The organism is Aurantibacter sp. UH7, from assembly GCF_056839165.1.
Genome location: NZ_CM166388.1, coordinates 3,618,604 through 3,733,946, shown reverse-complemented (window position 1 = coordinate 3,733,946; position 115,343 = coordinate 3,618,604). Strand labels below are relative to the sequence as shown.

Annotated in this window: 82 protein-coding genes and 1 pseudogene (2 of these 83 only partly in view); 49 read left to right on the top strand and 34 right to left on the bottom strand. The window is 33.7% G+C overall.

Going from position 1 to position 115,343, the window contains the following annotated elements:
• The 4 genes in view from UH7x_RS15845 to UH7x_RS15830 are tightly spaced (at most 48 nt apart) and all read right to left on the bottom strand, a layout consistent with a single transcriptional unit that may run on beyond the window.
• Positions 1–396 carry the 5' end (the start) of a GumC family protein gene (locus tag UH7x_RS15845; protein ID WP_482360897.1) on the bottom strand. The gene continues 1,974 nt to the left of window position 1, outside the view, so the window shows 396 of its 2,370 coding nt (coding positions 1–396); the start codon lies at positions 394–396; its stop codon lies beyond the left edge, outside the window.
• A gap of 48 nt (positions 397–444) precedes the next feature.
• Positions 445–1,227: a polysaccharide biosynthesis/export family protein gene (locus UH7x_RS15840; protein WP_482360896.1), complete on the bottom strand. Its 783-nt coding sequence runs from the start codon at positions 1,225–1,227 to the stop codon at positions 445–447.
• A 43-nt stretch (positions 1,228–1,270) separates the two neighbouring features.
• Positions 1,271–3,208: a polysaccharide biosynthesis protein gene (locus UH7x_RS15835; protein ID WP_482360895.1), complete on the bottom strand. Its 1,938-nt coding sequence runs from the start codon at positions 3,206–3,208 to the stop codon at positions 1,271–1,273.
• Positions 3,205–4,341 (bottom strand): DegT/DnrJ/EryC1/StrS family aminotransferase, encoded by a 1,137-nt coding sequence (locus UH7x_RS15830; RefSeq protein WP_482360894.1) that lies wholly within the window; start codon positions 4,339–4,341, stop codon positions 3,205–3,207. The genes UH7x_RS15835 and UH7x_RS15830 overlap by 4 nt, the downstream gene beginning before the upstream one ends.
• A 429-nt stretch (positions 4,342–4,770) precedes the next feature.
• On the opposite strand from UH7x_RS15830, the gene UH7x_RS15825 reads away from it, so the two are divergent.
• From UH7x_RS15825 to UH7x_RS15805, 5 genes are all read left to right on the top strand, one after another.
• Positions 4,771–6,168, top strand: a complete 1,398-nt coding sequence (locus tag UH7x_RS15825; RefSeq protein ID WP_482360893.1) for a nucleotide sugar dehydrogenase — start codon at positions 4,771–4,773, stop codon at positions 6,166–6,168.
• On the top strand, positions 6,165–7,181 hold the full coding sequence (locus tag UH7x_RS15820) for an NAD-dependent epimerase (RefSeq protein ID WP_482360892.1): 1,017 nt from the start codon (positions 6,165–6,167) through the stop codon (positions 7,179–7,181). Before UH7x_RS15825 ends, UH7x_RS15820 begins: the two co-directional genes overlap by 4 nt.
• A gap of 128 nt (positions 7,182–7,309) precedes the next feature.
• Entirely contained in the window at positions 7,310–8,314 is a 1,005-nt protein-coding gene (locus UH7x_RS15815; protein ID WP_482360891.1) for an SDR family oxidoreductase, read from the top strand.
• A 3-nt stretch (positions 8,315–8,317) separates the two neighbouring features.
• The gene (locus UH7x_RS15810) at positions 8,318–9,598 is read left to right on the top strand and encodes a nucleotide sugar dehydrogenase (protein WP_482360890.1); all 1,281 of its coding nucleotides are present in this window, start codon (positions 8,318–8,320) and stop codon (positions 9,596–9,598) included.
• Positions 9,599–10,455: 857 nt separating this feature from the next.
• Complete coding sequence (locus tag UH7x_RS15805; RefSeq protein ID WP_482360889.1) at positions 10,456–11,862, top strand: Ig-like domain-containing protein; 1,407 nt, start codon at positions 10,456–10,458, stop codon at positions 11,860–11,862.
• Positions 11,863–12,046: 184 nt separating this feature from the next.
• Here the strand turns inward: UH7x_RS15805 and UH7x_RS15800 are convergent, their stop codons facing one another.
• Both UH7x_RS15800 and UH7x_RS15795 read right to left on the bottom strand, forming a co-directional pair.
• On the bottom strand, positions 12,047–13,321 hold the full coding sequence (locus tag UH7x_RS15800; protein WP_482360888.1) for a hypothetical protein: 1,275 nt from the start codon (positions 13,319–13,321) through the stop codon (positions 12,047–12,049).
• Between the two features lie 10 nt (positions 13,322–13,331).
• The gene (locus tag UH7x_RS15795; RefSeq protein WP_482360887.1) at positions 13,332–14,540 is read right to left on the bottom strand and encodes a glycosyltransferase; all 1,209 of its coding nucleotides are present in this window, start codon (positions 14,538–14,540) and stop codon (positions 13,332–13,334) included.
• 296 nt (positions 14,541–14,836) lie between these two features.
• Here UH7x_RS15795 and UH7x_RS15790 point away from each other — a divergent pair, with 296 nt between their 5' ends.
• Positions 14,837–17,701 carry a PKD domain-containing protein gene (locus tag UH7x_RS15790; RefSeq protein WP_482360886.1) on the top strand — a complete coding sequence of 955 codons (2,865 nt, stop codon included), beginning with the start codon at positions 14,837–14,839 and terminating at the stop codon, positions 17,699–17,701.
• Between the two features lie 21 nt (positions 17,702–17,722).
• On the opposite strand, the gene UH7x_RS15785 is transcribed toward UH7x_RS15790, so the two are convergent.
• From UH7x_RS15785 to UH7x_RS15750, 8 genes are all read right to left on the bottom strand, one after another.
• The gene (locus tag UH7x_RS15785; RefSeq protein ID WP_482360885.1) at positions 17,723–18,874 is read right to left on the bottom strand and encodes a glycosyltransferase family protein; all 1,152 of its coding nucleotides are present in this window, start codon (positions 18,872–18,874) and stop codon (positions 17,723–17,725) included.
• On the bottom strand, positions 18,871–19,728 hold the full coding sequence (gene murB / locus UH7x_RS15780) for a UDP-N-acetylmuramate dehydrogenase (protein ID WP_482360884.1): 858 nt from the start codon (positions 19,726–19,728) through the stop codon (positions 18,871–18,873). Before murB ends, UH7x_RS15785 begins: the two co-directional genes overlap by 4 nt.
• Before the next feature lies 1 nt (position 19,729).
• Positions 19,730–21,022, bottom strand: coding sequence for an oligosaccharide flippase family protein (locus tag UH7x_RS15775; protein WP_482360883.1), 1,293 nt, complete (start codon positions 21,020–21,022; stop codon positions 19,730–19,732).
• Positions 21,019–21,558 carry a serine O-acetyltransferase gene (locus tag UH7x_RS15770; protein ID WP_482360882.1) on the bottom strand — a complete coding sequence of 180 codons (540 nt, stop codon included), beginning with the start codon at positions 21,556–21,558 and terminating at the stop codon, positions 21,019–21,021. Before UH7x_RS15770 ends, UH7x_RS15775 begins: the two co-directional genes overlap by 4 nt.
• 5 nt (positions 21,559–21,563) lie before the next feature.
• Positions 21,564–22,811, bottom strand: a complete 1,248-nt coding sequence (locus tag UH7x_RS15765; RefSeq protein WP_482360881.1) for a UDP-N-acetylglucosamine 1-carboxyvinyltransferase — start codon at positions 22,809–22,811, stop codon at positions 21,564–21,566.
• Positions 22,812–22,961: 150 nt separating this feature from the next.
• Positions 22,962–24,110, bottom strand: coding sequence for a glycosyltransferase (locus UH7x_RS15760; protein ID WP_482360880.1), 1,149 nt, complete (start codon positions 24,108–24,110; stop codon positions 22,962–22,964).
• A gap of 161 nt (positions 24,111–24,271) precedes the next feature.
• On the bottom strand, positions 24,272–25,402 hold the full coding sequence (locus UH7x_RS15755; RefSeq protein ID WP_482360879.1) for a glycosyltransferase family 4 protein: 1,131 nt from the start codon (positions 25,400–25,402) through the stop codon (positions 24,272–24,274).
• Positions 25,399–26,601, bottom strand: a complete 1,203-nt coding sequence (locus UH7x_RS15750; RefSeq protein ID WP_482360878.1) for an O-antigen ligase family protein — start codon at positions 26,599–26,601, stop codon at positions 25,399–25,401. The genes UH7x_RS15755 and UH7x_RS15750 overlap by 4 nt, the downstream gene beginning before the upstream one ends.
• A 594-nt stretch (positions 26,602–27,195) precedes the next feature.
• Between UH7x_RS15750 and UH7x_RS15745 the strand changes: the two genes are divergently transcribed.
• The 11 genes from UH7x_RS15745 (at position 27,196) to UH7x_RS15695 (ending at position 39,429) form a co-directional block, all read left to right on the top strand.
• Positions 27,196–28,398 (top strand): glycosyltransferase family 4 protein, encoded by a 1,203-nt coding sequence (locus tag UH7x_RS15745; RefSeq protein ID WP_482360877.1) that lies wholly within the window; start codon positions 27,196–27,198, stop codon positions 28,396–28,398.
• Positions 28,399–28,691: 293 nt separating this feature from the next.
• The gene (gene gmd / locus UH7x_RS15740; protein WP_482360876.1) at positions 28,692–29,807 is read left to right on the top strand and encodes a GDP-mannose 4,6-dehydratase; all 1,116 of its coding nucleotides are present in this window, start codon (positions 28,692–28,694) and stop codon (positions 29,805–29,807) included.
• Between the two features lie 2 nt (positions 29,808–29,809).
• Positions 29,810–30,901 (top strand): GDP-L-fucose synthase family protein, encoded by a 1,092-nt coding sequence (locus tag UH7x_RS15735; protein WP_482360875.1) that lies wholly within the window; start codon positions 29,810–29,812, stop codon positions 30,899–30,901.
• 28 nt (positions 30,902–30,929) lie between these two features.
• Positions 30,930–31,532, top strand: a complete 603-nt coding sequence (locus UH7x_RS15730) for a sugar transferase (RefSeq protein ID WP_482360874.1) — start codon at positions 30,930–30,932, stop codon at positions 31,530–31,532.
• 84 nt (positions 31,533–31,616) lie between these two features.
• Positions 31,617–32,639, top strand: a complete 1,023-nt coding sequence (locus UH7x_RS15725; RefSeq protein WP_482360873.1) for a glycosyltransferase — start codon at positions 31,617–31,619, stop codon at positions 32,637–32,639.
• Entirely contained in the window at positions 32,636–33,604 is a 969-nt protein-coding gene (locus UH7x_RS15720) for an ATP-grasp domain-containing protein (protein WP_482360872.1), read from the top strand. The genes UH7x_RS15725 and UH7x_RS15720 overlap by 4 nt, the downstream gene beginning before the upstream one ends.
• Positions 33,588–34,247 carry an HAD family hydrolase gene (locus UH7x_RS15715; RefSeq protein WP_482360871.1) on the top strand — a complete coding sequence of 220 codons (660 nt, stop codon included), beginning with the start codon at positions 33,588–33,590 and terminating at the stop codon, positions 34,245–34,247. Before UH7x_RS15720 ends, UH7x_RS15715 begins: the two co-directional genes overlap by 17 nt.
• Positions 34,248–34,673: 426 nt before the next feature.
• On the top strand, positions 34,674–35,723 hold the full coding sequence (locus tag UH7x_RS15710; protein ID WP_482360870.1) for a GNAT family N-acetyltransferase: 1,050 nt from the start codon (positions 34,674–34,676) through the stop codon (positions 35,721–35,723).
• Between the two features lie 7 nt (positions 35,724–35,730).
• Positions 35,731–36,981, top strand: coding sequence for a GNAT family N-acetyltransferase (locus tag UH7x_RS15705; protein ID WP_482360869.1), 1,251 nt, complete (start codon positions 35,731–35,733; stop codon positions 36,979–36,981).
• A gap of 187 nt (positions 36,982–37,168) precedes the next feature.
• On the top strand, positions 37,169–38,464 hold the full coding sequence (locus UH7x_RS15700) for an MBOAT family O-acyltransferase (protein ID WP_482360868.1): 1,296 nt from the start codon (positions 37,169–37,171) through the stop codon (positions 38,462–38,464).
• A gap of 5 nt (positions 38,465–38,469) precedes the next feature.
• Positions 38,470–39,429 (top strand): hypothetical protein, encoded by a 960-nt coding sequence (locus UH7x_RS15695; RefSeq protein WP_482360867.1) that lies wholly within the window; start codon positions 38,470–38,472, stop codon positions 39,427–39,429.
• 253 nt (positions 39,430–39,682) lie between these two features.
• On the opposite strand, the gene UH7x_RS15690 is transcribed toward UH7x_RS15695, so the two are convergent.
• The 9 genes and pseudogenes from UH7x_RS15690 to UH7x_RS15650 form a co-directional block, all read right to left on the bottom strand.
• Positions 39,683–40,870: an OmpA family protein gene (locus UH7x_RS15690; RefSeq protein WP_482360866.1), complete on the bottom strand. Its 1,188-nt coding sequence runs from the start codon at positions 40,868–40,870 to the stop codon at positions 39,683–39,685.
• Between the two features lie 127 nt (positions 40,871–40,997).
• The gene (locus UH7x_RS15685) at positions 40,998–41,465 is read right to left on the bottom strand and encodes a hypothetical protein (protein WP_482360865.1); all 468 of its coding nucleotides are present in this window, start codon (positions 41,463–41,465) and stop codon (positions 40,998–41,000) included.
• A complete protein-coding gene (gene bshA, locus UH7x_RS15680; protein ID WP_482360864.1) occupies positions 41,466–42,611 on the bottom strand; it encodes an N-acetyl-alpha-D-glucosaminyl L-malate synthase BshA in 1,146 nt (381 codons plus the stop codon). It abuts the gene before it with no gap.
• A 117-nt stretch (positions 42,612–42,728) separates the two neighbouring features.
• Positions 42,729–45,641, bottom strand: a complete 2,913-nt coding sequence (locus tag UH7x_RS15675) for a serine hydrolase domain-containing protein (protein WP_482360863.1) — start codon at positions 45,639–45,641, stop codon at positions 42,729–42,731.
• Positions 45,642–45,734: 93 nt separating this feature from the next.
• Positions 45,735–46,217, bottom strand: a complete 483-nt coding sequence (locus UH7x_RS15670) for an ABC transporter ATPase (RefSeq protein ID WP_482360862.1) — start codon at positions 46,215–46,217, stop codon at positions 45,735–45,737.
• Between the two features lie 113 nt (positions 46,218–46,330).
• On the bottom strand, positions 46,331–47,122 hold the full coding sequence (locus UH7x_RS15665) for a (Fe-S)-binding protein (protein WP_482360861.1): 792 nt from the start codon (positions 47,120–47,122) through the stop codon (positions 46,331–46,333).
• A gap of 15 nt (positions 47,123–47,137) precedes the next feature.
• Positions 47,138–48,469 (bottom strand): 4Fe-4S dicluster domain-containing protein, encoded by a 1,332-nt coding sequence (locus tag UH7x_RS15660; protein WP_482360860.1) that lies wholly within the window; start codon positions 48,467–48,469, stop codon positions 47,138–47,140.
• A 1-nt stretch (position 48,470) separates the two neighbouring features.
• Positions 48,471–49,439, bottom strand: coding sequence for an MlaD family protein (locus tag UH7x_RS15655; RefSeq protein WP_482360859.1), 969 nt, complete (start codon positions 49,437–49,439; stop codon positions 48,471–48,473).
• A gap of 809 nt (positions 49,440–50,248) precedes the next feature.
• Positions 50,249–50,981 (bottom strand): annotated as a pseudogene (locus UH7x_RS15650) (N-acetylmuramoyl-L-alanine amidase family protein); the annotation flags it as partial.
• 207 nt (positions 50,982–51,188) lie between these two features.
• Between UH7x_RS15650 and UH7x_RS15645 the strand changes: the two are divergent.
• The 3 genes from UH7x_RS15645 to UH7x_RS15635 all read left to right on the top strand — a co-directional run bounded on the left by UH7x_RS15645 (position 51,189) and on the right by UH7x_RS15635 (position 55,621).
• Positions 51,189–53,885 carry a putative LPS assembly protein LptD gene (locus UH7x_RS15645; protein ID WP_482363618.1) on the top strand — a complete coding sequence of 899 codons (2,697 nt, stop codon included), beginning with the start codon at positions 51,189–51,191 and terminating at the stop codon, positions 53,883–53,885.
• 26 nt (positions 53,886–53,911) lie between these two features.
• The gene (locus tag UH7x_RS15640; protein WP_482360858.1) at positions 53,912–54,292 is read left to right on the top strand and encodes a RidA family protein; all 381 of its coding nucleotides are present in this window, start codon (positions 53,912–53,914) and stop codon (positions 54,290–54,292) included.
• A gap of 171 nt (positions 54,293–54,463) precedes the next feature.
• On the top strand, positions 54,464–55,621 hold the full coding sequence (locus UH7x_RS15635) for a glycerophosphodiester phosphodiesterase family protein (protein WP_482360857.1): 1,158 nt from the start codon (positions 54,464–54,466) through the stop codon (positions 55,619–55,621).
• A 135-nt stretch (positions 55,622–55,756) separates the two neighbouring features.
• On the opposite strand, the gene UH7x_RS15630 is transcribed toward UH7x_RS15635, so the two are convergent.
• The 4 genes from UH7x_RS15630 to UH7x_RS15615 form a co-directional block, all read right to left on the bottom strand.
• Positions 55,757–56,608, bottom strand: coding sequence for an N-acetylglucosamine kinase (locus tag UH7x_RS15630; RefSeq protein WP_482360856.1), 852 nt, complete (start codon positions 56,606–56,608; stop codon positions 55,757–55,759).
• A 98-nt stretch (positions 56,609–56,706) separates the two neighbouring features.
• Positions 56,707–57,708 (bottom strand): type I glyceraldehyde-3-phosphate dehydrogenase, encoded by a 1,002-nt coding sequence (gene gap / locus UH7x_RS15625; RefSeq protein WP_482360855.1) that lies wholly within the window; start codon positions 57,706–57,708, stop codon positions 56,707–56,709.
• A 23-nt stretch (positions 57,709–57,731) separates the two neighbouring features.
• Positions 57,732–58,718, bottom strand: a complete 987-nt coding sequence (gene pfkA, locus UH7x_RS15620; protein WP_482360854.1) for a 6-phosphofructokinase — start codon at positions 58,716–58,718, stop codon at positions 57,732–57,734.
• Positions 58,719–58,844: 126 nt separating this feature from the next.
• The gene (locus tag UH7x_RS15615) at positions 58,845–63,284 is read right to left on the bottom strand and encodes a translocation/assembly module TamB domain-containing protein (protein ID WP_482360853.1); all 4,440 of its coding nucleotides are present in this window, start codon (positions 63,282–63,284) and stop codon (positions 58,845–58,847) included.
• A gap of 90 nt (positions 63,285–63,374) precedes the next feature.
• On the opposite strand from UH7x_RS15615, the gene tsaD reads away from it, so the two are divergent.
• The 9 genes from tsaD (at position 63,375) to UH7x_RS15570 (ending at position 78,735) form a co-directional block, all read left to right on the top strand.
• Positions 63,375–64,406, top strand: a complete 1,032-nt coding sequence (gene tsaD / locus UH7x_RS15610) for a tRNA (adenosine(37)-N6)-threonylcarbamoyltransferase complex transferase subunit TsaD (RefSeq protein WP_482360852.1) — start codon at positions 63,375–63,377, stop codon at positions 64,404–64,406.
• A 20-nt stretch (positions 64,407–64,426) separates the two neighbouring features.
• Complete coding sequence (locus UH7x_RS15605) at positions 64,427–65,134, top strand: 16S rRNA (uracil(1498)-N(3))-methyltransferase (protein WP_482360851.1); 708 nt, start codon at positions 64,427–64,429, stop codon at positions 65,132–65,134.
• A gap of 9 nt (positions 65,135–65,143) precedes the next feature.
• Positions 65,144–65,791: a DUF4159 domain-containing protein gene (locus UH7x_RS15600; protein WP_482360850.1), complete on the top strand. Its 648-nt coding sequence runs from the start codon at positions 65,144–65,146 to the stop codon at positions 65,789–65,791.
• Positions 65,792–65,794: 3 nt separating this feature from the next.
• A complete protein-coding gene (locus tag UH7x_RS15595) occupies positions 65,795–66,883 on the top strand; it encodes an AI-2E family transporter (protein WP_482360849.1) in 1,089 nt (362 codons plus the stop codon).
• A 7-nt stretch (positions 66,884–66,890) separates the two neighbouring features.
• Positions 66,891–68,069 carry a class I SAM-dependent methyltransferase gene (locus UH7x_RS15590; protein ID WP_482360848.1) on the top strand — a complete coding sequence of 393 codons (1,179 nt, stop codon included), beginning with the start codon at positions 66,891–66,893 and terminating at the stop codon, positions 68,067–68,069.
• Between the two features lie 324 nt (positions 68,070–68,393).
• Positions 68,394–71,732, top strand: a complete 3,339-nt coding sequence (locus UH7x_RS15585; RefSeq protein WP_482360847.1) for a SusC/RagA family TonB-linked outer membrane protein — start codon at positions 68,394–68,396, stop codon at positions 71,730–71,732.
• Positions 71,733–71,750: 18 nt separating this feature from the next.
• Entirely contained in the window at positions 71,751–73,502 is a 1,752-nt protein-coding gene (locus tag UH7x_RS15580; RefSeq protein ID WP_482360846.1) for a RagB/SusD family nutrient uptake outer membrane protein, read from the top strand.
• A gap of 101 nt (positions 73,503–73,603) precedes the next feature.
• A complete protein-coding gene (locus UH7x_RS15575; protein WP_482360845.1) occupies positions 73,604–77,164 on the top strand; it encodes a VCBS repeat-containing protein in 3,561 nt (1,186 codons plus the stop codon).
• 227 nt (positions 77,165–77,391) lie between these two features.
• Positions 77,392–78,735 (top strand): FG-GAP repeat domain-containing protein, encoded by a 1,344-nt coding sequence (locus UH7x_RS15570; protein WP_482360844.1) that lies wholly within the window; start codon positions 77,392–77,394, stop codon positions 78,733–78,735.
• Positions 78,736–78,741: 6 nt separating this feature from the next.
• Here UH7x_RS15570 and UH7x_RS15565 read toward each other — a convergent pair whose 3' ends face one another.
• The 3 genes from UH7x_RS15565 to UH7x_RS15555 form a co-directional block, all read right to left on the bottom strand.
• Positions 78,742–80,229, bottom strand: a complete 1,488-nt coding sequence (locus UH7x_RS15565; protein ID WP_482360843.1) for a sulfatase family protein — start codon at positions 80,227–80,229, stop codon at positions 78,742–78,744.
• Positions 80,230–80,249: 20 nt separating this feature from the next.
• On the bottom strand, positions 80,250–80,966 hold the full coding sequence (locus tag UH7x_RS15560; RefSeq protein WP_482360842.1) for a carboxylesterase family protein: 717 nt from the start codon (positions 80,964–80,966) through the stop codon (positions 80,250–80,252).
• Between the two features lie 97 nt (positions 80,967–81,063).
• Positions 81,064–89,544: a T9SS type B sorting domain-containing protein gene (locus tag UH7x_RS15555; protein WP_482360841.1), complete on the bottom strand. Its 8,481-nt coding sequence runs from the start codon at positions 89,542–89,544 to the stop codon at positions 81,064–81,066.
• A 129-nt stretch (positions 89,545–89,673) separates the two neighbouring features.
• Here UH7x_RS15555 and UH7x_RS15550 point away from each other — a divergent pair, with 129 nt between their 5' ends.
• Complete coding sequence (locus UH7x_RS15550; RefSeq protein ID WP_482360840.1) at positions 89,674–90,801, top strand: PQQ-dependent sugar dehydrogenase; 1,128 nt, start codon at positions 89,674–89,676, stop codon at positions 90,799–90,801.
• Between the two features lie 51 nt (positions 90,802–90,852).
• Positions 90,853–91,254: a c-type cytochrome gene (locus tag UH7x_RS15545; protein ID WP_482360839.1), complete on the top strand. Its 402-nt coding sequence runs from the start codon at positions 90,853–90,855 to the stop codon at positions 91,252–91,254.
• A gap of 3 nt (positions 91,255–91,257) precedes the next feature.
• On the opposite strand, the gene murQ is transcribed toward UH7x_RS15545, so the two are convergent.
• Positions 91,258–92,067, bottom strand: coding sequence for an N-acetylmuramic acid 6-phosphate etherase (gene murQ / locus UH7x_RS15540; protein WP_482360838.1), 810 nt, complete (start codon positions 92,065–92,067; stop codon positions 91,258–91,260).
• Positions 92,068–92,073: 6 nt separating this feature from the next.
• A complete protein-coding gene (locus UH7x_RS15535) occupies positions 92,074–92,823 on the bottom strand; it encodes a DeoR/GlpR family DNA-binding transcription regulator (RefSeq protein WP_482360837.1) in 750 nt (249 codons plus the stop codon).
• A gap of 204 nt (positions 92,824–93,027) precedes the next feature.
• Between UH7x_RS15535 and nagB the strand changes: the two genes are divergently transcribed.
• The 7 genes from nagB to UH7x_RS15500 all read left to right on the top strand — a co-directional run bounded on the left by nagB (position 93,028) and on the right by UH7x_RS15500 (position 102,587).
• A complete protein-coding gene (nagB, locus tag UH7x_RS15530; protein WP_482360836.1) occupies positions 93,028–94,959 on the top strand; it encodes a glucosamine-6-phosphate deaminase in 1,932 nt (643 codons plus the stop codon).
• A gap of 60 nt (positions 94,960–95,019) precedes the next feature.
• The gene (locus UH7x_RS15525) at positions 95,020–96,534 is read left to right on the top strand and encodes a glycoside hydrolase family 10-like protein (RefSeq protein ID WP_482360835.1); all 1,515 of its coding nucleotides are present in this window, start codon (positions 95,020–95,022) and stop codon (positions 96,532–96,534) included.
• 1 nt (position 96,535) lies between these two features.
• Complete coding sequence (locus UH7x_RS15520) at positions 96,536–97,816, top strand: MFS transporter (protein WP_482360834.1); 1,281 nt, start codon at positions 96,536–96,538, stop codon at positions 97,814–97,816.
• Positions 97,800–99,380: a glycoside hydrolase family 3 protein gene (locus UH7x_RS15515; RefSeq protein WP_482360833.1), complete on the top strand. Its 1,581-nt coding sequence runs from the start codon at positions 97,800–97,802 to the stop codon at positions 99,378–99,380. The genes UH7x_RS15520 and UH7x_RS15515 overlap by 17 nt, the downstream gene beginning before the upstream one ends.
• Positions 99,381–99,384: 4 nt before the next feature.
• Positions 99,385–100,470: an anhydro-N-acetylmuramic acid kinase gene (locus UH7x_RS15510; protein WP_482360832.1), complete on the top strand. Its 1,086-nt coding sequence runs from the start codon at positions 99,385–99,387 to the stop codon at positions 100,468–100,470.
• A gap of 64 nt (positions 100,471–100,534) precedes the next feature.
• Positions 100,535–100,795 (top strand): DUF4212 domain-containing protein, encoded by a 261-nt coding sequence (locus UH7x_RS15505; protein ID WP_482360831.1) that lies wholly within the window; start codon positions 100,535–100,537, stop codon positions 100,793–100,795.
• Positions 100,796–100,874: 79 nt separating this feature from the next.
• Positions 100,875–102,587, top strand: coding sequence for a sodium:solute symporter family protein (locus UH7x_RS15500; protein WP_482360830.1), 1,713 nt, complete (start codon positions 100,875–100,877; stop codon positions 102,585–102,587).
• A 17-nt stretch (positions 102,588–102,604) separates the two neighbouring features.
• Here UH7x_RS15500 and UH7x_RS15495 read toward each other — a convergent pair whose 3' ends face one another.
• A complete protein-coding gene (locus UH7x_RS15495; RefSeq protein WP_482360829.1) occupies positions 102,605–103,522 on the bottom strand; it encodes an AraC family transcriptional regulator in 918 nt (305 codons plus the stop codon).
• Positions 103,523–103,737: 215 nt separating this feature from the next.
• Between UH7x_RS15495 and UH7x_RS15490 the strand changes: the two genes are divergently transcribed.
• The 3 genes from UH7x_RS15490 to acs all read left to right on the top strand — a co-directional run bounded on the left by UH7x_RS15490 (position 103,738) and on the right by acs (position 107,606).
• On the top strand, positions 103,738–105,237 hold the full coding sequence (locus UH7x_RS15490; protein ID WP_482360828.1) for an aldehyde dehydrogenase family protein: 1,500 nt from the start codon (positions 103,738–103,740) through the stop codon (positions 105,235–105,237).
• Positions 105,238–105,303: 66 nt separating this feature from the next.
• The gene (locus tag UH7x_RS15485) at positions 105,304–105,669 is read left to right on the top strand and encodes a DUF779 domain-containing protein (protein WP_482360827.1); all 366 of its coding nucleotides are present in this window, start codon (positions 105,304–105,306) and stop codon (positions 105,667–105,669) included.
• 29 nt (positions 105,670–105,698) lie between these two features.
• Positions 105,699–107,606, top strand: coding sequence for an acetate--CoA ligase (acs, locus tag UH7x_RS15480; RefSeq protein WP_482360826.1), 1,908 nt, complete (start codon positions 105,699–105,701; stop codon positions 107,604–107,606).
• 69 nt (positions 107,607–107,675) lie between these two features.
• On the opposite strand, the gene UH7x_RS15475 is transcribed toward acs, so the two are convergent.
• On the bottom strand, positions 107,676–108,893 hold the full coding sequence (locus UH7x_RS15475; protein WP_482360825.1) for a multidrug effflux MFS transporter: 1,218 nt from the start codon (positions 108,891–108,893) through the stop codon (positions 107,676–107,678).
• Between the two features lie 163 nt (positions 108,894–109,056).
• Between UH7x_RS15475 and udk the strand changes: the two genes are divergently transcribed.
• From udk to UH7x_RS15435, 8 genes are all read left to right on the top strand, one after another.
• Entirely contained in the window at positions 109,057–109,668 is a 612-nt protein-coding gene (gene udk, locus UH7x_RS15470) for a uridine kinase (protein WP_482360824.1), read from the top strand.
• Positions 109,669–109,995 (top strand): septum formation initiator family protein, encoded by a 327-nt coding sequence (locus UH7x_RS15465; protein ID WP_482360823.1) that lies wholly within the window; start codon positions 109,669–109,671, stop codon positions 109,993–109,995. It abuts the gene before it with no gap.
• A 230-nt stretch (positions 109,996–110,225) separates the two neighbouring features.
• Positions 110,226–110,999, top strand: a complete 774-nt coding sequence (locus tag UH7x_RS15460; protein WP_482360822.1) for a ParA family protein — start codon at positions 110,226–110,228, stop codon at positions 110,997–110,999.
• Entirely contained in the window at positions 110,999–111,901 is a 903-nt protein-coding gene (locus UH7x_RS15455) for a ParB/RepB/Spo0J family partition protein (protein WP_482360821.1), read from the top strand. Before UH7x_RS15460 ends, UH7x_RS15455 begins: the two co-directional genes overlap by 1 nt.
• The gene (locus UH7x_RS15450; RefSeq protein ID WP_482360820.1) at positions 111,894–112,541 is read left to right on the top strand and encodes a DUF5683 domain-containing protein; all 648 of its coding nucleotides are present in this window, start codon (positions 111,894–111,896) and stop codon (positions 112,539–112,541) included. Before UH7x_RS15455 ends, UH7x_RS15450 begins: the two co-directional genes overlap by 8 nt.
• An 11-nt stretch (positions 112,542–112,552) precedes the next feature.
• Positions 112,553–113,254, top strand: coding sequence for a 4-hydroxy-tetrahydrodipicolinate reductase (gene dapB, locus UH7x_RS15445; RefSeq protein WP_482360819.1), 702 nt, complete (start codon positions 112,553–112,555; stop codon positions 113,252–113,254).
• A 99-nt stretch (positions 113,255–113,353) separates the two neighbouring features.
• The gene (gene lepB / locus UH7x_RS15440) at positions 113,354–115,054 is read left to right on the top strand and encodes a signal peptidase I (RefSeq protein WP_482360818.1); all 1,701 of its coding nucleotides are present in this window, start codon (positions 113,354–113,356) and stop codon (positions 115,052–115,054) included.
• Between the two features lie 92 nt (positions 115,055–115,146).
• A protein-coding gene (locus tag UH7x_RS15435; protein ID WP_482360817.1) for a WbqC family protein crosses the window boundary here: on the top strand, positions 115,147–115,343 show its beginning. The gene runs 436 nt beyond the window's last position; only the first 197 of its 633 coding nucleotides appear in the window; it begins with the start codon at positions 115,147–115,149; its stop codon lies off the right edge, out of view.

Sequence of the window (115,343 nt, the reverse complement as noted above, 5' to 3'; positions counted from 1 at the left end):
TTCTATAAAATTAACCTTTATCGGTCGCTCAGAGTAAATCTCAGAATCTTTTACATTCCCTAAAGCTGTAATCTTTACATTAAGTCCTAATGTTTTGGCAACTTCAATAAAATTTGATCTCGAATTAAGGATTTCAATCTCATCTTCTACTTTATTCTTTGCCCCACCTAAAATATCCAAATCTTGAAAAGCTGAAAGTTCGGAACCAGAATTTTGATCCTCAATAATTTGAATTTTCGCCTTGGCTGCGTATTCTGGCGTCGCATAACGCACATATAACATCGATAAAATTAAACATAATAGTATCGATAAAATAAACCATTTCCAATGTCTTGTGTAGGACTCCAAAACATCTTTAAGGTCATTTGAGTTATTCGAAAAATCTTTTGAATCCATATTTTTTTTTTGATTCCTTAAAAAAAATAGCTTAACTAGATTATAATCTTACTTTGTCCTAGTAATTATTAAAACTGTAGAAGAAATTAATAATGATGCGATTGAAACCCATACAGAAATTCTACTATCAAAAGCGGAAGAATTTACAGCAGATTCATTTGGCTCAACATAAACGACGTCATTTTGAGTTAAATAATAGACAGGTGAATTCAAGGATTCCTTTTTGGTAAGGTCAATCCGCGTATAAACTTTTGTTCCATTAAAATCACGAATAACCATTACATTTTTACGTAAACCTTTAATTGTCAAATCATTTGCCAAACCCAATGCCTCTAAAACGGTTATTTGTTCACCACCTACTGCGTATGTTCCTGGTCTATTAACTTCTCCTAAAACTGTAACTGTGAAATTCTTTAATCGAATATTAACGATTGCATCTTTTAAATAAGGAGAAAGCTTTTCTTTTAAAAATAGCTTTGCCTCTTCTGGTGAAAGCCCAACTAGTTTAATAGCGCCTAATACTGGAAAATCAATTTCCCCATTCTTATCAATAATATAATCGACTTGTTCTGCCCTGATACCACCTTCCTCAGCTCCTTTTAATAAGTTAAAAGGAACACTCGCTTGTGGATCAAAAGTTGATACATGTATACTTAAAACATCATCAATTTTAAACTTATTCGTATGCGAATTATCACTAACTATAGTTTCATAATCACCGGCATTCTGAAAATAAACAATATCTTTTTTGGAGGCACAGGAAGCCATAAATAACACAAATAAACATATGGCAACAAGGCTTAAGTTCAGTGATTTCAATTTATTAATCATTATGATTTTATTAGGGATTTAGAATACAAGATTAGTGAAAAAATTAAGATTGTACCACCTTTAATGTTGGTTTATCAGAATCTTTACCTTTCTTTTCATCATCAAAATCACATAATTCTGAATTATTCGAAACATATTCAGGCACAATATTCTTCATCAATCGCACTGTATTTCCACTAAAGAACATGTTAGTAATACACAATTCATCTATTTTAGATCTTACCTCAGCATAATCTAAATCTCGTACCTTGCTTATTTTAATTTTCTTATGATATGTTGGCAGAGTATTTTCTCCATTTGCTAGGAGCTCTTCATACAATTTTTCCCCTGGCCTCAAACCAGTTATTTTAATATCTATATCCTCTGGATAGTTTAACCCAGAAAGTTTAATCATATTCTTAGCCAAATCAAATATTTTGACAGACTCTCCCATATCAAATATAAAGATTTCACCTCCTTCACCCATGGACCCAGCTTCCAATACCAATTGCGACGCTTCTGGTATAGTCATAAAATATCTAGTCACATCTTTGTGAGTTAAAGTCAACGGCCCCCCTTTTTCTATTTGTTTTCTAAACAACGGAATTACAGAACCATTTGAACCCAAAACATTACCAAATCTTGTGGTAATAAATTTGGTTTTCTTTTCCTGTTGCATACAACTAATATACATCTCAGCTATACGCTTACATGCTCCCATCACATTGGTTGGGTTTACAGCTTTATCAGTTGAGACAAAAACAAATTTTTCCACCTTGTGATTTAATGACAAATCAGCTATGGTCTTTGTGCCTGCAACATTAATTTTAATTGCCTCATAAGAATTATATTCCATTAACGGCACATGCTTATATGCTGCTGCATGAAAAACCATATTAGGTTTATATTCCTGAAAGATAGCATTCATTCTATTTTTATCCCGAATATCACCTACAATTGGTATAAAATTGTGAAACCCATTTTGTTTCAAATCTTGTTGTAGGTCATACAAGGCTGACTCTGCTTGATCAATTATAATCAATGATTTATAATTATAATCACAAATTTGACGAACAATTTCACTACCAATCGAACCAGCTCCTCCAGTAACCAAAATCACTTTACCATGCAATTGATTATCTATCTTTTGATTCTTAATGCTAATAGGCGCTCTATCCAATAAATCTTCAATTTGTACCTGCTTAATTTGTGAAGCACGAAGTTCTCCATTTATCCAATCTTCAACTGGCGGAACAATTTTTACTTGCACAGGATACTCCACCAAACCTTCTACCAATTTTCGTAATTTCTTAGGGTCAATATTCTGAATTGAAAAAATAACCTCAGAAATATCCTTTTTAGTTAAGAATTCTTCTGTCAAAACTCGTTTATCAAATACACTTACTCCATTTATTTGTTTACCCACTTTCTGGTTATCATTATCAATATAACCAACAACTCTAGCTCTACTTTTAGAGTGATTTGTAAGTGCATTATGGGTTAAAATCCCAGATTCACCAGCACCATAGATTAATACATTTTTATTAACCTTCATATCTTTAGCAAGATAATTATTGTATAGTGACTTAAATACGTATCTAGAAGCAGTTAGGCCTATAAAACTTAATAGACTATGAAAAATGATAATACTTCTTGGAATCGTAAAGTTTTCAATAAAATCCAACTTAGTATTAATGAGAATCATCACAATCATTAAAATACTACAAGTACAGATGGCATTAAAAAGATTGTATACATCTCGCACTCCGGTATGCCTTACCACTCCTTTATAAGAACCAACAATTAAGAATGATATTAATGCAACCAATGCAACAAAAGGTAACTGAGTATACAATTTATCTACATCAAAATCTAATGATAAATCAAAGCGAATACAATACGCTAAAAAGAAAGAAAGGCTTACCGTTAAAACATCAATTAATAGTACTAACCATTTTGATGCATAACGATTCGCATTATTTGACAAATAATTCTGAATCATGATGAAAAAATCTTTAATATTAGGTCAGTTATTCTTTGTAAGTCATCTTGGGTAAGATTTGAACCGCTAGGCAAGCACAAACCTCGTTCAAATAAGTCTAAAGAAGTACCATCTGAGTAATTAGCGTATTTTTCAAAAATCGGTTGAAGATGCATTGGTTTCCATAGTGGTCTCGATTCAATATCCTCATCCAATAAAGCTAATCGAATTTTCTCCCGAATTTCAAATGAAGGAGTTAAAACACAAGTTAACCACCGGTTTGAAATGAAACCTTTTGGTTCTTCCAAAAATTCAATTTCTTTTATATTCGCAAGTCTTTTTTTATAAAATTCGAAATTACTCCGTCTAGCACCTACTCTATCATCTAAAACTTCCATCTGACCTCGTCCAATACCTGCTAAGACATTACTCATTCTATAGTTGTACCCAACATTTGAGTGTTGATAATGTGGGGCTTCATCTCTTGCTTGAGTTGCTAGGAAAATAGCTTTTTCCTTATGTGTTTTGTTCTCTGAAACTAGAGCACCTCCGCCAGAAGTTGTAATTATTTTATTACCATTAAAGGACAATATTCCAATATCACCAAAACTAGCGCACTTGCGGTCATCAACAGAACTGCCCAAAGCCTCCGCGCTATCTTCAACAACTGGAATATCATATTGTAATGAAATACGTTTCAATTCGGTAACCTTATATGGCATACCATATAAGTGAACAGCTACTATTGCCTTGGGCTTTTTACCTTTTGAAATTCTATCTAAAATTGCTTTTTCAAGAAGTTCTGGGGAAATATTCCATGTATCTCGCTCGCTATCAACAAAAACTGGCGTTGCCCCAAGATATAGTATTGGGTTTGCAGATGCTGAAAAAGTAAAACTTTGACAAATTACTTCATCATCTTTTGAAACACCAAGAATCTCTAGCGCCAAATGAATTGCTGCGGTGCCTGTACTTAAGGCAGCTACGTGAACAGAATTATTTATATAATTCTCAATAGCCTTTTCAAACAAATTAACATTGGGGCCCAAAGGTGCAACCCAATTCGTATCAAACGCTTCTTTCACGTAAGACTGCTCTTTATCACCCATATGTGGTGATGAAAGCCATATTTTAGTTGATGTGATTACACTCATATTAGATTAACGGATAAACTTACTTAAACATTTTAATATAAAAATCGTTCAACATGTATTAGATACGATATAAAACTACAAACGGTTCATAATTAAAAAACGTACACCATAACTTATATATCAAGCACAAAATTATAAATTACTTCCATTCAGTAATTACAACATCACCCTATTTCGATTAAAAGTTATAATTTAATGTTAATTAAAACCTAGTCAAACCATATATCTTTAATTACAGCAATTTAACCCAGAAAAAATTAGTTTTTAAATATTTTTAAGTTTTTCGTCAAAATACATGATTAGACTTGTAGAATAATGATAATAATTAGTACTTATCACAATACCGTTAAAATATGCTCGTTTGTCAGAATAGAAGAATTTTTCTAAAATTAATCACAATCTTTGCATCCCTTTAAAAAAAAAGTCTGAATGAAAAAAGTTACAAAAATATGTTGTATAGGTGCTGGTTATGTAGGCGGCCCAACAATGTCTGTTATTGCTAGTCAATGCCCCGAAATTAAAGTTACTGTAGTTGACATTAATCAGGTAAGGATTGATGCGTGGAATAATAATGATTTAGACCAACTTCCGGTTTACGAACCTGGTTTAAAAGAAATAGTTGCTGAAAGCCGTGGAAAGAACCTTTTCTTTACTACTGAAGTTGATAAGTCCATTGATGAAGCCGAAATGATATTCATATCTGTAAATACTCCTACCAAAACATACGGAAAAGGAAAAGGTCAAGCTGCTGATTTAAAATTTGTAGAGCTTTGCGCTAGAAATATCGCTAAAGTTGCTAAGGACGATAAAATTATTGTAGAAAAATCTACCTTACCTGTACGTACAGCTAGTGCAATTAAAAGCATTCTAGATAATACTGGAAATGATGTCAAGTTTGAAATTTTATCAAACCCGGAATTTCTTGCCGAAGGAACGGCAATAGAGGATTTGCTTAATGCTGACCGAATTTTAATCGGTGGTGATGATTCTCCTTCAGGAAAGGATGCAAAAAATACATTGAGTGCAATCTATGAGCATTGGTTACCGAAAGAAAGAATATTACAAACAAATGTTTGGTCTTCTGAACTTTCCAAGTTGGTAGCAAATGCATTTTTAGCACAACGCGTCTCATCTATTAATGCAATCTCAGCATTATGTGAAAAAACAGATGCCAATGTTGCTGAGGTTTCTCGCGCCATAGGTACAGATAGTAGAATTGGTCCAAAATTCCTAAACGCTTCAGTAGGTTTTGGAGGCTCTTGTTTTCAAAAGGACATACTTAATCTTGTATATATTGCTCGAAGTTATGGACTTCAAGAAGTAGCTGATTACTGGGAACAAGTAATCATCATGAATGATTACCAAAAGAGACGATTTGCGGAGCATATCATTTCTACGTTATATAATACTGTTTCTGGCAAGAAAATTGCTTTCTACGGATGGGCTTTTAAGAAAGATACTAACGATACACGCGAATCAGCAGCCATTTATGTGGCAGATGCATTGTTAGATGAACAAGCTGAAATTGTGGTTTATGACCCAAAGGTTTCTAAAGAACAAATTTATGCTGATTTAGATTATCTTGGCTCAAGATCTCCGGAAGAAAACAGACGTTTATTGACTGTGGTTACTGATCCAATGGAAGCTGCTGAAAATGCACATGCCATCGGTATATTAACCGAATGGGATGAATTCAAAACATATAATTGGGATTCAATTTATACCAAAATGTTGAAACCAGCATTTCTATTTGACGGGCGAAGAATTCTAGAAAAAGATACTATGGAATCAAAAGGATTTCAATATTACAAAATTGGCCAATCATGAAAATACTAGTAACAGGTGCTGCCGGGTTTATTGGACATCATTTGTGTGAAGCCCTTTTGAAAAGAAACATTGAGGTTATCGGCTTAGATAACATCAACGACTATTATGATGTACATCTAAAATATAATCGATTAATAGAACTTGGCATATCTAGTGACGCTGCAGAACAATGGAATACGAAAACCATCAGCTCCAAACATGGTGGTAAATTTTCTTTTGTTCGAATGAATTTGGAAGATAGAGATGAATTACCAAAACTCTTTAAAGACGAGAACATTATCGCTGTATGTAATCTTGCAGCACAGGCCGGTGTTCGTTATAGCATCGAAAATCCTGAAAGTTATATAGATAGTAATATCGTAGGTTTTTTAAACTTATTAGAATGTTGTAGACATAATAAGGTGGAGCATTTGGTTTATGCAAGTAGTTCGAGTGTTTATGGTTTAAATGAAAAAGTGCCATTTTCAACAGAAGATAATGTCGATAACCCAATAAGTATTTATGCCGCAAGCAAAAAAAGCAATGAATTAATGGCACACAGTTATAGTCACTTATTCGGACTTGCAACCACAGGTCTACGCTTTTTTACGGTTTATGGCCCTTGGGGGAGACCAGATATGGCGCTATTCCTTTTTACTGATGCAATTTTGAATGATAGACCTATAAAGGTGTTTAATCATGGTGAATTAGAACGGGACTTTACTTATGTAGATGATATAGTGGAAGGTGTAGTTAGAGTATTAACTAAGCCTATAGTGAATAGAAAATTATATAAAATATACAATATAGGGAATAATAACTCCGTAAAGTTGACAGATTTTATTCAAGCGATTGAGGACGAAGTTGGTAAAAAAGCGGAAAAAGAAATGTTACCTATGCAACCTGGGGATGTAACTCAAACTTGGGCAGATGTTGATAATCTAATACGGGACTATGACTATAAGCCTAACACCAATATTAAATCAGGGGTCGGTAGTTTTGTAAAATGGTATAGAAATTATTACAAAATCTAATTGAATCAACAACACTGAAATTCTTTGGCTAACAGTAAAAAAATATAGATTTAACAAAACGTTAATTATAATTCTTGATTAATAACCAAGTAAATTATAAAAAAATACAGCTATACATATATAATTCTATGGATTTAAAAAAGTTAAATTTCAATTCTGACTTTAAAGTTCTTGTAACAGGTGGTGCGGGTTTTATCGGGACTAACCTAACGGAAGCACTACTTAAAAATGGCAATAAAGTAGTATGTTTAGACAATTTTGCCACGGGCAAAAGAGAAAACATTGCTCCGTTTTTAACAAATCCGAACTACACTTTAATTGAAGGTGACATTCGAGACTTAGCAACCTGCCATAAAGCATGCAGTGGAATCGACTATATTTTGCACCAAGCCGCATTAGGTTCTGTCCCAAGATCTATAAACGACCCAATAACAAGTAATGATGTTAATGTATCTGGATTTCTTAATATGTTAGTAGCGGCAAGAGATGCAAAAGTAAGACGATTTGTATATGCTGCTAGTTCTTCAACTTATGGTGATTCTAAATCCATGCCTAAAGTAGAAGATGTTATAGGAAAACCACTTTCCCCCTATGCAATAACAAAATATGTAAATGAATTGTATGCCGACGTTTTTGCCAAAACATATGGACTTGAAACAATAGGCTTGCGCTATTTTAATGTATTTGGCAGAAGACAAGACCCTAATGGTGCTTATGCTGCTGTAATACCAAAATTTGTTATTCAGTTAATGCAACACCAATCACCGACTATTAATGGTGATGGTAGTTTCTCAAGAGATTTCACCTATATCGATAATGTCATTCAAATGAATGTTCGCGCCTTACTTTCAGACAATATTAACGCTGTTAATACCGTTTACAATGTGGCTTATGGCGAGCGAACGGATTTAAAAGAGCTTGTAGGGCTGTTAAAATCTTACTTGGCTGAATTTGATGCAAAAATTAATGATGTAGACATTATTTATGGTCCAGAGCGACAAGGTGATGTACCCCATTCATTGGCCTCAATTGACAAAGCAAAACAACTATTAAACTATCAACCTGAATTTGATATCAAAAAAGGTCTTAAAGAGGCTGTAAACTGGTATTGGAATAATTTAAAATTAAATTAATCAATGATGACACCGAAAATAGCTATTATAGGTCTTGGATATGTAGGATTGCCTTTAGCGCGACTATTTGCTACTAAATATCCTGTTATCGGGTTCGATATAAATGAGGGTAGAATTAAAGAATTACAAGCAGGTAAAGATAGTACACTCGAAGTTTCCGATGACGTATTACAAGGGGTTCTTCAAAGCACACCTAATTTTGATATAGGGCTTTTTTGCACCAATGAAATTGAAAATATAGCGGATTGTAATTATTATATTGTTACCGTCCCTACCCCAGTAGACAGCACCAATAGACCAGTTTTAACACCTTTGTATAAGTCTAGTGAAACAGTTGGTAAGGTTTTAAAAAAAGGTGATGTGGTTGTGTACGAATCGACAGTATATCCAGGTGTTACAGAAGATGAATGCGTTCCAGTTTTAGAAAAAATTAGTGGTCTAAAATTTAATATTGACTTCTTTGTTGGGTATTCACCTGAACGTATTAATCCAGGAGACAAAGAACATACTGTTGAAAAGATATTAAAAGTAACTTCAGGTTCTACTCCAGAAATTGGGAAAAAAGTTGATGATTTATACGCCTCTGTTATTACTGCTGGCACACACTTAGCACCAACTATTAAAGTCGCTGAAGCGGCAAAAGTTATTGAAAATTCGCAACGCGACATTAATATTGCTTTCGTAAACGAATTAGCGAAAATTTTCAATTTAATGAACATTGATACGCATGCGGTATTAGAAGCTGCGGGAACAAAATGGAATTTTCTACCCTTTAAACCTGGCTTAGTAGGTGGTCACTGTATAGGTGTTGACCCTTATTACTTAGCACAACGTGCGCAGGAGTTTGGATATCATCCAGAAATCATACTTGCCGGAAGAAGAATGAATGACGGCATGGGTAAATACGTGGCATCTGAAGTTGTAAAACTAATGTTGCAAAGAGACATTAAAGTAAAAGGTGCTAAAATATTAATCTTAGGAATTACCTTTAAGGAGAACTGCCCAGATGTTAGAAATACCAAGGCGGTAGATGTAATTTCTAATCTTAAAAGTTATGATAGTGATATCACTATATATGATCCATGGGCCTCACCGGAAGAAGTAGCCTATGAATATAAGTTAGAGACAACCAACAAACTACCTAATGAAAAGTATGATGCGATTGTCTTAACTGTTGCTCACAAAGAGTATTTAGATTTAGATTTAAGAAATATGCTTGCATGCGATGGGGTATTATACGATGTAAAAGGTATACTCAAATGCGAAATTGATGGTAGATTATAAAAAAATATTACATCGAAAAGTAAATGGATTATCGTTTCAAAATCTATTCTAAAGAACTTAAATAAGCCATAAAATTATTTAAGTTAGAAATTATAGCCTTAAAAAAGCTGTACATTTTTATTTTCAAATATTATAAGCATTACTAATGTCCGCGCAAATTGGCGTTAGTAATGTTTATATGCTTTATTTTACGTTTAGTAAAAAGCTAATTAACAAAAGAGATATCACCACTAATCAATTTTATTAGCTGTAATGATTAACCAATTAACAATAGGTTTTCATAAATTATCTTAGTTTTCCTATCCTTCAATTTTCAAGGAATATTTTGCAATATATTTCTATAGTCCAAGACTTTTTCCAATAAATTTAGTGACAATCTAGGAGTTTCTAAATAAAAAATGGATATGTAATTACAACTTAATTCAACATTGTACTAATAAAGATTAACTCTTTCATATTCCAAAAAAATCAAAATATTAATCTAAAAATAGATTATCTGCACTCAATTGTGCATTTAATCTATTTATCGATGTAGTTGGTACTTTGTCGGAGCTACACATCGATAATAGTGCATTTCAGCCAATTTATTAGCACTTTCACAACATATTATACTCACTAAAGTTATAATAGTGAGCTAATTACACAATAAATTTGAATTGTTCAATTTGTTAAGGAATGTTAATTAAAAGTGTATTTCATCGAATATAACTGCATTTAAACGTCTATAAATAAGAAAAACATCGTATCAATAAAAGCAATTATAAAACACATATTAAAAAATATCAGAATTGATTCCCAAGTCAGTTTCAAAATATAACCTACTTATGATCTATCTTCGTTTAAAAAACTATCAATTCATGATAATTTATGTATTAATTCTCTCCTTGTTCTCTTGCAGTAAAGATAGCGACCTACTTTCTGAATATGTAGCCGTCGATAATCTTGAATCACGTTTAATTAGTAGTGTTTTTATTGAAGATGATTTTGTAATCAACGGCAACGAAGCAATAGTTTTAGATGTTTTATCTAATGACATAATTGCAGATCAAGAAAATGTTGACATTCTAACTACTACGCAACCAGAAAATGGACAGGTACTAATTAATGATGACAATACCCTTACGTACGTACCTAATAATAATACTTATGATACAACTGATGATAATTTCACCTATACTACACAAACATCTCAAGAAAATGGAACAAGTTCTACAACAGACACTAAGGTTGCTGTAACAAAAATAAATGATGAAATAAAATATTGGAAACGCCTATTTGATGATAAATGGGCAGATAGTAATGAAGCTGATGCATTATCTAGATCAAGAAGTGCTAATAAAAATCAAGAGTATTATTTTTTAGCACATTATATTGATGGTCTATCTGCAATGTGGCAAGCAACAGGCGATAATAGTTATCTAGACACAGCATTAGAATTAATAAATAATACATTAGATGATGCAAAATCAGTGGGTAATGGTTATCAAGGTTGGCCTGCTCATGATGGTAAAGAGTACAATTTATGGGACACTTTTTATTGGCGCCATGTTTCAACCATTTTAAGAATTTTGCATCAATCGCCAGAATTAAGAGCTTCGGGGTATCAGTCCGAATTTGAAAAACTATTAGCCTTTTCTGAAAAAAACATATGGAATAGATATCTTTCGTATGGTGTTGGCTCTATTTATAGATCACGGACACATATGGCCTCGCATTGGGCTAGAATTGGAATGGAATTATATATTATTACTGGCAATAATAAATACAAAGAAGTTTTTGAGAATATCTCCTTTGGAGAAATGCCTGGCAGATCATCAAATTTAAAGAGCCAATTTTATCCAAATCCAAAAAATTCATCAGCATATGCTTGGGATTCTCATTGGGGGTCTATGGATGGGTCAGAAATTCAAGATGTCTCTCATGCTGGAGCAATCATTAGTTTATGGGTACATGCAGTTGATAATAATATGTTTTGGACTCAAAAAGACATCAATGCATTAGTACCTATTTTGGATATTATTTGGACAAAATCAAATCCTAAAAAGACTTTTTACAATGTAGACGGATCAGGTGGTTATCACCAGAACCCAGGTCGCATTCATGAATGGCTTTACTTAGCTCGTTACGACCAAAACCTACAAAATCGAATTAAAAAAGAGTACATAGGTGAACACTTGGATTTTTTTGGCACTCAAATTCTTGGGATAGCAGCTTTAAATGCGCGCATATTAGCGGATAATAAAGGTGTATTTCCTGAAAATTAATTTCGTCTTAGTACTTGAAATATAAATGCATTACACACCAGGACAAGAAATTAATTATTACAAACGCTAAACAATCACGATTATAACTATGTATGAAAATGGCTATTTTCACTGAGTAGTTTTTCAAGAAATAGATTTTGTACTATGCATTGAAAGAACTAAATATATTTAGTTGATAATACTTCTAATTTACAATTTGTTTTACAGACATCGTGCACAAAGATCTTTTGCCTGAATATGCTGCATCGAAACAAACCATTGTACCAGCTCTATTCCATCGTGGATGTAAATCACATGTTAGACGCGCGTTATTCTCGTTTGTATTACTAAATTTTTTGGGGTGTTTTAGTTTTGCCAAATCGTAACGTTTTTCATTTAATACATCGTACAAAATTAAAGTTTGCTGACGAAATCGGTCTGGATAAGTATCAGTAATTAACCAGCGACCAGAATTATCATAAGTTGGATGTCCATCCGAACTAAAAGAATTTTCTCCAATTATTTGCCAGTTGTCATACTCTTGATCTTTAAATAGAACATACCCCTCTTGGTGGTTCGGTAAACGACAATAAGCCAATAACTCATCTTCATTTTTCCACGCCATGTGTGAAACCATTTCGTATGTTGGAAAACGATACAAATTGCCTCCATCTAAATCACAACTATACATTCTAGACCAGCGATGTCGTATGTCTCTTTTTATCCATCGGTGAAGAAAGACTACCCGTTTGCTATTTGGTGATATGATTGCATGTGAAATAAAATGTTTGCCGTCCTTCATTAGAACTTTGTCATGATCAAAATCGACCACTTGGGCTATCGAAACAATTAGATTAGAAACACCCGAATCCAAATCTACATAATATAATCCATCAGTATTTGGCATAATCTCATTAATATCACTTCTAAAACCATGTGGGTAACCATAACCTGGCATAAATTTTTGACTACGCTCAAAACTATAACCTGCTCCCCATTTACCATCTGCACTAACCGTTGCAATTGAAGCAGAAAGACTTTTACTTTCACCATTAAGTACATTTACTACTCTAGCAATATTTTTATCGCCATCGAAATCGTTAAATATAATTTCATCACTTAATCCACGCCATTGTAGTTGACATCCTTGATGCCAATTCCATGACCTTGTTGTTGTTATAGGATTAAAATTTTTGTAATCGACTCCATCGAAATATCCCAATTCTAATGTATCTAATGTTGTCGGAGTCCGAAGTGGAATATTGTATTTGCCTGCTAATAGTTTTGAATCATCATATGAAAAAGGACATTTGTCATGAAAACCGAAATAATAGCCATCGCGCCGAATTATATTTTGCTGTGAAACCTTATCGCGTACAGGTACAATATCACAAGCTAATTGATATGTATTTCGTAAAAAAAACTTCAACTCTGGGTTTTTCTTTACCCTATCATAAACATATTTTTCTACTTTATTCATTCATATATTTTTAAGCAACATATAATTCATTTAATAAGGGTTGAACTCTTTTTGAATAGGTCCTTTCAGAGAAATTCTGTAGTACAAATGCTCGTCCTGCGGCCGCTATTTTACTTTGTAAGCTAATATCATTTAATAGCATTAATATTTTATCTGTCATATCGTTATATGAATCACAAACAATATAATGCTCGCCTGGGTTACCACCCAATCCCCTTGCCCCATTTTTAGTTGTTATTAATACTTTGCCTGCGGCCATAGCAACTAAACTTTTCAACTTCAAGCCAGTACCCGCCATTTGTGGGTTTATAAATATTGAACCTTTGTTTAAAAAATCAATCTCGTCATTTATGTAGCCAAAACCTTTAATTCGATCTACATTTGAATTGTATATAAAAGTTCCCTTTCCACCAAGAATTAAATTCACCTTATTAGGATGTGCCAACAAAAGTTTAGGCCAAGATTTTGCAATGAATTGTTTAAGGCCATGTCCTTTTCTACTATCTGCAGAACCTAAACAAATAATATTTGAATAAATTCCTGGTTTTACTTCCTTATATTTGGATAATGCAATATTAGCATCAAATACCCCATTAATTTTTTTATTATAACAATCTTCACTTAATTTTAAATCATCTTGTGTAATTGTCCAATTAATATCTGCCAATTGTACTACACTTTTTTCAAACCTAAATATTCTGTATATCTCAAATTTCCATGCTAATCTTAGCAATAAATTGCCATTTGTTCTAAAAATTGAAAAAGCCTTATGTAAAACATCGTGGCTTTTAAAGACCCAAATCATTTCGGTAAAGTTTGCTTTTAACATTTTCAAATAAACAGCGGGAACATTATCTTCAATAATACCTACATATTGAGTATTCTCGAATTCAAAATGACTATTGATTATTTTTTTTAATTTCTTGCCAATTGAATTTTTATAAATACCCATGGTAATCGCAGGTTTATTCACAAAAAAGGAAGAAATAAATCTTTTGGCAAAACTACCTCTACTTGTACTAATCTGCTTGAATTTCACTTCTTTAAACAATTCTTTAGCATCCTTACCTATTGCAGTGTCATTTAAGCAAATAAATATTATACTATCAAAGTACTTTTGATACTGCAAAAGCGATGCCGTTACGGCTATTGAGCCGCCGTAAGAAACGCAAGGCCAAGATTGTGCTATTACTATAAGTCCTTTCCTATTATTTTGCATATTTCAATAATTAAAATGTTTTTTCGCATTCTATAAAATATATGCGATTCTAATTTAAATCAACAACTTAATTAAACTCGATGATAATAATACTGAGCAAAAAATAAACTGGAGGAAACGTTCTATTTTTATGACAGAATTTACGGGGAACTTAAAATAATTACAATATTAAGATGCTTTATTCGTTAAAAGAATTTAATTATGTGCATTTCATCGAAAATCTTTGTTTTTTCGTCGAAAAATGATAATGCTTACGTATAATTGCAAAATTTTTAATTTCAATTTTTAGCTATTAAATGACTTTTCATCCCACACGACTAAACATTAAATTTTTATGTTTTATTCTTTTTTCACTTATTCTGGTGCTCTCTTGCGGCAAGGATAGTGATATATTAAGTGACAGTATTCTTAATGAGGCTTCACAATCAATTGAAGACCGTAATTCTCGAGAATCTGAATCTGAAGATGATATTATTGAAGATACTGAAACAGAAGACATTTCTGAGATTGAAGAAGAAGAACCTCAATTAAATTTGGAAAGTCGCACAACTACTTTTTTTCCAATACAAGATGCCTATATACATGATGGTGAAGGTGTTAATCATGAAGTTATTAGATTACAAACAAATAGCAGAAAAAGTTACCTACTTTTTGATTTGAGTCCAATTGATAGCATAGGTGGCGCGATAGTTAATGTGGAATTTCAATTTACCATATATAAAGATGATGGTGATGGTGAAATAAATATCCATAAAGGATCTACATTAAAATGGCATGAAGATGATTTAAATGAAGATACAGCGCCAGAAGCTAATATAGTTTTAGGTTCAATTGACAAAACCTATGAACTAGGACAAACCGAGTCGGTTGAATTAATGGCATTAGAATTTTTACCAGAAAATACCACAATAATTTTGGAACAAGCTAATGGTGATGACGTTGCAATCGCTTCAAAAGAGCATGCGACAGAAGAAGCTCCCAAATTAATTATCACGTATGAAACTGCTATAGATGCTGTGAGTATTGAAGAGTTTATATTAGAAGAAAACATAGTTTCAGAAGAAGAAGAAGAAGAAGAAGAAGTTATTCTTAGTATCGAAGCTTCTTCAGATATTACGAAAGGAGAAGCTCCCCTAGAAGTTATTTTCAATGGAGAGGCTTCAAGTGAAAATGCTGAAATTGTTTCCTACGAATGGGATTTTAAAGATGGTTCAACTTCGAATACAAAAAATCCAACGCATATTTTTGAAGAAAAAGGTATATATAAAGTTGAAGTAAAAGCTACGGATGAAAACGAACTTTCGAATTCAACTACTATCACTATTGTTGTTGGAAACCATGAAAACGAAGCTCCTATAGCAATTGCTTCTGCTAATAAGACCAAAGGAACAGTTCCACTTAAAATTGCATTTAAAGGGGAGAAATCTACTGATGATATTGAAATTAAAAGTTATGTATGGGATTTTAAAGATGGGAGTGCAAAAATAAAAACTGACAACACCAGTCATACTTTCACCAAAGCTGGCACATATAAAGTTGAACTTTTAATAACTGACAATGAAGGACTTACCAACACAACTACCCTAACTATAATAGCAGAAAAACCTGAAAACGAAGCCCCAACTGCTAAACTAACAGCGGATAAAACTTCTGGTGAAGCTCCATTAAAAGTCAAATTTAGTGCTAAAAATTCTAGCGATGATAATGAAATAAAAACGTACTTGTGGGACTTCGAAGATGGTAAATCAAGTTCAATTAGTCCAACGCATACGTTTGATGAAGCAGGAACTTACGAAGTAAAACTTATAGTAACGGATGATGAAGGCTTAAGTGCTGCAGAAACCATTAGTATTGAAGTAAGAGAACCTGCAAATGAGAAACCCTCGGCTGACGCTACAGCCAATACAACAAAAGGTGAGGCACCATTAAAAGTTGTTTTTTCATCAAGCAAATCAACGGATGACAAAGAAATTACACAATACAATTGGGATTTTGATGGAAATGGAAGTTCCACCGATGACAACCCAACTCAGACTTTTAGTCAACCAGGCACTTATAAGATTAAATTAACTGTAAAAGATGCTGAAGGATTAACTGATTCGGATTATATAACCATTACAGTTGAAGAAGAAGAGATAGTTGTTCCATCAACAAGTGCTGATGTAAGATATTGGCAGGGCCAGTTCGATTCGCAATGGTCAATTGACCGTTCTGATGCTTATTCAAGATCAAAAAGTAAAGGTAAAAATCAGGAATATTATTTTTTAGGTCATTATATTGATGGTTTATCTACTATGTGGCAGGCAACAGGTGACAATAAATACCTTGATACGGCATTGGAGTTAATTGATAATACACTTGATGATGCAAAATCTGTAGGAGGAGGTTATTCGGGATGGCCTGCTCATGATGGAAATGAATATGCATTATGGGATACATACTACTGGCGTCATGTAGCAACTTTAGTGCGCATAATTCATCAAACATCAAGTATTAAAAACTCATCAAAGTATAAGAGTAAATATAACGAACTATTAGCTTTTACAGAGAAAAATATTTGGAGTAGGTATTATTCTGCCAATCTTACCAAAATATATAGAACTCGAACGCATATGTCTTCTCATTGGGCGCGTATTGCTATGGAATTATATATAATAACGGGTAAGAGCCAATACAAGAAGGTTTTTGACAATATGTCATTTGGTACTATGGTGAATTTGCCTTCTAATTTTAGAAATCAAATATACGCTAACCCAAAAGATAAATCTGCTTACGCCTGGGATCAAACGTGGGGAGTTCGTAAAGGTTCAAATATACAGGACACGTCGCATGGAGGGGCAATGATAAGCTTTTTTGTACTTGCATATGAAAATAGAATGTATTGGAACAAAAGTGACATGAATGCCCTTTTAAAAACTGTAAATGTAATTTGGACGGGGCCCCAAAATATTACTACAAATATTGATGGCACGGGCGGATATGCTGCAAAAGGTCGATTACATGAATGGTTTTATTTAGCAAGATATAGCCAAAGTTTGCAGAACAGAATAAAAAAGGATTATCAATCTAAAGAACACATGAATTTCTTTGGTTCACAAGCATTAGGTGTTGCAGCGTTAAACGCTAAAATTTTAGCTGATGGCCGGGCGGTATACCCATAAAAGAAAAATTACTAGAATGTATTATTTAGAATTAAGATAAAAATGATACAAAGTCCTAAGTTTTAAATATAGGTCTTTGTATTTACCTACATTTTTAGTTTGTTTAGAAGCTGACATATACAATTCTTTATACTTAGTAAATGCATTTGTTACATCAAAAAAATTCTCAAATAATTGTAATGAAAAATTCGAAATTTCAGAATAATATAATTGATTACTAATAAGATTATTTATGTTCTCAAAGTTATATTGTAAGTCATGCTTATTGGCTATATTTCTTTGTGAAAAGTTCGTTGAAAAAAATCCTTCATAATTTTTCTTTGTTACTAATACTGGAATTTCAGTATTCGAAGCCGGAGTAAGTATAGGCAAGCTCAATGAAGAAGCTTCCATTATACCACGACCAGTAGCTATTACAGCATCCGCTAAATATAGCATTTTAGATGCCTCTGAAGTGTATTCCGCCTCTGTGACAACTATTATATTTTCATCATTCCCTATTATACTTAATAACTCTTCGTAGACATTTTGATTTTCGATAGTTCCTAAGATATAAAGCTTTACTATATTTTTAGAAACCTTATTGATATTTTTAATTAGTCTAATTGCATCTTTAAAACTCTTACTATAAGTATTACTAATGCGCGCTATTCTTAAAAAACAAAAAGAATTTTCATCCTTTTTTATAAAAGGAGTTGGTTGAGTGTAAATTTTGTTAACACGATTAGGAATCAAACTTAAGTTAACTTTTCTAAATTTTCCCCTACTCTTAAACCATTTTAGATTTTCTTTACTAAATAGAACTAGATTTTCAACTCTTGGATAATCTCTTGGATTTGGTCCGCCACAGAGATTTACGACAAGACGATATCTATTATTAACAAATGGTTTTAGCGCATTGTATGAATTAATATCGAAAAAATGAATTATATCAGGTTTAAAATCTGCTAGGATATTTAGGAATTTTTTTCTGAGATTTAAAATATCAATTCCATTGAACCCTATATGCCCCAAAAAGTATTCATTACTTAATATCACCTCACTCTCTGCAGTACCCACAGTGATAATACCTATATTTAAATTCCTTCCTATTGCCTTAGATATATGATTTAGTGAATGATAATGACCACCTCTTCCTTGCTTCAAAACCGAAATAACAAATAATATTTTCATATAATTCGTTGTTCTACTTCTAAATCGACTCCAAAACGTTTTAACACTTGAGACTTGACCTCACTTATTATTTGTAGAATATCGTTCCCAGAAGCATCATTAAAGTTAATTATAAAACCTCCGTGCTTTTCTGATATTTTAGCACCACCAACTGTATACCCCTTTAAATTAAGTTCATCCATAATTGCACCCACATAATATCCTTTTGGTCTTTTAAAAACACTTCCAGCATTAGGGTGATTTTTCGGTTGCTTTGCCCAGCGTTGTGCTTTAATGGTTTCCATTTTCTTTTCAATTTTCTCTTTAGAACCTTGTTCTAAACGCAACCACACTTTCAATACTACTTTATCAACATTCTTTTGAAAAAAACTATTGCGATACTCGAAACCCATATCTTCTTTGTAAATTTCTTTAACTTTCATATCTACTAAATCGAGATATCTCACTTTAATTAGTACATCTTTAATTTCCTCACCGCTTGCACCGGCATTCATAACGACAGCTCCGCCAAGTGAGCTGGGAATATCATAAAAAATTTCAACACCTGATAATTCATTTTCTAATGCGGCAATACTTATATCCAACATAGTAATACCTGCTTCAGCAACTATTTGTCCTGTATTATTATCTATTTTTAATCCATTATAGTTGCCATTAAAAATAAGAAAATTGGAGTTGAAATATTCTTTTGAAAGAATTATATTATGGCCGCTTCCAAGTAAAACAAAAGGTATTTTCTTACTATAAAAATTAATTACATCTTCTTCATTTTCTGGGAAATATGCAGTCTTACATTTCGCTTTTATACGATATGAATTATAGTTAGTTAGATCAAAATTAGAATAGATTTTCATATTATTTTTTGAATTTCTTTACTATTTGAATAATTGGTTTAAAATCACTCTTTTTATACGTCAAAATCGTTTTTATAGGTATATCAACTTCCTTACTATAAAAATACAAGAATAGGATTGCTGCTATGCTATAACTTACTGTTGATGCCATAGAAGCACCCTCTGCACCATATTGGGTAATCCAAAAATAATTTAAAACAACATTTACGATAAGTGCTGGAATCATTGCTTTTAAAGCAATCAAGGGTTTTCCTTTTCCTGCCAAGTCCATATTCATTACCTTAAAAAAGGTGAGTAGCAATACCCCTGGTAATAAAATATTAAGAACATTAATACTACCTGAGAAATCTTTACCATACATCGCGATAATAACAAAGTCCGATATTAAAAAAAGTATAATTGACCCCAATCCAATAGCAAGAATTGACAGTCTTAACAATTGTGCTATTTTTAAAGAAAATGCTTTATCATTTTTAGAAACTGCACTGCGAGCAAAAACTATAGTACTCAACAGCATAGGTATTTGCCATAGATATTGCGTAATTGCAGCGCCTTTTGAATAAATTCCTGTTTCATATGAAACACTTAACAAATCTAATAGAATAATATCTAATTTATAATTTAAATTAATCACCAATAATGAGAAGGCGTAAATTAAACCAAGGCTTAACATTTTTTTTATAATATCCCATTTAAAAGTAATGCTAAAAGCTCTAATAAACTTATTCTTAAAAAGCAACACTAATGACATAAAAAGTGGCCCGCCTACCATTGCCAATAAATATCCAGTAATATCAAGTTCTAACCAAACTACAAATAGCAATGTAAAAAGCAATAATAGTAAAGTAGGTATCCAATTAATCCTATTAAACATACCTAACTGATTTTTACCCAAAAAAATGCCACTATTATACGTTGCAAAAAGAGAAAAAGGAATTGGAAGTACGACTAGGAATATATAATTAAGATTTGAGCCCGAATTGCTAAAATAATAAATAAGGCAGAAACATATGACAACGCTTAAAATGGATGTCAAAAACCAGATTTGGGAAATAGCAGTTTTAATATCATCTTCAGTATAAATGTCTTTACCTAAAAAATATGCTGTTGATTGTCTAATACCCAAAGAGCCAATACTCATAAACAATGATGGATAAACCAACAATGCTGCTATAATCCCATTTTTATCGGGTCCAAGAGTACGAGCTATAATAATAGAAGTTACAATACCAAAGGTCACAATTAGTATCTTTGAAGTACCTACACCTAATAAGTCGGATAGAAAGGATCTCATTTCGAGTTCTTAATGATTCTACACGGAATTCCCACGGCTACAGAATTCTTTGGCACATCTATATTTACAACTGAATTTGCTCCAATTATGGCGTTCTCACCAATTTTAATACCTCCAATAATTTTAGCTCCAGCATAAATCTTTACACCGCTTTCAATTATCGGATACATTGTTTCTTTATCTTTTTTTCCATGACTTCCAAGTGTTACTTGTTGGAAAATAGTAACTCTATCTTTTATAACAACTCGATCCCCAACTACTATACCCATAGGGTGCGGTAAATTCAATTTATAACCTACTATCGAAGAATATGAAAAATCACAGCCTCTCTTTACTATTAGCCGCCTTTTGTAATAAGCTGCCAAATGCCGAAAAACAAAAATTTTTTTTCCAGCAAAATACTTTCCTATGCGATAATTTAGCATAATTCTGAATCGAGGACTGTACAAATAATCAAGTAAAAAGGCCTTTAGAATAAAACCATTTGGTCTAATCTCCTTTTTAATTTCAATTAAAGTACTTTGAATACTACACATTGTCCCTATTTAATCGAAATTCCTAATCCCTTTAGTTTTTTGTCTAGGTATTCGTAGCCTCTATGAATCTGCCATGAATTTTCGATAACTGTATGACCTTCTGCTGTAAGTCCAGCAAGCAATAAGGCTATCCCAGCACGTAGATCCAAAGCATTTACCCTAGCTCCTTTTAAAGAATTACCTCCTTTTATGACAAGCATATCGCCATCGACATGATACTCCATACCCATTTTAGCCAACTCTTCGGCATAACCATATCTACCTGGAAAACGTAAATCTACAATTTTAGAAATTCCATTAGACATAGCTCCATACACTGCAAATAAAGGTTGCATATCAGAATTAATACCAGGATAAGGACCCGTACTAATCTCAATTGGATAAGCTTCACCTCCTCTTACAATAAGACTTGAATCACCTCTATAAAACTTCATTCCACTTTCTCTGAGATATACCAAGGGTACTTCTAAATGCTCAAATGGGAAGTTTTCGATTTCTACCTCTCCTTTCGTAATTACCGCCCCTATTGCCCATGTTAGAGCCTCCATGTTATCGGGGATGACACTATGTTTAACACCTTCCAATTCGTCGACACCATCTACAACAATACACTTCTGACCATAAACAGTAATTTTTGCTCCCATTTTATTTAGCATATCAATAAGATCCATGATTTCTGGTCGAATATGAGGATTCCAAATGGTTGTTTTTCCATTCGCTAAAGATGCACAAATTATTGAGTTTTCTGTAGCGCCAGTTGAACGCATTGGCAAATGAATATCATTTGCTTTTAGCCTTCCTTTTACCTCCGCACAAAGATAATCACCCTCCTCCCATACTCTAGCTCCTAATTGTTCTAGCAGCATAACATGTAAATCATATTTTCGCTCGCCTAACTTGCAACCACCTGGTAATGGAACTTTCCCCTTTCCAAAGCGTGCCGTTAGCGCACCTAAAATTAGAAGTGTATTACGAATGGATCTGCCATCCCATTCTAGAATAGTAATTTCCGATTTATTTTCCTTAATTATTACAGTATCAGCTATGGACGTATAATCTTTACCTAGCACATTTAACATTTCTAAATGTACTTGTACATCTAATAATCCGTTTGGGAAATTATTGAGTTCTATGGGTTCTTTACTTAAAAGTGAAGCCGCAAGTAGTCTTAATGAACTATTTTTAGCCCCACTAACTTTTACTTTACCTTTTAAAGTACCTTTCTGGATGGTAATTGAATTATTTTGATCCATGTTTTATTTAAATTTTTCTTATTCTTTAAAGACTTCAATTTTAAGTCCAAAGTATATTTATCAAACGACAAAGCTCGTTAATTATTCTATCTAATTTGATATTGCTACTTCAAAATCGACAAAAGATTAAATAAATGGTTTAAACAGTATTTAAGTTATGTGTTCAGCATATAATTGGCTAGTTTTTCTGCCAATCTCCGACCAATCATAGTATGAAAGAATTTGATTCCAAATTGCTGCACTAGGAATATTATTTTGCTCATCAATAGCTTTAGATATTACTTTATTTAATTCTACGGCATTCAAATTTTTCATAACATAGCCTATATCTCCTATATCAAAAGGGTCTTTCAATCCCCCAACGTTAGAAACTATCACACGTTTCTTTTCGTTTAAAGCTGTTAATAGTATACCACTTTGGGATATTTGTTTATAAGGTAAAAGCACAAAATCTGTTATTTTTAACAATGCTAAAAACTCCTCATTACTTAGGTACCTATTAATAATAGATACATTATCGATTGAATGAAGCTCATCTAATTTTTCATATTCTCCACTGCCTGCAATAAGCAGCTGAATTTCGTTGTTTGTTCTTAAATTATTTTGTTTCCAAGCATCTATTATAAGATTTATACCCTTATAATTATTAATTGTGCCTAAAGCACCAAATACTAGTCTACCATCAAGTTTGAGATCCTGTTCTAATTTTAATTCAAAATCCCTAACCCTATTATTATCAATATTATACCACAAGTCCAATGTACCGTGCGGAATGACAGAAATCTTCTCTTTTGAAGTATTAAATTTCTTTATTAATTCTAATTTTGTTACTGGTGAATGTACTATTATTGAGTCACACAATTCATATATTTTCTTATAAACTTTCAAATATTTGTCACCTGTATTATGTGGCAGAACATTATGTGCTGTGAATACAATTTTAACCCTTTTTTTGAAAATGCAAAGAAAAAAATAATCAATTGATGGAATTTTAAACCATTGAAAATGCACAATTGAGACATTACTGGTGAAAATTTTATAAACTATAATTATCTGGCTTAATAAAAAGCTAAATATTTTAAAAAATCCTTTTTTCTCTGCATAATTAAAAATTGGATGATAATTAGATTTTTTTAACTTTTTATAATCGTATTTTTTATTACAGAAAAAATCAATATTGTACCCTTCAATATTTGAAATTAATGAGTAATCATAAATTGCTAAATTATTGTAACTCATAGGGTCAACGAAAAAGACGTTCTTCTTCGCTACATCTCTATCTTGATTTTTAAATTTCATTAATTTAAGTATATTAAATTTTTAGGCTGATGTTTTGTCTACGATACAAATAACACATAACTTATTTAAAAGTCCTTGTTTAGAACAGTAATGTTCGAAATAAATAATTATGGCAAAATTATAACAGTTGTTTATACTTTTATAATAGAATATAAATCTTTCTATTTAATAGAATTTTCAAGAAATGATAAAATTGTTTTTGCTCGCTCCGTTATATCGAATTTTTCTGCAATTGAAAGCGAATTATCACTCATAGACTTAATTAATTCTTCATCATTAAGAACCTTTTTAACCGCTTTTTCAATAGCACCTATATTCATTGGGTCAACAAGAATTGAAAATGATGGGTCACACTGAAATTGAATTTCAGGAATATCAGAAGAAATTATAGGTAGTCCACATGCCATTGCTTCAACAATTGCGTTACATGAACCTTCATGTAAGGTAGGCAGAACAAATAAGTCAGCTGCCGACAAAAGCTCAGGCACGAACTCAGTTTTTATTTTGTTTTTGAAAACAATATTTTCACCTTCTAGCTCTTGATTACCACTGCCTACAAAAATTATTTTTACGTCATCCAATCGATTTATAGCACTCAAAACTCTTAGTGGTCCTTTATCTTCTACAAATCGACCAACAAATATGATAAGTTTTTTCTCAATTGGTAGTCTATATTTCTCACGCATTTTAATTCTATCTCGTTTGTAAAAACGATTTAAATCAACTGCATTCGGACTTATTATTATCTTATTGGCGTCAACTCCAACTTCAATCAAATTATCTTTGATTTGTGGAGAAACCGCTACAATACCATTTATTTTGGCTATTAAATCAGCGTACTGCTTAGGACGATAATAAGCCTTTCGAAGGTTAATATTTTTGAGCTCCCCTTCAGCAACTATTATTGGTTTATTATAATGCGATAATGCCTTAACAGCCACTATACCATTTACCAAAAAATGAGCATATACTACATCAAACTCAATATTATTATCTTCAACTACCCTTTTAACCGCCCTAACATGAAATTTTTCCCCGATGTGGTGCGTATTATAACCAAAAATCCATTTATTTGAAACCGAAATCGCTGCTGGTCGATAAATTCTTGCCAACTCTTCTCCATATCCTGAATTCGAATCTTTAAATTTATTTCTTTTCCAAGCCGAACTGGCCGAAATAACTGTTACGTCGTGCCCTAACTTTGCGAATTGTTGAATTAAGTTATAAACGAAGGTCCCATAAGTAGGAGCCTCTTTTGAAGGGTAATTATTAGATATTACTAATATTTTCATGATACTTTGTTTTCATTTGTATCAACGCCTTTGTCAGCAATATATTTTGATTTAAAAGTAGATCCTATTAAAATAGCAAAGAAAAACCAAAAGAAAATTTTTCCAATAGCTCCCCCTGACTTCCCCATATTGAAAAGAACTACAAATAGCATCATTATAAATAAAACTTGGCCAGTGGCTCTAAAATCTTTATATAGATTTCTACCTAATCTAAAAATAAAAAGCATATAAAAGATAAAACCAAAAAATCCGGTAGTCATAAAGACATACAAAAAAACATTATGTGGGTCGGCATGTCTACCAATTTGCTTAAACATAGCTGGTAATGCCCCCGCCATACTAACACCAAAAAATAAATTATCCTCAATTATATCCAAAGAGGCAATCCATAAATCATTTCTTCCTGTATCCCCTTTTTCTATAGTATTCATTATTCTTTTCTTAAATACTGGATTGCTATCCATGACAATATTTAAAAACAATATTGAAAAAACAAGCCCTACAATTCCTAACATTAGTTTTTTCCAAACATTTATTTTCATAAACATAATTAATACAGCCAAACCTAAAAAAACGGAAACCAAAGCTCCTCGAGAGCCCGTTAAAATAATAAGATTTAATGTGCAAAAAATATAAAGTATCCTAAGTAAAGTTTTACCCAATGTTGCCTTTTCACTAATTAATCTCGACACAATAATAAGAAAGGCGATTACAACTTTCACCCCTGTAGAATTAGGGTTTTCGCCAAAAAGCAGTAGTCTTCCGTTACTATATTCCGTGCCCACACCCATTAATACCATAAAGTACATTAATACAACACTAACCACATAAACATCTAACACCTTTACAATCAAATCATTATCGTTATAGAAATGATTTACTATTAAAAACATTAAGATTACAAGTAAAATTACTCTACCATCATACGTGTCGACAATTGACATAGCATATGTACTATTTAAAGCTGTTGAAATAACACCTATAACGGTAAATATTCCTAGAGGAATGAAATATTGTTTAAACGAATTTATACTAAAATTTATTTTCAATAATGGTACCCAAGATAAAATATATAGCACACTTGCCATATAAGTTACCGAAACAACACCTCCTAATTTAAACGGATTCCAATTTTCAAAAGTTACTGAAAACACTAGTAAAAAAAGGCAATATTTGTTGATTGTTTTCAAAAACTGCATACCTGTTTAGTTTTATTATTGCGTAAAATCTTAAAAGGTTATAACTGACAATTAATATATCTAAGTATATATTTTTGATTAAAACATCAAATAAAACTTTAAGAATAACATACATTTAAACAAAAGGTGAAAATGAATATCGCCATTTAAAATAATACAAAAATAGTTTAAATTTAATAGTTTTCTCCCTAATGTTTTAAAATGAATGTTAATAGAAGTGCAATTCGCTTTTCTGATTTAATAATGAAATTATGAACTCAAGATTATATTGCTTTATCAGTAATTAACTAAATTTCACTTCCCTTTGTTCAAAATGTAAAAATTCTGAACTATCCCTTATAATTAAAATTAGAATATTTTTTTTCAAAAGTCACTTGTCTTCTAATCTCATCTATTCTGGATATCAAAGGCAAATTTTTTATTTACTGTATAATTAAGTTAAATTTGTTTTTGATAATAACCCAATTCAAATTTTATTAATACAATAAAATTTGATTCCACTTGTTTTTATATTAATCGGTTTCAAATATTTATTGTTTGTAAAAGATATAGATACTATTTTTAATTTAGCATCAAGCCCCCTAATTTTCAACTATGAACATCCTTTATATACATCAATATTTTCACACTCCCTATCAACCTGGCAGTACTAGATCCTATTGGATAGCCCAAGAGTTAATTAAAAATGGTCATAAGGTTACTATGCTAACCATGAACAAGAGAATAAATACCAAAATGCAAAAAGTAGAAATTGATGGTATAAATGTTATTTACCTAAATGTACATTATGATAGTGGCTCTATGAACTTTTATCAGAGACTGATGTCGTTTTTAAAATTTGTATTTAAATCTATTCCAGTAGCTTTTAAAGAAAAAAATGTCGATTTAGTTATTGCTACCTCTACTCCATTAACAATTGGATTACCTGCACTGGCCATGAAATGGTTTAAAAGAAAACCTTTTTTGTTTGAAGTTCGAGACCTTTGGCCAGAAGTACCTATTCAAATGGGAGGGCTAAAGAATATATTTTTGATAAAAATTGCTTTGCTTCTTGAAAAAACAATCTATAAAAATGCAAAGCATATAGTGGCACTTTCACCAGGAATGTACGACGGCGTTTTAAAAAGAAATATTCCTAAAGAAAAAGTCTCAATGATTCCTAATATGTCTAAAATTGATGAATTTTGGAATAGGCCAAAAAACATGAATGTTGTAAATAAAATGAAACTTAAGGAAGATGCTTTTAGGGTTGTGTACTTTGGAGCAATGAACATAGCGAATGGAATGCATTATATAATCGATGCAGCCGAAATTTTGAAAAATGAGAATAACATCGAATTTATATTTTTAGGTGGAGGTGCATCAGAAACAGAATTAAAAGAAAGGTGTGAAAAAGAGAATCTGAAAAATGTTAAATTTCTTGGAAATAAACCAATGGAAGAACTCTCTGAAATTATAAATGAATGCGATGTTTCTTTAATAACCTTTCAAAACATTCCAATACTTGCAACTAATTCACCTAATAAATTATTCGACTCTCTTTCAGCTGAAAAGGCTATAATAGTGAATTCTGCAGGTTGGACCAAAGACTTAGTTGAAGATAATAATTGCGGCTATTTTGTAAATCCCGAGAATCCACTGGAATTAGCCGATAAGATTCTTTACTTGAAATCAAACCCAGAAATTTGTATAGAAATGGGGAAAAATTCTAGAAAATTAGCTGAAACCACTTATGACAAATCTATACTATGTGGCGAATTTGCAAATTTGGTTGATTCATTATCGCTTAATGACTAATATTCTCTAAATCATAATTATATTTAAAAAAAACCTTATTAGGATAAATAGGCTATTAATTATATGAAATAATTACTTGATGGCAAATAACTATGTAAATTCTTCTTTTGTTCAATTGGTCATTAAAAACTTACAATTTTAACAAGCACTTCATCCACCATTTCCTACAATTATTCCAATATATTTTAAGGTTGACATCTTAAACACGATATTTGCGGTCTAAAATCTGCATGAAAAAAGTTTAGCCTATTGGGCTGTTTAAAATATAAAATTAATCCCCTCAAGTAAAATAAATGGAAAAGGTTGCACTAATAACAGGCGTAACGGGGCAAGATGGAGCTTATTTAAGCGAATTTTTGTTGAAAAAAGGTTACCAAGTTCACGGTCTTAAAAGAAGATCTTCTTTATTCAATACAGATCGTATTGATCATTTGTATCAAGATCCGCATATAGAAAATCGTAATTTCATATTGCATTATGGTGATATGACCGATAGTACCAACCTTATACGCTTAATTAAAGAGATTCAACCTGACGAAATATACAATTTGGCAGCAATGAGCCACGTGCATGTTTCCTTTGAAATTCCTGAATATACTGGAAATGCTGATGGTTTAGGAACTTTACGAATATTAGATGCCGTACGTTTATTAGGCCTATCAGAAAAAACGAGAATATACCAAGCTTCTACATCTGAACTCTATGGTAAGGTACAAGAGGTTCCACAAAGTGAGACTACGCCCTTCTACCCTAGAAGTCCGTATGCAGTTGCTAAAATGTATGCCTATTGGATTACTGTAAACTACCGCGAAGCATACAATATGTACGCTTGTAACGGTATTCTCTTTAATCACGAATCACCAATACGAGGTGAAACTTTTGTAACCCGTAAAATTACAAGAGCAACTTCGCGTATCGCACTCGGACTTCAAGATAAATTTTTCCTTGGTAATTTAGATGCCCAAAGAGATTGGGGCCATGCAAAAGATTATGTACGGATGATGTGGATGATTTTACAAGCAGATGAAGCCGAAGATTGGGTTATCGCTACAGGTAAAACTACTCCCGTTCGTGATTTTGTTAGAATGAGTTTTGCTGAAGTAGGTATTGAATTAGAGTTTAAAGGTGAAGGCGTTGATGAAAAAGGCTATGTAAAGGCCTGCAACAACCCTGAATATCAGTTAGAGATTGGTAAAGAAATTTTAGCAGTTGACCCGGCATATTTTAGACCAACGGAGGTTGAGCTTCTAATTGGTGATGCATCAAAAGCTAACAATAAATTAGGATGGACGCCTGAGTACGACTTAAAAGACTTGGTCAATGATATGATGCAAAGTGATATTATGTTGATGAAAAAAGATAAGTATTTACAAGATGGTGGCTATCGTACTTTAAATTACTTTGAATAGGAATGAATAAGGATTCTAAAATTTATATTGCAGGACATCGAGGTTTAGTGGGTAGTGCAATACTCAAAAACCTGAAGTCTAAAGGTTATGCTAACTTTATTACGAGAACGCATTCGGAGTTAGATTTAACCAATACTGAACAGGTGCGTCTTTTCTTTAAAGAAGAGAAGCCAGAATATGTTCTTTTGGCTGCAGCTAAGGTTGGTGGTATTGTTGCAAATAATAACTATAGGGCCGATTTTCTGTATGACAACTTAATGATTCAGAATAATGTAATTCATCAAAGTTTTGAACACAAAGTGAAAAAGTTGCTTTTTCTGGGTAGCACATGTATCTACCCTAAAAATTGTCCGCAACCGATGAAAGAAGATTACCTACTTACAGATGTGCTTGAATACACAAATGAACCGTATGCAATAGCTAAAATTGCAGGTATAAAGATGTGTGAGAGTTACAATCTACAATACAATACCAATTATATTTCGGTGATGCCCACAAATTTATATGGACCTAATGATAATTTTGATTTAGAAAAATCACATGTGTTACCGGCATTAATACGCAAAGTACACCTAGGTAAGGCTTTAGAAACTGATGATTGGCAAAGTATTTCGGAAGATTTAAATAAAATGCCCATTGAAGGTGTTTCCAGCAGTAGTTCTAAAGGTGAAATTCTCAACATACTTTCGAAATACGGAATTAATATAGCTGATGATGGCTCTGTTACCGTTGAAATTTGGGGCACAGGTAAGCCAATGCGCGAGTTTTTATGGTCTGAAGATATGGCTGATGCCTGTGTGTTTTTAATGGAAAATATTGATTTTAAAGACACTATTGTTAATAAAATGAATGAAATTAGAAATACACATTTAAATATTGGTACGGGTTCGGATATTTCGATTGCTGATTTAGCCGAAAATATAAAGTCTGAAATTGGATTTAATGGTAATTTTATTTTCAATTCAGACAAGCCAGATGGTACTTTAAAAAAATTGACAGATGTAAGTAAACTCAACAAATTAGGTTGGAAACATAAAGTCAATTTGCAAGAAGGTATCGCAACGGTATACGAATGGTATAAAAAACGAGTTTAATTTAAACTTGGAATACTAAATCATTAAGATGTATAAAGCGTTTCTAAAACGAGTACTAGATTTTTTTACTGCACTTACTATATTAATTATAGCTAGTCCTGTATTTATTTTGGCCTTTATTTTGTTAATTATTGCAAATAAAGGAAAAGCCTTTTTTGTTCAAGCCAGACCTGGTAAGGATGAAAAAGTTTTCAAAATTATCAAGTTCAAGACTATGACAGATGAAAAAGATGCTAGTGGAGAGCTTTTAAGTGACGCTGAACGCCTTACAAAAGTAGGCAGTATGGTACGTAAAACATCCCTAGACGAAATACCACAGTTATTAAACGTTTTAAAAGGTGATATGAGCTTAATTGGTCCAAGACCACTTCTTGTTCAATATTTACCGCTTTATAACGAAAAGCAGAAACGAAGACATTTGGTTCGGCCAGGTATTACAGGTTGGGCTCAAGTTAATGGTCGTAATGCCATTTCATGGGAGAAAAAGTTCGATTTAGACGTTTGGTACGTCGATAATTGTTCCTTTATACTCGATATTAAAATTCTATGGCTTACCGTTATGAAGGTTATCAAAAGTGATGATATTTCTTCGGCAACTAGTGCAACTATGGAGTTTTTTGAAGGAAATTAATTTAAACCTTTGATAAGGTTTCAAATAAATTAAATTGAATTTCGTTACAATGAGAAGATTTTACCATAACCAATTGTTACCAGCATGAAACTCAGTTTTGTCATACCATGTTACAACATGGAAAAGTATTTACCAGAATGCCTAGATAGTCTTTTAGATCAAAATCTGAATACAGATGAGATTGAAATCATTGTGGTTAATGACGAGTCTAAAGATAGTACGCTACAAATAGCTAACGAATATTCGACTAAGCATCCTTGTATTAAAGTTTTAGACAAAAAGAACGGTGGTGTTGGTGCCGCGCGAAACTCAGGACTAGACCTTGCAATTGGTAAATACATATTTTTTCTAGATCCTGATGATTTCTTAGCTCAAAATGTTGTTGGTAAATTATTATCAGTAATTGAAGCAAACAATCTTGATATACTTACATTTCATAGCCACGATTTTAAATTTGATGGGCCAAAAACCTCAAGAAATTTAAATGAAATTGAGGCTGATAATTTGCATATTACTGATGGCATAACATATATAGCCGAACGAAAATTTAAAAATGAGATTTGGTGGTTTATTATAAACCGAGAGTTTTTAATTGAAAGTGGTATACGTTTTATTGAAGGTAGATGGATGGAAGATGCAATTCTTGCAGCCGAGCTTTTCTGTAAAGCTAAAAAAATGGCACATTTCGATTTAGATGTCCATCGTTATCGAATTTTACCTAACTCTGCAATGCGTAATAAAAGTAGAGAACATTATAATAAGGTTATTTTCGACAATGCAAACGCAGCGCACGTGTATAATGATCTTATTAAAACTATTCCCGCTGAACACGAACAAGCAAAACAGTGTATAAATAGACTTAGAACGCGGCAACAGTCTTTTGTTTTTTTCTTGATGGTACGTTTAATGAAATCTGATATTTCAATAGATAAAATACCTGAAATGTTAGTAGATTTTGAAAAAATAAATGCTTATCCACTAAACAATTTCATTGGTGAAGATTATCACGGATTAGAATATTCGTTTATGGTTTGGATTTTTAATCATAAAAGTGCAATTAAACCGTTTATAAAAGTGTTTAGACCCCTTTATAGTTTTATTAAATGAATATTTTAATTACTTCTGCCGGTAGGCGTGTATCTTTATTAAGAGCTTTTCAAAAAGAGCTTAAAAAAATAAACCCTAAAAGTCAAGTATTTGCCTCAGATATGAATCCTAGATTATCTGCTGCATGTCAGACTGCAGATGGTACATTTGAAGTTCCTCGCTTAAGCGATCCTACGTACATCCCAATTTTAATTGAGTTATGTAAGGAGAATAAAATTGGACTAATTATACCCACCATCGATACCGAATTAGCAATTTTAGCTGCAAATGAAGAATTACTAATTAAAAATGGTATTCAAGCTGTTATATCTTCAACTGATTTTATTAGCAAATGCAGAGATAAACGTGTGATTCATGATTTTTTTGAGTCTAAAGGAATTGCAATAGCTAAAGAGTATTCGAAAGATAATTTTGAACTACCTATGTTTATTAAGCCCTCTGATGGTAGTAGAAGTGTTGACACCTATTTGATTCGCTCTAAAGAAGAACTCACAGATTATCATTTTGAGAATGAGAAACTAATGTTCTTAGAGTATATAGATCATGATAAATTCGACGAGTTTACTTGCGATTTGTATTATGATAGAAAAGGTGCATTAAAATGTATTGTACCAAGAAAAAGAATAGTTGTAAGAGATGGTGAAGTAAATACCGGAGTTACAGCAAAAAACGAATTAGTTGATTATATCAAAGAACACTTGAGCTCAATAGATGGAGCTACAGGCTGTTTAACGGCTCAATTTTTTAAACATCATTCAGAGCCTAAAATTTATGGTATCGAAATAAACCCTAGATTTGGCGGAGGTTATCCCCTCTCCTATCTGGCTGGTGCTAATTATCCAAAATGGATTTTGGAGGAATACATTTTAAACAAAGAAATTGAGGCTGACTTTGACTGCTGGGAAGACGATTTACTAATGATTCGTTATGATGATGAAATTATAGTACATGGATATAAAGGTTGATTCAAATACTGTAATAGTCTTTGATTTAGACGATACGCTATACAATGAAATAGACTATCTAAAATCTGCATATTCAGAAATTGCTAAAAAGCTAGATAAAGGTAATTGGAGAGCGCTTTATGTACGAATGTTTTCATTATATAGGAATAAAGAAAACGTATTTAATTTCCTTTCCGAAAATTACGAAGTTTCCATAGAACAGCTTATCCATTGGTATAGAAACCACTACCCAAATATTAAATTATTTTCTGGTATTCTAGATTTCATAAATGCCATTAAAAATAACAATGGAAAAATTGGTATTATTACTGATGGTAGAGAAACTACTCAAAAATCTAAAATTGATGCGCTTGGAATAACTGAATTTATTGATGTCACTGTAATTTCCGAAGCAATTGGTAGTGAAAAACCCGCTCAGCAGAATTTCAAACGTATCGAGAATGAATTTCCCAATTGTAAGTATTACTATATCGCAGATAATCTTAAAAAAGATTTTGTTAGTCCAATTAAACTTGGATGGCATTCCATTGGCCTGATTGATGCAGGTCTAAATATTCATTATAATGCCGCTAATTTCATGGACGACGCTCACAAGCCTGAAAATTTCATTTTTAACTTTAATGAATTTAAAGTTCTAAAATAAGAATAAATACACCCTTTCTATTATCATTGCCAGATATTGGCCAATTTTACCCATCTCCAAATAGAATATTTAAAGAACGTTAAAACTTAAAAATCATCCGAAATTATTGAGCTTTATAAACTAAAAAGGTTAATAAGTTTTTTTTAAAAAACAGAATGATTTCTATTTACTATTTACCGAATAAGTATACCTTTATTATACTAATTTCAGACTTAAATCATGACGTTTTAATAATACCTTAATTAAAATGTAAAATAGCTTTACCTCCCCAAAACATGTCATCTACAGACTATTATGCTAAAATATTTACGAATCAGTTAAACTGAATTCGAGAATAATTGTGCAAATACGGCTTATAATTGATACTTATAAAGAAACTTGAATAATATCAATTTTATAAGCTTTCAAGTCCTAAGTAAGAATACTATGATTGAAATTATTAGAGATAAAGAAAGTTGGAATGAAGCACTTGATTTAATCGATCACTCCGATTTTTATCATACTTATTATTATCATCATCTATCGAAAAATGAAAATGAAGAACCAATTCTAATAAGGTATGAATGTGAAAGTACTATAATTGCATTACCCTTATTAATCAGAAAAATAGAAGGCACTTCATATTTTGATGCTACTTCTGTTTACGGTTATGCTGGCCCAATACATCATACCGATTTAGATGAATTTGATAATATAGATTTCAAAAAAGAATTGAATATTTTTTTTGAAGAGAATAATATTATTTCGGTTTTTTCAAGACTGCATCCGTATATCGAATCTCAAGAATTTATATTAAACGGCATAGGGTCAATTGTTCATCATAATAATGTAGTGAATATTGACTTAACACAACCTTTAGATATACAAAGACAGCAATACAGTAGTCGTTTAAAAACCTATATAAATAAAGCCCGTAGAGAATGTACAGTTCGTAAAGGTACTTCCGAGGATGATATTAAGGTATTTATTGAAATGTATTACGAAAATATGAACCGTGTTCATGCTAACCTCAGTTACTTTTTTGATGAACGTTATTTCTATCAATTGATGCTAGGCTGCCATTTTGAGACAGAACTTTTAATGGTAATTCATAACGAAACACAAGAGGTGACTGGGGGTGCCATATTCATTAAAACTGATGATATTATTGAATATCACTTAGCAGGAACCAAAGATAACTTCATGCATTTAAACCCGTTGAAATTATTAATTGATGAAATGCGCATTATTGGCACAGAACAAGGGTATAAATACTTCAACTTAGGTGGCGGTAAAAACAATCGTGAAGATTCATTATTTTCGTTTAAATCAAGTTTTTCAAAAAAGTTAAGACCATTTAATCTCTGGAAAGTTATTGTAAATCAAGAGATTTATGATCGATTAGTGGAGAGCGAAAAAGCGAAAATTGATCGTGAAATTATTGAAGATTATTCAGAATATTTTCCGGCTTATCGATTTTTCTCTCAAATTCAATAATTTACTTATGTCATTAAAACACAACCCATTTGTTTCAGACATATTTTCTGATATCTATTCAAAGCATTTTAACGACTCGAAACAAGGTAGAAAATTTGAATTTATAAGCCCTTTAAAGTTTACAAATACAAGTAGTTTACCAATATTTACGAATGTAGGTCGCACATATACGAAAGGGATTAATTACGAACTAACGAATAATTCTATACAAGATTTCAAAGGCAAAGTGTTTCTTATTTATGATGTGCCTACTTTTTTCGAAGTTGAAACTAATAATCGACAAAATAAATTAGGCTTGTATAAGACAAAACAATACCCTGGTTTTTTGGTTCAATTAGATGAATTTAAAGACATTACACAGTATATGTCGACAACATTCAGTAAGAGTAGTCGATACAAATTAAATAAGTATAAAAAAAGATTTGAACAATGCTTTAACATTGAATATCGCATGTTTTATGGTGCTATTTCAAAAAGTGAATATGATGAAGTTTTCACAGCATTTAAAAGTTTACTTGAAAAACGTTTTGATGATAAAAAAGTAGCGAATAATAATCTACGGCCAGAAGAATGGAATTTTTATCACGAAGTTGCATATCCTATGATTCTGGAAAAGAAGGCCTCACTTTTTGTGATATATGATTCTGGAAAACCTATTGGAGTAACCCTTAATTACTTTTCCGACTCAGAACTTTTCGATGCCATAACCGTTTTTGATATTGATTATTCTAAATTTCATTTGGGATCTATCACAATTATGAAATTAATTGAATGGAGTATCGATAATAAAATGAAAGTCTTTGATTTCTCTAAGGGCTATTTTGATTACAAAACACGTTGGTCGAATAAAACTTATGATTTTGAATATCATATCTATTATGACAAGAACTCTTTAGTCGCAAGTGCAATAGCCGCTGGTTTTAAAAAATTCTACGATTTTAAACAATTCTTAAGAGACAAAAAACTAAATGAGAAACTACATAAAATAACATACAAAATAAAAGGTAAACCATCAGTTTCTGCCCCTATTTCAAAATATTCGTTTATAGAAGTTGATTCCGATATTAACATTGAAAATCATGTACTTATTAATTCAGAATCTAACGAAAATCAGTTATTAAAAACAATTGTTTTTGACTTTCTGTACCTAAACAATGAATGTTTAAAAGACCTAAAAGCGTATGAGGTTAACAATAAGCAAATGAATTATCTTTTAGTCGGAGCTTTAAAAACCAAAGGAGTTCAAATAACTTCCTAGTACAAACATCTTAAAATAGACTTGTAAATTGCTTTTCAATTCATTCGAATTTCTGCTATTTCTTCCGCTGGTATTCTTCCTATACTGGGTAGTTTTCAAGAAGAATCTGCGCCACCAAAACATTTTGGTAATTGTTGCCAGTTATGTGTTTTACGGATGGTGGGACTGGCGTTTTTTAATTCTAATCATGCTTAGTACCCTTGTAGATTTTTATGTGGGGCAGCAAATATTTAAAAATATAGACGATAAAAAAAAAGCCCAATATTGGCTCTGGGTTAGTATGTCCTTTAATCTTGGGTTATTAGGCTTCTTTAAATATTTCAACTTCTTTGTAGATTCTTTCATTGAAATGTTCACTGTATTCGGTTATCAAATGCAAAGTACTTGGACGCTAAAGGTAATTTTACCTGTGGGTATCTCCTTTTACACCTTTCAAACAATGTCCTATTCTTTTGATATTTATTATAAAAAGTTACAGCCTACAAAAGATTTAATTTCATTCTCAGCCTTTGTTGCATTTTTTCCGCAATTAGTAGCGGGTCCAATAGAGAGAGCTTCAAATTTATTATCCCAGATTTCCAATAAAAGAGTGTTTAATTATGACCAAGCTACAAGTGGCTTAAAACTTATTTTATGGGGATTTTTTAAAAAGTTAGTATTAGCTGACTCACTTGCACCAATAGTTGATGACATATTTGCAAATTACCCACAATATCCTGCCTCAACTCTTATTGTTGGTGTTTGCCTTTTTAGCTTTCAAATTTATGGTGACTTTAGTGGCTATACAGATATCGCAATTGGCACAGCTAAACTTTTTGGTGTGGAATTAATGTCGAATTTTAAATTCCCAAATTTCTCTAGAAATGTTGCAGAATATTGGCAACGCTGGCATATTTCATTGTCCACCTGGTTCAGGCATTACTTATATATTCCATTGGGTGGAAACAGAGTTGGTAAGTTACTATCCATGCGTAATATTGCCATAATATTTATTGTAAGTGGGTTTTGGCATGGTGCAAACTGGACCTTTATCTTTTGGGGTGCTTTACACGCACTTTTTTATATTCCAGTTTACCTAATGGGCAGAAATAGAATGTATGCGCACAATATAGTTGCTGAGAATACATGGTTGCCATCAATAAAAGAAATAGGACAAGTGCTATTAACATTTACATTGGTAACATTCTCGCGTATCTTTTTTCGCTCGCCTACCCTAACCGATTCTTTTGCATATATAAAGCAAATCGGTAATGATTTTAGCTATTCGCCTTATGCGCACCCTATGGGATATCGCATGATTGATTTTTATATTTTAATTGCGCTATTCACTTTATATGAATTTCTAATCCGTAGAGATGAAAGAAATCCATTTAAATTTAAGTCTAGAATTGTAAGGTTCTCTATCTATACTATCCTAATCTTAGGAATGCTACTTTTCTATGACGATGGTGTAAATCGTTCGTTTATCTATTTTCAATTTTAATGGAGATGAAAAAACTTATATTTAAATCTGTACTATACGTAATCCTAATTCTTTTAGCTTTAGAAGTATTAGTGCGAATATTTCATTTATACACGGAAGACCCTCCTAGATATATTGATGAATTAGAAGTTGAAAAACGAGTTCCTAATCATCAGGGGTATTCAGTAACCGGAAATAGAAATCAAAATTTCTCGGAATTCAGAATAAATTCTTCTGGTTTTAATTCGGAAAATGAATTCCACCCCTTAAAAAATAAAATTGAAATTGCTCTAATTGGCGATTCTTTTATTGAAGGTTTCCACGAAGATTATGACACTTCAACTGGAAAGAAAATAGAAAACAAAATACCGGATGTAGAAGTATATGAATATGGTTATGCCGGATACGATTTAGCAAATCAACTACATTTAATACATGCCTATGAAAATGATTTTAAACTCATAGATAAAATTATTATCTATTTGAATTATGACAGTGATTTAGGGCGCGGCAAATATGAGCCAAATCGAGATAGAATTAAAATGCTTAATTCCACCGTATTTAAAATTCGTGATAACATAAAACTAATTTCATATGCCTCAAAGATTGGCATCTTAGATAATGTAAAACGAATTATTCAAGGTAAAGCAATAGAAGAAGTAAATTCTGGCCATATCAATTCTAAAACAGAAAAACAATTAAATCAAGAAGATCAATTAAAAATTGACAATTTCAAAAACCTAATAAAACAATATGGTTTTGATAAAAACAAAACTTCTATTCTTTTTGATTCGCGTAAAACTAGTAAACGATTTATTGAGTTTTGTAACATTAACGGTATTGACCTAATTGACTTTGCTGATTCTTTTGAAAATTCTAAAATGCCAACAACTTTAATCTATGACCATCATTGGAATACAAATGGACGTCAATTAATAGCCGATGAAATTGTTGCTCATTTAAAAAATAAAATTAAGTTGGATTAATTAGCTTGTACATCCTTAAAAAATAGGTGATTAAAAATCTGAATTCTCTTACTAAGCTATATCCTCTGCGAAAACAACCTTTACAATATCATACATTTCTAATGCGTATAATTGAGTAGTATCTTTCTATTCCTCTAAAAAAATGATAAATAGAATTTGATGTTTAGAATAAAACTAAAAACTTAAATTGTTTTATTGTTTCTGGTAAAACAAAAAAGGCATTAATTAAAATATTTATATAACCATTTACTTCTTAAAATTTACTAACCATAAAGTCTGACCTTCTATTTACCAAATGTTCTTTTTCTGTGCAGCGCACCCCATCATCACAATGGTTTAAAAGCTCCATTTCTCCCATACCTAAACTTGTTAATCTTGTAGATTCAATACCTAATGAGATAAGATAATTTACGGTTCTATTTGCGCGCCGTTCTGAAAGCCAGAGGTTATATTTATCAGTACCTCTAGCATCGGTATGGGCAGTAATTTTCATTTCTATCTCCACATTCCTTTTAAGAACTTCAGCTAAACCTTTTACAACCGATTTTGCTTCTGAACTTAAATATGATGAGTTTAATGCAAAACGTACCTTTCCTAATGAATTTATTTCATCAATTATTAATTGCTTTCTAGCTAATTCGGCATCTTCTTTGGCCTTTTCAGCTGCTGCTAATCTTGCTTTTTCTTTTTCTTGTGCTAAACGTTCGGCTAATAGTGCCTCTTCTTTTAATCGATTTACAGTTGCAAGAGAATCTGCAATTCTTTTATTTTCTTCAGCTATTTCGTTTATTAAGGCCAATTTTTCTTCCCCCTTTTTAGATAACCCCTTTTCAATATCAAATTGATAAATGGCTCCAATGGCGTGTTGTACGTGATTTGTTGCATTTTCAGTACTCATGGCCCATTTTCCTGAAGAACTGAAATCAATTCCAATTCTATCTGATATCCATGTTCTAAAGCCAACTACTGCATTGTATGTGCCTCTTGGTTGATCATTAGCATGCGTATAACCTATACCAACACCCACATATGGGTCGAACCAAGCAGTTTGCCCAATTAGTTTATTTAAATCGTATGAAATTCGGGAATCGATAGCGTAATAATTCTTCTCTTCTGTATTGATGTCTCCATCAATAACATTACCAACTAAATATTTATTAAAAGTACCTATTGCCTCAAAACCAAGACCACTTTTTATATATCTTCCATAACTTATGCGGGAAGGATAAGGCACGTAGTTCCATTGCGTTCCTACAGAGAGTAATTCATCAAATACATCACCTGAATCATCAACAAAGTTAAAACCTAAGCCTAACATCGATGAGCTTATGATTATACTATCTTTAGATGTAAGTTGTAAATCTTGCTCTTCTTCTTGACCAAAAGTCGTAAAGACCGTAAATAAAGCTAAAAGTAGCGCATTGTGCGTAGAATTTCTCATAAGTAGGTAATTAGGGACCAATACTGCTACAAAGCTAGTAGGAATAATTACCAGTTTCAAAAATCCACTATGAGTAGGAAAAATAATCGGTAAAAGCCCGAAAACAGACTAATTAACCAAGAATTTATTACTTTAAAATAATCTTCTTATTCGTTCTAGGCATTCTATAAACAAAAAATGGACTTACCTGGATATAAGCATTTAGCGAAGATTTTGCTAATTCCTTTTTAGATGACTCTTTCATACCTATAAAAAGTTCTTTTTCTGTCTCTTTTAGTACTGTAAGCCTACTTGCTTTTTTATAGTTCTCGTCTGCCGAACAATGGATTACGACCACCTCATTGCTAAAATCGATAATAGGTACAGGCAAACCAGGTTTTCGTGTTCTATTAACTTTTGCATAAAAAAGCATTAAGGATTTATTATCGGTAATAATCATAGTCTCAGTAACATCTGCACCACTATAATTATTTTGATCTACCAAAGTAATAGTATTCACACTTTCCATATTTTGTTCGACCGCTATTTTTTTTTGCCCATTACATGCTGTAAATAAAGTGAACATTAATAAAAATAAGTGCGTTTTTACTATCATCTAATAATCTGCTTTATTAAAACGCTGTTCATAGGCTTTTTGATAGATATCTTCATAAAGCGGTAAAACATTTAAAATATCAAAATTTAAAGCGGTGTTGTAGGCATTTGATTTAAATGTTTCTAAAGTTTCTTCATCTTTCAATATTTTAAGTGCATTAGATGCCATACCTTCTACATCACCCACTTCACTTAAAAATCCTGTGACACCTTGTTTATTTACTTCTGGAATTCCACCAGCATTACTAGAAATCACAGGTACTTTATTTATCATAGCTTCTAATGCAGCCAAACCAAAACTCTCTGTTTCCGACGGCAATAAAAATAAATCTGTGAAGCAAAGTATACGATCTATCTCATTACTATTTCCTAGAAAGACAACCTTATCTTCAATGCCAAGAGTTCGGCATAATTTTTCAGCTTTCACTTTTTCTGGCCCCTCACCTACCATTATTAATTTAGCAGAAATGCTTTCCTGAATTTTATGAAAAATCTTTACTACATCAGGAATGCGTTTTACCTTTCTAAAATTACTAATATGAGTTATAATCTTTTCATCATCATTGGCCATAAGTGAACGCTGACAATCTGTAAAAGACGAATGATACTTTTTCTTATCTATAAAATTCGGTACTACAGCTATATCCTTTTTAACATCAAAAATTTCCAGTGTTTGCTTTTTTAAACTCTCTGAAACCGAAGTCACTACATCACTATTATTAATACTAAATGTAACTGCTGGTTTATAAAATGGATGACTTCCTACCAAAGTAATGTCGGTGCCATGCAGCGTTGTTATCATTGGAATAAAGATATTTTCTTCTTCTAACATCTTTTTTGCCATATAACCCGCATAAGCATGTGGTATTGCATAATGAACATGCAAAACATCAATATTATATTGTTTTATTGTATCAACTAATTTGCTAGATAAAGCGAGTTCATAGGGTTGGTATTTGAATAAAGGATACTCAGGTACGTTTACTTCATGAAAGTGTACTCGATTGCCTAACAATTCTAATCGAACCGGTTGACGATAAGTTATGAAATGAACTTCATGTCCTCTGTTGGCTAATGCAATGCCTAATTCAGTGGCTACTACACCACTTCCTCCAAATGTTGGGTAACAAACTATTGCTATTTTCACACGCTTATTTTTGTTATTTTATCGGTTGAAGCAACCTTAACTATTCAAATTTACTGAAATACATCAGTTTAGTCGGAAAACCAATATTATCTTAACAGAAGTTTAAATAATGATTTGCTAATTTAGAATTGAATCATAAATTGCTCGCTGAATTCTGGTCCGTAATCCAGATTTCACCAAAAGTCGGTTTGAAGCTGTTGGATAAGTTCTATTTGATAAAAACACATATACTATCTCTTCTTCTGGATCTGCCCATGTATAAGTTCCTGTAAATCCACTGTGGCCAAAACTTTTTCGAGAAACGCAGCCACATGTTGGACCACTACCTTTTATTTGGGGCTTATCAAAACCAACTCCACGTCTAACATTTTTATCACAGAAATAACAGGTATTAAATTTCTTTACTGTACGACTATCTACAAACCTTGTTCCTCCGTAAAAACCTTGTTGTAAATACATCTGCATAATTTTAGCAACATCGTTCGCATTGCTAAATAAACCTGCATGTCCTCCTACACCACCTTGCATTGCTGCCCCCATATCATGCACATAACCTTGCATAGTTTGGTAACGGTAATAACTGTCTTCTTCAGAAGGAACTATTTTATTTTTTGGTATTTTTTCTAAGGGATTATAACTTGTATTATAAGCTCCAAGCGGCGCATAAAGAAAATCGTTAGTTAATTTATCAAGTCGACTTTTTTTTCTGTCTTCAATAAATTTTTTCATCACATAATATCCAACATCACTGTAACGATAGCGATTAGATTTTAAGTCTTGTCTACCAATTCTATTATATATGGAATCTTTAAAAGCATCTGCTAAATATAATTGGTCAGTTACTTTTATTGAAAAACCAGTTGATGGTGATTTTCGATAAAACTCAGTTGAAGGCTTTCTATTTTTGTCTAATGTATCAACATAAAAGGCTATCCAAGCAGGAAGCCTTCCATAATGTGAAAGTGCTTTTAAAACAGTCACATTTTTTAGTTCGGTATCGGCGTAAGCCGGAATTAAATCTGAAAATGTATTATTAAGTGCTAAATCACCATCTTCTTCCATCTTCATTAGCATAGGTAAAGTGGCCAATATTTTGGTGAGGGATGCTAAATCATAAACCTTATCTGGAGTAATACTATCTGTGCTTTTATATGTTGGCTTACCAAAACCTTTATTATAAATTACTTTCCCTTTGCGTGCTATTAAAACTTGTGCCCCAGGATACATTAGTGAATCGAGGCCATCCCCCACTAAACGATCTACTTCTGCTAGTTTTGTGGAACTCATTCCTACAGTTTCCGGAAAACTATACCCTAAGCGTAGTAATGACTTTAATTTAACGCTTGTATTTACTGGAAAATCTGCATGTGCCGACACGGATAACTTACCTTTAGCAGGTATCGCTCCAAAAATTAATTGAGCGGCTTTCTGTTGGGCTAATTTACTATTCTGATACGCAACCACTACCCCATCTATAGATTCAAATGAAGGAACATCCAACAATGAGTACGGATTTGTGAAAACAGATAATATTAAATTAGAACCACGTTCTTTTGCAATCTCACCCAACCAAAATAATTCATTTTTAGAAAACTTATGTGATTTCCACGGACTCTCGTTACTTTTATGTAACCCTATGATAACCAGGTTATAATCACCTATTTTTTTCTTTAGTGTCGCTAAATCTTTACCATTTACCTGAGTGACATTAGCATATTTTTTTAGTTCTTTTACAAAAGGTTCATTGGGAGCATCACCGAATTTCACATAAGCAATTTTCTTATTCTCTAACCTTTTAATACCTAATAAATAGAACTTATTCTTAACTACGGTTATAGCATTTTCAATTGCCTTTTCATAAAGTAAATCATCTTCTAAAGAATTAAGATCTTCATGTAAATTATCGAGTTTGATAGGACTGTATCTATTTAGGCCAACTTTATATTTAGCTTGCAATATCTTTTTTACAGAATGCGCTAACCGCTCTTCACTAAACTTTCCTTTTTCGTAGTATTTGATTAGTTTACTTTTAGCCTCAGCAACAACGGTTGGCATTAGTAAAATATCATTTCCTGCCATAAAAGCAGCTAATTCCACATCGCCATTTTTACCTCTATCCGCTGCACCTTTCATATTTAAGGCGTCTGTAAACACAAGGCCTTTAAAGCCCATTTCTACTTTTAGAAGATCATTAATTATGAGAGGGGATAATGAAGAAGGCACCTTTTTCTCGGGTTCTAATGCAGGTACTTCTAAATGTGCCACCATTACACTACTTAAGCCAGCATTTATGACTCTTTTATATGGATATAGTTCTAAACTGTCTAAGCGTTCACGAGGAAAATCTATAATAGGTAAATCGTGATGTGAATCTGTTGCAGTATCACCATGTCCTGGAAAATGTTTGCCGCTGGACAAAACACCTGCGCTTTCCAGGCCTTTTGTAAAAGCAACCCCCATCTTGGCAACGTTCTTACGATTTTCACCAAACGAACGATTACCAATTATTGGATTTTTTGGATTTGTATTAATATCAACAACTGGTGCAAAATTAATATGAACACCCAATCTCTTGGCATGCTCACCTATGCGTTTACCTACCGATTCTACAATCGTACTATCTTCAATTGCACCCAAAGTCATATTCCAAGGAAAAGCATAGGTAGAATCTAATCGCATTGCCAATCCCCATTCGGCATCCATTCCAACCAATAATGGAATATTAGAAACTTTCTGGTATTCATTAGTAAGTTTAGCTTGTCTTACAGGACCACCTGTAGAAAAAATGACCCCGCCAATTTTTTGTTCTTGAATAAGTTTTTTTACTTTGTCAGTTGCTGCTTTATTTTGATTGGATGCAACCATCACCATAAAAAGTTGCCCTATCTTTTCATCTAAAGACATACTTGAATACTTTGCATCAACCCATGTTTGTTGTGCAAGGCTATCTTTTACCACCAAAGGATTGCTTTGCGCTTTAACGCATAGTACAGTAAGACAAAATATGGAGGAAATTAGATATGAACGCATAAAAAGAGCTTATGGGAATAACTTAAAAGTGCTTTAAATATTGCATTTCATCGGATTTTTGAAAACATTTAAATGATTGTTTTTAATCAAAAATCACATGAAACGTGCGTGCCAACTTTCAGATGCTGGAACTTCCCAAAATTCATCATATTCCCCTTTTGTAGCTACCAGATTGTTAAACACTACGGTTTTCAGAGAAACTGCTTTTTGCTTAACCATTTTTTTAAAGTCTATTAGAGACTTATAAGCGACATATTCTCCTTGTTTATAAGAAACATTCATTTTGTCTAATAAATCAATATCATATTTCTTTTCTAAAGACTGAATGTAATGTACAGATGCATCTATAGAGCAACCCGTAGCAGCGTTTTTACTTTGATCTAAGGCTATTACTATAAATCGCTTGTATCTAATTTCAAATGCAGCTTTTAAATCAGCTCCATGGGCAGCCCAATCTTTCAGAAAGTCATTTAGACCAGCTGTAATCTCATCAAGTTCATTATCTGTCAAACTCCTATTAGCTTGGTAAATCCAAACTCTAGAAGTATCTGGTAAGGTGTTAAATTCTACTAGCATAAATTAATTTATTTTTAGCAAAGGTTTTTAATATGAAAGTTTCAGATTTAAAACACTTGCCAAGATTTTATTGGGGTCATTCATTTATTTTACCAATTCTGAAAAAATATTGGCTATAAATCTTGGGCAGAAGCTATAAGCTCAGCAATATCCATAACACCTACTGAAGCTTCTTTTTCTTTATTTTTAACACCATCAGTAATCATCGTGTTACAAAATGGACAAGCGGCTGCAATTATTTCAGGTTTTGTTTCAAGGGCTTGTTCAGTCCTTTCAATATTTATTTCTTTATCCCCTTTTTCGGCTTCCTTAAACATCTGCGCTCCACCAGCACCACAACATAGTCCTTTTGTTCTACAGCTTTTCATTTCAACTAATTCCGCATCTAATTTTCTAATTAGATCCCTTGGAGCTTCGTAAACACCGTTTGCTCTTCCTAAATAACAAGGGTCATGGTAGGTTACTCTTTTTCCTTTATACTTACCACCTTCCAAAGTTATTCTTCCTTCAGAAACTAAATCTTTTAAGAATTGGGTATGGTGTACAACTTCATAAGTACCGCCCAAACCTGGATATTCATTTTTAATCGTATTGAAACAATGTGGACAGGCTGTTACAACCTTTTTAATTCCATATGCATTTAGTACTTCTATATTGGTTACTGCCTGCATTTGAAATAAAAACTCATTTCCCGCTCGTTTTGCTGGATCACCTGTGCAACTTTCTTCCGTGCCTAAAACAGCAAATGAAACTTCAGCTTTATTTAATATCTTAACAAATGCCTTGGTGATTTTTTTCGCTCTATCATCAAAACTTCCTGCACACCCCACCCAAAAGAGCACTTCCGGTTGTTTTCCTGCGGCAAAAAGTTCTGCCATAGTAGGTACTTTAAGTATATTTTCCATATTTAATACGCTACTTTAGTTTTCTTGAGTCCAGTTTAATCGATCCATCTGATTGTAAGGCCACGGAGCACCATTATTCTCAATATTCCCCATCATATTATTCAGCTCAGAAGGAGCTGCTGATTGTTCCATAACTAAATACTGACGCATATCCATAATAATTGAAAGTGGATCAATACTTACAGGACAAGCTTCTACACATGCATTACAAGAAGTACAGGCCCAAATTTCTTCATTGGTTATATAATCACCAAGCAATTGTTTTCCATCATCTTTAAACTCGCCCTTATTAGTGTCAATATTTTTACCCACTTCTTCAAGTCGATCACGGGTATCCATCATAATTTTTCTTGGTGATAACTTTTTACCGGTCTGATTGGCAGGGCATTCACTTGTACATCTTCCACATTCTGTGCAGGTGTACGAATTTAACAACTGTACCCAATTTAAATCAGTAACATCGGAAGCTCCAAATTTCTCTGGTGGTGCGTCATCTTCAGTTTCTGCTGGTGCTGCAAATGGGTCCGCATCTGGATCCATCATTAATTTTACTTCATTGGTTACGGACTCCAAATTTGCGAACTGACCTTTTGGCGTCGTTTTTCCATAGTACGTATTCGGAAAAGCTAAAAGTATATGTAGATGCTTTGAATAGTACAAGTAATTTAAAAAACATAATATGCCTATAATATGAAGCCACCAAGTCGTGCGCTCAATCAATATTAATGATTGAGCATCCATACTACTAAAAATTGGAGCTATAAATTGACTAATTGGAAAAGAACCAGCATGCGTATAATGGGCAACATTCATTTGCTGCAATTGAAAATCTGCTCCATTCATTGTCAAAAAAAGAATCATCAACACAAACTCAATATAAAGAATCATGTTTCCATCTTTCTTTGGCCATCCTTCCATTTCCGGCTTTACAAAACGCTGTAAACGAATAATATTTCTACGAATCCAGAAAATCACTACTGCTATAATAACAAGTATTGCTAAAATTTCGAAAGAACCTATTAAAAAATTATATAGTGCACCTAAGGGCGCAAATATTCTATGCGTACCAAAAAGCCCATCTATAATAATTTCTAGTACTTCTACATTTATAATTATAAAACCAACATAAACTATTATATGAAGAAAACCAGCAATTGGCCTAACCACCATTTTTGATTGACCTAATGCAATTCGAACCATATTCCGCCAACGTATTGGCCTATTATCGGAAACATCTACATTTTTACCAAGTTTAATATTCCTGCGTAGTGTTTTTACATTCTTCGCAAAAAAACCTATACCTGCAAGTAATACTACACCAAATAAAATCTGAGGGAGTAGTTCCATTTTATTGTTGATCTATTTGTTGAGCAGGATCTTCTTCTGGCACTTCATATTGAATTTGTTTTTTTCCGAAAACAGATACATTTACATATCGCTTTGGATTTAAGCGAAAATCTTGTAATAATAAATCTAATTCGCGTGAAGCACTTGCCAAATTATCATAGAGTTCCTCATCTTCCATGAGTTTACCTAAGGTGCCTTCCCCATTTTCCAAATTAGCCATTACTTTATCCAAATTAGCCATTGTGGATTGTAAACTGGCTATAGTACTACCCAACCCTGCATTGTTTAGGGAGTCTGAAAGTTTAGCGAAATTATTTGTTAGTTCTTGAAAATTAGTCAATGAACTATCTAGTTTGCTTTCGTTTTTGTTAAGTATTCTATTAAGAACATTGGCGCTCTGAGTTAAACTCGCCATGGTATTATTAAACCCTTTTAGGGTTCCTTGTAAATCTTTTTTAGCTTTTTCGTCCAAAATATTATTTACATTAGCTAATAAGGAATCAGCATTTGTAAAAGCACCTTCAACTTTTAACTGAAGTGGTGTTAGTTTTTGTTGCACCAATTCCGTTAGACCCGGACTTGTTCTTGTTTGTAAGGTATCTTTTGATTTTGCAAACGAGCTTCCATCGAAAATAGGATTTACCCGTATTCCTTTTCCACCGATTATACCAGTATCATATAATTCGGCTGTGCTAGTACTGCCAAACTCAAAATCATTATTTACCGAAAACGTAACTAATAATTTTCCAGATGCATCTTTAAATTTAATGTCGTTCACGGTGCCTACATTAAATCCATTAATAGTCACCGGTGTACCTGGCTGTAAACCACCTACATTATCGTAAATAGCGTAAAAGGTTTTGCTGTTATCAAAAAGGGATGTTGATTTTAGGTAAGAAAAGCCCAAAATGAATAATAGGATACCTCCCACTACTATAATACCCGTTTTAATTTCTCTGGATAATTTCAAAAGGATGGTTTTATCGTTCTAACAAAATTAGAAATAAAATATTGAAGTCGAGAATTATTCTGAAGCAGATTTTAAAGCTTCATCAATATCCATTCGAACACCATTTTTATAAGCCACTAAATAAGAGGTTGTAAAACCCTTTGCGTCAGCAACCTTTTTTAGTAATCTTGCTTTTATTACATCGTTTGTACTGCCGTGCATATAACGATATAAACTTTTTATTGGCTCTTTTGAAATTTCACCTAGTCCTTTAAAAATAGGATCATTTGGCGACAGGTTTTTTCCACTAGCCATCAATTGAACTCTAAATTCAATATTAGATGCTGGCTGGCTTACTTCTACTTCCTTTGGTGTCTCAACTACTTTTTCTTCAACAACCTCCTTTTTAACAGGTGCGGTTGAAACCGCTGGTTCGATTGCTTTATCGACAACTTTCACAACCTCTTCCTTTACAATCTTAGGCCTACCTGCATCGTTTACTTCCGTAACAACCACTTCCGTTTTTTCTTTCGGTATTTCTTTTACTACGGTTGTTGTTTCTATTGCTGCAGGAGATTCAGGTTCTGAAATAGCTTCAACACTCTTTTTCTGAGCTTCATCAAGCATCTTTTTTACTTCATCTTGAGCTGTCTCTGAAGCTTTCTCAACCACTGTTATTGTCTCATCTCTCTTTTCTGCAATTTCACTAGTACTAGAGTCAATTGTGCTAGCTACAGTTTTTTCAACAGGTGCCTCCGGTGTTTTTGATACTACTGCTTCATCCATCTCTGGATCCGGAGCACTCGGCATACTACTAATTGTACTAGAACCTACATTACCAACAGTATTTTTTTGATACGTTAAAATAGCATTGGCTATTGCTGTACCCATCTCACTTTGGCCCTTACTTGAATTTAAGTAAGCACCTTCCTCATCATTAGTTAAAAATCCTGTCTCAACTAAAACACTAGGCATAAAAGTTTGATGTAAAACTATAAAGCCAGCTTGCTTAACTTTTCTGTTTTTACGTTTTAATTTATTCGCAAAATTGTCTTGTATTGACTTTGCTAAAGCAACGCTTTGATCTAAAAACTCTTCTTGCATAATTGTTAATCCAATTACCGATTCAGGAGAATTTATATCATAATCTGCATAACGAGTAGCATAATTATCTTCTAAATATATTACAGAGTTCTCCTTTTTAGCTATTGCAAAATTCTGTTCGTTTGCATGCAGACCTAATACAAAGGTACCTGCTCCATGTGCATCTGAAGTATGAGAATCGCAATGTACAGAAACAAATAAATCTGCTTTTGCCTTGTTTGCTATTTCACCACGGACAAATAAATCAACAAATGTATCGTCTTTACGTGTGTAGACTACTTTTATATTTGGGTTTTGTTCTAAAATTCTACCAGCTCGTAGAACAATATTTAAAGCAATATTTTTTTCTAAATATCCGTTACCAAGATTTCCAGGGTCATGGCCGCCATGGCCTGCATCCATTACCACAACAAAAGGTTCTTGCGCTAAAAGACCCGAATAACTCTGACTAAAAGGCATTAAAAAAAGAATAAATAGCAAAAATGATAAAGGGAAAAACCGATTTTTGAACATGTCTAGGTTAGATTTTACAAGCCACAATATGGTTAAATTTATTGTAATACGCTATTAGGGGAACCAAAAATATATGTAAGTTTGAACACGAATTACGATACTAACAAAGTTACTCGTGCCAACCAAACGGTTACAAAAATAGCATATATCGCATTGCAACCAAATAAACATTGTCTACTTTTTATAATCCTCTTCATTGTTGGTCTATTTTCGGGGGCATCACAAGAAGGTAATCTTGTGGCATTACCCATACAAGCACCTAAGGATACCATTATGGCTCCGCTACTTTTAACGGGCATAGAAAATGATAGTATTAAGAATGACACACTACAAGTAAAACCCAGTAACGGCAAAGAACCATTACTTCTTGACAAAATAAATTATAAGGCAAAAGACTATGTGCGTTTAAGTCAAAAAGAACAAAAAATATATCTATATAATGAAGCTGAAATCTATTATCAAGACACCGAACTAAAAGCGGGTGTAATAGTTTTGGACTATGTAAAAAATGAAGTGTATGCTGGTCGATTAAAAGATTCTTTGGGCAATTATAGTCAACTACCATATTTTAAACAGGCCGATAATGAAGTACAACCCGACTCCATTCGTTTCAATTTTGACACCAAAAAAGCACTAATTTTTAATTCTAGAACAGAACAGCAAGCAGGTGGAGGACAATTAGGTAGTGACAATATGAACGTTTATGCCGAAATAACAAAAAAAGAAAACGATTCGGTTTACTTTATGAGTGAAGCAAAATTAACAACTTCACAAGACACTGTTAATCCCGATTATTATATTCGAATTCGAAAAGCCAAATTTGTTCCTAAGAAGAAAGTTATCGCTGGCTTAAGTAATCTTTATATTGCCGATGTACCGACACCGATAGCACTTCCATTTGCATACTTTCCACTTTCGGTTGGCAGGTCTGCTGGACTGCAAATTCCAACATTCGGAAATGACCCGACAAGAGGATATTTTCTACAAAACGGGGGCTATTATATTCCTATAGGTGATGTTGCCGATTTACTCGTTACTGCAGATTTCTATACTAATGGTAGTTATGGTTTAAAAGGGCAATCTATTTACGCAAAACGGTACAAATATAGAGGTAATGTTAACTTTAGATATGAAAATTTAGTTACTAGCCAAAAAGGTTTTAGTGACTACAGTAGCAGTCAAATTTATAATATTCAAATTTCGCATTCGCAAGATGCAAAAGCTAGTCCTAATTCTAGGTTTTCTGCATCAGTGAATTTGGGTAGTAGCTCCTATTACAAAAGTTCCTTATTACAACAGAATTTACCGCTGACACAGTCTAATAGTTTAAATTCATCCATTTCTTATTCTAAAACTTTTCCAGAATACCCTTCGGTTAATATGAGTTTAACAGCATCACATAGTCAGAACACCAATACTGATGCCGTAAATATTACGCTACCAACTTTTCAAAGTAGTATGGAACGAATATTTCCTTTTGCCAAACGAGAAGGGATTAAAAAGGGTGCGTTACAAAATATTAATTTCCAATATGATGTAAATTACAGAAACAGCATCACTACAACGGGTGAAGAATTTTCATTAAGCGATGCACTCATGGGTGCACGACATAGAATACCGATAAGCACTAATTTTAAAGTTGCCAAATTTTTTAGTGTAAGTATGGGTGGTTCATACGAAGACATTTGGGCGTGGGAAACTTATAATAAAAGCTATGATGCTGCAACAGAAGAAGTGGTTACCGATACAATCGCCGGTTTTGATCGCTACAATAAATACAATTTAAGTGCCAGTATTGGAACTACTGTTTACGGTACTTTTAATTTTGGCGAAGACAAAAAAATTCAAGCTATTCGTCATGTAATGCGACCTTCTTTAAGTTATGGCTACACGCCTTCATTTGAGCAATTTTACGATGAATATCTTGATTCTAATGGTGAAGTTGTGCAGTTTACTAGATTTACTGGAACTTTAAATGGAGCACCTAGTCTTAATAAATCTAACAGTCTTAGCTTTTCGCTCGCAAATACTTTAGAAGCCAAAGTCACCGATAAAGATTCAACAGCCACAGAAGCTAAAAAAGTGCCCTTGCTTAGTAATTTCAATATATCAACGGGCTATAACTTTGAGTCAGATTCTTTAAAATTAAGTCCTTTAAGTTTAAATGGAGGAACCAATATTCTAAACAATAAAATGTCTATAAACTTTTCTGCTGGCCTAGACCCCTATGCCATCGATAACAATGGCAGAAGAATTAATGTATGGAACAAAGATAATGGTGGAAGCCTTCTCCGGTTAACTCGAGCTAACATCAATATGGGGTATTCTATTGACAGTAAAACTTTTGGCAGAAAGAAGGACGATAAAGAGGAAGAAGAAGACATTAATGAATATGATTATGTTGCTCAAAGTGGTGGTCGTGATGATGATTTATTCGGTCAGGCCGATGACTTCTATCAAGACAGAGGTAGGGATGTAAAAGAAAAATCTGATGAAAATGTAGAAAACCCCATTTTTGGTACAAAAATACCATGGGACTTGCGTCTCGCCTATTCTGCAAGCTATTCTAATTCAGCAAGACAGAACGAATTTAGTAGCCACTCTTTGATGTTTTCTGGAAATATTGAACTGTCGCCAAGATGGAAAGTAGGCGGCTCTTCGGGATACGATTTTAAAAATCAAGGATTTACTTTAACCCAATTACGTTTAGAACGCGATTTAAAAAGTTTTACCCTACGTTTCAATTGGACACCATTTGGCACCTACGAACGTTGGTATTTCTTTATTGGCATAAAAAGTTCTTTACTTAGTGATCTTAAATGGGAAAATAGAAGTCAAATTTCTCGATAAATTATGTTGAACCCAATTTAGCAATAATGAAAAAAATAATTTCTACAAAAAATGCTCCAGCACCAATAGGACCTTATAACCAAGCAGTATTAAGTGGTAACACTCTATATATTTCTGGACAAATACCTTTAGATGCTGAAACAGGTAAACTAATTGAAGGCAATATTACTGAAGAAACAGAAAAAGTTATGGAAAACTTAAAAGCTGTTTTATCTGCCGCCGATATGACTTTTGAAAACGTGGTGAAATCATCTATCTTCTTAAGTGATATGCATCAATTCACAGAAGTTAATGCTGTTTATGGTAAATATTTTGATGAAGAAACTGCTCCTGCACGTGAAACTGTTGAAGTAGCCAATTTACCAAAATTTGTAAATGTAGAAATCTCGATGATTGCTGTAAAATAGCGTATCTATCATCCATATTTTTGAGTAATTTAGGCAGCCATTAAATAATTGAAATTTAACCTTGAAAGGTGTTATTGAGTTATTTTAATAAGTAATTAATTCAATATAAAGAAATATAATAATTAGAAGTAAAATAATTAATAGTTACTTCGGAGTACTGAATAAAAAAAGATGAAAATACGATTAACAACAATTTTAATTTGTTTTCAAGTAATATTTTTATCTGGTCAATCTTCCGACCTACTTAACAATCCACCTTTTAGTGATTTAGTTAAGATAGACAGTACTAAATTGTCTGATAAAAATTTAGTAGCACTATCGTTACTATATCCAAATTATGCAAGTAAAAAAGATATAATCAACTCTTTAAGCAATAAGTATGGCATTTTCAAAAACAATCATAAGCTATTTATATGGGAGACAAAATCGAATCCTTACCTCAAGAAGGTATACTTAGACACAATTAACAATTGTAAAATATCTGTAAAATTCAAAAAGAACGTAGATACACCTTCAAAACTAAATCTGATAAAAGAAATATCTAAAGACCTTAAGGAGACATTGATGTTATGGTATGAAAGAGACATCAATGGCAATAAACTGTACTATGTTGGACATCGCGGTGGATTAATGAATCATTTCCAAGAAAACACCGAAGATATTTTAAAATACTCAAAAAAATCTGGAGTTTCCTTCATGGAAGTTGACATTTTAATAACCGAGCATAACATTCCATTTATTGGGCACGATTGGAAATTTCTTAATGATAATTTGGGTATACATAAAAAGCATGATTCCATTACAATAGCTAAAGCAAGATACAAGGATAGTCAGAAAATAACATTTTTTTCAGAATTACTGGATAATTATCAATTCCTAATTTTAGATTTGATACATAATTCTGTAGAAGAACAAAAAAGTATTATAACATATTTATTTAGGCATTACCCCGAAGCCATAAAATCACATTCTTATATACAAATAGATCGGTTAGACATGTTTTCATTCATTAAAAATTTAAATCCGACCATTTTAGTTTCGTATAATGTAAAACGAGAAAACACAAATAATTGGGAAACTGATTGGATAAACGAAATAAAACCTAATTTTAATGAAATGGAAATGTTTGTGGTAAATCCCTCCAAAATAATTTCTAAGACGTTTTTAGACAAATTTGGTGCTCATGCTAACAAAATTATTCCTGTGATTTATAAAGATGATACACAGGAAATTATTAGAATGAGTGAATTAGGATTTCAATTTATTATGATTGATGATATTATTAATGTAAATCATAAATTGGATGAAGTATTGCAAATTGAAAAATAAGCTGTGCAATTAACAACTAATATGTATTTCAACCTAGCTGTTTTTTAACAGAAAGTTATATAAGTTTAAGTGGATTTGATACAGATGAAAATTGGGTTTCTTGAAATTTTAAAAACCGTAAAAAGTTAAATTTTACTACAAAGTCTCTCTGTGAAACTCCATTAAGCCCTCAATGGGTCTTTGGCGTATTACACCAACAATTAAATCATTACGCTTTAAAACCTCCGTGAGTTCATCTCGTAAATAATGAGCAATACTACCCACAAAATTGATTGGTACTTTAGTAGCCAATTCAAATTGCATAATATAATTATTAACGAACTGCTGTAAGCCTTTATCAATAACACCTTTACTGTATGGGTGATCCTTGTTCTCTATTAAAAACCTTGCAAAAGTTGCTAGATAAGTATTTGGATTCGGTTGCTTATACAAATTTTCTTTAATTACATCAGCATCCAAATCATATTCTTTATCAAACTTATGACTTAAGTCTTGTGGCATTTTATGGAAGTAATAATCACGAATAAGTTTTCTTCCAAAGTAGTTTCCGCTACCATCATCCATAGGAATATAGCCTAACGAAGTAACCTTTTGAAAAAGTTGATGACCATCATAATAGCTACAATTAGAACCTGTACCTAGAATACAAACTATACCTTGGTGACCAATTTTAGTTGTTGAAAATATAGCGGCATAAGTATCTTCCTTTACATCGGTTTTTGAATTCGGAAAGAAATCTGAAAATATTTCCTTAAGAAATTTCTTCATACGATCTGTGCCACAACCTGCCCCATAAAAATACAGTCTTGTAACCTTATCTTTATTCTTAGAAAGTTCAAAATTATTCGCAAGCCTATCTTCAATTACTGCTTTTGTTAAGACCTCAGGACTTAGCCCAAGAGTTTGTGTAAGAAATAATTGTTCTCCTTTATCATCTAAAGCTATCCAATCTGCCTTGGTTGCACCACTATCAACTATTAGAATCATATATTACTTTTAAGATTTAAGGAATTTTGTGAAGAGTAATAACTATAAGCACAGGATTTTAGTATACCTAAAATCCTGTGTTTAATTGTATATGTAAATTAAAGTGTATTTACATGCTGAATTAAATCTAGCATTTTATTAGAGAAACCAGCCTCATTATCATACCAAGAAATTAATTTAAAGAATCCAGAATTCAATTCAATACAAGCCTCTGCATCGAATATACTTGTTCTTGGATCACTTACAAAGTCTTGAGAAACTACACTTTCATCCGTATATCCTAACACTCCTTTTAATTCTCCTTCCGAAGCAGCTTTAAATGCCTTTTTAATTTCTTCTAAAGAAGTTTCTTTACTAACTCTTACTGTTAAATCAACAACTGAAACATCTGCAGTAGGCACTCTAAATGCCATACCTGTAAGCTTTCCAGTTAAAGCTGGAATTACTTTGGTAACGGCAATCGCAGCACCAGTAGTAGAAGGTATAATATTCAACATTGCTGAACGACCTAATCTATAATTCTTTCTTGAAGGTGAATCTACTGTAAATTGCGTAGAAGTACTCGCGTGAATAGTAGTCATCAAAGCCTCTTCTATTCCGAAGTTATCATTTAATACTTTAGCAACAGGAGCTAAACAATTTGTTGTACAAGATGCGTTTGAAACAATAACATCTGAAGACTTAACTTCCGAATGATTCACACCCATTACAAACATCGGAGCATCTTTAGAAGGAGCAGAAATAACTACTTTCTTAGCGCCACCATCTATATGATATTGAGCAGTTTCTAAAGTTGTAAAAATACCAGTACATTCTGCAACAGTATCAGCACCAATAGCACCCCAAGCGATATTCTTCGGATCTCTTTCAGCTGTAATTCTTACCGTTTTTCCATTCACTACTAAATGACCACCTTCTACTTCAACAGTACCGTCAAATTTACCGTGTACAGAATCATATTTTAGTAAATATGCTAAGTGCTCTACATCTAATAAATCATTGATAGCTACTACATCTACATCACCTCTTTTAATAGATGCTCTGAAAACTAATCTTCCTATTCTACCAAAACCGTTTATTCCTATTTTTAAACTTGACATTCTTCTTGTTTTTTAATTAGTATTTAAGTTGTCATTATATCTGAAACTCTAATAAGTTCCTTATCCAATTTAGTATGACCCTTGATGGCCTTTTCAATTGGTGTTAAAATCAATTCATTATCTCGTACACCAACCATAAGGCTGGTTTTTCCCTCTAATAAAGCCTCTACTGCCTTCACTCCCATTCTACTAGCTAAAACTCTATCATAACAAGATGGTGACCCACCTCGCTGCATATGACCTAGAACAGATACGCGTACATCATAGATTGGTAAATGTTCTTCAACATATTCCTTAAGTTCGAATACGTTCTTTCCAGACTTATCACCTTCAGCAACAATTACAATACTTGAAGATTTTCCAGATTTTTTACTACGCTTTAAAGATTCCAATAAGCGTTCGAGACCAATATTTTCTTCAGGAATTAAAATTTCCTCAGCTCCTGCACCAACACCAGCATTAAGAGCAATATGACCTACATCGCGCCCCATTACTTCTACAAAGAATAGACGGTTATGTGAACTTGCTGTATCTCTAATTTTATCTATAGCATCTACAACTGTATTTAAAGCTGTATCAAAACCTAGCGTAAATGTTGTTCCGAAAATATCATTATCAATGGTGCCTGGAATGCCCATTATTGGAAAGTCATATTCCTTATGAAAAATTAAAGCTCCTGTAAAACTACCATCACCACCAATAACAACTAATGCATCAATTCCTTCTGCCTTTAGTTTTTGATGCGCTAAAGCTCTTCCTTCTTTAGTTCGAAAATCATCACAACGAGCAGATTTTAAAATAGTACCACCTTTATTAATGATATTATTTACACTTCTAGCATCCATTGCCTTAAAATCTCCTTCTATAAGACCTTGGTAACCTCTATATATTCCTACGCAGTCAACTTTAAGATATGCACATGTTCGAACAACCGAACGAATGGCTGCGTTCATTCCAGGTGAATCTCCCCCAGAGGTGAAAACACCTATTTTTTTTATTGTGGACTTCATCAAAAATTTTAAGCCAACAAAAGTAGCAAAGAAATATTAAAATGTACTCTATATGACTAGATTTTTACAGGATAGCACTCCATGTAACACAAAAATAACTTTAAGTTCAAATTGCAACAACACTACTTACTCATTATCAGGCACTAAGGCATTACTAAGTTTTGGATAAAAGCGTATTAAACCATCCTGTCCCATTACACTCCCAGGAGGATTCACTGCTTGTGGAATGATATTTTCTTCGGATTTCTCTTTTTTAAAGATTTTTCTAAAAAGTTCTTTAAAACTATCAAAATCAACTTGATAAGATATACCCGCACCCTGCGTATACCCTAATTCTTCCCCTAAAAATTGCTGTATTTCACTTTCTTTATTAAAGAATTTAGCACTTAACGTACCATCTTCATTTAATAACAATTGCAATTCGAAATCACCAGCTACAACAGTCTCTGTTGTACCACCAACAGGTACACCTACCTTACCATTTAACAAAATTCTATCGCTTATTTTGGTTGATACCGTTACACCTAATCTATTTTCTGTCTGAATGTCCGAACTTCGGTCTAGTATACCTTGCTCATACGATAGTCCCAAATTAAACTTATCATTATCACCCCCTAAAACTTGATTTAGTAAGCCAGACGCCGATTGTATTAAATTTCCCGTAACCGCCTGTGAACTGAGGCCACTTTGGTCATTTACAAAAGATCCTTGTGCTAATAGAAAAATTGCATTTTTTTCTTCTATAGTTGGATCTTGAAGCGCATATTCTAATTCAGATTTTACGATTGAATTTGTACTTGGGAATTCAATATCAAATTCGATATCCATATTCTCCAATTCACCACGCATTAAGATAACTACGTCGGTTGGTATTCTTCTTGTATATTGACTATCTAGCAATGGTGCGGGGTTTGCATTTAACGAATACACTGCTTTCATATTCACCTCTGCCCCAAGCGGTGGTCCGTTCCAATAAATATTTCCTCCAGGTTCAACAGCAAACTTTTTATTTATAACACCACCCAATTTATAGTTGAACTCACCTGTTACAACTACATATTCGCCGAACATCTGAAAATCACCTTTAGTATTAATACGCATTAACATAGGTCCTTCACCAGTGCCTTTTAAAGAACTACCCGTTTGCGTATCTGTAACTATTTCGACCTCTGCTTCGTCTGTTATGTCCAGGTCAAATTCCATTTGAATTCCTTGAAAAGTATCTATAATTCGCTCTTCATCCTCTTCTACTACAGCGCGTTTATCCACAAAATTGATAAATGAGTAATCGCCAACTGTTGCTACATCACTCAACGGAATTTTCAATGAAGTACCTCTAGCAGTCTTTCCATCTACCGTTATATTTAAAGCTTTTGTTGGACCATAAATTCTTCCTTTACCATTTAAATAGGCAGTTCCATAATAAAGAAATTCCTCATCAAATTCTGTATTCAACAATAAAAAACGATCATTTTTAGTATCCACATTAAAATCTAATCCCCACTTCTTAAAAAACTCGTGTTTTATTGTTCCGTCAATCACTGCTTTTGACCCTGTGGCAACATCCGTCAATAAAATATTATCAAAATCAAAAGTGTGCTTATCTAAATTAACGCGTGAGTTTTTAGCAAAATCGTAGTCAACATTTAAAAATGGTATGCCAATACCTGCATTATCTAAGGTTAATATTCCACTAAAATCGGGATTATTTACCTCACCTTTAATTCTAGCATTTCCATTTAAATCACCTCGAATATTACTAATGACTCCTTCTCCTAAAGGAGCAAATGGTTCCATATCAAAATTGGAGAAATTAACTAACAAATCTGCCTCCGGTAAATCCCCTTTATTTTTAATATTACCAACAATACCCATTTTCTCTAAACCCTTATCAGTGATTTGAGAGTTTACTACGAAATCAGTTAAATCACGATTACCTACAATGCCAATAGTTAAATCTCCTAATCGAATATCATTAATACCGAAATCTTCAATATTTAAGTTTGATGTTGGTAAATAAATGTCATCTTTTTGAAGCACATGTAATTTACCATTTACCTCACCTTGCAACCTTAAACTATCGATACCAGGAGTGATTTTATTTAGTGATACAATTTTGAATTGTAGTTCTAAATCTTTGTACGTTGAATCTGCTAATTGCCCTTTTAATTTTATTTCCTCATCTTCATTATTATGCATCACAATTTCTTGAATACTGATGCTATCTAAGGTTCGATTTACGATTACTTTATTTTTAGTGTTGCCATCTTTATTAAGCACCCATTTATTGCCTTTAAAACTTACATCTGATGTTTTTAAACCAATAACAGATTTATTCTCTTTATTAAATGTGTGGTAAAAGTTTAAATTATAGCTGTCGTTAAATTCACTACCACCTTTAAACTCTGTTCTAAAAAAAAGTGTGTCTTTTAAAGTGGTGTTAATTAAGTTAAAGTCTTTTACATCGTAATAAGCGGTAGACAAATCACCAACCGATACATATGTATTAAATAGTGGATTTTTATTATCAATGGTAACGTTTATTTTATCTGCTTGATTGCCGTATGCTGCAATAAACGGTGATCTAAAGTTTAACTTGAAATCACCATCGTCCGCAATAATATTACCCTTTATAAATGTATTCGGATCAAACGTTACTTCAGGGAAAAACACATCAACAATTTTGTTATAAATCTTAAAGTTAAAATTCAAAGTCTGACCTCCGGATATTTCAAAAGGTCGATAGTTTGTATAGATACTACCTAATGAATTTTTAACTAATCTATCTAATTCACTTACTTTAAAATTACCTTTCATATAACCGGTAATAATATCTGGAGAATTTATATCTATTACACGAATAGAATCATTTTCAAATGTTGATGAAACTTTAAAATCTTCAAAATAATAGGTGTCATTCTTATTTTCAAAATTGGTTTTAGTGAATTTTATATCACCCACAAAATTATCAAGTGAACTTCCAGAAATATCCATATTTACATTTCCCCTAAAAATAGAAATGCTATCATTTATGAAATTCAATTTCTTTAAATCCATATAATCTACAGAAGCAATAAAATTAAAATTATTACGGTCTAAACCTAAATCTGCTAACCCTTTAAAACTAAATTGCACATTCTCATCATTACTCACTAAAGAACCATCAAATAGATGTTCTTTAAGTAAGCCAGAAACCTTTAAATCATTGTATTCATAACCGTTAAACACAAGTGAATATACTTGCCCGATAATTTCTGTATTTAAATTCTTTTGTACAAAACCTTTTCCTTCAACATTAAAATCTAATGTAGCTTTTCCCAAGCTCTTGTTCTCAACGAAATTGCCTAAATCAAAATCAATTAATGAAATAAAACCTTTGTAAGTTGCATTATCGATATGATTAATATTAGTCATATCTAAATCTGCATAACTACTACCAATAGCTGTATTTAAATTAACTTTTGTTGAAATAGAAGTTTCGGTAATAAAAGCTTCACCACGAATTGTAAACTGACCTAATTTTTGAAATGACGTTGGCCACGACTGACCTAAGATATTTGGCAACAATGAACGCAATTCATAATAACTTGTAGTTACGTTTTTCAATTTACCATCCATTGAAAATGGTTGCGATTTTGTAAATAAATTTTTAAAATTAAAATCACCTCTTATACCCGTATTATTAGATACCACAAAAAGTTCATTCGTATTTAAATCATTTAAAACACCCGAAATACTAGAAGAAAATGAAGCCCTATTTCCTTTTCCAAATCGGTCGTAGAGTAAATTAATTTCATCAAATGCTACTGTAGACTCATTAAATTGCGCGGTGACATTTACTTTATTAAAAAAATCAGCAAAATCGCTTCGGTCATAATCAAACATTAAATTACCTAACAGCTCAGATTCTGGAGTTTTTATGGTTAATGAATCGAATCGCATTTGCTGCTTGGTGTACTTAAAATTAGTAACCATGTTACTCACATCAATACCTCTAGAGCTGCTGAAATTCATTTTTTTAATATCGACATCAACTTCCGGTCCCAATATCTGAAAATCATTGCCAGTAATATTCAATTCTTTAAAATCAAGAACATCATTATTATCCATATTCTCGTCTATCAGTCGAAAATGGCTATTTGAAATATCTACATTAGAAGATGAAAAAAAGAATGGCGGCGTACCTGGTTTTCTTGGTTTACCATCATCTAACTTGTCAATAAAAACTTCGAGGTTAGTACTGATACTATCTTTATATTTAATTAATTTAAAATCGAGCTTATCAATTTCTATTTTACCAAATTCCATCTTACCATCCATCATGTTTTTAACACTTAAGACAGATGTAGAAAGTTCGTGAACATAGAAAAGTGTATCCTTCTCATAATCTTCAATATAAATACCCTCTAAAGCGGTATCCCAAGAAATTAATGACACCCTTAATTTGCTAATATTAATATTTGTTCCGTATTCTTTATTAATAGTGGTTGTAGCGTATTTTGCAAAGCGCGTTTGAACAATTGGCAACGAAAGTATAATTGTGCCAAGAACGAATATCAAAAGCAACACTAAAAGTGTACGAACCAGTATTTTTCTTAGTTTTTTGATAGTGCTCTTTTGTTTTATCTTCGTACTCCAATTTTTATTCCAAACTAAGTGGAAAATGAAACTATTTATATTCTAGCTATTGAATCTTCTTGTGATGACACTGCAGCCGCCGTTTTGGCGAACCAAAAGGTGATTAGCAATATTGTGGCTACACAAAAAATACATGAGCAATATGGTGGTGTTGTTCCCGAACTTGCTTCGAGAGCGCATCAACAAAATATAGTTCCCGTTGTACATCAAGCTTTAGCTAAAGCAAATATCGACAAAAAACTAGTATCTGCCATAGCTTTTACACGCGGACCTGGACTTATGGGTTCTCTTCTTGTTGGGACTTCTTTTGCTAAATCTTTGGCCCTAGGTTTAAACATCCCATTAATTGAAGTTAATCATATGCAAGCCCATATTCTAGCTCATTTTATTGAAGATGATGAAAACCTTAAACCACCCGAATTTCCGTTTCTGGCTATGACAATAAGTGGAGGTCATACGCAGATCGTTTTAGTAAAAGATTATTTTGATATGGAAATATTGGGAGAAACTTTAGACGATGCTGTTGGTGAAGCTTTCGATAAGAGTGCGAAAATATTAGGTCTTCCCTACCCTGGCGGACCTCTAATAGATAAATATGCTAATCTTGGTGACCCGTATAAATTTAAATTTCCAAAACCAAAGGTGGATGGACTTAATTTTAGCTTTAGTGGGTTTAAAACTAGTGTTCTTTACTTTATTCAAAAAGCCGTTAAAGAAAACCCTAATTTTATAAAAGAGAACCTAAACGACATTTGTGCTTCTATTCAGTTTACTATCATTTCAATTCTTATGGATAAACTTAAGAAAGCTGTAAAGGAAACTGGTATAAACAGAATTGCAATAGGCGGTGGAGTTTCGGCAAACTCTGGAATTAGAATAGCATTGAAAGATGCTGAAAAAAACCGAGGTTGGTCTACATATATTCCTAAATTTGAATATTGCACCGACAATGCTGCAATGATTGGTATTGTTGGTTATTTAAAATACAAAAAAGAGCACTTTTCAGACCAAAGTATAACAGCGCAAGCCAGGTATCGTTTAAGTGAATAGAATATAATAATTGTAAAAACATGCAACTTTTCTATAATCCTGATTTAGACAATTCAATATCACAATTTTCTTTCACATCAGAAGAAAGCAAGCATATTGTTAAAGTGTTACGAAAAAAGGCAGATGATATTCTATTTATCACAAATGGCAAAGGGTACATTTATCAAGCAAAAATTATAGATGCTAGTATTAAAAGATGTAAAGCCGAAATTATTTCAAAAGAAAAAAAGCATAAGGCCATGCACTATTTGCATCTGGTTGTTGCACCAACGAAAATGAATGATCGTTTCGAGTGGTTTCTTGAAAAGGCTACTGAAATTGGAGTCAACGAAATAACACCTATTATTTGCGAGCATTCCGAACGAAAAATCATAAAAATCGAACGAATGCAAAAGGTTCTGCAATCGGCTATGAAACAATCATTACAGGCCTTTTTACCAAAATTAAACCCTGCAATAAAATTAAGCGATTATCTAAACTTGGAAAAAGAAGGTCTGCTATTTATTGCGCATTGTGAAGAAGGTGAAAAAATGGAATTAAAAAGAAGAGTTGCAGCAGATAATGATGTAACAATTCTCATAGGGCCTGAGGGCGATTTTAGCGCATCAGAAATTAAACTCGCATACGATAAGGGTTTCTTACCAGTATCTTTAGGAAAAAACAGATTACGGACAGAAACAGCAGCCTTAGTAGCCTGTGCTACTGTAGCGGTTATAAATAATGCTTAAAAATGCTTTATGAAGTTTATTAAAAGTATATTTATTTTATTCCTGTTTTTTACCTTACCAATTAGTGCTCAGGAGTTAGCTATATTAAAATATTATGGCGGAGGAGATTGGTATTCAAATCCGACAGCGCTCCCAAATTTAATTCGATATTGCAATTCAAATTTAAATACTACATTAAAGGAAAAAGTACAAACTGTTGAAGTTGGAAGCTCATCAATATTTCAATACCCATTTCTGCATATGACCGGACATGGTAATGTAGTTTTCTCGAATGAAGAAGCATCCAATTTAAGAACTTATCTTTTATCGGGTGGTTTTTTACATATTGATGACAATTATGGGATGAAACCATATTTAGAAAAAGAGCTAATTAAAATATTTCCTAATTTAGAATTAGAAGAATTAGGAGTTAACCACCCTATCTTCAACCAAGAATACAAATTTACTGAAGGCTTACCGAAAATTCATGAACACGATGGCAAACGTCCACAAGCTTTTGGTATTACATATGAGAACAGATTGGTTTTACTATTCACTTTTGAAAGTGATTTAGGAGATGGTTGGGAAGACCCTACGGTGCACAACGACCCAGTTGAAATACGAGATAAAGCCTTGAAAATGGGAGCTAACATTATTTCATATGTTTTTAAAAATTAATACATGACTGCAAAAACTATCTCAAGTGGCATTCTTAGAGCTATCGGCATACTAGCGGCAATAGCGGTAGGTCTCTACTTTCTGTATAAAATAGAATCTGTTTTAGCCTATCTCGCTATTGCCGCTGTAATAGCCTTAATAGGTAGGCCTGTAATTTTGTTTTTAAGACGAAAATTAAAATTTCCGAATACATTAGCAGTAGTTCTAACTATGCTATTAATACTAGGGATTTTGGCAGGGATATTAGCGTTATTTGTTCCACTATTAGCCGAACAAGGTAAAAATCTTTCACTTTTAGATATAGAAGACCTGCAGCAAAATGTTGAAGGTTTGTATCGCGAAATTACTCAGTACCTAGGTTTAAGCCAATCGGATATAGAAGATAGTATACAAGAATCTAAAATTTTTGCAAACCTCGATTTCGGATTTATTCCTAATTTCTTGAATTCATTGATGGGAACATTAGGTGATTTAAGCATAGGACTATTTTCTGTGCTATTCATATCTTTTTTCTTCTTAAAAGATAGTAAGCTTTTTCAATCTGGCATTCTAGCATTAGTGCCAGATAGAAACGAACAACGCACCATAAAATCAATTGATAAAATCAACAATTTATTATCGAGATATTTTGTTGGAATATTACTTCAAATTCTTATTTTATTTATAATTTTTACTATTGTTCTATTAATTGTCGGCATAGAAAATGCTATTGTAATTGCATTTCTGTGTGCACTATTTAACATTATACCATATATAGGTCCTATCATAGGTGGAGTTTTGATGATTCTACTAACTATGACGAGCAATTTAGGAGCCGATTTTAGCACAGTAATTCTTCCGAAAACAGGCTATATTTTAATAGGTTTAACAATTGGACAATTAATTGATAATTTCTTCTCGCAACCCTTAATTTTTTCAAATAGTGTAAAATCGCATCCTTTAGAAATATTTCTGGTCATTATTATTGCAGGTTTACTTTTTGGCGTTGTAGGTATGATTGTTGCCGTACCAGGATATACCGCAATAAAAGTAATTTTAAAGGAATTTTTAGCGGATAATAAAACTGTAAAATCGCTAACAAAAGACCTATAGTTCCAATTTGAATAAAAATATACTACATACTGATATACAGAACTTTATAAATAAAAATTTAGAATCAGATACATTACCCTTATTATTAAAAAAACAACTATTTAATGAGGTATCCCAAAAAGAACTTGTACAACAAATAGAATCGAAGAAAAGGTGCAAATCAAAACTCCCAACATGGTTTAATACAACAGGTATTTACTTTCCAAAAAAGTTAAATATTGAACAAACTTCATCTGAGCAAACTGCGCTCTATAAATCACAAATAATTAGTGGCAATTCATTGGTTGACTTAACAGCTGGTTTTGGTGTCGATAGTTACTTTTTTTCAAAGGTTTTTAAGGATGTTTTTTATTGCGAAATTGACGCCGAATTAGCTCAGATAGCTACCCATAATTTCAACATATTAAAAGCTACTAATATTGAATCTATTTCCAATGATGGAATGTCATTTCTAAAAAACAAAGATGAGAATTTCGATTCCATTTATATTGATCCGTCCAGGAGGAATGATGTAAAAGGCAAAGTTTTTAGGTTTGAAGATTGCTCCCCAAATATTGCTCAACATCTGGAATTTCTTTTTTCCAAAACGGAAACTATTTTAATCAAAACTTCACCGTTGCATGATCTTTCACTTGGTATTAAAGAATTGAAAAATGTTATAGAGATTCATATCGTTGCAGTAAATAATGAAGTAAAAGAATTGCTTTGGTTGCTTAAAAAAGATTACAAACAATCAATTCTAATTAAAACGATTAATTTAAAAAAGGATGCTAATCAAACCTTTGATTTTAATTTTTATGATGAAGCCGAAACAAAAGTTGACCTATCAAAACCTTTAAAGTTCTTATATGAACCAAATGCTGCCATTTTAAAATCTGGGGCATTCAAGCTTATTAGTGAGAGATTAAAAGCCAAAAAGCTGCAAGAACACAGTCACCTATATACGTCTAAAGAGCTACTCGATTTTCCAGGTCGCCGATTTGTTATTAGTAAGGTTTTACCTTATAACAAGTCAGAAATTAAAAAAATAAACTTAACGAAAGCAAATATCAGCGTTCGTAATTTTCCTGAAAGCGTAGCACAAATCAGAAAAAAACATAAGATAAAAGATGGAGGTGAAGATTATTTGTTTTTTACAAGAAACAAATACAATGAATTTATCGTTTTAATGTGCACTAAAATCTAATGGCTCATATCTTACATTGGCAATATTTATTTTTGACGGCACTATTTATTGCTCTCTTACAAACAAAAAGTTAAAAATTTTAAACCGTCTTAATTATTGCTTAAGCCTTATATTTTACTAGCTCTTATTAGTTTTTACATATTATTTTACATCTTATTTTATGAATTTGACAGTTAATTAATCATTAGTTATTAGGAAGATATCATAATTATTTCTTAATATTAACACTGTTTTAGGTTTTTCTTTGTCTGTGAACTTGCACACTTTCATTGAAAAACCTTACAATTTCAAGATTAATTTAAACTAACAAAACAACAAATGATTATGAATCTAAAATTCGATTTCTTTTCGTTAAGACCTAAAAGGAAGAGTTCTACTCTTAACTTAGGATTTTTAGCGATTGTGGTTTGCTTTGGTGCTCAAATGGCAATGGCAAATCCGGAAGGTAATTTAACAAATGTGAAATTTAATAGTACTGTACAGTCCACAATTACAGGTACTGTTACAGATGACACTGGTGCACCACTACCTGGTGCTAACGTATTAGTAAAAGGTACTACAACTGGTACACAAACAGATTTTGATGGTAACTTCACCATTGAAGCTGATTCTGATGCTACATTAATATTTAGTTACATTGGTTTTAAAGCGCAAGAAGTAGCAGTTAACGGAAACTCAACGGTTAATGCTTCTTTAATTGAAGATGCTGCTGCCCTTGATGAAGTAATTGTAACAGGATATTCTACAGAAAGTAAAAGAGAAACCACAGCTGCTGTATCAATTGTTAAAGCCGAGGAATTAGCAGCGATACCTTCTGGTAATGTTGAACAGCAATTGCAAGGTAGAGTTGCTGGTGTTACCGTTATCTCTAACGGACAACCAGGTACAACGAGTCAAATTAGAGTTCGTGGTTTTAACTCGTTCGGTAATAACTCACCTTTATATGTGGTAGATGGTGTACCAACAACGAACATTGATTTCTTAAGTCCAGATGACATTTTAAATACATCTGTATTAAAAGATGCGGCGGCAGCTTCTATTTATGGTGCAAGAGCTGCGAATGGTGTTGTAGTTTATACCACCAAACAAGGTAGAAAGGGTGATACTAAATCTGAACTAAACATTAGTTTAATTAGTGGTGTTACTGATCCAAATGTTGCTGGAGCTCCTAAAATGTTGAATCCACAACAAATGGCAGAATGGACACATCAGTCGTATCGTAACAATGCAATCGCTGAAGGTACAGCCGCTGGTACTTTACCAAATTATGACCACCCTCAGTATGGTACAAATGCCACGCCAACTTTTCCAGATTATTTACATGCGAATGGAGATAATGGAGTTTACGGCAGTGTAGATTTAGCAGCAATACAAGCTGCATATGCGGCAAACCCTGATGAGACTTTCTTAATTAGACCTAACTTAGAGGGTACTAACTGGTACAAAGAAATCACTAGAATCGCTCCACAATCTCGTTTTTCTCTAGGTTTTAAAGGTGGTGGCGAAAATAGTAGATTTTACATGGGTTTATCTTCACAACAACAATCAGGTATTGTTCTTGAACAAGAATTTAAAAGATATACCGCTAGATTTAATTCTGAATGGGATGTTACACCTTGGTTAAGTATTGGAGAAAATTTCCAAACTACATATCGATCAGCTGTTGGTATTTTCGGTGGTAATGGTGGTGTAGATGTTGCAGATGATGAGTCAGAAGTATTATCTGCGTATCGTATGCCAACTATTATACCCGTTTATGATGATTTTGGAAGTTACGCTAGTACAAAAGCAGCTGGCTTCAACAATCCTAGAAACCCAGTGAGAAGACTTGAACGTAATAATGGAGATGATAAAGGTTATAGTATTGGTGGTTTTGGTAATTTGTATGCTAACTTTAATATACTCGAAGGCCTAACCGTAAGAACAAGCATAGGTGGTACTTATAATAATTATCATACAGTAAATTATGACTACAAGTATTTAGGTGATTCTGAAACTGAAGCAAATAACTCATTTAGCGAAGGTGGTGGTTACGGTTTTAATTGGACCTTTACCAATACTGCAACCTATGAAAAAACATTTGGTAAGCATGGAATTAAAGTTTTAGCAGGTATAGAATCTTTAAATACTGGATCTGGACGAAATATTTCTGGTTCTGGACAAAACCCATTTTCAACGGATTTAGATTACCAAGATTTATCAGCAGTACAGAATCCAGTTGTTCAAAGTAACTGGTACAAGGGTGCAAACTACTCTTCTGTGTTTGGTGAATTAAAGTATAATTTTAATGAAAAATACTATGTAGCCGGGGTTGTAAGACGAGATGGTTCTTCACGTTTTGGTAGTGAAAACAGATATGGTGTTTTTCCTGCATTCTCAGCAGCATGGCGTGTAATTGACGAGCCATTTTTACAAGATCAAGATGTAGTTTCTGATTTAAAATTTAGAGCTGGTTGGGGTAAAATGGGTAACGACACAAATGTTGACCCTAACAATCAATATTCCTTATATGGTTCTGATAGAGCGAGAACTTTCTATCCAATAGCTGGTACTAATGATGGGGCAAGTGAAGGTTTTGCTCGTAGTAGAATAGGAAATTCTGCAGCAAAATGGGAAACTTCAACCACTTTGAACATTGGTTTTGATGCTAGTTTTTTCAATAACAAATTAGATATACAACTAGATTGGTGGACTAAAGAAACTGAAGATTTATTGTACGAAGTTCCATTACCAGCAGTGGTAGGTTCATGGGCATCTGCACCAGCCGTAAATATTGCATCTATGGAAAATAAAGGGGTAGATTTACAAATAATTGGACGTGGTAATTTTACTGAAGATTTATCTTTTGAAGTAACAACCAATTATTCTTTCCTTAATAATGAAATTACAGGTTTAGCTCCGAACATTAATTATTTTGACGGTCCTTCGATTAGAGGTAATACTATGGTTAGAAACCAAATTGGCCTACCGATGTCTTCTTATTTTGGATATAAAATGATTGGTTATTTTAATTCTCAAGCCGATGTAGATGCAGAGAATAATGCAAGAGAAGCTGAAGGTTTAAATCGTGAAGCAAGTTTAGGTAGATTTAAATATGAGGATATTGATGGTGATGGAGTTATTACTGCTGAGGACCGTACTTTTATTGGTAGTGCTGTACCAGATTTTACTGGTGGTGCTATTATCAACTTAAAATACAAAAATATTGAGTTCGAAACATACTGGTATGCGTCTTTGGGTAACGAAATCTATAACCAATCTAAATGGTACACAGATTTTCAGGGTACCTTTGAAGGATCGGCAAAAGGAGAGCGTGTATTAAATTCATGGACGCCAGAATTAGGAGACAATGCTGATGCTCCTATTTTTGAAAGAGCTACAAATTTATATACTTCAGGTGCTGCTAACTCTTGGTATGTAGAAGATGGTTCGTATCTTAGACTACAACGTTTATCTTTAAGCTATGCATTTGATCAAAACTTATTAGATAAAATTGGTATTAATAAAATGAAACTTGGTTTTGCTGCGAATAACATTTGGACTATTACTAAGTACACTGGTTTAGATCCAATGGTTGCTGGTCCAGATACAAACTTTGGTGTTGACACGGGTAACTTCCCAGTAACACCTAGTTATGTTTTTAGCTTAGAATTAGGATTATAATTAGACAAAAAAAATAATATGAAAACATTTAAAATAAAATCGAATAAAATAATAGCATACAGTATGGTGCTATTACTAGGATTTTCGTGTAGCGATGACTTCTTAGAGGTAACACCTACTGGTTCTTTGGCAGATGCACAAGTACAAACCAAAGAAGGTATTGAAAATTTATTAATTGGTACCTACTCCGCTATAAATGGTGTATTTGGAAATAGATTTGAAGGCCCTAACCATTGGGTAACCGGATCTATTCTAGGAGGAGATGCAAACAAAGGAACAGATTCTGGTGATTATAGTACAATTAACCCTGTTCAACGGTATGCACATGATGCGACTCAAGGTGATTTAAATATGCTATGGAGAGGTCGTTTTGAAGGTGTAAGTAGAGCAAATTCTGTATTAAGCGCTGTTGCTGCAAATACAGAACTTAGTGCTGCAGATGCTGCAAACCTTGCTGGACAAGCTAGATTACTTAGAGGGCACTATTATTTCGATTTAAAAAAGCACTTTAATAGTATTCCTGTGTTTGATGAAACAATTGCCGCAGAAGAGGTAATTACTTTAGCTAATACACCTGAAGTTTGGGCGCAAATAGAATCTGATTTTCAATACGCTTATGATAACCTAGCTGCCGAAACAGGTGCAGGAAGAGTTAATAAATGGGCTGCTGCTGCCTATATGGGTAAAGCAAAATTGTATCAGGGAAAATATGCTGAAGCGAAAACTTGGTTTGATGATGTAATCGCGAATGGTGTAACTTCTAATGGCTTAAAATATGCCTTATTAGATGATTACCCTCGAATTTTTGATTCGGCAAACGACAACCACGCAGAAGCTGTATTGGATGTAGAATCAGCTAAAAACACTGGTGATGTGCAAAACGCCAATGCTTTTGATGATTTAAATTACCCTTATAATACTGGATCTGAAGGACCTGGAAACTGCTGTGGTTTCTTTCAACCTAGTATTGAGTTAGGTAATTCATTTAGGACTACTGCAGAAGGTTTACCATTGTTAGATAAATCATACAATGACCCTGCAAATGAAGTGGTTAATAACTTTAAGCATGTTATTGTAAATAAAGAAGATGAAGCAACATTTGTTGAAGATGCTGGTCCATTAGATCCACGTATAGATCATTCTATCGGTCGTATGGGTATACCTTATTTAGACTGGAAAGACCACCCAGGTTCGGCTTGGATTCGTAGTTTCGGATATGGAGGACCTTATTCTCCTAAAAAGTTTATTTACTATAAATCGCAAGAAGCTGACTTTACCGATACTAGTTCTTGGACTAGAGGGTATGCAACTATGAACTATAACATTATCAGATTTGCTGATGTTTTATTAATGGCTGCAGAAGCAGAAATAGAAGCAGGAACTTTAGATAAAGCTATGGAGTATGTGAATATGGTAAGAGCTAGAGCAGCTAGAGCAGAGTATTGGGTTAAAGATTATGATTCTGGCTTAGATGCAGCTAATTATGTGATTTCTGAATACACTTCTTTTCCAAATAAAGAGTATGCAACTCAAGCAGTTCGTTTTGAGCGCAAACTAGAACTATCTGGAGAAGGTCACCGTTTCTTTGATTTAGTAAGATGGGGTGTTGCTGCAGAAGAATTAAATGCATATTTAGCTTATGAGTCTCAATACCTTTCAGAAAAATTTGGCGGTGCTAGTTTTTCTGCTGGTAAAAATGAGTATCAACCTATTCCACAAGCACAAATTGATTTACAGCCTGGAATTTTAACTCAAAATCCTGGATACTAATTAAAGTATATATTACAATGTTAACCCTGATCATAATTGGTCAGGGTTTTTTGTTTCTTTCATAGCCAACTTGCATCTTTGTATTATAAATAGGCTCAACTATGTTTAAAAATAATTTCATATTAATTTTATGTTCACTTGTGCTTTTATGTGCATGTACTGAAAATAAAAATCTTTCAAGGTTTGAAGTTGTAGATTCAGATTATTCCCAATTGGTATTTAATAATCAATTATTTGAAAATGATTCTATTAATATACTCGATAATGAATTTGTTTACAATGGTGCCGGGGTTGCCCTTGGCGATTTAAATAATGATGGACTGGATGATATATTCTTAGCTGGCAACCAGGTGAACAACAAACTATTTCTGAACAAAGGAGCATTAAAATTTCAAGATATTACAAAAGAAGCGAATGTAATTAAACAAGATTCGTTGACATGGTCTTCTGGCGTTTCGATGATTGATCTTAACCTCGATGGGAATTTAGATATCTATGTTTGTAACACTTTCTATAAAGATTCTTTACTGCGAAAAAACTTCCTATACATACATCAAGGGTTAAATGAAAATGGAATTCCTGTTTTTAAAGAAATGGCGAAAGAATATGGAATAGCAGATGACACTTATTCTTCACATGCTCAGTTTTTTGATTATGATAATGATAATGATTTGGATCTCTTTATTGGAGTAAATAGAATTGAAGGAATTAACCCTTCACAATTTAGCCCGTTAGAAGATGATGGCACTTCAACTTCAAAAGATCGGTTGTACGAAAATAGATGGAATGACACTTTAAATAGACATGTTTTTGTGAATGTATCAGATAGTGCAGGAATTCGTTATCACGGGTATAGTCATAGTACAATAGTCAATGATTTCAATTTAGATGGATGGATGGATATTTATGTTGCCAATGACTTTTTAAGTAACGATTTGGTTTATATTAATAACCAAGACGGCACTTTTTCAAATCGAGCAGGAGACTTGTTTAAACATTTTAGTCTCTCTTCCATGGGTAGTGATATTGCAGATGTTGATAATGATGGTCTATTAGATTTATTTACAACCGAAATGCAACCCTACTACAATAAGCGGAAGAAGCTTTTTCAAGGACCAAGCAATTACCAAAAAGAAGTATTTACCAAAAAATATAAATACGAACAACAATATACACGAAACACATTACAAATAAATCAAGGCTTTAATCTAGAAACAGAATTACCTATTTATTCTGATATGGGAATGTATGCTAGCATTCATGAAACAGATTGGAGTTGGGCACCTCTGTTTGCTGATTATGACAATGATGGATTTCAAGACTTATTAATCACTAATGGTTTTCCTAAAGATGTGACCGATAGAGATTTCGGAGATTTTAGAGCTACTGCTAGTAAATTAGTTTCAAAAGAGCGCTTAATAGCGGCAATTCCGCAAATTAAAATTCCAAACTTCATTTATAAGAATAATGGAGACTTAACATTTACTGATGTCACTAACGATTGGGGATTAAACTTTGGCACTTATTCTAACGGGGCTGTATATGGCGATTTAGACGCTGATGGTGATTTAGACCTAATTATTAATAACATCAATGAAAATGTACTTTTGATTGAAAATAAAACGTCTGAATTGGAACCGACAAAAAAATATCTAAGACTTCAATTAATTGGTAATGAACAAAACCGGGCTGCAATTGGTTCGGTAGTAGAAATTTATGCCAATGGTCAATCACAAAAAAAATCAATTATCTCTGGTCGTGGTTATCTTTCTCAACCCGAAAATCAAATACATTTTGGACTTGGGAATACTACAAAAATTGATAGTCTAAAAATTATATGGCCAGGCGGAAGGATGCAAAAAATTAAAGGCATTGCTGTAGACACACTTGTACAAATTAAATATGACATTAAAGACACTAAGGCTATCACTAAAAAAACCACAACTAGCAATGCTCTATTTACCGAAGTAGGCGACTCCCTTAAACTGGACCATTTTTCTCCTGATATGGATTTTATAGACTTTAATTTCCAAACAACAATTCCTCATAAATTTTCTCAGTATGGTCCTTCTTTAGCTGTTGGTGATGTAAATGGAGATTCTTTAGATGATTTATTTATTTCAGGTAGTAGAAGTTATCCAGAAAAATGGTTCATTCAGAATGTAGATGGTACTTTTAAAAATGAAGAAGTCTCTTATAAAAGTGAAGAACAATTGGAAGAAGATTCTGCCACGCTTCTTTTTGATGCGGATTCTGATGGTGATTTAGATTTATATATTGGTAGAGGATGCGCACAATATCCTTCAGGAGATGAAATGTATCAAGATAAATTACTAATTAATGACGGACATGGAAACTTTTCTATTAGTAAAAATGCTTTGCCATTTTTTAATACGAATACGAGTACTGTTAAAGCAGCGGATTATGATAGAGATGGTGATTTAGATTTATTTATAGGTAGTCGTGTACTTCCCTTCTCCTACCCCATGCCCGATAGATCTTATATTTTGAGAAATGAAAGTTCGCCTGGTCAACCTAAATTCGTAGAAGCAACAAATGAAGTCTCTAGCGAATTAGAATTTCCTGGATTAATTAGCGATGCATTATGGACTGATTTCAATAATGACTTTTGGCCAGATTTAATACTCGCAGGAGAATGGATGCCACTCCGTTTTTTCAAAAACACAGAAGGTAAACTAACAGAAGTTACAAACAAAACAGGCATCAAAGAAAAACTTGGATGGTGGAATAGTTTAGCCGCCGCTGATTTAGACAATGATGGCGATATCGATTATATTGCTGGAAATTATGGTTCGAATATTAACTTTAAAGGAACAACAGAAGAGCCAATAAAGTTATACGCTAAAGATTTAGATGATAATGGAAAGATAGACCCATTAATGTCTTATTTTCTGCGCGACAGTATTGGCGTAAGAAAAGAATATTTATATCACCCATGGCAAGACCTTACAAAGCAATATGTTGGTATAAGAAAATCTATAAACTCTTTTGGAGAATTTGGGGAATTGACGTTAAAAGAAATGTTCGCCGATGGTTTATTGGATGATGCAATGGTACTATCTTTTAATCATATGAATACATCATGGATTGAAAATTTAGGTAATAACAAATTTAAAATACACTCCCTACATATAAGTGCTCAAAAAGGTCCCATTTTTGGTATCTTACCTACTCCGATTGATGAAGATAATTATATCGATTTACTTTTAGTAGGCAATGACTTTGGTATGGAGGTTCAACAAGGACCTGCCGATGCTCTTTCAGGAGTAGTTCTAAAGAACAAAGGAGATGGATCTTTCTTAAACATAGATTTAGAGAAAAGCCAGTTCTTTGTTCCTGGTAATGCTAAGGCTTTGGTTAATATCTCAAACTCGGAAAACCAAAATCTGATTGTGGCATCTCAAAATAATGATACATTAAAAGCATTTAAATCTGTAAAACCAGTCAATTTAAAAAGGTTAAAACTAGAACCAAATGAGGTTAAAGTAGAATTGGAATACTCAAATGGTCAATTTTCATTATATGAATTTTATTGGGGCAATACCTATCAGTCGCAATCAAGTAGAAGTTTATCGATTAATAATCAAGTGAAAGAAATTCGTTGTTTTGACAATTTAGGAAATCTAACTCGTAAGTTTTAATTCAACTGCTTTGGACAAATATGCAAGTGTACATTAAGATCAAACATGTTTTAATAAAGTTTATATTTTGTATTTCTACAGTCATCCAATTTTCTTGCAATTCTAATTCTAATAAAAAAGCAGAAATTTTATATAATAATCAATGCGCCACTTGCCATCTTTTACCCAAAATTGAGAATCTACCTAAAGAAGTATGGGAAAACGGTGTGTTACCAGACATGGCTGCCATGCTAGGCATTATAGATACTAATAATGACCCGTATAGAAATCTTTCTAATTCAGAACAACAAGCTATAAAGCAAACTGGTTTATTTCCTAATTCACCTAGATTGAATATGGAAGATTGGACACTTTTAAAAAATTATATCATTGCTATGGCTCCCGATTCATTAGTTTCTAGTACTGAAAATATAAAGCCTCAAGAATTAGTTCAATTTATACCCAAGGCTATTAATTTAGATAGTATCCCAGGCACATATATTACTCATTTAAAATATAATAAACAGAAAAATAGTATTACATCAGCAGATATGAGCGGGAATATAATGCAATACAACTTTGAAAAAAATAATACTAAGACAAACAAAAAAATACGCCCAGCAATAACAGATATAACCGAAACAAACACTTTAAAGTATATTACTATTGTTGGTGACCTATATCCATCTGAAATTGCAAACGGTAGAATTGAAATTATTTCTAAAGACAGTTTAGAACAAATTCCTTTTCCACTTCACAGACCAGTTAATACTGTTGTAGACGATTTAAATGGTAATGGTAAAAAAGAGCTGGTTGTAAGTGAATTTGGGAATCTGACAGGTAAATTGTCACTTCTTTATAAAACTCAAAACAAAGGTTACAAAAAGAAAGTGCTATTAAATACGTCGGGGTGTATTCGAACTATTGTAGAGGACATGAACGGCGATGGTAAAAAAGACTTGGTAACGCTTACCTCACAAGGTCGCGAAGGTGTTACAATTTTATATCAGAAAGAAAATTTAGAATTTGTAGCAGAAAATGTACTGAAATTTAGTCCAGTTTATGGCTCAAGTTGGTTTGAATTAGTCGATTACGATAGTGATGGGGATTTTGATATTGTAACCGTCAATGGTGACAATGCTGATAAAAGTTTTGTGCAAAAACCTTACCACGGCTTACGGATTCATATAAATAACGGCAACAATAAATTTGAAGAAAAATACTTTTTTGCCGTAAATAGTGCTACCAGAGTTGTTTCAAATGATTTTGATCTAGACGGAGATATAGATTTCGGAATAGTATCTACATTTCCAGATTATGAAAAAAAACCTGAGGACTCATTTGTTTATCTAGAAAATAAGACTTCAGAAAACTTTCAATTTAATCCGTTTACTTTTAAAAATTCCAAACTTGGGAATTGGTTTCTAATGGATATTGGTGATGTGGATAAGGATGGTGATCATGATATTATTTTGAGTTCATTTTCTCACCCGTTTGCAAAAGCACCTAATCACTTAACAGAAGCTTGGAAAACATCTAATATAGATTTAATGTTACTTGAGAATAAAACAATTCACCATTTAGAGGAATAATGTTGTTTAATACTCATTTTTATGTTTAAAATCACCAAAACGGTATTTAACTGTTCGCTTTAATGGTATTTGCATTCCTTTTGTTTGCTCTAACCAATCATAAATTGCAATAGACATAGATTTTGCTATTTCCTGTTTGTCTGGATCTGCAATTAAATTATACATTTCATCAGGGTCATTTTCTAAATCGTATAATTCGTTTCTATCCCAAATACCCTGAAATTTCATGTATTTATATTTATCGGTACGCATTCCAAAAACAGTGGGGGTCATAGGAAAATCATATTCCCAATAATACTCATAAAAGACTTCTTTACGAGTTGGAACGCTAGTATCTCCCGTTAAAATGGGTATAAAAGATACTCCTGGCATATTCTCTGGTTGCTTTACTCCTGCTTCAGCTAAAACAGTTGGTCCAATATCTATATTTTGTACCATTTGTTGCGGAGTCTTCCCTCCTTCAAATAATTCTGGGCAGCGAACCAATAATGGTACTTTTACGGATTCTTCATAAAAGTGGCGCTTATCAATCAATCCATGTTCACCCCAACTAAAACCGTTATCACCCATATAGATTACCAATGTAGATTCATCCAAACCTTCCTTTTTAAGATAATCCATAACTGAACCAACACTTTCATCAACACCTAAAAGTGTTTCGCAATAATCAACAACCATATCATAAATACCTTCATTTTCGTGATACATATAATCAACCCCATGCCAACTCACTCTCTGGTCTGCTACCCATTGTGGCCATTTTAAATCTTTATAAGCTCCCGTTTTTGTTTGATCATAAGTTGTTGGCAATGCTATCCTTTTGCCTTTATACCTTCCCTTATGTCTTTTTGCCGGCTGAAAACCAGCATGAACTGCCTTATGTGATAGATATAAGAAAAATGGCTTTTTCCTGTCCCGCTTGTCCAGCCAATCAATTGCATGTTCCGTTAATAAATCTGTAATATAAGTTGAATCTTTATAGGCCGTTCTTTTACCATTAATGTTTAATGTAGGATTGTAATAAACTCCTTGCCCGGGAAAACTTTCCCAATGCGTAAAACCTGGTTGGGGTTCATCACCATGGTCTCCCATATGCCATTTTCCAAAAAAACTTGTTTGATACCCCGCTTTCTGTAGGTACTGTGGAAAATAAGTAAGGTTACCAGGGTCTGGTGCTTGATTATCTACAATAGTATGAGAATGAGAAAATTGACCTGTTAAAATTGATGCACGACTTGGAGAACAAAGTGAAGTAGTTACAAAAGTATTTGGCAAATATGCCCCTTCTGAGGCGAGCTTATCCATATTTGGTGTTTCTAGCCAAGGCACTTTTCCAGTGAAGCCCATATAATCGTACCGATGATCATCTGTTAAAATGAAGATTACATTTCTTGGCTTCTTTTTACTACCTGGCTCAGGTTCGGTATTTTTTGCGCTCGCCCCAAAGACGATAAAAAAAAATATTAAAATGGCACTACTTCTTTTAAAATCCATATTACATATAGTTTTCATTATTAATTTCGATGCTGTTCCACAAACCATGTATATAGTTCTTCAGTGGTATATGCTTTTTCCCAAGAATTATGTCCCACTCCTTCATACGCGGTAAACTTAACGTCATGCCCCATTGCTTTTAGTTTTTTCACCATTTCTTCAGATTCAGAAAAAGGTATAGACTTGTCTTCGGTGCCATGAAAAACCCAAATCGGCATATCTTTATCTAACCAACTTGCATAAGGTAAAGGTGTCATTCCACAAACTACAGCCAAAGCAGCAAATTTTTGCGGATATTGGACTGCCAACTCCCATGCAGCACCTCCACCTCTGCTCAGTCCTGTTAGATAAATTCGTTTTTTATCAACACGATTATTAGCAACAACCTCATCTAATAATTTTATTAATGCCTCAGTATTCCACCATTTTTTCACATGAGGATTTTGAGGTGCTAATATCAAAAATGGAAACTCGTTGCCTTCGGCGATAAGTTTTGGCGGACCATTCGATTTTATTTCTTCTAAATTGCCCCCTGATTCTCCGCCACCATGTAAAAATAAGAGCATTGGAAAAACTTCATCTTCATTACTTTCATAATTCTCTGGGTAATAAAGATAGTAGTGAAAATCTTCTTTTACCAATGTCTCTATGGTATCTTCTACCAAAATAGATTTTGACTGTGCCTTGCAACTTTGTAGCAGAATTACGCCTATGAATAGCACTAAAAACGATTTCATTTATTCCTTTTGAAGGAAAAGATACATAAAATTTTGAAGATTTAATTAAACTAAATACGGGCGCTCAAAGAACGCCCGTATTTAATTTATTTATGTTTTATCTGTATAGTGTAAAGTGACCAATGTAATGCATTTTACTCTTATCATTAGCATTCACTTCGTACCAATAATCACCAGAAGGTAATGGTTTGGCTTCATAATTTCCGTCCCATGAAGAAACTTGATTTAATCGCGCCACTACTCTACCATATCGATCGTAAATAATCACCTCTATATTTGGGAAATAATTACGATTCTTCGGATACCAAACATCATTTTCACCATCACCATCAGGCGTAAAGAAATTAGGTATTTCTAACATGCCGGTGAACTCAAATGGAATAGTCACTACGGCTACACAACCTGTTCGGTCGGTAACTTGTATGGTAACGATTGTGCTTTCATTAGTGGTAAACACATTGTCTTCTCCCTGATCTTGACCTTGGAATGAATACACATAACCTCCATAACCTCCTTCTGCTAACGCCGTAACTTCATTTGGACCAGTTTTCTCCGCAGATAATGTTAAAGGATCATAAGTTTCTGTTGCAAAATCAACAATGTTCGTACAACCGTTTTCATGATAAATGTAAACAGAATGATCACCAGCTTCAAGATCGCCCCAAGTATAGGTGTTAGATGCGTTAGAACTTGTAGCATCAGTAGGGTCTAAAGGATCCAAAGCAAATAATAACTCCGGATAAAGACTAGAATCTAACATTTCTATGGTAACCGTACTGTTTGGGAAAATACCTTCACAACCATATTGAATATTGGGTTCTGCTGTTAAATCCACTCCAATTTCAATTGGAATAATTACATCAGTAAAGCAAAGATTCGCATCTTGTACTATTACAATATACCCTTCACCACCAACTAAATTATCAAAATATAAGCTGTCATTTCTTACAAAAACTTCACTACCATCCGAATTAGGACCTACAATTTTTGTTTCAAAATATTCTTCATTTGTTGTTGTATCTACAAATGGCGTACCTCCAGTTATGGTTAATTGTGCCGTACCATCCTCAAAACCGATACATGTTTCTGGTGATGTAGCTATATTGGTAATAATTAATTCATCAGGCTGAACAACTGTAATAAAATCTTTTTCAAAACAACCATTTTCATCTTGAATTAGAATTTCATAAGTGCCGGCTGCTAAATCTTCAAAAGTATAAGCACCTGGAGTCGTAGGGTCACTAAAAAATTCATTGAAATGAGGTGCAATTGCAAATTGCAATAAACCTACACCGCCACTATTAACCTCAATTTCTATGCTACCATCAGATTCGCCAAAACATGAAATTGGTTCTGGTGTTGCATCAAAAATAATCGGAACTGGTCTTGTGATTACAAAAGGGCCAGCAATAGCACTACACGTTGCACCAGAAGTTACTGTAATATAGTAATCAGATCCTGCATCTAATCCTTCAAAAGTACCATGACTTTGAGGACCTCTAATTAACGTTGCAGCTGACGCAGGGCTAAACGCATCTACCGGATCTCCGCTGTATAAGTAAAATTGGTTACCTCCAACTCCTCCATTTGCGAATGATTCTATTCGACCATCTAGCTCTCCAGAACAAGAAATATCATCTACTGGTGAATTTGGTAAAAATCCGATAGCCGAAGCATCAGTCATTGTAATTCCACCCGTTCGTACAGCTAAACAAGTATTTGAAGCATTCTTCTTACGTACATCAAACTGATAACTAATTCCAGCACTTCTAGTAAAAAGCATTGTTTGTCCTGTCATATCAGAATATGGACCTACTACTACTCCATTTTCAAGAGGCTGAATTTCATATGTAAAAGAAGCATTATAATTTTCAATACTTAATTGAATTTCTCCTTGACCTCCACAGCCAGGCACTGCTGTCTGTATTAATTTAGGTTGAACTGGTGGTGGTGGATTCACAAAATAAGGATCAGTAACCCCAATACAATTAAAACTCGAAGAAACTTCTATAGCATACCAACCACCACTAATATAGCCGCCACTAGCACCTATAAAAGTTGGAGAATTCTGTAATCCACTCGCCGAAGCTATATCTGTATTATCATCGCTATTTAAGTATAATAATCTGTAATTATATCCTGCCCCAGGAAAACCACCAGTTGCTCCTGCCGTAGCGGTTGTCTCATCTCCAGAAGATGGGTCAAATGCTTCTAAAATAGCATTATTGCCATTCGGGCAAACAAGTGCTTGTGGTTCTCGAATACCTGCTTGAATGGCCGGTATTGGATCTAAAGTAATATTTATAGTATCGGTACAACCTTCTGTATCTCTAATTTCTACTTGATAATCACCACTAGCTAGCGTTTCAAAATCATTGCTTGTTCCAAATGAAACTATTTCATTATACCCAGATCCATCATCACGTAACAATCGATATTCGTAAGCTACGCTATCCCATCCATTTATGCCAGTTGCCTCGATATGACCTGTATCTTCGTTACAACCAACATTACCGACCTCAACAGCGCTTACATCAAGTGCACCATTTGGCGAGCGAATAGTTTCAACATTACTTTCGGCACTACAAAATGGCATTCCAGTTGACACAACTTCTACAAAGAAATTACCACCTGCCAAACCAGTTATTGTTTCAGGGTTATCGGCTGTATCAAAAGAACCTGTGGCTAATATTGTAGTTTTACTTGGATCACTACCACTGTAAACATTATAGGTATATACCCCAGTATAATCTGTTACTACTATTAACATTTCACCATCACTAGCACCAAAACAAGAAATTGGTTCGGCTTCTGTTATTACGACCGTAGGGGCTAAAGGTTCTACAACCGTATGTTTAGGTAGCGGATAAAAACAACCACCTACTAAATCTTCTACTTCGAAAAGATAGTCTCCTGATTGCGGTAAATCTATTTCTATATAATCATTTCCGGGAGTGTTTGATATTGATGTTACGGCAACAGCAGCTACAGTAGAAACCGTAAAACTTGTTGTTTGCGATGCAGGTACGGTTATTCGAACTCTTTCTGGATTCGCACAGTTTAATGTACTTATTACTGATAAGGTCGGAGTAACGTCTGATGGCGGATTGATAGTAGGAACATCAAATTGAGTCTCACAACCATTGCCATCTATGGCGTACACCGTGATATTTTGCGGAGAACCATTATCTACAATTGCAAATACATTCGAATTTTGATAATTTGAATGCCCTGTAATACTATACTGATATCCAGAACCAACTGTTCCAGGATCTACAATACTCACAGTAATATCTGTAGTACTAAATCTATTTGCGCCTGGTTCACAAGCAAAATCGGGAGCACTAGCCGTTATAGAAAATGCTGCTGGATTATCAATCTGAATATCTTCTGCAACTACGACACAATTTCTATCGGTTCGCACTTCTACATCATATATCCCAGCGCTTAAACCTATGAAAGAGCCAGAACCATTTTGTTGAATAATTGGTGCAACCGTATTTGCCGCATAAAGGGTATAAACTATTGGACTATCTACATCTGTACCAGCCTGTAAAATTATGTCAATACTACCATCATTTGCCCCATCACAAGAAATATCATTCTCATGAATTGTATCAATTACAGGTGGTGTAGCCGCATCTATACTTACATTTGCTGTTACTACACAATTGGTCTCTGTATCTGTTACCTCAACAATATAATTTCCTGGTGCTACATTTGGTATAATTCCGTCGGTTCTATCACCTATAATCGGAGCGCCTATATCAGTGCCGCCGCCATCTTGTAACTGATAACTAAACTGATTACTACCACCTATCGGTAATACTTCTATTTCTCCATCGGCAACATTACATGTTGGTTCAGTACTAAAGGTTGCTGAAATCGATAAGAAATCATAAACAACCGCAGTTCCTTGGCTTGTACAACCATTAGCATCAACAACATCTACAAAATAAGTGCCGGGGCTAGCTACGGTATAGGTGTATTCCCAATGTGTTCCATTATCAACAACATCTGGCACCAATCGTTCATCACCTCCTAATGTAAACCTAGGCGTATCAACCGTATTAGGGATCGTAACTCTTATATCGAAGGCTGTCGCCGTTACTATACATTGATTATCAACGTACGAAATTGGTGAAGGTAAAATAGGGTCTGATTGTAAAACTGTTGCTATTGCAAAAGAAGAACAACCACTACTGTCGCGAACATATACATCGTAAGTTCCTGCAATAGCTATAAATGAAGTGTTTGTGGTCCAATCTCCAGCAGCAGGAGTTGCTCCTAATGCCATAAAAGCAAATTCATAGGATATACCATTACCACCATTTCCTTGAACAACTATTTGTCCAGGAGCATTACAAGTTGCAGGCTCTTCTACAAGAATATCTATTCCTGGTAAGTTTTGTTCTACAATTATTCCTACAGCATCTTGACAATTGTCATTTAAGCTCGTTACTATTATTTGATAATCACCAGCAATAGCCAAATGTGTATTAGAATATGGGTCTGATAATGGAGTTACGGTTTCTATATTCGTAATTGATCCATCTGAATTATCAAGAATGTCAATTTGTAATTGATGTCCAAGTGTAAATCCAGTTACCTCATAGGTAATTTCACCATTTCTATTCACATCACAGAAGTCAGGAGTCGATGTTGCAGTAACATCAAAAGATGGGCCATCAACTGGAGGTATTTCTTCAAAATATATACAATTTGTCGCCGTATCCGTAACTTCTACTGTATATGTTACACCATACTGCAAGCCATTAAAAGTATGTCTTCTCGGTCCAGGATTTGGGGATACAGGTAAAGCAGGATCGTTTTCCAAACGAATTAAGAATGGTCCTGTTCCTCCAAATATCTCAACAGTATTACTAAAACCAGATAACGAACAAGTGGGAACAACTGAATCTGGCACAACGCTAATTGTTGATTCTGTAATGGTTACCGCATCTTCATCGCGACACCCATTTGAATCTAATGTAACAACAATATAATCACCTGGTATTAATGCAGGGTCCAAAATTTGATAAGGAAACACACTAACATTATCCTCTTGAATACCAGTTGGGTTACCTAAATTATCTAAAATTATAATCGTATAATCTGGACTTCCAGGTGTTACCCCAGTAATATTAATACCACCACTAACAGGACCACCACCTACATTACAACTAGCAGGTTCTTCTGTAACCGTTGCATTAGGTGCTGCGGTAGCATCTGTTCCCACAACAGCATCAGCCGGCATAGTTATACAACCTCTTGAATCTCGAACCAAAAATGGATAGGTGCCAGCAGCCAAATTTGAGAAAACAGATTGTGTGCCGAATGGTGCTCCATTAAAACTTATTTCATACGGAGGAATACCACTTGTAGCATCTGGTGTAATGGTAACCACACCGTTATTTGCACTACCACAACTAACAGGAATAATATCTACTGCCGCCGGCGCAATATTAACAGGTGGGTTTAAAGTTATTGGACTTGAATCTGCAACGCAATTTTCATTGTCAGTTACTCTGAAAATATAATCCCCAGGAACATTTGTACTATATAAAAAATTAGTAGATGTTAATGGTGTCGCACCACCAAAAGCGCCTCCATTTAAACTTACCTCATATTGTTTAGTTCCTACACCTGATGTATAACCACCCAAGACCTCAACACGAATTTCACCAGGTGCTCCACCACATGGTATTTCAGTTTCAATACTTGTATTTACTCTTAGTTGAGGATTCACAGTAACATTGATATTCGCGCTACAATTATTTCCATCAACAACTTCAATACTATAAGTTCCAGGAGTTAGGTTGTTAAAAACAGGACTTGCCTGTAATGTGCCACCATTAATTCTATATTGAAGAGTAGGGTCGCTACCTGCTGTACCAGTTACAGCTGCCGTTGCACCTGTACCAGCAACATAACATAAATCCGAACTAGCTGCATCAAAAACTATGGTTGGTGCATTTAAAGGCGTTAGTGTGAAATTGAAGGTCTCTGAACATCCTTCTATATCTTCTACCGTTAAGGTATAAGTACCTGCTTGCGATAAATTTCCAAACACAGTACCTGCTTTAGGTCCAGCTATAGAACTATCTGGATATTCTAATTCATATCTATTGCTTCCCCATCCTCCAGTAGAATTCGCTACTACTCTACCTAAATTTCCATTGGCACAGGTCATTGCTGTAACATTCCCTGTTAGTGTAATTGCCGCAGTTGGTTCTTCAATATCAAAAGAAACACTGTCTGTACAACCCGTATCAGCATCGGTTATATTAATTGTATATGTACCAGCGCCTGATGGAGGAAGAATTACCTCAGAATCATTTTGAGGACTACTTTCTGTACCTCCATTAATATTATAAGTATAATTATTAGCAAAACCATCTACTAAAAATGTTCCTGAACCATCAGTAGCTCCTGTACAAACTTTTAAATCTCCACCTGATTTTACTCTTGCTCGAATACTGCTTATTACATCAGGGGAATATCCTTCTGTATATGTACAATTATTTGAATCTGTAATTTGAAAAATATAAGACTGCGAAGCGTCTAGGTCATCAAAAGTGTCATTAGCTCCATTATTAATTGTAACCGGACTAATAACACTATAATTATCAATTGTAGCACCACTAGTTGGTACTAATTGAACATCTACAGTATTAGCAGCACAATTACTGTCTGATGTCACAAAATCTATGTCAGTCGGTGGGTCAACATCTAAAATAGTAATTGGCGTTAGTTCTAAGCGACATCCACCACCATCTTCAATCATTGGTGTATATGTACCTGGACCTAAATTGGTATACGAGGTTGTTCCAGTAAAATTGGTGCCATCGATACTAAAAACATATCCACTTCCTGAGCCACCGCTGGCTGCTCCGAAATCAATTTGACCTCCATTCACGCCTCCACTACCATCACAAGTACGATCGGAAACTTTTGTAGCTGTGCCCGTAATGACCCCTACAGTACTTACAGTTACAGCCGGTAATGCCATTGTACATTCAAAGCCTCCTTGTTGATATCTTACTTCAATATCGTTATAAGTTCCTGCAGGTACCGATATTTGTGGATTGGTATCCCAAGGGTCGCCAGAATTCACACGATATGTAAGATTGTATCCTTTTGGGTCTACTATATTAAAATTAATCTTAGCTCCTCCATTCGAACAGGTACCATCAATACCATTAGCTGTAACATCTGGTGGATCTAAATTTTCTACACTTGCTGTAGCGGGTATAGTACATCCATTACTATCTGTTATAATAAAATCGTATGTACCAGGAGCACTTACAGTATAAGTGGTAGTGCTGGTATAAGAAGGTTGTGATGGACCTGCATTTACCGTAAATGTATAAGGAGCTGAACCACCAGTAGTATTCACTGTAATATCCACATCAGTTATTGTGGAACAACCGAAACTACTATTTACTTCAGTGGATGCATCCAAAGCATCTAAACCATTACCTATTACAATTGGATTGTTAGAAGTATCGCGATTTTGTCTTGGAGGATCAATACCATTTCCAGGATCACCTTGGCACTGTTGTGTTTCCACTTGTACGGTATATGTGCCAAAACTAACTGCTGAGAATGTATATGGATTATCTGTGATAAAGGACGTAAATTCCTGTGCTACTAAGCCGTCATCTAATAAGGTGTATTTGAATGGACCCGGAACGCCACCAGTTACGTTAACGGTAACGGAACCGGTATCACCAGAACACAAAGCATCAACAAAAGTAGCTTCTATGCCCATATCCAATTGATCTATTGTAATTGGTTGATATGGGTATTCACAAGCGCCAGGTGTACTTTTTAAACGTGCTTTAATATTATAAGTGCCAGGATTTAAGCTTCCGAAAATTGGTCCTTGCCATGGACCAAAACCACTACCGCTATCCATACTAAATTCATATGCACTTGATAAGCCCGTAATTTGTATTTCACCATCAACACCACAGATATAATCTGTCTTTACAAAAGTTTGTGTAATAGTACTCTTCTTAACCTCAAAATAATGGTAAACACCACCAACTAATACACGAAACTCCGCTCCTGAACCTGCTGGTATTGCTGCCGCGTTGAGCGTGTAATCACCTCCAGTGTGCACATTACTATAACAACTATTAGTTCGAATGGGACAAGGATCTGTCAAATCTGGTGTACAAGAACCACCCAAAATTTCCCATTGCGCTCCTGGAAATGGACCTCCACTTAATGTGATTATTCTATTATCTGAATTTCCACAAAGATTAAATAATGCTACCTCAAGACCATCGTCAGAACAAACATCACTATCGTCAGGTGCTGCAAATATTGTAACAAACATAGGTGCGCTAGCAACTTTAGCATTCTGATTTTTTAAGGTATTTCTCTTAAATATTGTGGAAGATTCGGAGCCAATAGTTTTTTCATTGGAAAATCTTTCGTTTTCAAATACAGTGGTAACTTCAGAAAGTATCTCTAAAACATTAGTTTTAGCTATTGCAGAGGTACCCACTATTGAAGTAACAATCAACAGTAAAGCATACAAAAGATGCTTGCTTTTTGTAGGGTGCATAGGTTAAGACTGATTAGATAGAATCATTAGATTTGGGGTCTAATAATTCTCAGTATAATTGTTTGAACTTATATTTTTTATCTTTAGATACTTTTGTACCTTATAATAATATTATTTTAACGTCTAATTATGAAGAAAAGTATTGTATCCCTTTATTTAATCGTTGTAGCGTTCAATTTTTCTTGCGGACAGGACACTGTTAATCAAGTTACTACAATTTCAGAATTCCCTTTTTCTGAAGAACTGTTGGTCGATGACCTCACCATTCCATGGGGTATAGCATTCCTTCCTGACGGTTCGATGTTGATTACAGAAAAATCTGGCAATCTTTATATCTTTAATAGTGGAATAAGAAGTAAAATTTCTAATGTTCCAGAAGTATATGAAAGGGGGCAAGGTGGACTCTTAGATGTTGCTGTTCATCCAGATTATAAAAATAATGGATGGATTTATCTTTCATATGCCTCTAAAGAAGGAGAAGAAAAAGGAGGACACACAGCTTTTATGCGCGCAAAATTAAAAGACAATGCACTGATTGACAATGAAATACTTTACAAAGCATCACCAAATACTACAAAGGGACAACATTTTGGATCGCGAATTGAATTTGATGATAAAGGTTATGTATTCTTAAGTATTGGAGAGCGTGGAGCTAGAGATGAAAATCCACAAGATATTAGGCGCGATGGAGGTAAAATTTATCGCTTTTATGATGATGGGAGAATACCTGAAGATAATCCATTTGTAGGCACAGAAGGTGCAAAAACAGCAATTTATAGTTATGGTCATAGAAATCCACAAGGTTTAGTAAAAAACCCATTTACAGGAGATATTTGGGACAATGAACATGGCCCTAAGGGTGGTGATGAAATTAATATCATTAAACCAGGTAAAAATTATGGATGGCCTGTTATAACCTATGGTGTAAATTATAGTGGGACACCTATTACTGATATTACCGCGAAAGAAGGTATGGAACAACCCATTCACTACTGGTTGCCTTCCATTGCTCCTAGTGGAATGGCCTTTATAACAACTGATAATTATGGGGAAGACTGGAAAGGTGCCTTATTGGTTGGATCGTTAAAATTTCAATATTTAGAGTTATTAAAATTAGATGATAGTAAAGTAACTGATAGAATTCAGTTAATTAAAGACTTAGGACGTGTGCGTGATGTGGTAGAAGGCCCTGACGGTTTTATCTACGTTGGTGTTGAAGGAAAAGGTGTTTATAAACTAGTACCTAATAAAAAATAGAAAACTTAAACATCTTCTATTGTTTAAAATCCACATGCTCAAATAAACATAATGAAAACATTCCTGGCTATATATTTTTCGATAATTGCAGGATTATCAATTTATCTTTTCCAAGATCCCGTTCTCGAAGAAAGCATGCAGCGTGGAAGTGAGATTTATGCCGACTTCTGCGTAACATGTCATTTAGAGGCTGGTGAAGGAGTTATTAGTACCTTTCCTCCACTAGCAAAATCTGATTATCTCCTTGAAAATAGAGAGGCAAGTATTCGCGGAGTGAAATATGGACAACAAGTCGAAATCATAGTTAACGGAATTACTTATAACAGTGCAATGCCAAATCCAGGATTAGAAGATGATGAAATTGCAGATGTTATGAATTATATATTAAACTCTTGGGGTAATAGTTCAGATAAAATAGTTTCCATTGAAGAGGTTGAAGCTATTGCAAAATAACTACTAAGCCCCTGCATCAAGGGCTGCTTGAACAGAACCATGTTCTTGAAGTAATTTTTCAGCAGCTGAATACTCAATGCCCAATCCCTCAGAAACATAACGTACACCTCGATCTACCAGCTTAACATTACTAAGTTGCATATTTACCATTTTGTTTCCTTTTACACGCCCAAATTTTATCATTAAGGCCGTAGAAATCATATTAAGAGCTAGTTTTTGAGAAGTACCACTTTTCATTCGTGTACTGCCAGTAACAAATTCAGGACCTACATTCATTGCAATAGCAATGTCAGCGGCTTCTGCTAAAGGTGAACCTGGATTATTCGTTACTCCTGCGGTAAGGATTCCGTTTTTCTTAGCTTCATCAACGCCGCCTAAAACATAAGGAGTTGTACCTGAGGCTGCAATACCCACAACTACATCAAGATTAGTAATATCATGAGACATTAAATCTTTCCATGCTTGTTCGCGATTATCTTCCGCATTTTCAACAGATTTACGAATTGCAATATCTCCACCCGCAATGATTCCAACAACGCGCTCGTGTGGCATTCCATAAGTCGGTGGGATTTCTGATGCATCTAAAACACCCAATCTACCACTTGTACCTGCACCAATATAAAATAGACGACCACCTTTTTCAAAACGTTCGACCAGAGCATCTACTAATTTAGTTATTTGCGGTATAACTTCAGCAACGGCATTAGCCACTTTTTTATCTTCCTCATTCATTTTAGTTAAAATAGTAGTCGTATCTAACTGCTCTAAATTGTCATGATTTGAGGGTGTTTCTGTAATTTTGATATAACTCATAGCTATTTATAAAATTCGAATATCGTGGTTTCTAAATGAATTAAGTAATTCGTTTTCTGGTTCTAATTCCGTAATCATGGTGTTTATTGCATTAATATCACAGCTCTTATATCGATGCTGGGAATTGAGTTTTTCACTAATAGATAACAGTACTGTCTTTTTAGAACATTTAATAATGGCTTTTTTCACCTGAACAATATCCCAATCAAATTCTGTAAGTCCGTAATACGAATCCACATAACCTGTTCCAATAAAACTATAATCCACTTTTATTTCTGAAAGATTATGAATTGCATTCGCCCCAATAGAAATCTGTGATTCTTTTGATACTTGTCCTCCTATTAAAATCACCGTCACATTAGGTTTTGTTAACAATTCCATTGCCACAGGAATACTATGTGTAAAGCAAGTTAATTCTATTGTAATAGGAATTAATCGAGCTAATTCATTGCAAGTTGTACCTCCATCCACAAATATCACAGAACCATCTTTAAGTAAAGTAATCGCTTTCTCAGCAATTATTGACTTCTGCTCAATTTTATATATATTATTGTTTTTTACACTATTTGTTGTAAAGCCTAATGAAATTGCGCCACCATGAACTCTTTTGAGTTTATTATCTGCATCTAACTCTTTAACATCTCTACGAATAGTATCTATTGAAACATCTAAGGTTTCGGCAATGTCTGTTAATAAAATACGATTATGCAGTTCTACTACACTTAAAATAGTTTGTTGTCTCTCTTCTTTTAACATGTGTTTTTTGCTAAAAATCTAATTTAAAGAGCAAAGATAGCGAATAATCCTAAAATGCTGTTTTATTCCGTTTTAATATTATCAAATCGTTAAAAATGCAAAAAACTGCAAAATAAAAAGCATAAAACTGCAAAAATTGAATATTTTGCATACATTTGCTTGATTCTAAAATATAGTTCAAACCTTATGTTAGCAACATTAATAATGACACAAAAACAAAAAAAGACTGGTATTGATATTAGTTATAAACCAGTAGGCCATTTTGAAGAAACTCGTTTTGAGAAAATACATAATGTAATATTCGAAGACTCGAATGAGGCCTCCATTAAAGTAGCACATGAAATTGCAGCTTTAATTCGCAAAAAACAAGATTCAAAGAAAAACTGTGTATTAGGTTTAGCTACAGGCTCCTCTCCTATTCGGGTTTATGAAGAACTGGTTAGAATGCATAAAGAAGAAGGATTAAGTTTTTCTAATGTAGTAACCTTCAACCTTGATGAATACTTACCAATGGAGAAAGATAATCGCCAGAGTTATTGGTTCTTCATGCACGAACATCTTTTTAACCATATTGATATTCCTCGTGAGAATATTCATATTCCTGATGGTACTGTTGCACCTGAATTTGTAATAGACTACTGCTTGGCATATGAAAAAGCAATTAAAAAATTCGGTGGATTAGATTTTCAACTATTAGGTATAGGTAGGACCGGTCACGTTGGATTTAATGAACCAGGGTCTCACTTCAATTCTGGAACTAGAGTTATCACATTGGACCATATTACAAGAGTAGATGCAGCGCCAGCGTTTTTAGGCATAGATAATGTGCCTCGAAAAGCTATTACTATGGGTATTTCTACGGTAATGAACGCTAAACGACTTGTTTTACTTGGATGGGGACAAAACAAAGCAGAGATTATTAAAAAAACCGTAGAGGGTGATATTTCTTCACAAGTACCTGCTACGTATTTGCAACGACACAAAAACTGCACATTTGTTCTTGATTCTGGTGCTGGCGCAGAATTGACTAGAAATAAAACACCTTGGTTGGTAGATGAATCCTTAGAATGGACTGAAAGTTTAACAGCAAAAGCAATTGTTTGGCTTTGTAATGAAACTAAAAAATCTATTTTAAGCTTAACTGACAAAGATTATAATGACAACGGAATGTCTGGCTTATTGTCTGTACAAGATTCATACGATTTAAATATAAAGATGTTCAACAGGCTACAACACACTATTACAGGTTGGCCAGGTGGTAAACCTAATGCTGATGACACAAGTAGACCAGAAAGAGCACTACCAGCTAAAAAACGTGTGATAATCTTTAGCCCTCACCCAGACGATGATGTGATTTCAATGGGTGGTACTTTCGATAGATTGGTAGAGCAAGGCCATGAAGTTCATGTCGCTTACCAAACTTCTGGGAACATCGCAGTTTCAGATACAGATGCTATACGATATGCAGAAATTGCAAAACGTATAAGCCCTTCTGGTGAAGCTCAAAAACTTATAGATTCTATTAAGGCTAAAAACGAAAGTAGTTTTGATACATTAGAAGTCAGAAAATTGAAAGGAAATATTAGACGTGGTGAATCTTATGCTGCAACAAGATATGTTGGGTTAGATGACGCAAATGTTCGCTTCCTAGATTTACCATTCTATGAAACAGGAACCATTAAAAAAGACAACCTTTCTGAAGCTGATGTTGATATTATGATGGACTATATTAGAGAAATTCAACCGCATCAAATTTTTGCTGCAGGTGATTTAGCTGATCCACATGGTACACACAAAGTCTGTCTGGATGCTGTTTTCGAAGCGATGGAGCGTATGCAATCAGATGAGTTTATGAAAGATTGTTGGCTATGGCTATACAGAGGAGCATGGCACGAGTGGGATATTAATGAAATTGAAATGGCCGTACCTATGAGCCCCGGACAAGTTCTTAAAAAACGATACGCAATTTTCTGCCACCAATCTCAAAAAGATGGTGTGATGTTTCAAGGGGATGATTCTAGAGAATTTTGGATGAGAGCTGAAGAACGGAATAAAAACACAGCTGCTAGATATAGAGCTCTTGGCCTATCTGATTATGCTGCTATGGAAGCATTTGTTCGTCATAAATTTGATTAATTTGTTGTTAATATAATTCTTAAAGGCCTATTTTTAAATGCAAATAGGCTTTTTTTATTTATGTATAGAAAATTACTTTTTCTCCTCGTTTTTATTTTTCTTTTAAACTCTTGTTCAGTTTTTAAATCCATACCACAACCAAAAAGAGAGTTTAGAGGTTTTTGGGTTGCAACCGTTGTAAATATCGATTGGCCTAAGAATGGAAATGATGCTATCGATAAACAAAAACAAGATTATCTTAAAATTCTAGATTTCTACAAAGACTTAAATTTTAATGCCGCAATAGTTCAAATTAGAACGGCTGGCGACGCCTTCTACGATTCCGACTACGCTCCGTGGTCTCGGTTTTTAACTGGCAAAGAAGGTAATCCACCTAAGGCTAACGAAAGTATTTTAGCGTGGATGATAGACGAAGCTCATAACAGGGGAATGGAATTCCATGCATGGCTTAACCCATACCGTGCTACATTCGATTTAAAAACAGATATCTTAAGTCCAACCCATGATTTTAATATTCACCCTGAATGGATGTTGAAATATGGCAAAAAATATTATTATAATCCAGGCATACCAGAGGTACGTAAAAGAATGGCTTCTGTAATTGATGAAATTGTTACCAATTTTGATATTGATGCAATTCATTTTGATGATTACTTCTACCCCTACACCATAAAAGATGAAGTTTTTAAAGACTCCTTAACATACGACTTTTATAAACTACCAAATCAGTCCGTCGCAGATTGGCGTCGTTCTAATATGGATTCGCTCATAAAAATTAGCTACACTACTATAAAAAGCAGAAAACCATGGGTTCAGTTTGGAGTTAGCCCTTTTGGTGTGTGGAAGAATAACACAACAGACCCCAAAGGCTCAGATACCAAAGCAGGTCAAACTACATACGAAGATCTTTATGCAGACCCTTTACTTTGGATGCAAAATGGTTGGTTAGATTATTTAATTCCACAAGTATATTGGAGTATGGATTTATCGGTTGCCTCGCATAGTAAGATTGTTGATTGGTGGGCACAAAATAGTAGTAATACAAATCTTTATATAGGAAACGGCCCCTATAAAATTCGTAATAATAGTGATAAAGCATGGGAAAATATAAATGAGCTTCCTAATCAATTAACGCTATCAAGAAATACCGAAGCTGTTACTGGCAATGTGTTTTTTAGTGCCAAAAGTTTGATGCAAAATAATAATGATGTTGTCGAAATCATTAAGAAGAAACACTATAAAAGAAAAGCTTTAACTCCTGTAGTTCGCAATACTACATTTAAAGCATCTCAAAAAATAGAACTTAAAGAGATTGAAGAAAACAACGCATTTACTGATCTGATCTTTAAAAACTTGGAGGGGTATCGTTTTGCTATGGTTTATCCGTCAAATAGAAAAAATAAAACGGAATATCAAATTAAAAAAGTACTGCTAAAAACTGCAATAACTGAAAACCATATTGTTTCTATACCAAGTAAAACAATTAAAGATAGAAAATTTGTAGCCCTAACGTTTATCGACCTATACGGACAAGAATCTGAACCGATAATCGTACATTTAAAACAAACCAACTAAAATGATTCAAAAGAACAAATGGGCTTGGGTTTGGGTACCCACACTATATTTTGCACAAGGATTACCCTATGCATTAGTCGTGACGGTTTCTGTAATTATGTATAAAAAGCTAGGTTTTAGTAATACAGATTTAGGTCTTTATACAAGTTTGCTATACATCCCCTGGGTTATTAAACCTTTATGGAGTCCTTTTGTTGATATAAAAAGTACAAAACGAAACTGGTTTTTAGGCATGCAGTTATTGGCCTCGATAGCTTTATTAGCAATTGGATTTACTTTACCTACGAACATATTTTTTGTTGCAAGTTTAGCCTGCTTTTGGATGGTTGCATTCGCCTCAGCCACAAACGATATTGCTACAGATGGATATTATATGATTGGACTTACAGAAGATCGACAGTCCTTTTTTGTAGGTATGCGAAGTGTGTTCTATAAATTGGCAAGTGTTACCGGACAAGGCTTACTAGTAATTTTAGCTGGCTATTTAGAAACAAAATATGGCGATAATACCAAAGCTTGGTCATATACTATGATATGTGCTGGGCTTCTGATGCTAACATTTACAATTATTAACTTTTTTGTAACTCCGAAATTTGAAAATTCAAAAGCTATAATTTTAGAAAAACCAAGAAAATTCTTGGAAGTATTTGTTTCGTTTTTTCAAAAGCCAGGAATGATATTGGCCATAACCTTTATTCTTTTCTTTAGACTTGGCGAATCACAATTGGTTAAAATGGCATCGCCCTTTCTACTTGACCCAACATCAGTTGGAGGTTTAGGTTACACCACATCAGAAGTGGGTACTATTTACGGTACTATTGGTGTTGTTTTTTTAACCATAGGAGGAATTCTTGGTGGAATATTAATTTCAAAACATGGTTTAAAACGTTGGATGTTACCCATGCTAATTTCATTAAATGCTCCCAATGCCCTTTATGCCTTATTGGCCATTACTAAAACCACGGCCGTATGGGCAGTCACAGGTACGGTAATTGTAGAACAATTTGGATATGGATTCGGAATAGCTGGTTTCATGGTTTACTTAATATATATAGCCGAAGGAAATTCTAAAACATCACATTATGCCCTTGCAACGGGGTTTATGGCTTTAGGTATGATGTTGCCAGGTATGATAAGTGGATTTATGCAGGATTGGCTGGGATATGATGGTTTTTTCATCTGGGTTGTTTTGGCTGCTTTACCAGCGTTTTTCATGCTTAAATACATTAAATATCCAGCCGATTTTGGAAAAGTAAAAAATGATAATGAACAAAGTGCTTAATTATATTGAAGCGAAAGATGAACTTTCGTTGTCAGAAAAAGTTGGTCAATTATTCATGCCAGCTGCTTTTATTAATGACTCGGAAGAGGAAATTCTACGTCTTGAAAGATTGATTGTAACTCATGCTGTTGGGGGACTCTGTTTTTTTCATTCACGAGCTAGCGCAGCAACTAATTATGAAGGCAAAAAAAAAGTTATTTATAATGAAAATAGCCTTGAAATTTTAAAGCAACTGATTCAGCGTTATCAAAAAATATCAAAACATCCACTATTAATAGCAATTGATGCCGAATGGGGATTGGCAATGCGAATAGAAAACACAGCGCAATTCCCATATGCAATTACTTTAGGTGCGTTACCTACTGAGAATAACAATCTAATTTATGAAGTAGGAAAAAGTATCGCTAATGATTGTAAAGCGGCAGGAATTCATTGGAATTTATCGCCTGTAGCAGATATTAATAACAACCCAAACAATCCTGTAATTGGTTATCGCTCCTTTGGTGAAAACAGAGAAGCTGTGACCCAAAAAGCAATTGCTTATGTAAAAGGTTCGCAAAGCGAAAGTGTTTTAACGAGTGTTAAACATTTTCCTGGTCATGGTGATACGGCTACCGATTCGCATTTAGGACTTCCAATAATTCATAAAACCAAGCAAGAGTTGGTAGAAAATGAATTGTATCCATTTCAAAAACTAATTGAGGAAGGTGTAGATTCTATTATGGTAGGTCATTTATCTATCCCATCTCTATCTGATGGAAAAAACATTCCTTCTAGTGTTTCTAAAAAAATTATTAAGGGTTTACTCCGAGATGAAATGAACTTTGATGGTGTAGTTATTTCCGATGCCTTGAATATGCATGCCGTATCCAAGGAATATCCAAAGAAAGGTGAATTGGAATGGTTGGCTTTCGATGCTGGTAATGATGTACTTTGTTTCGCTGAAAACACATCTGAAGGAATCGATTTAATTTTGGAAAAAGCATCCAAGGATCAAATTGAAGAAAGTTTCAAACGTGTCTGGCATTTAAAAGAAAAAGCCATTGCTGATAAAGTAGACTCTCCAGAAGATGCAAACCAGAATGTTGAAGCCTTAAACGAAAAAATCGCTAAAAAAAGCATCACACTATTTAAAGGTAATTCTAATGATATAAACAACTTTATAACTAATGAATTTATAGGAGCCTCAAATATACAACTAACTGATAATCAATTTTTTAAAACTATTGAAAACGATCAACAGTTTAGATCTTACCCGATAGTAGGTAACGAAGCACATACCGAAGAAAATGTTTTACTGGCCCTTTTTCCTCCACAGGTGAAACCAACTAATAATTTTGGATTTGCCAAAGAAGAAGTTTTTGCAATAAACGAACTAATAGAGACGAAAAACGTTGTGCTTTATTTATTCGGAAATCCCTATTTTTTAAATATTCTTGATGTTAAAAATGCAAAAGTTGTTGTAGTGGCTTATCAAAATTCAATTGAGTTTCAAAATATTGCTGCCAATCAATTTTTAGGTAAATTAGAAGTGTATGGCCATATGCCCATTCACATAGCATAGTAAAATGAAAATATATAATATTTTAGGATTAATGTCAGGCACATCTTTAGATGGTTTAGATTTAGCCTATTGTACCATTTGGCAAGAAAATTCTACGTATAAATTCGAAATAAAGATAACCAAAAGCATTTCATACTCTCAAGAAATGCAAGAGAAATTGAAGAATTCTATTCACTTAGCAGCCGACGAACTTCTAATATTTCATAATACCTATGGCACTTGGTTGGGAGAACAGGCAAAAAGCTTTATTGAAGAAAATGAACTCAAAGTTGATGCTATTGCAAGTCATGGTCACACAACGCATCATCAACCTGAGAAAGGACTTACATTTCAAATTGGCTCTGGTCAACATCTTGCCAATGCTAGCAACCATAAAGTGGTTTGTGATTTTCGTACTAATGATGTTGCACTAGGTGGTCAGGGTGCGCCCTTAGTCCCAATAGGTGATAAACTATTTTTTGGTGATTATGATTTCTGCTTAAACCTTGGCGGCATTAGTAATGTATCATTTGTTAAGAATGGAACTCGCATAGCATACGATATTGGATTAGCAAATATGATTCTAAACCACATTACAAGAAAAAGCGGAATTGATTTTGATGATGGTGGGAAATTGGCTAAAAGTGGTACTATTAATTTAAAAATGTTAGCCCGTCTTAACGCTCTTGAATATTATAAACTCCCTATACCCAAATCAATAGGTTATGAATGGTTTGTTGAAGAAGTATCACCTATTGTTGATAGTACTGAAGATACTATGCAAAACCTTTTATTCACCAGTATTCATCATATTTGTGAGCAAATCTCCATACAAATAAAAACACATTGCAATTCAGGAGAGAATTCGTTGTTTGTTACCGGCGGGGGGGCTCTAAATGGCTTTTTAATTGAAGTACTACAAGAAAAATTAGGTGATGAAATTAAAGTTGCAGCCACAACCAAACAATTAATTGAATTTAAAGAAGCACTTGTTTTTGCATTAATGGGAGTGCTTAGATTAGAAAACAAAATTAATGTACTTAAATCAGTAACAGGCGCTGTAACAAATTCGTCTAGTGGAGTGATTTTTTTACCTGTTAAAAGTCGATAAGGCTTAGTATTTAGAGAGTGTATATTATTATATTAGTGAGTTCATTAAACTAAAATTTTTATTCATGTCGGAGAAACAAAAAAAGGCCTCAGCCTACTGGAAAGAGAATGTTAGATACCTCTTTATTCTTCTTACCATATGGTTCATTGTATCTTATGGCGCAGGCATACTTTTTAAAGATGCATTGGACACTATTCGACTTGGTGGGTTTAAATTAGGCTTCTGGTTCGCCCAACAAGGTTCTATCTATGTATTTGTCGTACTCATATTCGTGTATGTTCGACTTATGAATAAACTAGATAAGAAATATGGATACGATGAATAAGTAATACTTCAATTCAAAATATCAATTACCAAAACCAACTATTTCCTTTTGACTTAGGAAAACCTATAAAACCAAACTTATGAGTGTTCAAATCTGGACGTATATTTTAGTCGGCATTACATTTTCAATTTATATCGGTATTGCAATATGGTCGCGGGCCGGTTCTACAAAAGAATTTTATGTTGCAGGTGGTGGTGTTTCGCCACTTGCTAATGGTATGGCTACTGCTGCGGATTGGATGTCAGCTGCCTCATTTATTTCCATGGCGGGTATAATTTCGTTTGCTGGTTATGATGGCTCCGTTTATTTAATGGGATGGACTGGAGGATACGTATTACTAGCCTTACTCCTAGCACCATATTTAAGAAAATTTGGAAAATTTACTGTTCCCGATTTTATTGGCGATCGATATTATTCAAAAGCAGCACGTATGGTTGCTGTAGTTTGTGCTTTAATAGTTTCTTTCACCTATGTAGCAGGTCAAATGCAAGGTGTAGGTCTTGTATTCTCCCGTTTTCTTGAAGTAGATATGACCACAGGTGTTATTATCGGAATGGTAATCGTTCTTTTTTATGCTGTCTTAGGCGGAATGAAGGGCATTACCTATACACAGGTTGCACAGTATTGTGTTCTGATTTTTGCTTTTATGGTTCCGGCCATTTTTATCTCTTTTCAAATGACAGGAAATCCTATTCCGCAATTGGGTATGGGCGCAACTTTGAGTGATGGTTCCGGTGTTTTTTTATTAGATAAATTGGACGGACTATCAACTGAATTAGGGTTTGAAGAGTATACTAGCGGTTCGAAATCAATGGTTGATGTATTTGCTATCACCTTAGCATTAATGGTAGGTACTGCGGGATTACCCCATGTAATCGTGCGCTTCTTTACCGTAAAACGTGTAAAAGATGCTCGTAAATCAGCTGGTTGGGCATTGTTACTTATTGCCATTTTATATACTGCAGCACCAGCTGTATCAGTCTTTGCGCGTACAAACATGATTGACACTGTAAATAACAAACCTTATGCTGATATGCCTGAGTGGTTTTCAAAATGGGAAATTACCGGCTTAATCTCATTTAATGATAAAAACGGAGATGGGAAAATTCAATATGTTGCCGACGAAAATATTAATGAACTCAATGTAAATAGAGATATTATGGTATTGGCAAACCCTGAGATTGCAGATTTACCTGCTTGGGTTATTGCATTGGTAGCTGCCGGTGCGCTTGCAGCTGCACTTTCGACTGCTGCTGGTTTGTTATTGGTAATCTCAGCATCTGTTTCGCACGATTTAATTAAAAAAGTTATTAATCCAAATATTTCCGATAAAGGTGAACTCTGGGCGGCAAGAGGTGCAGCCACTGTTGCCGTTGTTATCGCTGGCTATTTTGGGATTAATCCACCTGGCTTTGTCGCCGCAGTAGTCGCATTGGCTTTTGGTCTGGCGGCAGCATCATTTTTTCCGGCTATTGTACTAGGAATCTTTTATAAAAAAATGAATAAAGAAGGTGCTATAGCGGGGATGGTAATCGGTATTTCTTTAATGTTATTCTATATGCTTAAATTCAAATTCGGAATTTTTGATGGTGGAAAAGAAGCAGTTGAAGGGTTAAAGGCAAGTTGGTGGTTTGGTATTTCACCTGAAGGTTTTGGAAGTGTTGCGATGCTTGTCAACTTTATTGTATCTATTATTATTATGCAGTTTACGCCAGAACCACCTGAAAGAGTACAAAAAATTGTAGAAGATATTCGGATACCTAGCGGGGCTGGTGAAGCTTCCGGGCACTAATTGTACGAATTATAAAATTATGGTGAGACGGAATTCTTAAACTGTTGAGGCGTCATTAATTCCATCTTTTTAAATTGACGATTAAAATAACTTGTATTATTAAATCCTGATTTATATGCTATTTCGGCTATTGTAAAATCTTTAGATTCTTTAATTAGCTTTTTGGCAAATTTTATTTTCTCGGAATTGATATAATCGATGGGTGAAATACCCAATGTATTTTTAAACTTTTTATGAAAGTGCGAAGCACTTAAACAAGCTTTTTCTGCTAAAAGGTCAACAGTGATAGCCTTATCTGTTAGATTGTCCTTAATGTATTTGATAACCATACCAATACGGGTATCATCTATCATGTTTTCGCAATCGTTAAGAATAATTGATTTAGCTTTTGTCTGTAGTAGTCTAACAATGAGTTCTTGAATCATTAAATCCAACAAAACATCCTTAGATTTGTTGGTATTAGTAAAAGTATAAACCAAGCGCTCTACCAAGATATTTACATCAGTATTATTAATTAAATGTGATGCAGAATTATCTAAAGACCAGTCATTATTCTCATCCTCAATTGCAACCTGATAATTAAAGTGTTGAACAACCTCATCAATTTTATGTGCATCTAAACCTAAAGCTAAACACTGTGTAGGTAAAGTTTCAGTGGCAATAGGAAAATCTATTACCATCTCTTTTTGAGCAGGCATAACCACAGACTCCCCAGGGAAGAAATCGAATGGCTTTAAACCATCAAGATGCATCACTTTTTTACCTGTTAGCATACTTGCGATTACTGGAAAATCAAATTTCAAAACAACTTTCTCCGCCAACTGATACGTCTCATAAATATTTAACTCAGCATATTTAGCATTATAAGTCGTCTTATTCTCCACTAGGGTGGTAAGCTTTCTCGTATTCGTATGATGACTTAATAACTGTTTCATAATCAATAATACCAAATTAACTTTTCAATAACAGGGAATAATAGATATGTTCTAATGTATAATAAATATGTGCAATCATATCACTATTTAATAAAATAAATTTATAAAAAATCGATAATACACAATTTTTAAGGGTGTTTATTGCGTATATAACAAATCGATAGTTCAGCTCAGTTTTAAATACCCGCAACACTTAATCAAAAAGATTTAAAGAAATGAGTTATTCAAAACCAAAATTTAAAGAAAAGTACGACAACTTTATCAATGGAAAATTTGTAGCACCAATAGGTGGCGCATATTTTGAGAACACCTCGCCTGTTGACAACAGTTTAATTGCGAAATATCCACGTTCGCAGAAAGAAGATGTGGAACTGGCTTTGGATGCAGCCAATGCTGCTAAAGAATCTTGGGGCAATACTTCTGCAGCCGAAAAAGCGGCCCTTTTAAATAAAGTTGCCGATATCATTGAAGAAAATTTAGAAGAATTTGCTTTGGTCGAAACATGTGACAATGGCAAGCCGATTCGTGAAACTCTGAATGCAGATATTCCACTAGCTGTGGATCATTGGCGTTATTTTGCAGCTTGTATTCGTGCTGAAGAAGGTAGTGCAACTGAATTAGATGCAAATACACTTTCGATGAACATTAAGGAACCCCTTGGTGTCGTTGGGCAAATTATACCATGGAACTTTCCTTTATTAATGCTTTCATGGAAATTGCCTCCTGCGCTTGTAACTGGCAATTGTGTGGTACTTAAACCAGCTGAGCAAACGCCTTCTACCGCTACTCTACTTATGGAAAAAATTGCCGATGTATTTCCTCCAGGTGTATTAAATGTAATACATGGTTTTGGACCTGAAGCAGGAAAGCCTTTGGCATCTAGTTCTAAAGTTGATAAAGTAGCCTTCACTGGTGAAACAACAACTGGACAATTAATTATGCAATACGCCTCCAAAAACTTGAACCCGGTAACGATGGAACTTGGTGGTAAGTCGCCAAATGTATTCTTTAACTCTGTAATGGATGCAGACGATGCGTACTTAGACAAAGCTATTGAAGGTGCTGTTTTATTTGCATTTAATCAAGGCGAAGTTTGTACTTGTCCTTCTAGACTATTAGTTCAGGAAGATATTTATGATGCATTTATGCAACGTGTTATCGCTCGTACCAATGCTATTGTGCAAGATAATCCGTATGATACCAACACGATGTTGGGGGCACAAGCTTCTAACGATCAATACGAAAAAATACAATCGTATTTAAAGATTGGTGTTGAAGAAGGTGCGAAAGTTTTAGCTGGTGGTGAAGCAAATAAATTGGATGGAGAATTGGCAAATGGCTTTTATATTAAACCTACTATCTTAGAAGGACATAATAAAATGAGAGTGTTTCAAGAAGAAATCTTTGGTCCTGTCGTCTGTGTCACTAAATTTAAAGACGAAGCAGAAGCCATTGAAATTGCGAACGATACGCTTTATGGTTTAGGTGCTGGTGTATGGACTAGAGATGCGCATCAATTATATCAAATACCACGTGCAATAAAATCTGGTAGAGTTTGGGTAAATTGTTATCATGCGTACCCTGCACATGCTCCATTTGGTGGTTATAAAAAATCAGGTTTTGGTAGAGAAAACCATTTAATGATGATGAATTACTATCGTCAAACCAAAAACATGCTTATCTCTTATGATAAGAACAAACTAGGTTTCTTTTAGAAACTATAGTTGTTAATAAACTCAGGGCTGAATTCTTAATAGATTCAGCCTTTTAAAATTCTAGTTATGCAAAGAATAGCAATTACAGATAGGGCAGCAGCAATAGTTCGACAATTACAAGAAAAATATGGTGAACTTATTTTTCATCAAAGTGGTGGTTGTTGCGATGGCTCGTCTCCAATGATTTTTGAAGAAGGTGAGATGTATCTTGATGAAAGTGACACGCTTCTAGGTCAAATTGAAAATGTAAACTTTTATATGAATCAAGATCAATTTGAATATTGGAAGCACACTCATTTAACTATAGATATTACCGAAGGAAGAGGATCTAGTTTTTCATTAGAAATTCCCTTAGGCCTTCGATTTATAGTTATTTCAAGATTATTGACAGAAGATGAAAATACCTTTTTTAATTCATCACAAATATCTTAAATTGCTTTTCCAAATTTCAACTTATATTAATGAGCAATTATCATATAAAACATTTAGAAGAGTACTATCAAGTTTATCGCAAATCCGTTCGAAACCCTGAAGCCTTTTGGGAAGAAATTGCTGAAGAGCATTTCATCTGGCGTAAAAAATGGGACAACGTGTTAAGTTGGGACTTTACAAAACCTGAAATAAAATGGTTTGAAGGTGCTAAGCTAAATATCACAGAAAACTGTATCGACAGGCATTTGCCCACCCGTGGTAATAAAACTGCAATTCTCTTCGAGCCGAATGATCCTTCAGAAGAGGCAGAACATATAACCTATCGACAATTACACGAGCGTGTTTGCCGTATGGCAAATGTACTTTTAGACAAAGGAATTAAAAAAGGAGATCGGGTATGTATATACTTACCTATGATACCTGAATTAGCCATATCTCTTCTGGCCTGTGCTCGTATTGGTGCCATACACTCTGTAGTTTTTGCGGGTTTTTCTGCAAATGCTCTTTCTACTCGAATTAATGATTCTGATTGTAAAATGGTGCTGACTTCAGATGGTTCTTATAGAGGTTCTAAAACAATTGATTTAAAAGGGATTGTTGATAAGGCTTTAGAAGAATGCCCAGGTGTTGAAAATGTACTAGTAGCGAAAAGAATCAATAGCGATATTGATATGAAAGAGGGAAGAGATTTTTGGTTACAACCCTTATTGGATGAAGCTTATGCTGATTGTGTTGCTGAAGTCATGAATGCTGAAGACCCTTTATTTATCTTATACACTTCTGGTTCTACAGGAAGACCTAAGGGAATGGTACATACCACAGGTGGTTATATGGTATATACAGCTTATACATTTAAAAATGCATTCCAATACAGAGAAAACGATGTTTATTGGTGTACTGCTGATATTGGCTGGATTACTGGACACTCATATATTGTATATGGTCCGTTAGCTAATGGTGCCACTACGGTTATGTTTGAAGGTGTTCCCTCCTACCCAGATTATGGTCGTTTTTGGGAAGTTGTACAAAAACATAAAGTAAATCAATTTTACACAGCGCCAACTGCTATTAGAGCACTTGCTAAACAAAATTTAGATTTTGTTGAAAAATACGATTTGTCGTCTTTGAAAGTTTTAGGGTCTGTAGGAGAACCTATTAACGAAGAAGCATGGCATTGGTATAATAACAATATTGGTAAAAAGAAAAGTCCGATTATTGACACATGGTGGCAAACAGAAACTGGTGGTATTATGATTACCCCAATTCCATATGTTACCCCTACTACGCCAACTTATGCAACATTACCTTTTATTGGTATTCAACCTGCACTAATGGATGAAGAAGGTAAAGAGATAAAAGGCAACCAAGTGGATGGACGTTTGTGTATAAAATTCCCTTGGCCCTCAATGGCTAGAACCATTTGGGGTAACCATGACCGCTATAGAGATACTTATTTCTCTGCATATAAAAACATGTACTTTACAGGTGATGGTGCTTTACGCGATGCCGTTGGCTATTATAGAATAACCGGTAGAGTTGATGATGTAATTATTGTTTCTGGTCATAATTTAGGAACAGCACCAATCGAAGATTCTATTAATGAACACCCAGCAGTAGCAGAATCGGCAGTAGTTGGTTTCCCGCATGATGTAAAAGGAAATGCACTTTATGGTTATGTGATTTTAAAAGAATTTGGAGAAACAAGAGATCGCGATAATTTAAGTAAAGAAATAAATCAACAGATTACCGAACAGATTGGACCGATTGCTAAATTGGATAAAATTCAGTTTGTTTCTGGACTACCAAAAACCAGAAGTGGTAAAATTATGCGTCGTATCCTTAGAAAAATCGCTTCTAATGACACTTCAAACTTAGGAGATACAAGTACATTATTAAATCCTGAAGTTGTTAAAGAGATTATGGATAACTCGCTTTAATAGTAATTGAAATTTTAATGGCTGTCGAGAATTAGCGTACAATTTTCGACAGCTTTTTTGTTTATCGCATTATGGCATAACCCTTCTTGCTAACAAAGGTTTCTCACCTAAGATTATAAATATCAATACCGAAATTAGCCCACATAAAGCTAGTCCAAAAAACAAAGGCCAGACTGTATCATCTACGAAACCTCCGATATATTGAGCTATTGGTACAGATAGTACCGTAGAAATAAATCCATTAATAGCTGCACCTATTCCCGCAATATGTCCAATAGGTTCCATAGCAATAGATCTAAAATTACCCCAAAGAAATCCTAAACAGAAAAATTGACATGCCAAAAATGCTACCAACACTGGCACATTTGGATTGGGTTTACCCCAAAATACACCAACGTATATCAAGGCTATTAAACAAAAAGCAAGAAGCGCCATAAAAGACAATTTTCGCATTCCATATTGTAAAACCAAAGTACCATTCAAAAAAGTCGAAAGACCTATAGAAACAGCTAAACCAGCAAAAATATATGGGAACTCTTCGACCAAACCATATTGATCTTCAAAAACATGTTGTGAGCCACTTAAATAAACTAAAAAGGCACCAGTGACAAAGCCCGAAATAAATGTAAATGCAACAGTTTCTTTATGTTTAAAAAACTCTCTTATTCCCGTCGCGAATACACTAATACTGAACGGGATTTTATATTCTGGTTTAAGCGTTTCCTCTTGCCTTCTCCAAAACCAAATAGCTACAACTAGTGCAAAAATTAATTGAACATAAAAAATTGCTTGCCAACCATAGCTGTCCATAATCCATTTACCAATGGCTGGTGCAACAACTGGTATAAGAATAAAAAATGCAGTGACAAAAGACATTACACGTGCCATGTAATCGCCCTTATATGTATCTCGAATTATTGATATTGCCATTGTTCTTGGAGCAGAAAGCGCAATACCTTGTAAAACTCTTCCAACAATCATTACTTCTAATGAAGGTGCAATGATACAGATTACACTGGCAACTATAAACAAAACAAAACCTGCATAAACAATGGGCTTTCTACCATAACTATCAGACAGGGGTCCAAAGAAAAGTTGTCCTACTCCTAGACCTAAAAAAATCATGGTTATCAGCAATTGATTCTTAATAGGATCTATACTATTTATGGCTATCCCAATATGAGAAATTGCTGGTAAAATGGCATCGAGTGCTAAAGCAACAATCGACATTAAAGCTGCCATTAGTGCGACGAATTCGAAGTTCGGTTTTACATCTTGATTTTGCATCTTGCAAAAGTAGTTATATGCGGATAGAACCTAAATATTAAAGTCCTCTATTTTGCTCCTTTAACACCGAAAACATGTTTCATTTACTAGAATATCTTGTTTCTTCTATTAAGCGGTTTAGTTTCTACATGCAAATATGTACTTTTGGTGAAAATAGATAAGAATGCTAATCATAGGAATCGCAGGTGGTACCGGCTGCGGCAAAACAACAGTTGTAAACCAGATAATTAATGAACTACCAGTTGGTGAGGTCAGTATCTTATCTCAAGATTCTTATTACAATGATTTATCGCATCTTACTTTAGAAGAACGGAGAAAAACAAATTTCGATCATCCACAGTCTATTGATTTTGATTTGCTTGAAGAACATTTATCGCAATTAAAAAATGGCCATCCTATTAATCAGCCCGTGTATTCTTTTCTAGAATGTAACCGCACGGAAAAAACAATTCTCACGAAACCCTGTCAAGTAATAATTGTTGAAGGCATTCTAATTCTTACGAATGCCAAGATTAGAAAAATGCTCGATATAAAAATATTTGTTCATGCAGATTCTGATGAAAGACTAATTCGAAGATTAAAAAGAGATGTTAATGAACGTGGCTGGGATTTAAATGAGACCTTAGAAAAATATCAAAGAAACATAAAACCTATGCATTTGGAGTTCATAGAACCTAGCAAAGAATATGCTGATATTATTATACCAAATAATAAATACAATACGGTAGCTGTTGATATTGTTCGTGGTGTCATCAATCAAAAATTAGGCTTATAAATGGGCTATAAAGACCTTAAAAAGAAAAAGTGGTTTAGTTTTTTAACCAATATGTATGTCCTAGTACTTACAGCATTTGTTGTTTGGATGGTCTTTTTTGACACCAATTCCTTGCTAATACATATGGAACTTAGAAAGCAAATTAAGAGTCTTGAAAAAACACAACAATTCTTAAAAGAAGAGATAAATAAAGATAAGAGCATTATTGAAAAACTCTCGGACCCTAAAGAGATGGAAAAATTTGCACGAGAACAGTATTACCTGAAGAAAAAGGAAGAGGAAATATTTATTATTGAGTATGAAGACAGCTTAGATATTAAGGAGTAACAAACTCATTTTGCATCCTAGTAATTTGCAGATTTTTTACATAAATAAATGTAGTTAACTATTTTCTTACATTCAAATTTGACGGATAAACTAGAATTTGTGTTTAAATTTGTTCATTTATTCTTTAACCAACTTTAACGCAGACACCTAACTTATTCACTTTGTGTTAACAAAATTCATTTTTTCGCCTTATTATTAATCGTATTTTTACCCCTTAAATGATGTTAATCATGGGTAAGATAATTGCAATTGCAAATCAGAAGGGCGGAGTTGGTAAAACAACCACTACAGTTAACTTGGCTGCCTCACTTGGTGTACTTGAGAAAAAGGTACTACTGATTGATGCGGATCCGCAAGCGAATGCAACATCTGGACTTGGTATTGATGTAGACGGTGTGGAAATTGGCACGTATCAATTACTTGAGCATTCTAAAATTGCCCAAGAGGCTATCATTGCTACAGATTCACCTAATGTTGATTTAATTCCTTCTCATATAGATTTAGTAGCCATCGAAATTGAATTAGTAGATAAAGATGAGCGCGAATACATGATGAAAAAAGCAATCACTGAATTGAAAAATTCGTATGATTATATTCTTATTGATTGTGCACCATCATTAGGCTTATTAACCTTGAATGCGCTTACTGCTGCAGATTCGGTTATTATTCCAATCCAATGTGAATATTTTGCCTTGGAAGGGTTAGGTAAATTATTAAACACCATAAAAAGCATACAGAAAATCCACAACCCTGAATTAGATATTGAGGGTATGTTGTTAACAATGTATGATTCTAGACTTCGATTATCAAATCAGGTTGTTGAAGAAGTACGTAAACATTTTGCCGACATGGTTTTCGAAACGATTATTCAGCGAAATGTTCGCTTAAGTGAAGCACCTAGTTATGGTGAGAGCATTATTAAATATGATGCTAGTAGTAAAGGTGCAACTAATTATCTCAACTTAGCAAACGAAGTTGTCAAGAAAAATATGGAATTGGCATAATGGCAAAAGCTATCAAAAAACAAGCATTAGGAAGAGGACTTTCAGCATTACTGAAAGACCCAGAAAACGATATTCAATCGGTAGCAGATAAAAATGCGGATAAGGTTGTTGGCAATATCCTAGAAATAGATATTGACGCCATAGAAGTAAATCCATTTCAACCACGTTCTAATTTTAATGATGAAGCTTTAAACGAATTAGCAAATTCAATAAGGGAGTTGGGTGTAATCCAACCTATAACAGTACGGAAACTAGATTTTAATAAATATCAGTTAGTTTCTGGTGAACGAAGACACAGGGCATCAAAATTAGTTGGTCTACAAACAATACCGTCTTATATAAGAATTGCAAACGATCAAGAATCGCTAGAAATGGCGTTGGTTGAAAATATTCAAAGACAAGATTTAGACCCCATTGAAATTGCACTATCATACCAACGTTTGATAGATGAAATTCAATTAACTCAAGAAAAACTAAGTGACCGTGTTGGTAAGAAACGTTCTACTATTGCCAATTACATGCGCTTATTAAAGTTAGACCCAATTATACAAACTGGAATTCGAGATGGTTTTGTTAGTATGGGTCATGGTCGTGCATTAGTAAATATAGAAGACAAGGAAAGTCAAATTGCTCTTTATGAAAAAATAGTTGGTTTAGGACTTTCAGTACGTGAAACCGAAAAAGCAGTTAAAGCACTAAAAGAAGGCAATACGAATACCATTAATTCTCCTGTGCAGAAGTCTATTCCTGAATTTACTATAAAAGGAAAAACCGAATTAGAAAAGTATTTAGAAGCCGCAATTACTATAAAAACTTCGGCAAAAGGAAAAGGAAAAATTACTATTCCGTTTACGTCTGAAGAAGAATTCAACAGAATTAAAAAAGTGATTACCGGTGCATAGACTCCTCCTTTCTTTTTTTATTTGTTTATTTTTTGTCCGTTTTTCTTATGCGCAAGAGAAAAAGCCCAAAAATAAAGAAGTTGATTCGCTACAAACAGATTTAAAAAAAGAAGGAATTGTTATATCAGATTCCATCGTTGTAAAAAAGAAACCTTTAAATCCATTGGCGCCAAGTAAAGCAGCATTCTATTCAGCAGTATTTCCAGGTTTGGGTCAAATATATAATAAGCGTTATTGGAAAGCTCCAATAGTTTATGGCGCAATTGGTGGTGGTGTTTATATGTACACATGGAATAATGATTGGTACAACCGATTTAGAACTGCTTTTAAAAGAAGACAGGCTGGTTTTACTGATGATGAGTTTTATGATCGAGATAACAATAATGCTGTTGGCGCAGAACCCGATTTTGCCGATGATGTTTTAGAAAACCAACAAGAACGTTTTCAGAATGATCGAGATTTGTGGCTGGTTGCTACAATTGCACTATATGCTTTAAATATTGTTGATGCCAATGTTGATGCACATTTAAAGCAGTTTAATGTGGATGAAGACCTTAGTATGGATTTTGAACCATTTATGGAAATAGACCCTGTAACAATGAGTCCAAATTATGGAATGGCATTGGTAATTAAATTTTAAAAAATATAAAATTGAGAATAGCACTTTTTGGATACGGTAAAATGGGTAAGATGATTGAACAAGTTGCCTTATCACGAAATCATGAAATTGTAGCTAAAATTGAAGTTGATTCCGGTCAACCAGATTATGACAATATTGATGTCGCTATTGATTTTAGTATGCCAAACGCAGCTTTTAATAATATTACAGCATGTATTAAAAATAATGTGCCTGTAATTTCAGGAACAACGGGTTGGTTGGAAAATTATGAAAAAGCTGTTACCCTATGTGAAGAAAAAAAAGGGGCTTTTATTTATGCCTCAAACTTTAGCTTGGGTGTAAATGTGTTTTTTGAATTGAATGAATATTTAGCTAGAATGATGAATAATCTTAAAGATTACAACATCGCTCTAGAAGAAATTCATCATACGCAAAAATTAGATGCACCTAGTGGTACAGCCATTACCCTAGCAGAAGGGGTGATTTCGAATTCTGATATTAGCGCTTGGGAATTGGATGGAAAAGATGCCACTAAAATTCCAATTATAGCTAAGAGAATTGGAACTACACCAGGTACACATACGGTAGCTTACGAAAGTGAAATTGATTCAATTGAAATAAAACATACGGCTCACAATCGTCAAGGTTTTGCTTTGGGAGCAGTAATTGCTGCCGAGTGGATTCATGGAAAAACAGGAGTATTTTCTATGAAAGATGTGTTAAACCTTGGTTAACGAATACAATAATACTCCAATAAATGCACTTAATTGCATAACAATTAGTAGGTTAAAAAACCTGATATCTTAAAACCGGATTACCAATATTAATTACTTATGGACGGAATACAGTGGATTATTTTTATACTAATAGTACAGGTCATCCATTTTTTGGGTACTTGGAAACTTTATGTAAAAGCCGGTAGAAAAGCTTGGGAAGCGGCAATACCTATTTACAATGCAATTGTCTTAATGCAAATTATAAACCGACCTAAATGGTGGGTTGTACTTTTATTTATTCCAATTATAAACCTATTAATGTTCCCTGTTGTATGGGTTGAAACTATTCGAAGCTTTGGAAGAAATAAACTATGGGAAACATGGGCTGTTATTCTATCATTAGGTTTTTACATTTATTACGTTAATTATACATTAGATGTAGAATATGTTGAAGATAGGGATTTAAACCCTAGAACTGCAGCCGGAGAATGGGTAAGTTCTATTGTTTTCGCCATAGTTGCAGCAACATTAGTTCACACGTATTTTATTCAGCCTTATGTTATTCCTACAGGATCTTTAGAACGCACATTGAGAATTGGTGATTTACTCTTTGTAAGTAAATTTCATTATGGTGCACGTGTACCTATGACCACAGTGGCTGCACCTATGGTACATGATACCATACCAGTGCTAGGCATTAAATCTTACTTAAACAAACCCCAATTGCCTTATATGAGGTTGCCTGGTTTTAAAAAAATAAAACGAAATGAAATTGTAGTTTTCAGCTGGCCGGCTGATACTGTAAGACGTTTTCATAGAAGTGAAAAAGGTGTAGATAAACCGATTGATAAAAAATCGAATTATGTAAAACGATGCGTTGGTTTACCTGGAGATTCTCTAGAAGTTAGGGATGATTATGTCTTTATTAATGGGAAACAAAATGTTTTACCAGATCGAGCCAAGCCGATGTTCGATCATGAAATTTATGCTAAAAAAGGAGTTTCTTCTAAGTTTTTGGCAGAAATTGGAGTATCCGATTTTACTCGAAAATATATTGTTGGGAATCTAAGCGCAGAACAAGCCAACGTTTTAAATAATTATGTAGTAGGTGTACAACCAAGGGAAGATGGTAAGCAAGAAATCTATACTAAGGAAAGTGGCATTCCTGTATCCGTTATTCGACAATATGGAATAGCCATCACTGAAGAAAGTAGTTTGTCTCGCCAAGCAAAATTAACAGATGAAATGGTTGCTGCCTTAAATGCAAACTCTCAAATAGATTCTGTAGTTCGCGTTATTCTTCCAAAGGGAATGGCTGATAGTAGAGTATTTCCACAAAGTGCAGACTACCCATGGAATACAAACCAATTGGGACCAATTTATATTCCTGAAAAAGGAAAAACTGTCGCTCTGAACTTAAAAGTCCTCCCGCTTTATAAAAAAATAATTAGAGATTACGAAGGTAATACTGTAGGAGTAAAAGGTAACCAAGTTACTCTGAACGGTGAAGTGTCAGATAGCTATACTTTTAAGCAAGATTATTATTGGATGATGGGTGACAACCGCGACGGCTCCGAAGATAGTCGCTCTTGGGGTTACGTGCCTGAAAACCATATTGTTGGAACACCTATTTTTATATGGATGAGTTTTGATAATTTCAAGGAAGGCATTTTTAATTGGCGACCACGTTGGGATCGTATTTTTACTACCGTACATGGTAGTGGTGAACCTGTGTCATATTTTAAATACTTCTTGATTGCCTTAGTCCTCTATTTTGTTGGCGACTATTTTTGGAAAAAGAAGAAATCTAATGAGTAGTTAGCCGATGGTTGATTTTGATGAAAAATTATTTTCTGATATCTAAGATTAAGTGTTTATTATACTTTACTTTTTTTAATTGATTTTAAACAGTGAAAACCCTTTTACATCCTACTTATTTTCCAAACATAATTAGCTTCGCTACAATACTACAAAATGAGATTGTATGGGAAGTTGAGGACAATTTTCAAAAACAAACATATAGAAATCGTTGTGTTATATGCAACGATCGTGGACATCACCTTTTAAGTATTCCTATTAGCCATGTTGGTGGTAATATTGGAAGACA

What these genes read in the sequence shown, in the direction of transcription:
- gap (WP_482360855.1), bottom strand. Translation starts at nt 57,708, where the DNA reads ATGTCAAGTTTAAAAATAGGAATAAACGGTTTTGGTAGAATAGGAAGA.
- UH7x_RS15455 (WP_482360821.1), top strand. Translation starts at nt 110,999, where the DNA reads ATGGCAAAAGCTATCAAAAAACAAGCATTAGGAAGAGGACTTTCAGCA.
- UH7x_RS15695 (WP_482360867.1), top strand. Translation starts at nt 38,470, where the DNA reads ATGAAAAAACTTATATTTAAATCTGTACTATACGTAATCCTAATTCTT.
- UH7x_RS15805 (WP_482360889.1), top strand. Translation starts at nt 10,456, where the DNA reads ATGATAATTTATGTATTAATTCTCTCCTTGTTCTCTTGCAGTAAAGAT.
- UH7x_RS15600 (WP_482360850.1), top strand. Translation starts at nt 65,144, where the DNA reads ATGAAGTTTATTAAAAGTATATTTATTTTATTCCTGTTTTTTACCTTA.
- UH7x_RS15675 (WP_482360863.1), bottom strand. Translation starts at nt 45,641, where the DNA reads ATGCGTTCATATCTAATTTCCTCCATATTTTGTCTTACTGTACTATGC.
- UH7x_RS15630 (WP_482360856.1), bottom strand. Translation starts at nt 56,608, where the DNA reads ATGATTCTAATAGTTGATAGTGGTGCAACCAAGGCAGATTGGATAGCT.
- UH7x_RS15520 (WP_482360834.1), top strand. Translation starts at nt 96,536, where the DNA reads ATGATTCAAAAGAACAAATGGGCTTGGGTTTGGGTACCCACACTATAT.
- UH7x_RS15505 (WP_482360831.1), top strand. Translation starts at nt 100,535, where the DNA reads ATGTCGGAGAAACAAAAAAAGGCCTCAGCCTACTGGAAAGAGAATGTT.
- UH7x_RS15700 (WP_482360868.1), top strand. Translation starts at nt 37,169, where the DNA reads ATGCTTAGTACCCTTGTAGATTTTTATGTGGGGCAGCAAATATTTAAA.
- UH7x_RS15595 (WP_482360849.1), top strand. Translation starts at nt 65,795, where the DNA reads ATGACTGCAAAAACTATCTCAAGTGGCATTCTTAGAGCTATCGGCATA.
- UH7x_RS15720 (WP_482360872.1), top strand. Translation starts at nt 32,636, where the DNA reads ATGAATATTTTAATTACTTCTGCCGGTAGGCGTGTATCTTTATTAAGA.
- UH7x_RS15575 (WP_482360845.1), top strand. Translation starts at nt 73,604, where the DNA reads ATGTTTAAAAATAATTTCATATTAATTTTATGTTCACTTGTGCTTTTA.
- UH7x_RS15510 (WP_482360832.1), top strand. Translation starts at nt 99,385, where the DNA reads ATGAAAATATATAATATTTTAGGATTAATGTCAGGCACATCTTTAGAT.
- UH7x_RS15800 (WP_482360888.1), bottom strand. Translation starts at nt 13,321, where the DNA reads ATGAATAAAGTAGAAAAATATGTTTATGATAGGGTAAAGAAAAACCCA.
- UH7x_RS15750 (WP_482360878.1), bottom strand. Translation starts at nt 26,601, where the DNA reads ATGCAGTTTTTGAAAACAATCAACAAATATTGCCTTTTTTTACTAGTG.
- UH7x_RS15515 (WP_482360833.1), top strand. Translation starts at nt 97,800, where the DNA reads ATGAACAAAGTGCTTAATTATATTGAAGCGAAAGATGAACTTTCGTTG.
- UH7x_RS15755 (WP_482360879.1), bottom strand. Translation starts at nt 25,402, where the DNA reads ATGAAAATATTAGTAATATCTAATAATTACCCTTCAAAAGAGGCTCCT.
- UH7x_RS15665 (WP_482360861.1), bottom strand. Translation starts at nt 47,122, where the DNA reads ATGGAAAATATACTTAAAGTACCTACTATGGCAGAACTTTTTGCCGCA.
- UH7x_RS15725 (WP_482360873.1), top strand. Translation starts at nt 31,617, where the DNA reads ATGAAACTCAGTTTTGTCATACCATGTTACAACATGGAAAAGTATTTA.
- UH7x_RS15580 (WP_482360846.1), top strand. Translation starts at nt 71,751, where the DNA reads ATGAAAACATTTAAAATAAAATCGAATAAAATAATAGCATACAGTATG.
- UH7x_RS15790 (WP_482360886.1), top strand. Translation starts at nt 14,837, where the DNA reads ATGACTTTTCATCCCACACGACTAAACATTAAATTTTTATGTTTTATT.
- UH7x_RS15570 (WP_482360844.1), top strand. Translation starts at nt 77,392, where the DNA reads ATGCTAGGCATTATAGATACTAATAATGACCCGTATAGAAATCTTTCT.
- UH7x_RS15760 (WP_482360880.1), bottom strand. Translation starts at nt 24,110, where the DNA reads ATGAAATTTAAAAATCAAGATAGAGATGTAGCGAAGAAGAACGTCTTT.
- UH7x_RS15460 (WP_482360822.1), top strand. Translation starts at nt 110,226, where the DNA reads ATGGGTAAGATAATTGCAATTGCAAATCAGAAGGGCGGAGTTGGTAAA.
- UH7x_RS15820 (WP_482360892.1), top strand. Translation starts at nt 6,165, where the DNA reads ATGAAAATACTAGTAACAGGTGCTGCCGGGTTTATTGGACATCATTTG.
- UH7x_RS15840 (WP_482360896.1), bottom strand. Translation starts at nt 1,227, where the DNA reads ATGATTAATAAATTGAAATCACTGAACTTAAGCCTTGTTGCCATATGT.
- pfkA (WP_482360854.1), bottom strand. Translation starts at nt 58,718, where the DNA reads ATGAAGTCCACAATAAAAAAAATAGGTGTTTTCACCTCTGGGGGAGAT.
- UH7x_RS15785 (WP_482360885.1), bottom strand. Translation starts at nt 18,874, where the DNA reads ATGAAAATATTATTTGTTATTTCGGTTTTGAAGCAAGGAAGAGGTGGT.
- UH7x_RS15565 (WP_482360843.1), bottom strand. Translation starts at nt 80,229, where the DNA reads ATGGATTTTAAAAGAAGTAGTGCCATTTTAATATTTTTTTTTATCGTC.
- UH7x_RS15465 (WP_482360823.1), top strand. Translation starts at nt 109,669, where the DNA reads ATGGGCTATAAAGACCTTAAAAAGAAAAAGTGGTTTAGTTTTTTAACC.
- lepB (WP_482360818.1), top strand. Translation starts at nt 113,354, where the DNA reads ATGGACGGAATACAGTGGATTATTTTTATACTAATAGTACAGGTCATC.
- nagB (WP_482360836.1), top strand. Translation starts at nt 93,028, where the DNA reads ATGACACAAAAACAAAAAAAGACTGGTATTGATATTAGTTATAAACCA.
- UH7x_RS15500 (WP_482360830.1), top strand. Translation starts at nt 100,875, where the DNA reads ATGAGTGTTCAAATCTGGACGTATATTTTAGTCGGCATTACATTTTCA.
- UH7x_RS15775 (WP_482360883.1), bottom strand. Translation starts at nt 21,022, where the DNA reads ATGAGATCCTTTCTATCCGACTTATTAGGTGTAGGTACTTCAAAGATA.
- UH7x_RS15640 (WP_482360858.1), top strand. Translation starts at nt 53,912, where the DNA reads ATGAAAAAAATAATTTCTACAAAAAATGCTCCAGCACCAATAGGACCT.
- UH7x_RS15555 (WP_482360841.1), bottom strand. Translation starts at nt 89,544, where the DNA reads ATGCACCCTACAAAAAGCAAGCATCTTTTGTATGCTTTACTGTTGATT.
- UH7x_RS15730 (WP_482360874.1), top strand. Translation starts at nt 30,930, where the DNA reads ATGTATAAAGCGTTTCTAAAACGAGTACTAGATTTTTTTACTGCACTT.
- UH7x_RS15795 (WP_482360887.1), bottom strand. Translation starts at nt 14,540, where the DNA reads ATGCAAAATAATAGGAAAGGACTTATAGTAATAGCACAATCTTGGCCT.
- UH7x_RS15525 (WP_482360835.1), top strand. Translation starts at nt 95,020, where the DNA reads ATGTATAGAAAATTACTTTTTCTCCTCGTTTTTATTTTTCTTTTAAAC.
- gmd (WP_482360876.1), top strand. Translation starts at nt 28,692, where the DNA reads ATGGAAAAGGTTGCACTAATAACAGGCGTAACGGGGCAAGATGGAGCT.
- acs (WP_482360826.1), top strand. Translation starts at nt 105,699, where the DNA reads ATGAGCAATTATCATATAAAACATTTAGAAGAGTACTATCAAGTTTAT.
- UH7x_RS15495 (WP_482360829.1), bottom strand. Translation starts at nt 103,522, where the DNA reads ATGAAACAGTTATTAAGTCATCATACGAATACGAGAAAGCTTACCACC.
- UH7x_RS15835 (WP_482360895.1), bottom strand. Translation starts at nt 3,208, where the DNA reads ATGATTCAGAATTATTTGTCAAATAATGCGAATCGTTATGCATCAAAA.
- UH7x_RS15765 (WP_482360881.1), bottom strand. Translation starts at nt 22,811, where the DNA reads ATGGATCAAAATAATTCAATTACCATCCAGAAAGGTACTTTAAAAGGT.
- UH7x_RS15475 (WP_482360825.1), bottom strand. Translation starts at nt 108,893, where the DNA reads ATGCAAAATCAAGATGTAAAACCGAACTTCGAATTCGTCGCACTAATG.
- UH7x_RS15690 (WP_482360866.1), bottom strand. Translation starts at nt 40,870, where the DNA reads ATGAGAAATTCTACGCACAATGCGCTACTTTTAGCTTTATTTACGGTC.
- UH7x_RS15485 (WP_482360827.1), top strand. Translation starts at nt 105,304, where the DNA reads ATGCAAAGAATAGCAATTACAGATAGGGCAGCAGCAATAGTTCGACAA.
- UH7x_RS15810 (WP_482360890.1), top strand. Translation starts at nt 8,318, where the DNA reads ATGATGACACCGAAAATAGCTATTATAGGTCTTGGATATGTAGGATTG.
- UH7x_RS15685 (WP_482360865.1), bottom strand. Translation starts at nt 41,465, where the DNA reads ATGATAGTAAAAACGCACTTATTTTTATTAATGTTCACTTTATTTACA.
- UH7x_RS15745 (WP_482360877.1), top strand. Translation starts at nt 27,196, where the DNA reads ATGAACATCCTTTATATACATCAATATTTTCACACTCCCTATCAACCT.
- UH7x_RS15735 (WP_482360875.1), top strand. Translation starts at nt 29,810, where the DNA reads ATGAATAAGGATTCTAAAATTTATATTGCAGGACATCGAGGTTTAGTG.
- UH7x_RS15830 (WP_482360894.1), bottom strand. Translation starts at nt 4,341, where the DNA reads ATGAGTGTAATCACATCAACTAAAATATGGCTTTCATCACCACATATG.
- udk (WP_482360824.1), top strand. Translation starts at nt 109,057, where the DNA reads ATGCTAATCATAGGAATCGCAGGTGGTACCGGCTGCGGCAAAACAACA.
- UH7x_RS15545 (WP_482360839.1), top strand. Translation starts at nt 90,853, where the DNA reads ATGAAAACATTCCTGGCTATATATTTTTCGATAATTGCAGGATTATCA.
- murB (WP_482360884.1), bottom strand. Translation starts at nt 19,728, where the DNA reads ATGAAAATCTATTCTAATTTTGATCTAACTAACTATAATTCATATCGT.
- UH7x_RS15705 (WP_482360869.1), top strand. Translation starts at nt 35,731, where the DNA reads ATGTCATTAAAACACAACCCATTTGTTTCAGACATATTTTCTGATATC.
- UH7x_RS15770 (WP_482360882.1), bottom strand. Translation starts at nt 21,558, where the DNA reads ATGTGTAGTATTCAAAGTACTTTAATTGAAATTAAAAAGGAGATTAGA.
- UH7x_RS15605 (WP_482360851.1), top strand. Translation starts at nt 64,427, where the DNA reads ATGCAACTTTTCTATAATCCTGATTTAGACAATTCAATATCACAATTT.
- UH7x_RS15490 (WP_482360828.1), top strand. Translation starts at nt 103,738, where the DNA reads ATGAGTTATTCAAAACCAAAATTTAAAGAAAAGTACGACAACTTTATC.
- murQ (WP_482360838.1), bottom strand. Translation starts at nt 92,067, where the DNA reads ATGAGTTATATCAAAATTACAGAAACACCCTCAAATCATGACAATTTA.
- UH7x_RS15535 (WP_482360837.1), bottom strand. Translation starts at nt 92,823, where the DNA reads ATGTTAAAAGAAGAGAGACAACAAACTATTTTAAGTGTAGTAGAACTG.
- UH7x_RS15715 (WP_482360871.1), top strand. Translation starts at nt 33,588, where the DNA reads ATGGATATAAAGGTTGATTCAAATACTGTAATAGTCTTTGATTTAGAC.
- UH7x_RS15815 (WP_482360891.1), top strand. Translation starts at nt 7,310, where the DNA reads ATGGATTTAAAAAAGTTAAATTTCAATTCTGACTTTAAAGTTCTTGTA.
- UH7x_RS15825 (WP_482360893.1), top strand. Translation starts at nt 4,771, where the DNA reads ATGAAAAAAGTTACAAAAATATGTTGTATAGGTGCTGGTTATGTAGGC.
- UH7x_RS15550 (WP_482360840.1), top strand. Translation starts at nt 89,674, where the DNA reads ATGAAGAAAAGTATTGTATCCCTTTATTTAATCGTTGTAGCGTTCAAT.
- UH7x_RS15560 (WP_482360842.1), bottom strand. Translation starts at nt 80,966, where the DNA reads ATGAAATCGTTTTTAGTGCTATTCATAGGCGTAATTCTGCTACAAAGT.
- UH7x_RS15670 (WP_482360862.1), bottom strand. Translation starts at nt 46,217, where the DNA reads ATGCTAGTAGAATTTAACACCTTACCAGATACTTCTAGAGTTTGGATT.
- UH7x_RS15635 (WP_482360857.1), top strand. Translation starts at nt 54,464, where the DNA reads ATGAAAATACGATTAACAACAATTTTAATTTGTTTTCAAGTAATATTT.
- UH7x_RS15710 (WP_482360870.1), top strand. Translation starts at nt 34,674, where the DNA reads ATGATTGAAATTATTAGAGATAAAGAAAGTTGGAATGAAGCACTTGAT.
- UH7x_RS15660 (WP_482360860.1), bottom strand. Translation starts at nt 48,469, where the DNA reads ATGGAACTACTCCCTCAGATTTTATTTGGTGTAGTATTACTTGCAGGT.
- UH7x_RS15585 (WP_482360847.1), top strand. Translation starts at nt 68,394, where the DNA reads ATGAATCTAAAATTCGATTTCTTTTCGTTAAGACCTAAAAGGAAGAGT.